Annotated in this window: 112 protein-coding genes and 1 pseudogene (2 of these 113 running past the window's edge); 84 read left to right on the plus strand and 29 right to left on the minus strand. The window is 71.4% G+C overall.

Going from position 1 to position 113,371, the window contains the following annotated elements:
* Positions 1-80: the beginning of a HelD family protein gene (locus BA062_RS29135; RefSeq protein ID WP_110342231.1), read on the minus strand. It extends 2,044 nt beyond the left edge of the window; 80 of the gene's 2,124 nt are visible here — the first part of the coding sequence; the start codon lies at positions 78-80; its stop codon lies off the left edge, out of view.
* A gap of 121 nt (positions 81-201) precedes the next feature.
* Here BA062_RS29135 and rsmD point away from each other — a divergent pair, with 121 nt between their 5' ends.
* The 11 genes from rsmD (at position 202) to BA062_RS29190 (ending at position 7,784) form a co-directional block, all read left to right on the plus strand.
* Positions 202-765, plus strand: coding sequence for a 16S rRNA (guanine(966)-N(2))-methyltransferase RsmD (gene rsmD, locus BA062_RS29140; RefSeq protein WP_110342233.1), 564 nt, complete (start codon positions 202-204; stop codon positions 763-765).
* 28 nt (positions 766-793) lie between these two features.
* Positions 794-1,276 (plus strand): pantetheine-phosphate adenylyltransferase, encoded by a 483-nt coding sequence (gene coaD / locus BA062_RS29145; RefSeq protein WP_110342235.1) that lies wholly within the window; start codon positions 794-796, stop codon positions 1,274-1,276.
* A 49-nt stretch (positions 1,277-1,325) separates the two neighbouring features.
* A complete protein-coding gene (locus BA062_RS29150; protein WP_110342237.1) occupies positions 1,326-1,730 on the plus strand; it encodes a guanyl-specific ribonuclease in 405 nt (134 codons plus the stop codon).
* A gap of 111 nt (positions 1,731-1,841) precedes the next feature.
* The gene (locus tag BA062_RS29155; protein ID WP_110342239.1) at positions 1,842-2,567 is read left to right on the plus strand and encodes a flotillin family protein; all 726 of its coding nucleotides are present in this window, start codon (positions 1,842-1,844) and stop codon (positions 2,565-2,567) included.
* Positions 2,568-2,635: 68 nt separating this feature from the next.
* The gene (locus BA062_RS29160) at positions 2,636-3,238 is read left to right on the plus strand and encodes a YceD family protein (protein WP_110342241.1); all 603 of its coding nucleotides are present in this window, start codon (positions 2,636-2,638) and stop codon (positions 3,236-3,238) included.
* A 78-nt stretch (positions 3,239-3,316) separates the two neighbouring features.
* Positions 3,317-3,499, plus strand: coding sequence for a 50S ribosomal protein L32 (rpmF, locus tag BA062_RS29165; RefSeq protein ID WP_110342243.1), 183 nt, complete (start codon positions 3,317-3,319; stop codon positions 3,497-3,499).
* 11 nt (positions 3,500-3,510) lie between these two features.
* Positions 3,511-4,248, plus strand: a complete 738-nt coding sequence (gene rnc, locus BA062_RS29170; protein WP_110342245.1) for a ribonuclease III — start codon at positions 3,511-3,513, stop codon at positions 4,246-4,248.
* An 86-nt stretch (positions 4,249-4,334) separates the two neighbouring features.
* Entirely contained in the window at positions 4,335-5,201 is an 867-nt protein-coding gene (gene mutM / locus BA062_RS29175) for a bifunctional DNA-formamidopyrimidine glycosylase/DNA-(apurinic or apyrimidinic site) lyase (RefSeq protein ID WP_110342247.1), read from the plus strand.
* An 87-nt stretch (positions 5,202-5,288) separates the two neighbouring features.
* A complete protein-coding gene (locus tag BA062_RS29180) occupies positions 5,289-5,612 on the plus strand; it encodes a PadR family transcriptional regulator (RefSeq protein ID WP_110342249.1) in 324 nt (107 codons plus the stop codon).
* Positions 5,609-6,742, plus strand: a complete 1,134-nt coding sequence (locus tag BA062_RS29185) for an HAAS signaling domain-containing protein (protein ID WP_110342251.1) — start codon at positions 5,609-5,611, stop codon at positions 6,740-6,742. The genes BA062_RS29180 and BA062_RS29185 overlap by 4 nt, the downstream gene beginning before the upstream one ends.
* Before the next feature lie 148 nt (positions 6,743-6,890).
* Positions 6,891-7,784: an alpha/beta fold hydrolase gene (locus BA062_RS29190; protein ID WP_110342639.1), complete on the plus strand. Its 894-nt coding sequence runs from the start codon at positions 6,891-6,893 to the stop codon at positions 7,782-7,784.
* A 133-nt stretch (positions 7,785-7,917) separates the two neighbouring features.
* On the opposite strand, the gene BA062_RS29195 is transcribed toward BA062_RS29190, so the two are convergent.
* Complete coding sequence (locus tag BA062_RS29195; protein WP_110342253.1) at positions 7,918-8,436, minus strand: YflT domain-containing protein; 519 nt, start codon at positions 8,434-8,436, stop codon at positions 7,918-7,920.
* Between the two features lie 103 nt (positions 8,437-8,539).
* Positions 8,540-9,811 (minus strand): ROK family protein, encoded by a 1,272-nt coding sequence (locus tag BA062_RS29200; protein ID WP_110342255.1) that lies wholly within the window; start codon positions 9,809-9,811, stop codon positions 8,540-8,542.
* Positions 9,812-10,225: 414 nt separating this feature from the next.
* Between BA062_RS29200 and kdpF the strand changes: the two genes are divergently transcribed.
* From kdpF to BA062_RS29230, 6 genes are read left to right on the plus strand one after another with little or no spacing between them, the layout of a single operon-like run.
* Positions 10,226-10,327: a K(+)-transporting ATPase subunit F gene (gene kdpF, locus BA062_RS29205; protein ID WP_110342257.1), complete on the plus strand. Its 102-nt coding sequence runs from the start codon at positions 10,226-10,228 to the stop codon at positions 10,325-10,327.
* Positions 10,328-11,992, plus strand: a complete 1,665-nt coding sequence (gene kdpA, locus BA062_RS29210; protein ID WP_110342259.1) for a potassium-transporting ATPase subunit KdpA — start codon at positions 10,328-10,330, stop codon at positions 11,990-11,992.
* Positions 11,989-14,067: a potassium-transporting ATPase subunit KdpB gene (kdpB, locus tag BA062_RS29215; RefSeq protein WP_425452965.1), complete on the plus strand. Its 2,079-nt coding sequence runs from the start codon at positions 11,989-11,991 to the stop codon at positions 14,065-14,067. The genes kdpA and kdpB overlap by 4 nt, the downstream gene beginning before the upstream one ends.
* A gap of 5 nt (positions 14,068-14,072) precedes the next feature.
* Complete coding sequence (locus tag BA062_RS29220; protein ID WP_110342641.1) at positions 14,073-14,684, plus strand: potassium-transporting ATPase subunit C; 612 nt, start codon at positions 14,073-14,075, stop codon at positions 14,682-14,684.
* 2 nt (positions 14,685-14,686) lie between these two features.
* On the plus strand, positions 14,687-17,260 hold the full coding sequence (locus BA062_RS29225; protein ID WP_168214139.1) for a sensor histidine kinase: 2,574 nt from the start codon (positions 14,687-14,689) through the stop codon (positions 17,258-17,260).
* A complete protein-coding gene (locus BA062_RS29230) occupies positions 17,253-17,948 on the plus strand; it encodes a response regulator (RefSeq protein ID WP_110342263.1) in 696 nt (231 codons plus the stop codon). Before BA062_RS29225 ends, BA062_RS29230 begins: the two co-directional genes overlap by 8 nt.
* Before the next feature lie 3 nt (positions 17,949-17,951).
* On the opposite strand, the gene BA062_RS29235 is transcribed toward BA062_RS29230, so the two are convergent.
* Complete coding sequence (locus BA062_RS29235) at positions 17,952-18,581, minus strand: hypothetical protein (RefSeq protein ID WP_110342265.1); 630 nt, start codon at positions 18,579-18,581, stop codon at positions 17,952-17,954.
* Between the two features lie 145 nt (positions 18,582-18,726).
* On the opposite strand from BA062_RS29235, the gene BA062_RS29240 reads away from it, so the two are divergent.
* The 3 genes from BA062_RS29240 (at position 18,727) to BA062_RS29250 (ending at position 23,915) form a co-directional block, all read left to right on the plus strand.
* Positions 18,727-19,014 (plus strand): acylphosphatase, encoded by a 288-nt coding sequence (locus tag BA062_RS29240; protein ID WP_281271668.1) that lies wholly within the window; start codon positions 18,727-18,729, stop codon positions 19,012-19,014.
* Positions 19,015-19,249: 235 nt separating this feature from the next.
* Entirely contained in the window at positions 19,250-22,864 is a 3,615-nt protein-coding gene (smc, locus tag BA062_RS29245; protein WP_110342269.1) for a chromosome segregation protein SMC, read from the plus strand.
* A gap of 277 nt (positions 22,865-23,141) precedes the next feature.
* Positions 23,142-23,915 carry a DUF3239 domain-containing protein gene (locus BA062_RS29250; protein WP_110342271.1) on the plus strand — a complete coding sequence of 258 codons (774 nt, stop codon included), beginning with the start codon at positions 23,142-23,144 and terminating at the stop codon, positions 23,913-23,915.
* A gap of 2 nt (positions 23,916-23,917) precedes the next feature.
* Here the strand turns inward: BA062_RS29250 and BA062_RS29255 are convergent, their stop codons facing one another.
* Genes BA062_RS29255 through BA062_RS29265 form a run of 3 tightly spaced genes read right to left on the minus strand, consistent with a single transcriptional unit; the run spans position 23,918 to position 27,309 of the window.
* The gene (locus BA062_RS29255; protein ID WP_110342273.1) at positions 23,918-24,517 is read right to left on the minus strand and encodes a maleylpyruvate isomerase N-terminal domain-containing protein; all 600 of its coding nucleotides are present in this window, start codon (positions 24,515-24,517) and stop codon (positions 23,918-23,920) included.
* Position 24,518: 1 nt separating this feature from the next.
* Positions 24,519-26,099 (minus strand): sodium:solute symporter, encoded by a 1,581-nt coding sequence (locus BA062_RS29260; protein WP_110342275.1) that lies wholly within the window; start codon positions 26,097-26,099, stop codon positions 24,519-24,521.
* A gap of 10 nt (positions 26,100-26,109) precedes the next feature.
* A complete protein-coding gene (locus tag BA062_RS29265; protein ID WP_110342277.1) occupies positions 26,110-27,309 on the minus strand; it encodes an anhydro-N-acetylmuramic acid kinase in 1,200 nt (399 codons plus the stop codon).
* A 141-nt stretch (positions 27,310-27,450) separates the two neighbouring features.
* On the opposite strand from BA062_RS29265, the gene ftsY reads away from it, so the two are divergent.
* A complete protein-coding gene (ftsY, locus tag BA062_RS29270; RefSeq protein ID WP_110342279.1) occupies positions 27,451-28,833 on the plus strand; it encodes a signal recognition particle-docking protein FtsY in 1,383 nt (460 codons plus the stop codon).
* Positions 28,834-28,896: 63 nt separating this feature from the next.
* On the opposite strand, the gene BA062_RS29275 is transcribed toward ftsY, so the two are convergent.
* A complete protein-coding gene (locus BA062_RS29275; protein WP_110342281.1) occupies positions 28,897-29,670 on the minus strand; it encodes an IclR family transcriptional regulator in 774 nt (257 codons plus the stop codon).
* Positions 29,671-29,768: 98 nt separating this feature from the next.
* On the opposite strand from BA062_RS29275, the gene aceB reads away from it, so the two are divergent.
* Genes aceB through BA062_RS29290 form a run of 3 tightly spaced genes read left to right on the plus strand, consistent with a single transcriptional unit; the run spans position 29,769 to position 33,317 of the window.
* A complete protein-coding gene (gene aceB, locus BA062_RS29280) occupies positions 29,769-31,343 on the plus strand; it encodes a malate synthase A (RefSeq protein WP_110342283.1) in 1,575 nt (524 codons plus the stop codon).
* The gene (locus tag BA062_RS29285; RefSeq protein WP_110342285.1) at positions 31,343-32,548 is read left to right on the plus strand and encodes a DUF6986 family protein; all 1,206 of its coding nucleotides are present in this window, start codon (positions 31,343-31,345) and stop codon (positions 32,546-32,548) included. Before aceB ends, BA062_RS29285 begins: the two co-directional genes overlap by 1 nt.
* 13 nt (positions 32,549-32,561) lie before the next feature.
* Positions 32,562-33,317 (plus strand): LamB/YcsF family protein, encoded by a 756-nt coding sequence (locus BA062_RS29290; protein WP_110342642.1) that lies wholly within the window; start codon positions 32,562-32,564, stop codon positions 33,315-33,317.
* Between the two features lie 103 nt (positions 33,318-33,420).
* Here BA062_RS29290 and BA062_RS29295 read toward each other — a convergent pair whose 3' ends face one another.
* Positions 33,421-34,818, minus strand: a complete 1,398-nt coding sequence (locus tag BA062_RS29295) for a PucR family transcriptional regulator (RefSeq protein ID WP_110342287.1) — start codon at positions 34,816-34,818, stop codon at positions 33,421-33,423.
* 124 nt (positions 34,819-34,942) lie between these two features.
* Here BA062_RS29295 and BA062_RS29300 point away from each other — a divergent pair, with 124 nt between their 5' ends.
* The 5 genes from BA062_RS29300 (at position 34,943) to BA062_RS29320 (ending at position 41,392) form a co-directional block, all read left to right on the plus strand.
* The gene (locus BA062_RS29300) at positions 34,943-35,806 is read left to right on the plus strand and encodes an FAD binding domain-containing protein (RefSeq protein ID WP_110342289.1); all 864 of its coding nucleotides are present in this window, start codon (positions 34,943-34,945) and stop codon (positions 35,804-35,806) included.
* Positions 35,797-36,258: a (2Fe-2S)-binding protein gene (locus BA062_RS29305; RefSeq protein WP_110342291.1), complete on the plus strand. Its 462-nt coding sequence runs from the start codon at positions 35,797-35,799 to the stop codon at positions 36,256-36,258. The genes BA062_RS29300 and BA062_RS29305 overlap by 10 nt, the downstream gene beginning before the upstream one ends.
* Positions 36,255-37,589, plus strand: a complete 1,335-nt coding sequence (locus BA062_RS29310; protein ID WP_110342293.1) for an 8-oxoguanine deaminase — start codon at positions 36,255-36,257, stop codon at positions 37,587-37,589. Before BA062_RS29305 ends, BA062_RS29310 begins: the two co-directional genes overlap by 4 nt.
* Complete coding sequence (gene pucD, locus BA062_RS29315) at positions 37,586-39,877, plus strand: xanthine dehydrogenase subunit D (RefSeq protein ID WP_110342295.1); 2,292 nt, start codon at positions 37,586-37,588, stop codon at positions 39,875-39,877. Before BA062_RS29310 ends, pucD begins: the two co-directional genes overlap by 4 nt.
* Positions 39,878-39,970: 93 nt before the next feature.
* Positions 39,971-41,392 (plus strand): NCS2 family permease, encoded by a 1,422-nt coding sequence (locus BA062_RS29320; RefSeq protein WP_110342297.1) that lies wholly within the window; start codon positions 39,971-39,973, stop codon positions 41,390-41,392.
* 59 nt (positions 41,393-41,451) lie between these two features.
* Here BA062_RS29320 and BA062_RS29325 read toward each other — a convergent pair whose 3' ends face one another.
* Positions 41,452-42,024, minus strand: a complete 573-nt coding sequence (locus BA062_RS29325) for a TetR/AcrR family transcriptional regulator (protein WP_452625342.1) — start codon at positions 42,022-42,024, stop codon at positions 41,452-41,454.
* A gap of 64 nt (positions 42,025-42,088) precedes the next feature.
* Between BA062_RS29325 and BA062_RS29330 the strand changes: the two genes are divergently transcribed.
* The gene (locus BA062_RS29330) at positions 42,089-42,946 is read left to right on the plus strand and encodes an alpha/beta fold hydrolase (RefSeq protein WP_110342643.1); all 858 of its coding nucleotides are present in this window, start codon (positions 42,089-42,091) and stop codon (positions 42,944-42,946) included.
* Here the strand turns inward: BA062_RS29330 and BA062_RS29335 are convergent.
* Genes BA062_RS29335 through BA062_RS39980 form a run of 5 tightly spaced genes read right to left on the minus strand, consistent with a single transcriptional unit; the run spans position 42,927 to position 46,476 of the window.
* Positions 42,927-44,246, minus strand: coding sequence for a nucleobase:cation symporter-2 family protein (locus BA062_RS29335; RefSeq protein ID WP_110342301.1), 1,320 nt, complete (start codon positions 44,244-44,246; stop codon positions 42,927-42,929). The genes BA062_RS29330 and BA062_RS29335 overlap by 20 nt on opposite strands.
* Before the next feature lie 10 nt (positions 44,247-44,256).
* Positions 44,257-45,153, minus strand: a complete 897-nt coding sequence (gene pucL / locus BA062_RS29340; protein WP_110342302.1) for a factor-independent urate hydroxylase — start codon at positions 45,151-45,153, stop codon at positions 44,257-44,259.
* A gap of 5 nt (positions 45,154-45,158) precedes the next feature.
* Positions 45,159-45,482 carry a hydroxyisourate hydrolase gene (uraH, locus tag BA062_RS29345; protein ID WP_110342304.1) on the minus strand — a complete coding sequence of 108 codons (324 nt, stop codon included), beginning with the start codon at positions 45,480-45,482 and terminating at the stop codon, positions 45,159-45,161.
* Positions 45,479-45,952, minus strand: a complete 474-nt coding sequence (uraD, locus tag BA062_RS29350) for a 2-oxo-4-hydroxy-4-carboxy-5-ureidoimidazoline decarboxylase (RefSeq protein WP_110342306.1) — start codon at positions 45,950-45,952, stop codon at positions 45,479-45,481. The genes uraH and uraD overlap by 4 nt, the downstream gene beginning before the upstream one ends.
* Before the next feature lie 53 nt (positions 45,953-46,005).
* Positions 46,006-46,476: a helix-turn-helix domain-containing protein gene (locus tag BA062_RS39980; protein WP_168214125.1), complete on the minus strand. Its 471-nt coding sequence runs from the start codon at positions 46,474-46,476 to the stop codon at positions 46,006-46,008.
* 129 nt (positions 46,477-46,605) lie between these two features.
* On the opposite strand from BA062_RS39980, the gene BA062_RS29365 reads away from it, so the two are divergent.
* From BA062_RS29365 to gcl, 3 genes are all read left to right on the plus strand, one after another.
* Positions 46,606-47,430 carry a hydroxypyruvate isomerase family protein gene (locus BA062_RS29365; RefSeq protein ID WP_110342308.1) on the plus strand — a complete coding sequence of 275 codons (825 nt, stop codon included), beginning with the start codon at positions 46,606-46,608 and terminating at the stop codon, positions 47,428-47,430.
* A complete protein-coding gene (locus BA062_RS29370) occupies positions 47,427-48,302 on the plus strand; it encodes a 2-hydroxy-3-oxopropionate reductase (RefSeq protein ID WP_245960062.1) in 876 nt (291 codons plus the stop codon). The genes BA062_RS29365 and BA062_RS29370 overlap by 4 nt, the downstream gene beginning before the upstream one ends.
* 88 nt (positions 48,303-48,390) lie before the next feature.
* A complete protein-coding gene (gcl, locus tag BA062_RS29375) occupies positions 48,391-50,091 on the plus strand; it encodes a glyoxylate carboligase (protein WP_110342646.1) in 1,701 nt (566 codons plus the stop codon).
* An 82-nt stretch (positions 50,092-50,173) separates the two neighbouring features.
* Here gcl and BA062_RS29380 read toward each other — a convergent pair whose 3' ends face one another.
* Positions 50,174-50,761: a helix-turn-helix domain-containing protein gene (locus BA062_RS29380; protein ID WP_110342310.1), complete on the minus strand. Its 588-nt coding sequence runs from the start codon at positions 50,759-50,761 to the stop codon at positions 50,174-50,176.
* Between the two features lie 79 nt (positions 50,762-50,840).
* Here BA062_RS29380 and allB point away from each other — a divergent pair, with 79 nt between their 5' ends.
* Complete coding sequence (allB, locus tag BA062_RS29385) at positions 50,841-52,169, plus strand: allantoinase AllB (RefSeq protein ID WP_110342312.1); 1,329 nt, start codon at positions 50,841-50,843, stop codon at positions 52,167-52,169.
* The gene (alc, locus tag BA062_RS29390; protein ID WP_110342314.1) at positions 52,166-53,164 is read left to right on the plus strand and encodes an allantoicase; all 999 of its coding nucleotides are present in this window, start codon (positions 52,166-52,168) and stop codon (positions 53,162-53,164) included. Before allB ends, alc begins: the two co-directional genes overlap by 4 nt.
* An 89-nt stretch (positions 53,165-53,253) precedes the next feature.
* On the opposite strand, the gene BA062_RS29395 is transcribed toward alc, so the two are convergent.
* On the minus strand, positions 53,254-53,868 hold the full coding sequence (locus BA062_RS29395) for a (2Fe-2S)-binding protein (RefSeq protein ID WP_110342316.1): 615 nt from the start codon (positions 53,866-53,868) through the stop codon (positions 53,254-53,256).
* Complete coding sequence (locus BA062_RS29400; RefSeq protein ID WP_110342318.1) at positions 53,865-54,719, minus strand: putative RNA methyltransferase; 855 nt, start codon at positions 54,717-54,719, stop codon at positions 53,865-53,867. Before BA062_RS29400 ends, BA062_RS29395 begins: the two co-directional genes overlap by 4 nt.
* 188 nt (positions 54,720-54,907) lie before the next feature.
* Here BA062_RS29400 and BA062_RS29405 point away from each other — a divergent pair, with 188 nt between their 5' ends.
* From BA062_RS29405 to BA062_RS29440, 8 genes are all read left to right on the plus strand, one after another.
* The gene (locus tag BA062_RS29405) at positions 54,908-56,227 is read left to right on the plus strand and encodes an ammonium transporter (RefSeq protein WP_110342319.1); all 1,320 of its coding nucleotides are present in this window, start codon (positions 54,908-54,910) and stop codon (positions 56,225-56,227) included.
* The gene (locus tag BA062_RS29410) at positions 56,224-56,562 is read left to right on the plus strand and encodes a P-II family nitrogen regulator (protein WP_110342320.1); all 339 of its coding nucleotides are present in this window, start codon (positions 56,224-56,226) and stop codon (positions 56,560-56,562) included. The genes BA062_RS29405 and BA062_RS29410 overlap by 4 nt, the downstream gene beginning before the upstream one ends.
* Before the next feature lie 9 nt (positions 56,563-56,571).
* A complete protein-coding gene (locus tag BA062_RS29415; RefSeq protein ID WP_110342321.1) occupies positions 56,572-58,884 on the plus strand; it encodes a [protein-PII] uridylyltransferase in 2,313 nt (770 codons plus the stop codon).
* A gap of 171 nt (positions 58,885-59,055) precedes the next feature.
* Entirely contained in the window at positions 59,056-59,544 is a 489-nt protein-coding gene (locus BA062_RS29420; RefSeq protein WP_110342322.1) for a Ku family protein, read from the plus strand.
* A 247-nt stretch (positions 59,545-59,791) separates the two neighbouring features.
* Positions 59,792-61,330, plus strand: coding sequence for a signal recognition particle protein (gene ffh / locus BA062_RS29425; RefSeq protein WP_110342323.1), 1,539 nt, complete (start codon positions 59,792-59,794; stop codon positions 61,328-61,330).
* Positions 61,331-61,334: 4 nt separating this feature from the next.
* Positions 61,335-62,399: an amidohydrolase family protein gene (locus BA062_RS29430; protein WP_110342324.1), complete on the plus strand. Its 1,065-nt coding sequence runs from the start codon at positions 61,335-61,337 to the stop codon at positions 62,397-62,399.
* Positions 62,400-62,479: 80 nt separating this feature from the next.
* Positions 62,480-63,220: a CPBP family intramembrane glutamic endopeptidase gene (locus BA062_RS29435; protein ID WP_110342325.1), complete on the plus strand. Its 741-nt coding sequence runs from the start codon at positions 62,480-62,482 to the stop codon at positions 63,218-63,220.
* 62 nt (positions 63,221-63,282) lie between these two features.
* Complete coding sequence (locus BA062_RS29440; protein ID WP_391356326.1) at positions 63,283-64,074, plus strand: CPBP family intramembrane glutamic endopeptidase; 792 nt, start codon at positions 63,283-63,285, stop codon at positions 64,072-64,074.
* On the opposite strand, the gene BA062_RS29445 is transcribed toward BA062_RS29440, so the two are convergent.
* The 4 genes from BA062_RS29445 to BA062_RS29460 are packed head-to-tail and all read right to left on the minus strand — an operon-like array spanning position 64,068 to position 67,483.
* On the minus strand, positions 64,068-64,745 hold the full coding sequence (locus tag BA062_RS29445) for a FadR/GntR family transcriptional regulator (RefSeq protein WP_210407031.1): 678 nt from the start codon (positions 64,743-64,745) through the stop codon (positions 64,068-64,070). The two genes, BA062_RS29440 and BA062_RS29445, sit on opposite strands and share 7 nt — an antisense overlap.
* On the minus strand, positions 64,742-65,866 hold the full coding sequence (locus tag BA062_RS29450; protein ID WP_110342328.1) for an L-talarate/galactarate dehydratase: 1,125 nt from the start codon (positions 65,864-65,866) through the stop codon (positions 64,742-64,744). The genes BA062_RS29445 and BA062_RS29450 overlap by 4 nt, the downstream gene beginning before the upstream one ends.
* Positions 65,867-65,906: 40 nt before the next feature.
* Positions 65,907-66,671 carry a sulfite exporter TauE/SafE family protein gene (locus BA062_RS29455; protein ID WP_110342329.1) on the minus strand — a complete coding sequence of 255 codons (765 nt, stop codon included), beginning with the start codon at positions 66,669-66,671 and terminating at the stop codon, positions 65,907-65,909.
* A 2-nt stretch (positions 66,672-66,673) separates the two neighbouring features.
* Positions 66,674-67,483, minus strand: coding sequence for an IclR family transcriptional regulator (locus BA062_RS29460; protein WP_168214126.1), 810 nt, complete (start codon positions 67,481-67,483; stop codon positions 66,674-66,676).
* A gap of 69 nt (positions 67,484-67,552) precedes the next feature.
* Between BA062_RS29460 and BA062_RS29465 the strand changes: the two genes are divergently transcribed.
* The 18 genes from BA062_RS29465 to BA062_RS29550 all read left to right on the plus strand — a co-directional run bounded on the left by BA062_RS29465 (position 67,553) and on the right by BA062_RS29550 (position 83,825).
* Positions 67,553-68,497: a 5-dehydro-4-deoxyglucarate dehydratase gene (locus tag BA062_RS29465; protein WP_245960063.1), complete on the plus strand. Its 945-nt coding sequence runs from the start codon at positions 67,553-67,555 to the stop codon at positions 68,495-68,497.
* A gap of 45 nt (positions 68,498-68,542) precedes the next feature.
* Positions 68,543-69,544 (plus strand): tripartite tricarboxylate transporter substrate binding protein, encoded by a 1,002-nt coding sequence (locus BA062_RS29470; RefSeq protein WP_110342332.1) that lies wholly within the window; start codon positions 68,543-68,545, stop codon positions 69,542-69,544.
* A complete protein-coding gene (locus BA062_RS29475) occupies positions 69,541-70,026 on the plus strand; it encodes a tripartite tricarboxylate transporter TctB family protein (protein ID WP_110342333.1) in 486 nt (161 codons plus the stop codon). Before BA062_RS29470 ends, BA062_RS29475 begins: the two co-directional genes overlap by 4 nt.
* 9 nt (positions 70,027-70,035) lie before the next feature.
* Entirely contained in the window at positions 70,036-71,616 is a 1,581-nt protein-coding gene (locus BA062_RS29480; RefSeq protein WP_110342334.1) for a tripartite tricarboxylate transporter permease, read from the plus strand.
* Positions 71,540-73,060, plus strand: a complete 1,521-nt coding sequence (locus BA062_RS29485) for an aldehyde dehydrogenase (NADP(+)) (protein ID WP_110342335.1) — start codon at positions 71,540-71,542, stop codon at positions 73,058-73,060. The genes BA062_RS29480 and BA062_RS29485 overlap by 77 nt, the downstream gene beginning before the upstream one ends.
* Before the next feature lie 155 nt (positions 73,061-73,215).
* Positions 73,216-73,662 (plus strand): 30S ribosomal protein S16, encoded by a 447-nt coding sequence (gene rpsP, locus BA062_RS29490; RefSeq protein WP_110342336.1) that lies wholly within the window; start codon positions 73,216-73,218, stop codon positions 73,660-73,662.
* Positions 73,659-73,898, plus strand: a complete 240-nt coding sequence (locus BA062_RS29495; protein ID WP_110342337.1) for an RNA-binding protein — start codon at positions 73,659-73,661, stop codon at positions 73,896-73,898. The genes rpsP and BA062_RS29495 overlap by 4 nt, the downstream gene beginning before the upstream one ends.
* Positions 73,899-73,908: 10 nt before the next feature.
* Positions 73,909-74,421 (plus strand): ribosome maturation factor RimM, encoded by a 513-nt coding sequence (rimM, locus tag BA062_RS29500; protein ID WP_110342338.1) that lies wholly within the window; start codon positions 73,909-73,911, stop codon positions 74,419-74,421.
* Positions 74,421-75,170, plus strand: a complete 750-nt coding sequence (gene trmD / locus BA062_RS29505; RefSeq protein ID WP_110342339.1) for a tRNA (guanosine(37)-N1)-methyltransferase TrmD — start codon at positions 74,421-74,423, stop codon at positions 75,168-75,170. Before rimM ends, trmD begins: the two co-directional genes overlap by 1 nt.
* Before the next feature lie 138 nt (positions 75,171-75,308).
* Positions 75,309-75,668: a 50S ribosomal protein L19 gene (gene rplS, locus BA062_RS29510; RefSeq protein ID WP_110342340.1), complete on the plus strand. Its 360-nt coding sequence runs from the start codon at positions 75,309-75,311 to the stop codon at positions 75,666-75,668.
* 42 nt (positions 75,669-75,710) lie between these two features.
* Positions 75,711-76,640: a signal peptidase I gene (gene lepB / locus BA062_RS29515; RefSeq protein ID WP_110342341.1), complete on the plus strand. Its 930-nt coding sequence runs from the start codon at positions 75,711-75,713 to the stop codon at positions 76,638-76,640.
* A 5-nt stretch (positions 76,641-76,645) separates the two neighbouring features.
* Positions 76,646-77,476, plus strand: coding sequence for a ribonuclease HII (locus BA062_RS29520; protein ID WP_391356348.1), 831 nt, complete (start codon positions 76,646-76,648; stop codon positions 77,474-77,476).
* A gap of 69 nt (positions 77,477-77,545) precedes the next feature.
* Positions 77,546-77,869 carry a DUF2469 domain-containing protein gene (locus tag BA062_RS29525; protein WP_110342343.1) on the plus strand — a complete coding sequence of 108 codons (324 nt, stop codon included), beginning with the start codon at positions 77,546-77,548 and terminating at the stop codon, positions 77,867-77,869.
* Between the two features lie 184 nt (positions 77,870-78,053).
* On the plus strand, positions 78,054-78,455 hold the full coding sequence (locus BA062_RS29530; RefSeq protein WP_110342344.1) for a YraN family protein: 402 nt from the start codon (positions 78,054-78,056) through the stop codon (positions 78,453-78,455).
* The gene (locus BA062_RS29535; protein WP_110342345.1) at positions 78,455-79,966 is read left to right on the plus strand and encodes a YifB family Mg chelatase-like AAA ATPase; all 1,512 of its coding nucleotides are present in this window, start codon (positions 78,455-78,457) and stop codon (positions 79,964-79,966) included. The genes BA062_RS29530 and BA062_RS29535 overlap by 1 nt, the downstream gene beginning before the upstream one ends.
* Before the next feature lie 505 nt (positions 79,967-80,471).
* Entirely contained in the window at positions 80,472-81,620 is a 1,149-nt protein-coding gene (gene dprA, locus BA062_RS29540) for a DNA-processing protein DprA (RefSeq protein ID WP_245960065.1), read from the plus strand.
* A gap of 380 nt (positions 81,621-82,000) precedes the next feature.
* Positions 82,001-82,966: a tyrosine recombinase XerC gene (locus BA062_RS29545; RefSeq protein WP_110342647.1), complete on the plus strand. Its 966-nt coding sequence runs from the start codon at positions 82,001-82,003 to the stop codon at positions 82,964-82,966.
* The gene (locus BA062_RS29550) at positions 82,938-83,825 is read left to right on the plus strand and encodes a FliA/WhiG family RNA polymerase sigma factor (RefSeq protein WP_110342347.1); all 888 of its coding nucleotides are present in this window, start codon (positions 82,938-82,940) and stop codon (positions 83,823-83,825) included. Before BA062_RS29545 ends, BA062_RS29550 begins: the two co-directional genes overlap by 29 nt.
* A 13-nt stretch (positions 83,826-83,838) precedes the next feature.
* Here the strand turns inward: BA062_RS29550 and BA062_RS29555 are convergent, their stop codons facing one another.
* Entirely contained in the window at positions 83,839-84,375 is a 537-nt protein-coding gene (locus BA062_RS29555) for a M23 family metallopeptidase (RefSeq protein WP_110342348.1), read from the minus strand.
* Between the two features lie 368 nt (positions 84,376-84,743).
* Here BA062_RS29555 and rpsB point away from each other — a divergent pair, with 368 nt between their 5' ends.
* From rpsB to BA062_RS29580, 5 genes are all read left to right on the plus strand, one after another.
* Positions 84,744-85,562: a 30S ribosomal protein S2 gene (gene rpsB / locus BA062_RS29560; protein WP_110342349.1), complete on the plus strand. Its 819-nt coding sequence runs from the start codon at positions 84,744-84,746 to the stop codon at positions 85,560-85,562.
* A 48-nt stretch (positions 85,563-85,610) separates the two neighbouring features.
* Positions 85,611-86,426, plus strand: coding sequence for a translation elongation factor Ts (tsf, locus tag BA062_RS29565; RefSeq protein ID WP_110342350.1), 816 nt, complete (start codon positions 85,611-85,613; stop codon positions 86,424-86,426).
* A 97-nt stretch (positions 86,427-86,523) separates the two neighbouring features.
* Entirely contained in the window at positions 86,524-87,273 is a 750-nt protein-coding gene (pyrH, locus tag BA062_RS29570; protein ID WP_110342351.1) for a UMP kinase, read from the plus strand.
* 2 nt (positions 87,274-87,275) lie between these two features.
* Positions 87,276-87,833, plus strand: coding sequence for a ribosome recycling factor (gene frr / locus BA062_RS29575; RefSeq protein WP_110342352.1), 558 nt, complete (start codon positions 87,276-87,278; stop codon positions 87,831-87,833).
* Positions 87,833-88,726, plus strand: coding sequence for a phosphatidate cytidylyltransferase (locus tag BA062_RS29580; RefSeq protein WP_110342353.1), 894 nt, complete (start codon positions 87,833-87,835; stop codon positions 88,724-88,726). Before frr ends, BA062_RS29580 begins: the two co-directional genes overlap by 1 nt.
* 21 nt (positions 88,727-88,747) lie before the next feature.
* Here the strand turns inward: BA062_RS29580 and BA062_RS29585 are convergent, their stop codons facing one another.
* Complete coding sequence (locus BA062_RS29585) at positions 88,748-89,593, minus strand: VOC family protein (protein ID WP_110342354.1); 846 nt, start codon at positions 89,591-89,593, stop codon at positions 88,748-88,750.
* An 88-nt stretch (positions 89,594-89,681) separates the two neighbouring features.
* Between BA062_RS29585 and BA062_RS29590 the strand changes: the two genes are divergently transcribed.
* Positions 89,682-90,461 (plus strand): class I SAM-dependent methyltransferase, encoded by a 780-nt coding sequence (locus BA062_RS29590; protein WP_110342355.1) that lies wholly within the window; start codon positions 89,682-89,684, stop codon positions 90,459-90,461.
* On the opposite strand, the gene BA062_RS29595 is transcribed toward BA062_RS29590, so the two are convergent.
* Positions 90,422-91,018, minus strand: a complete 597-nt coding sequence (locus BA062_RS29595) for a PadR family transcriptional regulator (RefSeq protein ID WP_110342356.1) — start codon at positions 91,016-91,018, stop codon at positions 90,422-90,424. The two genes, BA062_RS29590 and BA062_RS29595, sit on opposite strands and share 40 nt — an antisense overlap.
* A 97-nt stretch (positions 91,019-91,115) precedes the next feature.
* Between BA062_RS29595 and rlmN the strand changes: the two genes are divergently transcribed.
* The gene (gene rlmN / locus BA062_RS29600; protein ID WP_110342357.1) at positions 91,116-92,222 is read left to right on the plus strand and encodes a dual-specificity RNA methyltransferase RlmN; all 1,107 of its coding nucleotides are present in this window, start codon (positions 91,116-91,118) and stop codon (positions 92,220-92,222) included.
* Positions 92,223-92,331: 109 nt separating this feature from the next.
* On the opposite strand, the gene BA062_RS29605 is transcribed toward rlmN, so the two are convergent.
* A complete protein-coding gene (locus tag BA062_RS29605) occupies positions 92,332-92,592 on the minus strand; it encodes a DUF2631 domain-containing protein (RefSeq protein WP_110342648.1) in 261 nt (86 codons plus the stop codon).
* 89 nt (positions 92,593-92,681) lie between these two features.
* On the opposite strand from BA062_RS29605, the gene dxr reads away from it, so the two are divergent.
* The 13 genes and pseudogenes from dxr to BA062_RS29665 all read left to right on the plus strand — a co-directional run bounded on the left by dxr (position 92,682) and on the right by BA062_RS29665 (position 106,564).
* Positions 92,682-93,887: a 1-deoxy-D-xylulose-5-phosphate reductoisomerase gene (dxr, locus tag BA062_RS29610; protein ID WP_110342358.1), complete on the plus strand. Its 1,206-nt coding sequence runs from the start codon at positions 92,682-92,684 to the stop codon at positions 93,885-93,887.
* 3 nt (positions 93,888-93,890) lie between these two features.
* Positions 93,891-95,096, plus strand: a complete 1,206-nt coding sequence (locus tag BA062_RS29615) for a M50 family metallopeptidase (protein ID WP_110342359.1) — start codon at positions 93,891-93,893, stop codon at positions 95,094-95,096.
* Positions 95,097-95,250: 154 nt separating this feature from the next.
* Positions 95,251-96,396: a flavodoxin-dependent (E)-4-hydroxy-3-methylbut-2-enyl-diphosphate synthase gene (gene ispG, locus BA062_RS29620; RefSeq protein ID WP_110342360.1), complete on the plus strand. Its 1,146-nt coding sequence runs from the start codon at positions 95,251-95,253 to the stop codon at positions 96,394-96,396.
* Between the two features lie 5 nt (positions 96,397-96,401).
* On the plus strand, positions 96,402-97,445 hold the full coding sequence (locus tag BA062_RS29625) for an LLM class flavin-dependent oxidoreductase (protein WP_110342361.1): 1,044 nt from the start codon (positions 96,402-96,404) through the stop codon (positions 97,443-97,445).
* A 10-nt stretch (positions 97,446-97,455) separates the two neighbouring features.
* Positions 97,456-98,301 carry a helix-turn-helix domain-containing protein gene (locus tag BA062_RS29630; protein ID WP_110342362.1) on the plus strand — a complete coding sequence of 282 codons (846 nt, stop codon included), beginning with the start codon at positions 97,456-97,458 and terminating at the stop codon, positions 98,299-98,301.
* Positions 98,298-98,690 carry a VOC family protein gene (locus BA062_RS29635; protein WP_110342363.1) on the plus strand — a complete coding sequence of 131 codons (393 nt, stop codon included), beginning with the start codon at positions 98,298-98,300 and terminating at the stop codon, positions 98,688-98,690. The genes BA062_RS29630 and BA062_RS29635 overlap by 4 nt, the downstream gene beginning before the upstream one ends.
* Before the next feature lie 67 nt (positions 98,691-98,757).
* Complete coding sequence (locus tag BA062_RS29640; RefSeq protein ID WP_110342364.1) at positions 98,758-99,612, plus strand: GNAT family N-acetyltransferase; 855 nt, start codon at positions 98,758-98,760, stop codon at positions 99,610-99,612.
* A 46-nt stretch (positions 99,613-99,658) separates the two neighbouring features.
* Positions 99,659-101,461, plus strand: a complete 1,803-nt coding sequence (locus BA062_RS29645) for a penicillin-binding transpeptidase domain-containing protein (protein ID WP_110342365.1) — start codon at positions 99,659-99,661, stop codon at positions 101,459-101,461.
* A 69-nt stretch (positions 101,462-101,530) separates the two neighbouring features.
* On the plus strand, positions 101,531-101,704 hold the full coding sequence (locus tag BA062_RS39600) for a type II toxin-antitoxin system VapC family toxin (protein WP_146240102.1): 174 nt from the start codon (positions 101,531-101,533) through the stop codon (positions 101,702-101,704).
* Positions 101,705-101,713: 9 nt separating this feature from the next.
* Complete coding sequence (map, locus tag BA062_RS29650; protein ID WP_110342366.1) at positions 101,714-102,571, plus strand: type I methionyl aminopeptidase; 858 nt, start codon at positions 101,714-101,716, stop codon at positions 102,569-102,571.
* An 87-nt stretch (positions 102,572-102,658) separates the two neighbouring features.
* Complete coding sequence (locus tag BA062_RS29655) at positions 102,659-103,411, plus strand: 3-hydroxybutyrate dehydrogenase (RefSeq protein ID WP_110342367.1); 753 nt, start codon at positions 102,659-102,661, stop codon at positions 103,409-103,411.
* A 41-nt stretch (positions 103,412-103,452) separates the two neighbouring features.
* Positions 103,453-104,769 (plus strand): annotated as a pseudogene (locus BA062_RS29660) (MFS transporter).
* A gap of 4 nt (positions 104,770-104,773) precedes the next feature.
* A complete protein-coding gene (locus BA062_RS29665) occupies positions 104,774-106,564 on the plus strand; it encodes a helix-turn-helix domain-containing protein (protein ID WP_110342368.1) in 1,791 nt (596 codons plus the stop codon).
* Between the two features lie 154 nt (positions 106,565-106,718).
* Here the strand turns inward: BA062_RS29665 and BA062_RS29670 are convergent, their stop codons facing one another.
* On the minus strand, positions 106,719-107,405 hold the full coding sequence (locus BA062_RS29670; RefSeq protein ID WP_110342369.1) for a FadR/GntR family transcriptional regulator: 687 nt from the start codon (positions 107,403-107,405) through the stop codon (positions 106,719-106,721).
* A 50-nt stretch (positions 107,406-107,455) separates the two neighbouring features.
* On the opposite strand from BA062_RS29670, the gene BA062_RS29675 reads away from it, so the two are divergent.
* Complete coding sequence (locus BA062_RS29675) at positions 107,456-108,682, plus strand: CynX/NimT family MFS transporter (protein ID WP_110342370.1); 1,227 nt, start codon at positions 107,456-107,458, stop codon at positions 108,680-108,682.
* Here BA062_RS29675 and BA062_RS29680 read toward each other — a convergent pair.
* The gene (locus BA062_RS29680) at positions 108,679-110,070 is read right to left on the minus strand and encodes a mycothione reductase (protein WP_110342371.1); all 1,392 of its coding nucleotides are present in this window, start codon (positions 110,068-110,070) and stop codon (positions 108,679-108,681) included. The genes BA062_RS29675 and BA062_RS29680 overlap by 4 nt on opposite strands.
* Before the next feature lie 82 nt (positions 110,071-110,152).
* On the opposite strand from BA062_RS29680, the gene BA062_RS29685 reads away from it, so the two are divergent.
* Entirely contained in the window at positions 110,153-111,178 is a 1,026-nt protein-coding gene (locus BA062_RS29685; RefSeq protein WP_110342372.1) for a CobW family GTP-binding protein, read from the plus strand.
* On the opposite strand, the gene BA062_RS29690 is transcribed toward BA062_RS29685, so the two are convergent.
* Positions 111,163-112,659, minus strand: a complete 1,497-nt coding sequence (locus tag BA062_RS29690) for a cobyric acid synthase (protein ID WP_110342373.1) — start codon at positions 112,657-112,659, stop codon at positions 111,163-111,165. The two genes, BA062_RS29685 and BA062_RS29690, sit on opposite strands and share 16 nt — an antisense overlap.
* A gap of 89 nt (positions 112,660-112,748) precedes the next feature.
* Here BA062_RS29690 and BA062_RS29695 point away from each other — a divergent pair, with 89 nt between their 5' ends.
* Positions 112,749-113,371 carry the 5' portion of a S1 family peptidase gene (locus BA062_RS29695; protein ID WP_110342374.1) on the plus strand. Its footprint extends 154 nt past the window's final position, so 623 of the gene's 777 nt are visible here — the first part of the coding sequence; it begins with the start codon at positions 112,749-112,751; its stop codon lies off the right edge, out of view.

Genomic DNA, 113,371 nt, shown 5'->3' on the forward strand with positions numbered 1-113,371 from the left:
TCCGCGAGCCGCGCGTACACCCGGTCCACGTGGGACTGTTCGATGGCGATCTCGGCCCGTCTGACCCGAGGTTCCGACACTCAGCGCTCCTGCAGCAAAATCGCCGGGAAGGGGAAGAACGACAATACGCGTTCCCCGGCGGGCGTTCACCACGTCCCGGCACGAGTCACAGTCGGAAGGACCGGCTGAGAAGATGGCCCTGTGACCAGGATCGTGGCCGGGCGTGCGGGCGGCAGGAAGCTGCGGGTCCCGCCGCGCGGCACGCGCCCGACATCGGAGCGGGTGCGCGAGGCCCTGTTCAACGCGCTCGACGTCGCGGGTGAGCTCGACGGCGCCCGTGTGCTCGACCTCTACGCCGGTTCCGGAGCGCTCGGTCTGGAGGCACTCTCGCGGGGCGCCGAGCAGGTGCTGTTCGTGGAGGCCGACCGGCGTGCCGCCGACGTGCTGCGCGGCAACATCGCCCTGCTCGGTCTCGGCGGTTCCGTGCGGCACGGGAAGGTGGAGACCGTGGTCGCCGAGCCGTGCGCGGAGCCGTTCGACGTCGTGGTGGCCGACCCGCCGTACGACCTCGACGGCGAGCGTCTCGCCTCGGTGCTCGGCGACGTGGTGGCAAGGGGCTGGGTCGCCGGGGGCGGACTGGTGATCGTCGAGCGCGCGTTGCGCGACGGTGAGCCCCGCTGGCCGGAGGGACTGGAGCCGCTGCGCACGAAGCGGTACGGCGACACCGCGCTGTTCTGGGCGGAGTGCGTCACATCTCGCGCGTGAGGCGCCGCCGGTTGGTAGCGTCCGCCCCATGCGGCGAGCGGTATGTCCCGGTTCCTATGACCCAGCGACCAACGGACATCTCGACATCATCGAGAGATCAGCGCAGCTCTTCGACGAGGTCGTCGTGGCCGTGCTGATCAACAAGAAGAAGCAGGGCCTGTTCTCGATCGAGGAACGCCTCGAGATGTTGCGCGAGGCCACCGAGAAACTCCCCAACGTGCGCGTGGACGCGTGGCACGGGCTGCTCGTCGACTACTGCCGCCAGCACGACATCGCGGCGATCGCCAAGGGTCTGCGCTCGGTGAGCGACTTCGACTACGAGCTGCAGATGGCGCAGATGAACCGGGAGCTCTCCGGCGTCGAGACGCTGCTGATGTCCAACAACCCCGCCTTCAGCTTCCTGTCCAGCTCGCTGGTCAAGGAGGTCGCGACGTACGGGGGAGACGTCTCGCAGATGGTGCCCGAGGTCGTGCACGAGCGGCTCCTCGCCAAGCTGCGGGAACGTGAATAGTTCACGGAAAGGGCACCTGTTGATCACGTGATCCGGTTACGGTCCGAAAATGACCAACTACCGATCACGCGTCACCACAGTTCTGCTGGCCCTGATCGTCGCCCTTCTCGGAGGCGCGAGCACGGTCACGGCCCAACCACTGGCCGCCGCACAAGCCGAGTGCGGCGACACCTCCGGATTCGAGCAGGTGCCGCTGGGGGACCTGCCGCCTGAGGCCACCGACACCTACGAGCTGATCGAGGCCGGAGGGCCCTATCCCTATCCGCAGGACGGCACGACCTTCGAGAACCGCGAGGGCCTGCTGCCGGACTGCGAGACCGGCTACTACGCCGAATACACCGTCGAGACCCCCGGCAGTGACGACCGCGGCGCCAGGCGCATCGTCACCGGCGACGGCGGCGAGTACTTCTACACCCCCGACCACTACGAGAGCTTCGTCCTGATCCAGCTCTGATCGCGGAGCGGGCCTTGACACGCCCGCGCACGCATGGTCACGGCAATCTCCCTAGCGACCGGGCAGACTGGAGCCCTGCACACGTGGGGTCGATGGTGCGAGGGAGTTGCCGTGTACCGGGTGTTCGAGGCTCTCGACGAGCTCGTCACGATCGTGGAAGAGGCGCGGGGCGTCCCGATGACCTCCAGCTGCGTGGTCCCGCGCGGTGACGCGCTCGAACTGCTCGACGACATCAGGGACGCCCTGCCGCGCGAGGTCGACGACGCCCAGGACGTGCTCGACAAGCGCGACGAGATCGTCCAGCGCGCCCGCGAGGAGGCCGAGACCGCCGTGCGCACGGCCAACGAGGAGGCCGAGCGCACCGTCTCCGAGGCCACCGCCGAGGCCGAACGGCTCGTCGCCGAGGCCCGCGCGCGGGCCGAGCAGCTGCTCGCCGACGCGCGCGACGAGGCCGACCGCACCGTCGCCGCGGGCCAGGCCGAGTACCGCGACCTCACCGAGCGCTCCCGTGCCGAGTCCGAGCGGATGGTGCAGGCCGGCCGCGACGCCTACGACCGCGCCGTCGAGGAGGGCAGGCACGAGCAGGCCCGGCTCGTCGCGCAGACCGAGGTCGTCCAGGCCGCCCACGGCGAGGCCGCGCGCATCGTGGACGAGGCGCACGCCGAGGCCGACCGGCAGCGGGCCGAGTGCGACGCCTACGTCGACGGCAAGCTCGCCGAGTTCTCCGAGCTGCTGTCCTCGACGCTGCGCACGGTCGACTCCGGCCGCAACCATCTGCGCGGCACCCCGCACCTCGGCGGCGGCCGCGGAGCCGTCTACGACTACCAGGCTCACTAGCGGCGACAGGGCGTACCCTGGACCAGGCGCTCGCCGCGCCGCCCTGTCACTCGACTTCGAAGAATCCGATGCCTGACGAAAGCACCAGCCCCGCGCGCCCCGACGCGCGCAACCCGTGGCTGTTCGACACCCATGAGCTGGGCCGCCGCCCCGGCTCCAGCCGTACGCTGCGGCGCGACGTTCCCGTCGACACGCCGCTCGGCGTGCCCGACGTGATCCTCGTGCCCAAGGGCGCCACGGTCGCGCTCGATCTGCTGCTGGAGTCAGTGGTGGAGGGCGTGCTCGTGACGGGCACGGCGTCGGCCCCGACCACCGGCCAGTGCTCGCGCTGCCTCGACCCGATCGCCGACGAGGTCGAGGTCGACCTCACCGAGCTGTACGCCTACCCGGACTCGACCACCGACGAGACCACCGAGGAGGACGAGGTCAGCCGGGTCGTCGACGACAAGATCGACCTCGAGCCGCTGGTCCGCGACGCGATCGTCCTCGCGCTCCCGCTGGTGCCGTTGTGCAGCGAGGACTGCGCCGGACTGTGCCCCGAATGCGGCGTGAAGTGGGCCGATCTCGAGCCCGGACACGGGCATGAGACGATAGACCCTCGGTGGGCCGCGCTGGTCGAGCGCTTTGGGGACAACCAAGGCGACAACCCGGCGAACGGCTCGGACCGGTAAAGCCCGGCGAGCAGCAGCTCGACCAATTCGGCAAGCACGCTCGCACCCGCGAGCAGACCTTGATGAGGAGAACCAGTCGTGGCCGTCCCGAAGCGGAAGATGTCGCGTTCCAACACCCGCTCGCGCCGTGCCCAGTGGAAGGCCGCGCCGGTTGAGCTGGTGGCCTGCCCCAACCGCGCGTGCAGGCAGCTCAAGCCCCAGCACGTCGCCTGCCCGGCGTGCGGCCAGTACAGCGGTCGTCAGGTCGTCGAGCCCGCCTGAGGCTGTCGGCTATGGGGGGTAAGTCGCCTACCGGCCCGGCAGCGGATCCCACACCACTACTCGAGGCGCTCGGTGTCGAGTTCGACACCGAGCTGCTGACGCTTGCGCTCACCCACCGCTCGTACGCGTACGAGAACGGCGGGCTGCCGCCCAACGAGCGTCTGGAGTTCCTCGGGGATGCGGTGCTGGGCCTGGTGGTGACCGATCATCTGTACCGGCAGCACCCGGAGCTGCCGGAGGGCCAGCTCGCGAAGCTGCGGGCCAGTGTGGTGAACATGCACGCGCTGGCAGGCGTGGCCCGCGGGCTCGGTGAGGGGGGTCTCGGCGCGCACCTGCTGCTCGGCAAGGGTGAGGAGCTGACCGGCGGCCGGGACAAGGCGAGCATTCTCGCCGACGGGCTCGAGGCCGTCATCGGCGCGACCTACCTCGCGCACGGCATCGGCGCGGCGCGAGAGCTGGTGCACCGGCTCTTCGACGACCTGCTCGCCGAGGCGCCGCTGCGCGGTGCCGGACTGGACTGGAAGACCAGCCTCCAGGAGCTGACGGCGTCGGCCGGTCTCGGCGTGCCCGAGTACAAGGTCGAGGACACCGGTCCCGACCATCGCAAGGAGTTCAACGCGACCGTGTTCGTCGGTGGCCGCAATCTCGGCCAGGGCGACGGCACGACCAAGAAGGAAGCCGAGCAGAAGGCCGCCGAGTCCGCCTGGCGCGCGCTCTCCGAGGAGCTCAAGCCCGCCCAGGACGGCTGAGCCGCAGCGTCTCGTCCTGCACCCGACTGCAGTGAAGGTGGCCTTCACTGCATAAGGCTGCTGAGCGACCCGACTAAACTGGCCCGGTGCCAGAGCTTCCCGAGGTGGAGACCGTCCGCGCAGGTCTCGAACGGCACGTCGCGGGGCGGGTCATCGCCTCCGCCGAGGTGCTCCATCCCCGCGCCATCCGCCGTCACGTTCCCGGCGTCGAGGATTTCACCGGCCGCCTGTGCGGCGTCAAGATCGAGGCGGCCCGCCGCCGCGGCAAGTACCTGTGGCTCGATCTCGCCGACGGCGAGGCCATGCTCGCCCACCTGGGCATGAGCGGCCAGTTGCTCGTCCAGCCCGAGGACACTCCAGCCGAGAAGCATCTGCGTGCCCGGTTCCGCTTCGCCGACGGCGGCCCCGAACTGCGGTTCGTCGATCAGCGCACGTTCGGCGGCCTCGCGCTCGCCGAGCTCGTCGAGGTGGACGGCACGGCGGTGCCGAACACCATCGCCCACATCGCCCGCGACCCGATGGACCCGCTCTTCGACGCCGCGCTCGCCGTGCGGCTGCTGCGGGCCAAGCGCACCGAGGTCAAACGGGCGCTGCTCGACCAGACGCTCGTGTCGGGCGTCGGCAACATCTACGCCGACGAGGCCCTGTGGCGCTCCCGGCTGCACTGGGCGCGTCCCACGGAGCGGCTCACCGCGAAGCAGGCGCAGGCCGTGCTCTCCGCGGCCGCCGAGGTGATGGCCGAGGCGCTCGTGGCCGGCGGAACGTCGTTCGACGCGCTCTACGTCAACGTCAACGGCCAGTCCGGCTACTTCGACCGTTCGCTCGACGCCTACGGCAGGGTGGGCGAGCCGTGCCGTCGCTGTGGCACCCCGATCCGGCGCGATCCGTTCATGAACCGCTCGTCGTTCTCGTGCCCGCGCTGCCAGCCGAAACCGAGGACGCGCACGCGCTGATCCACCCGATACGGCCGGATGGCGGGTCGCTGTGCGCACTACTGCGCATTGCGTGGTAGTGTCGCTAGCGCATAACTGGAGGACGCGGTGGAGATCAGCCAACTACTCAAGGGCGTACTCGATCTCGCTGTGCTCGCGGTGCTGAGCGAGGAGGACGGCTACGGCTACGACGTCCTGCGCAGGCTGAGACAGGCGGGCCTCGACGAGGTGGGCGACGCCTCGGTGTACGGCACGCTGCGGCGGCTGTACAAGGCGGGACTGCTCGCCTCGTACGTCGTCGCCAGCGAGGAAGGGCCGCACCGCAAGTACTACAGCGTGAACGAGCAGGGCCGCGCACGCCTCGCCGAGTCGGCGAAGACGTGGCAGACCTTCGCGACCACGATGAACAGCCTGTTGGGAGACGCACGATGAGCACACCGAACCCGCCCGCCGTTCGCGCCTACCTGGCTCGGGTGCGGACGGCACTGGCCGATCTGCCTGCCGCCGAGGTCGACGAGATCGTGGAGGACGTCCGGCCGCATCTGCTGGAGATCGCGGAGGGACTGGGAGACCGGGCCACGATCGAGGCGATGACCGAGCAGCTCGGCTCCCCGGAGAGCTACGCGGCCGAGGTGCGGGCCGCGGGCGACTACCCGCCGCCGCCCGCCGAGGGGACCGAGGGCGCCGAGAAGCCCACGGGGTCGCGCAGGGCGGGCGCCCGGCTGGCGTTGTGGGTGCTGGTGCTGGGCGTCGGCGCGCTCGCGCTCGTGGGCTTCGCGGTCGGCCGCGAATTCGACGCCGAACTGCTCGGCATGCTCGTCCTCATCGTGCCCGCACTGGCCGCGGCCGGCTGGTACGTGTGGTCGCGGGGCACCGGCCCGGTCGCCGAGCTGCCGGAGGTCAGGCGCGTGCGGTCGGGGGCGTCCCGGCGGGCGGGCTCGCTGGCGGTCCACCTGCGGACCATGGCGCCGGCCTGGTGGGTGCTGTGCGCGGTGCTGATGGGCCTTTCGGCGCTGCTGCTGGTGATCAGGAGCAGTACCGCCATCCTCGTGCTGCCGCTGTTCGTCGGCATCGCCGCGCTCGCGCTGTGGGCGGGGCCGAGGTCCCGCACGGACCGCAGGCTCCTGTGGGCGAGCGTGCCGGTGTCCGTGTTCGTGTTCGCCGTGGGGTCGGGGATGGTGGGCTATCTCGCCGACTCGCTGGAGGACTCGACGAGCGAGTCCCCGTACCAGTACACGTCCAACACGGCCTACGACGGCGAGCCCGGGCTGTACTACGGCGACGAGGAACTGGAGAACCTCTACGTCTTCGACGCCGACGGCAAGCCGCTGCGCGACGTCTACCTCTACACCGAGGACGGCCGCCCGCTGACCGTGCCGCGCTACGGGTGTGAGGAGTCGACGCAGTCGAGGATCACGCAGGGCAGGGACAACCGGTTCCCCCGTCCGCACATCGAGCAGGGCGGCTACGACGACGAGGGCAACTACAACGGCTACAACGCCTACCGGCCCTCGTGCACCGAGAGCGACGAGGTCCCGTTCACGGCGGCGATTCCGAAGTAGCAACACCGCGGAAACGCCGTCCGTAACGTGCCCGTGCTGCATTGGGACCGTGCGGACACACGAGGGCAGGACCGGCCTCGCCGGGATCGACGCGGACACGCTGGAGCCGAGGTACCGGGTGCTGCACGGGTACCGCCGCGCTTACCGGATGGCCGGGCGCGGCCCCGCGGTGCTGTTCATCCACGGCATCGGAGACGACTCGGCGACGTGGCTGGAGGTGCTCGCGTCGCTGGCGGGGGAGTTCACCGTGATCGCGCCGGACCTGCTCGGTCACGGTGGTTCGGACAAGCCGAGAGCCGACTACTCGGTGGCCGCCTACGCCTGTGGCATGCGGGACCTGCTGGCGACGCTGGACGTCGAGCGCGTCAGCGTGGTCGGCCACTCGCTCGGCGGTGGCGTGGCGATGCAGTTCGCCTACCAGTTCCCGGAACTGTGCGAGCGGCTCGTGCTCGTCTCCTCCGGCGGGGTCGCCAGGCAGGTGCACCCGCTGCTGCGGCTGGCGGCGGCGCCCGGAGCGGGCGTGGTGATCCCACTCGCGGGGACGGCCCCGGTGCAGGCCGTGCTGCGGGGCGTGCGCGCGCTGGCCGGCGTGACCGGCGGGCTCGGGCTCGGCGACGACCTCGGCTACGTGCTCAGCCGCTACACCAGGCTCACCGAAAGCCCGAACCGGCAGGCGTTCCTGCGGACGTTGCGGTCGGTGGTCGACTGGCGAGGCCAGGTGGTGAACATGCTCGACCGCTGCTACCTCACTGAGGGGATGCCCACGATGCTCGTGTGGGGTGGGCACGACAACGTGGTCCCCACCCCGCACGCGGCGCTGGCGCGGGCGGCGATGCCGGGCAGCAGGCTCGAGGTGTTCCCGGAGGCAGGCCACTTTCCGCATCACACGTCACCGCAGCGGTTTCTGGAGGTGCTGCGGGAGTTCCTCACCGAGACCCCGCCCGCGACACACGACCCGCGCCGCTGGCGGGCCCTGCTGCGCAACGGCCGGGCCCGGGGCCTGACCCCGGACCCGGCCGTGAGCGTTCCCAGCGGCACCTGACCCCGACCGCAGTGAAGGTCACCTTCACTGCGTGGAATCAGCACAGCGGCGCGGAGCGCCTCCGTTTGGGTGGTGGGGGGAGACGGGTGGGCGCAGGCATGGTGGCCTTCACTGCGGTTAGGCGGTCAGGTGGTCACCAGGTGGTCGAGGACATCGCCAGCTTGGCCAGCAGTTCCCGTCCGCTCTCGGCGTTGCGCGGCTGGCAGAGGACGTCGTAGCGGTTGGCCACGAGCTGGCTGTGGGAGACGAAGTCGCGGCGGCCCTTGGTCGCGGCGTACCCCATCGCGGCGAAGGCCAGGCCGAACGCGACACCGGCGACGAGGCCGATCACGATCGGCAGCAGCCCGGCTCCCGGCGTGAACATGCTCAGCAGCAGGCCGACGAACAGGCCGAACCAGGCGCCGGACATCGCGCCGCTGCCGAGCACCTTGCCCCAGGTCAGCCGCGCGGCGACGCGCTCGACGAGCATCGGCTCGACGCCGACGATCGTGACGTCCTGCACGGGGAAGTTCTGGTCGGCGAGGTGGTCGACGGCACGCTGCGCCTCCTCGTACGTGCCGTAGGAGCCGATCGGCCAGCCGGTCGGCAGGGTCGGCAGCTGCGGCGCCCGCTGCGCAGTGCCGAACGCGGGCTGCGAGAACGCTGTGGTCATCGTGTGCTCACCTCGTGGGCGATACCGGCTGTTGTCCTTACACCGGTTCCAACGTCACGACGCTCTCGATCAGTGCCCGCCGCGCAAGATTCACAGGGTGCTCTCAGCCACGTTCACCGGCGATGTGCAGTCCGGGCATCCCGTTCGGTGAGCCGGAGGACAGCCACTGGCCGAAGTAGCGCACGGAGAACAGCTCGTCCAGCACCATGTAGGCGGCGCCGACGAGCCCGCCCTCCTCGCCGAGGCGGGCCCGCTCGATGCGCAGCTCCCGTGTGGACAGTGGCAGGGAACGCCGGTAGATCGTCTCCCTGATCGTGGCGAGGAACAGATCGCCCGCGCCCGCCACCTTGCCGCCGAGCAGGATGATCGAGGGGTTGTAGAAGTTCACCATCGTGGCGAGCATCGCGCCGATGCGCCTGCCCGCCTGCACGAGCAGCTGCACCGCGTGGTGGTCGCCCGCTCTGGCCGCGGCGGTGACGTCCTCACCGGTGACGGTGCCGTGCTCGTCGAGCGCGGCGGCGAGTGCGGCACTGGTGCCGGAACGCGCCAGCGTCTCGCCGTCCCTGGCCAGTGCGGCGCCGCCCGCGAGCGCCTCGAGGCAGCCCGTCTTCCCGCAGCGGCACACCACGGTGCTGTCGTCGGAGACGGCGGCGTGGCCGATGTCGCCCGCGCAGCCCTGCGCGCCCCGGTGCAGGCGCCCGGCGTTGCTGATGCCGGCGCCGATGCCCGTGCCGATCTTGATGTAGAGCAGGTCGCCCGAGGTCGGCAGGCCCGGTGTGCGCAGCTCGCCAAGGCACAGCAGGTTCACCTCGTTGTCCACCCACACCGGCGCGTCGTAGCGCTTGGAGAGGCGGTCGCGAACGGGGTAGTTGTTCCAGCCGGGCATGATCGGCGGCTCCGACGGCCGTGCCGTCGCGAACTCGACGGGACCGGGCAGGCCGAGGCCGACGCCCCACACCTCGCCGGGCTCGACGCCGAGGTCGGCGAGCAGGCCGTCGAGGGTGTCCTCCACCTCGGTGAGCACGGGTTCGGGGCCCTGGGCGATGTCGCAGTCGCGGTGACACATCGTGAGCACGGTGCCCATCAGGTCGGTCACGCCCGCGGTGAAGCTCGTGGCGCCCAGCTCGGCGGTGAGGATGCGCCCGGCGTCGCGGCGGAAGCGCAGCGTTCTCGCCTGTCTGCCGCCGGTGGAGGGGTTGAGGTCGCCCTCCTCGAGCAGTCCGGCGTCGAGCAGCGTCGTGGTGCGCTGCGTGATGGCGGTACGGCCGAGACCGGTGCGCTCGCTCAGCGCCGGTCTGGTGTCCGCCTGGCCGCTCCGGACCAGGTCGAGGAGTCGCGCGTAGCTCTCCAGCAGCTCGGTGCTCGGCTCCTCCACGGGGACCCCCTTATGTGTGGTGCCCCTCATCATATATCGAAAAGTGCAAAACTTCTGTTTGTAACATGCATTAGAGGGAAGATCGAAAGCCTAAGGGTCGTCCGCCAAGGCCACCTTGGTTGCGCTCAACGCAACAAAGGTGGCCTTGGGGGCGGTTGGGTCACGCGAGCAGTGCCGGTGTGGCCGGACTCACCGCCCGTCAAGGCCGCGTCAACAGATCACCTTGCCGCGTCAAGGAGCCGTCAGGCGCGGTCCGGTTCGCGAGGTTCCGATCGCACGCTGATCACCGGACGGGTCCACCCAGAAGGGGTGACCCGCGAGGAGAGGTGCATTCGTGGCCGATTTCCTGTTCGCCCTTCTGCTGATCGGCGGATTCGTCGTCCTCGCGCTCGCCGTACGCGGGCTGGAGAAGCTGTGAGCGCCGCGGGCACGGTCGCCAACGTGGTCGGCGGGCTGCTGGCGCTGGGGCTGATCGGTTACCTGTTCGTCGCACTGATCAGGCCGGAGAAGTTCTAGATGTCCGACTTCTGGGCCGGCCTCGTTCAGGTCGGCATCCTGCTCGCCGCGCTCGCGCTCGTGTACCGGCCGTTCGGCGACTACCTCGCGCGCGTCTACACCAGTGAGCGGCACTGGAGGGCCGAGCGCGCGCTCTACCGGCTGTTCCGCGTGAACCCCGCGTCCGAGCAGCGCTGGAGCACCTACGCGGCGTCGGTGCTCGCGTTCTCGTTCGTCTCGATCGTGGTGCTGTACTTGTTGCAGCGCCTGCAGCCGGTGCTGCCGTGGAACTTCGGCCGCAGCGCCATCGAGCCCGGCATGGCGTTCAACACCGCCATCAGTTTCGTCACCAACACCAACTGGCAGTCCTACTCCGGCGAGGTGGCGATGGGCCACTTCGTGCAGCTGGCCGGGCTGACGGTGCAGAACTTCCTGTCCGCCGCCGTCGGCATGGCCGTCGCCGTGGTGCTGGTCCGCGGGTTCGTGCGGCGCGGTACCGACCGGCTCGGCAACTTCTGGGTCGACCTCACAAGGGGCACCGTCCGCGTGCTGCTGCCGATCTCGGCCGTGGTCGCCGTCGTGCTCGTCGCGTTGGGTGTGGTGCAGAGCCTGCGCTCCGGCGTCACGGTGTCCAACCCGGACGGTTCACGGAGCACGATCGCGCTCGCGCCCGCGGCGAGCCAGGAGGCCATCAAGGAGCTCGGCACCAACGGCGGCGGCATCTTCAACGCCAACTCGGCGCACCCGTTCGAGAACCCGAACTCGTGGACGAACCTGCTGGAGATCTTCCTGCTGCTCGTGATCCCGGTGTCCATGACACGCGCGTTCGGCACGATGGTCACCAACCGGAAGCAAGGTTACACGCTGCTGTCGGTGATGGGCGTGCTGTGGGGCGCCATGCTCGCCGTCGCGTGGTGGGCCGAGACCCATCCGAACGGGCCCGCCGCGCTCCTCGCGGGCGCGAGCATGGAGGGCAAGGAGCAGCGTTTCGGCATCGGACAGTCGGTGCTGTTCGCCACGAGCACCACGGGAACGTCGACGGGCGCCGTGAACTCCATGCACGACAGTTACAGCGGGCTCGGCGGCGGTGTCCCGCTGCTGAACATGCTCCTCGGCGAGGTGACGCCGGGTGGCGTCGGCGCGGGGCTCTACGGGATCCTCGTGCTCGCGATCATCGCGATGTTCCTCGCCGGGCTGATGGTCGGCCGGACCCCGGAGTACCTGGGCAAGAAGCTCGGCCGCCGGGAGGTGACCTGCGCTGCCGTCTCGATGCTGGCCATGCCGACGGTGGTGCTGCTCGGCACCGGCGCGGCTCTGCTGATGCCCGGCGAGCTCGACGCGGCGCTCAACAACACCGGCCCGCACGGCCTGTCCGAGGTGCTCTACGCCTACGCCTCGGCGGGCAACAACAACGGCAGCGCGTTCGCCGGGCTCACGGTCACCAGCGACTGGTTCCAGTCGTCGCTGGGCGTCGCGATGCTGCTCGGCCGGTTCGTTCCCATCATCGCGGTGCTCTGCCTCGCGGGTTCCCTTGCCGCACAACGGAAGGTCCCCGAGACGTCCGGAACCCTGCCCACCACGAGCCCGCTGTTCGGCTCGCTGCTCGCGGGCACCGTCGTCCTCGTGGCCGCACTCACCTTCATCCCGGCGCTCGCGCTCGGACCGATCGCGGAGGCACTCGCATGATCATGACCACCCGGGAACGCCCGGCGCGCGCGGAGACCCACGCCGGGAACGTGGCGCGGGTGAGCGCGGGCGTGTTCAGCCCTCGGCAGCTGCTCAGGTCGCTGCCGGACGCGCTGCGCAAACTCGGCCCCCGCCACCAGCTGCGCAACCCCGTGATGTTCGTGGTGTGGGCCGGATCGGTGCTCGTGACCGTGTTCGCGGTCGCGGAGCCGAGCGTGTTCACGATCCTCATCGCCGCGTGGCTGTGGTTCACCGTCCTGTTCGCCAACCTCGCCGAGGCCGTGGCCGAGGGCAGGGGCAAGGCGCAGGCGGAGTCGTTGCGGCGCACCAAGAAGGAAACCGTCGCCAGGCGCCTGCTCGACGACGGCGGCGAGGAGGAGGTACCCGGTGCACGGCTGCGTGTGGGCGACCGCGTGGTGGTGGAGGCGGGGCAGACGATCCCCGGCGACGGTGACGTGATCGAGGGCATCGCCACCGTGGACGAGTCGGCGATCACCGGCGAGTCCGCACCCGTGGTGCGCGAGTCCGGCGGCGACCGCAGCGCCGTCACCGGCGGCACCACGGTGCTCTCCGACCGCATCGTCGTGCGGATCACCAGCAGGCCGGGGGAGTCCTTCGTGGACCGGATGATCGCGCTCGTCGAGGGCGCGTCCCGGCAGAAGACGCCGAACGAGATCGCGCTGACGATCCTGCTCTCGACGCTCACGATCATCTTCCTGCTCGCCGTGGTCGCGCTCCAGCCGATGGCGGGCTACTCCGGCAGCACGCAGTCGGTGGTGGTGCTGACGGCGCTGCTGGTGTGCCTCATCCCGACCACGATCGGTGCGCTGCTCTCCGCGATCGGCATCGCGGGCATGGACCGGTTGGTGCAGCGCAACGTGCTCGCCACGTCGGGCCGCGCTGTGGAGGCCGCCGGAGACGTGTCGACACTGCTGCTCGACAAGACCGGCACCATCACCTTCGGCAACCGCAGGGCGACCGTACTGATCCCGGCGAGTTCGTCCACACCGGATCGGCTCGCCGAGGCCGCGCGGCTGGCGAGCCTCGCCGACGCCACCCCGGAGGGCCGCAGCATCATCGAGCTGATCGAACGCGACCACCCCGAGCTGACGGGTGAGCAGGGCGGTGAGTTCGTCCCGTTCACCGCGCAGACGCGCATGAGCGGGCTCGACGCCGGCGGCAGGCAGGTCCGTAAGGGCGCCACCGACGCCGTGCGCGCGTGGGTCGCCGGGCACGGCGGGACACTGCCCGAGGAGGTCACCCGTGTGAGCAAGGAGATCGGTGAGCAGGGCGGCACGCCGCTCGTGGTCGCCGAGCTGCGCGGCGGCACACCGGTGGTGCACGGCGTGATCCGGCTGTCCGATGTGGTCAAGCCAGGCATGCGGGAACGCTTCCGGCGCCTGCGCGACATGGGTATCCGCACGGTGATGATCACCGGCGACAACCCGCTGACCGCCAGGGCCATCGCGGCCGACGCCGGTGTCGACGACTACCTCGCCGAGGCCAAGCCCGAGGACAAGCTGGCGCTGATCCGGAAGGAGCAGGAGGGCGGCAGGCTCGTCGCGATGACCGGCGACGGCACCAACGACGCGCCCGCGCTCGCCGCCTCCGACGTCGGCGTCGCCATGAACACGGGCACGTCGGCCGCCAAGGAGGCCGGCAACATGGTCGACCTCGACTCCGACCCCACCAAGCTCATCGAGATCGTCGAGATCGGCAAGCAGCTGCTGATCACCCGTGGCGCGCTGACCACGTTCAGCATCGCCAACGACCTCGCCAAGTACTTCGCGATCCTGCCCGCGATGTTCCTGGCGATCTACCCGCAGCTCGGTGCGCTCAACATCATGCGCCTGGCCACCCCGGAGTCGGCGATCCTCTCCGCGGTGATCTTCAACGCGCTCGTGATCGTGGCGCTGATTCCCTTGGCGCTGCGCGGTGTCCGCTACACCCCGTCGACCGCGTCCGGGCTGCTGCGGCGCAACCTGCTGATCTACGGCCTCGGCGGCATCTGCACGCCGTTCGCCGGGATCTGGCTCATCGACCAGCTCGTCCGTCTCATTCCGGGAATCGGGTGACCCTGATGCTCAAGTCCCTGTTCCACCAGTCCCGCGCGGCGCTGCGGGTGCTGCTGGTCTTCACCGTGCTGCTCGGCGTGGTCTACCCGCTCGGAGTCTGGGCGGTCTCCCGGCTCCCCGGGCTGGAGCACCGGGCCGAGGGCTCGCTCATCGAGCGGAACGGCACGGCGGTGGGCTCGTCGCTGATCGGCATCGACCCGGTCTTCGACGGCCCGCCTACGCGGGACCCGTGGTTCCACACTCGGCCCTCGGCGAGCGCGGAGGGCCCGCTGGACCCCGGTGACCCGTCGGCATCGGGCGGTTCGAACAAGTCCGCGTTCGACGACAGGCAGGTGGAGCTGGTGCGGCAGCGCAGGCAGCTCGTCGCCGAGCGGGAGAACGTCCCGCCGAGCGCCGTGCCCGCCGACGCGGTCACGGCCTCAGCCTCCGGTGTCGACCCCGGCATCAGCGAGGCCTACGCCGAGCTGCAGACCGCCAGGGTGGCCCGCAACACCGGGCTTTCCGGGCAGCGCGTGCGCGATCTCGTCGCCGAGCACACCAGCACGCACGGCATCGGCGTGCCGTCGGTGAACGTGCTTGAACTGAACCTCGCGGTGCGGAGCACACTGGTTCCGTGAGCGTGCAGGAAGGCAGCGGTTCGCCGCGCCGGGGAGAGCTGCGGATCTACCTCGGCGCGGCACCCGGCGTCGGCAAGACCTACGCGATGCTCGGCGAGGCGCACCGCAGGCTCGAACGCGGCACCGACGTCGTGATCGGCTTCGTGGAAACCCACGGCAGAGCCAAAACGGCTCGCCTGCTCGACGGGCTCGAGACGGTGCCGAGGCAGACGTTCGTGCACCGGGGCACGGAGCTGCCGGAGATGGACGTCGACGCGGTGCTCGCGCGCAAGCCCGAGGTCGCCGTGGTGGACGAGCTCGCTCACACCAACGCTCCGGGTGCCCGCAACGAGAAACGCTGGGAGGACGTCGAGGAACTGCTCGCCGCGGGCATCACCGTACTCACCACGGTGAACGTGCAGCACCTGGAGAGCCTGAACGACGTGGTGGAGCGCATCACCGGCGTGCGGCAGCAGGAGACGGTGCCGGACGAGGTGGTGCGTGCCGCCGAGCAGGTGGAGCTCGTGGACATCACGCCGGAGGCGCTGCGCCGCAGGCTCGCCCACGGCAACGTCTACCCGGCCGAGCGGATCGACGCGGCGCTGGGCAACTACTTCCGCGTCGGCAACCTCACGGCGCTGCGGGAGCTGGCGCTGCTGTGGGTGGCCGACCAGGTGGATGTCGCGTTGCAGCGTTACCGCGCCGAGCAGGACATCACCGACACGTGGGAGGCCAGGGAACGCGTGGTCGTCGCCATCACCGGCGGCCCGGAGAGCGAAACCCTGATCCGCAGGGCGCGCCGCATCGCCACGAGGGCGGGCGCCGAGCTGCTCGTGCTGCACGTCCTGCGCGGCGACGGGCTCACCGGGCTCGGCCCGACCGCGGTCGGCCGGTACCGCAAGGTCGCCGACGACGTCGGCGCCACCTTCCACAACGTCGTCGGCGACGACGTGCCGACGGCGCTGCTGGACTTCGCGCGCGGCGTCAACGCCACGCAGCTCGTGCTCGGCACCTCCCGGCGCTCGCGGTTCGCGCGGCTGTTCGACGAGGGCATCGGCGCCACCGTGGTGCAGCGCTCGGGCCCGATCGACGTGCACATGGTCACCCACGACGAGGCGGGCGGGCGGCTGCGTGCCCGCTTCGGGCCCAGCGTGCTCAGCGCGGCGCGGCGGCTCGGCGGCTGGGCGCTCGCGGTACTGCTGCCCGCGCTGGCGACGGGGATCGGCCTGCTGCTGCGGGAGCAGCTGGACTTCTCCACCGACGTGGTGACGTTCTTCCTCGCGATCGTGATCGTGGCACTCGTCGGCGGGCTCGGGCCCGCGCTCGTCGCGGCGTTCCTGTCGGCGGGGCTGCTGAACTTCTTCTTCACCGAGCCCTACTACTCGCTCGGGGTGTCCTCGCCGAGGATCGTCGTCACACTCCTCGTGATGCTCGTGGTGGCCGTGCTCGTGGCGCTCGTCGTCGGCTCGGCGGCGCGGCGGGCGAGCCTCGCCGCGCGCGCCCGCACGGAGGCGTCGCTGCTCGGTTCCTACGCGCGCACGGTGCTCACCAACCCGAAGCCGCTGGAGCGCCTGCTGGAGAAGGTGCGGGAGAACTTCGGCCAGGTGTCGGTGGGGCTCATGGAGAAGCGCGACGGCGTGTGGCGCCGCGTGGCCGAGTCCGGGCCGGAACGCTGCCCCGAGCCGGACAAGGCCGACGTCGACATCCCCGTGACCGCCGACGTGCACCTGACCCTGCGCGGCCGCTCCCTGCCCGCCGCCGACCGGGGCGTGCTGGAGGCCGCCGCCGGTCAGGCGCTGCTCGCGCTGCGCCAGCAGCGGATGGCGGCGGCCGCGGCCGAGGCCGAGCGCAAGGCGCACGCGACGGAGCTGCGCACGGCCCTGCTCTCCGCCGTGGGCCACGACCTGCGCACCCCGCTGACCTCCATCAAGGCGTCCATCGGCAGCCTGCGTGCCCCCGACCTCCAGCTGTCCACTGAGGACACCGCAGAGCTGCTGGAGACCATCGAGGTCTCCGCCGACCGGCTCGCGGGGCTCGTCGACAACCTCCTCGACTCCTCGCGCCTGGCGACCGGAGCGGTGCGCCCGCAGCTGCAGCCGGTCGGCTACGACGAGGTCGTGGCGCTCGCGCTGTCCAACCTGGACGACGCGAAGGCGGTGCGCGTCGACGTGCGCGAAGATCTGCCGTGGGTGCTCGCCGATCCCGGTCTGCTGGAACGCGTGGTGGCCAACGTCGTGGACAACGCGCTGCGGCACGGCGTGGGAGGTGAGCCCGTGGCGGTGCGGGCCAGCGCGCACGCCCAGCACGTCGAGCTGAGGATCGTCGACCACGGGCGTGGCCTGCCGAAGGGCGCGGCGGACTCGGCCTTCGCGCCGTTTCAGCGGTTGTCGAACACAGCCGCGCGGAGCGCGTCCGTGGCGGGTGGCGGTGGGAGACGGGTGGGCGACAGAACCCCCGGGATCGGCCTCGGGCTGTCCGTCGCGAAAGGATTCACCGAGGCGATGGGTGGCACGATCCGTGCCGAGGACACGCCAGGCGGGGGACTCACCGTGGTGGTCTCGCTGCCCGCCTACCGCGGAGTGGAGGAGCATGCCTGACAAGGAGTCGAGCAAGGTGCTGGTCGTCGACGACGACCCGCAGATCGCGCGAGCGCTGCGCATCAACCTCTCGGCACGCGGCTACGAGGTGGTGACCGCCCACGACGGGACGGCCGCGCTCAAGGCCGTCGCCGAGACGCGGCCGGACGTGGTGGTGCTCGACCTCGGCCTGCCCGACCTGGACGGCGTCGAGGTGATCGAGGGCCTGCGCGGCTGGACCCAGGTACCGATCATCGTGCTCTCGGCGAGGGACGACTCGACGGACAAGGTGCAGGCGCTCGACGCCGGTGCCGACGACTACGTGACCAAGCCCTTCGGGATGGACGAGCTGCTCGCGCGGCTGCGGGCGGCGGTGCGCCGCTCGGGCCTGTCGGTGGCCGACGCGGACGCGCAGGTGGAGACCGCGTCGTTCACGATCGACCTCGCGGCGAAGAAGGTGCGGCGCGACGGCGCCGAGGTGCACCTGACCAAGACCGAATGGCGGCTGATGGAGCTGCTGGTGCGCAACCGGGGCCGGCTGGTCACGCAGAAGCAGCTGCTGCACGAGGTGTGGGGGCCGACGTACGACACCGAGTCGCACTACCTGCGCGTCTACGTGGCGCAGCTGCGCCGCAAGCTGGAACCCGAACCCTCCCGGCCCCGGCACCTGCTGACCGAGCCGGGAATGGGCTACCGCTTCGAACCGTGAGGCTCAGGAGCTGGCGGAGCTGCTGCCCGTGCCGGACGTGCTCTCCGGGTCCGAGGGTGACGAATCGTCCGGCGGAGTGGTGGAGTCGGGCGGTGTGGTGCCGGGGTCCGAGGTCGAGGGCGGGGGCGTCGTGGTCGGTGGGGTTGTCGGGTCCGGCGCATCCGTCGTCGGCCGTGTCGTCGGGGGCAGCTCGCTGTCCGAACCGCCCGGCGGCGGGGTGCCCGGCCGGGTGTTGGAGGAGCTGCTCCTGGTCGGGGTGATGACCGTGGTCGTGGTCATCCCGTCGGGGCCGACGCTGACGACCGTGGTCGGGGAGGTGGTCGCGGGCGGGAGCGTGCCCGTCACGGCGACGCCGTCGACCATGATCTGCGTCTGACCGGGGATGGCCTGGCCGGGGACCAGCTCGGGTCCGCCGTTGCCGCCGGAGTTGCCGGTGCTCTGAGAGGCGGTCCGGTCGACGGCGTCCGGGGAGTCGGACGTGCCGCCCATGACCTGCGCGACGGCGCCGAACGCGGTGGCCAGGACGAGGCCGCTGGCCGCGAGCGCGATGTAGCCCGTGCGCTGGAGTTTTCCGGTGGATTCGCGGGGTGGAGCAACCTCGGCGCGAGGCCGTGACCCTGGGGACGGGGTCATGCATGACTCCTTCGGAGTTGCTGATTGTTCGCCCGTTTGGCGGACCCGGCGGGCACAGTACCACCGCTGGGTGATGGGCTGCGAACCACTCTGTGCTAAAGGGCTCACTCACTGCGACGACCGGGTGGTGCGGCACGATGGGGCCGTGGCTGACGAACAGGAGACGGTCCGGCTCACCGCGTGGGTCCACGGAATGGTGCAGGGGGTCGGTTTTCGCTGGTGGACGAGGAGCAGGGCGCTGGAACTGGGGCTCGTCGGCAGCGCGACCAACCTGCGGGACGGCAGGGTGGAGGTCGTCGCGGAAGGCCCCAAGAACAACTGTGAGCGGCTCTTGGCGGCGCTGCGCTCGGACACCTCACCCGGTCGAGTGGATCATGTCGCCGAGCGCTGGTCCGCTCCCCGGGGCGGCCTCCAGGGCTTCGTCGAACGCTGACCCACCACCCCGGGTTCCCAGGTAGGGGAGCAAGGGAGCTTTACTCCCGTAAAACGAGAGCAAAGCTCCCTTGCTCCCCACTGCTGAGGCAGCTGTGACGGATGGGGCTGGTGTGACGCCCTCCGGGAAGGATCACGGGCGCGCCCGGCCCCGCGTCCCACGGCCGCGACGGCGCCTTGGGTAGCATCGGCCGACTGAAGAGGGAGTCCAGCCGGCAGGGGAAGGTCGACAGCGCGTGCACCTGAAAAGCTTGACGCTCAAAGGCTTCAAGTCCTTCGCGTCGGCGACCACTTTGCGCTTCGAGCCCGGCATCACGTGCGTCGTCGGCCCCAACGGCTCCGGCAAGTCCAACGTCCTCGACGCGCTGCGCTGGGTGATGGGCACGCAGGGTGCCAAGGATCTGCGCGGCGGCAAGATGGAGGACGTCATCTTCGCGGGCACGGCGGGCCGCGCCCCGCTCGGCCGCGCCGAGGTGACCCTCACTATCGACAACACCGACGGCGCGCTGCCCATCGAGTACACCGAGGTCTCGATCACCCGGCGCATGTTCCGCGACGGCGCCAGCGAGTACGAGATCAACGGCAAGGGCTGCCGCCTGCTCGACGTGCAGGAGCTGCTCTCCGACTCCGGCATCGGCCGCGAGATGCACGTCATCGTCGGCCAGGGGCAGCTCGCCGAGATCCTCCAGGCCAAGCCCGAGGAGCGGCGCGCGTTCATCGAAGAGGCCGCGGGCGTCCTCAAGCACCGCAAGCGCAAGGAGAAGGCCCTCCGCAAGCTCACCGCGATGCAGGGCAACCTCGACCGGCTCAACGACCTCACCGCCGAGCTGCGCCGCCAGCTCAAACCGCTGGGCAAGCAGGCCGAGATCGCCCGCCGCGCACAGGTGGTCCAGTCCGAGCTGCGCGACGCGCGCCTGCGCCTCCACGCCGACGACCTCGTCACCCAGCGCGCCGACATCGCCAGGGAAGAGGCCGACGAGAACGCCGCCCGCGCCCGCCGCGCCGAGGTCGAGCAGGCGCTCGAGGCCGCAACCACCGAGGAGACCGAGCTGGAGAGCTCGCTCGCCGAGGACGCGCCGCGCCTGGCCGCGGCCCAGGACACCTGGTACAAGCTCTCCGCGCTGGCCGAGCGGCTGCGCGGCACCGTGCGGCTCGCCGTCGAACGCCAGCGGCACCTCTCCGCGGAGGTCGAGACCGGCGGCTCCGGACGCGACCCCGAGGAACTGCTCGCCGAGGCCGAGCGCGCCGCCGAGCGGGAACAGGAGCTGAACGAGGCCGTCGTCGAGGCCAGAGCCATCCTCTCCGACGCCGTGGAGCGCCGCGAGCACCTGGAACGTGCCGTGCAGGCCGCCGAACGCGCCCACATGGCCGCCGTGCGCGCCATCGCCGACCGCCGCGAGGGCATCGCCAAGCTCACCGGCCAGGTCGAGGCACTGCGCAGCAAGAGCGGCGCCACCGCCGAGGAGATCGAGCGCCTCACCACCGGCATCGAGGAGGCCGCCGCCCGCGCCGAGGCCGCCGCCGAGGACCTGGAGCAGGCCCGCGCCGAGGGCGGGGTCGAGGAGTCCGACGACGCCGGGCTCCAGGAACGCCACGACCGCGCCGTCGCCGCCAACGACGCAGCCAAGGCGCGCGTCGAGGAGCTCGTCAAGGCCGAGCGCGCCGCCGAGCGCGACATCGCCTCGGAGAAGGCCAGGGTCGACGCCCTGTCGATGGGCCTCAAGCGCAAGGACGGCGCGGGCGCCCTGCTCGGCGCCACCGACGAGCTGCCCGGCCTGCTCGGTTCCGTCGCCGCGCTGCTCACCGTCGACGCCGGCTACGAGGTCGCGCTGGCCGCGGCGCTCGGCCCCGTCGCCGACGCGGTCGCGGTCGCCGCGGGCGACGACGGGCTGGCCGCGCTGAAGTACCTGAAGGACAACGAGTCCGGGCGTGCGGGACTGCTCCTCGGCGGCGCCCAGGCCACTGTGGACACCACGGGCTGGCCCGCGCTGCCGTCAGGGGCACGCTGGGCGCGCGAGGTCGTCGCCTCGCCTGAGCCGCTGCGGCCCGCCGTCGAGCGCGCGCTGGAGCGCGTCGCCGTCGTCCCCGGCCTGGACGAGGCCCGCGACCTCGTCGCAGCCCACCCCGACGTCACCGCGGTGACCACCGACGGCGACGTCTTCGGCAGCCACTGGGCCGCGGGCGGTTCCGCCCGCGACGAGAGCGTCATCGAGGTGCAGGCCGCCGTCGACGAGGCACAGGACCGGCTCGCCGCAGCGGAAAGGACGTTGCAGCGCACCACCGCCGAGCTCGAAGGCGCCCGCGCCGAGCAGCAGGACCGGCGCGCCGAGGTCGGGCAGGCCAAGGAGGCGCTCAACGAGGCCAAGGTCCGGCGCGCCCGCTCCTCGGAGCGGCTCAGCAGCCTCGAACACGCCGCCCGCTCGGCGTCGTCGGAGGTCGACCGGCTGCGCAACCAGCGCGCCAAGGTGGAGCAGAACCGCGAGGAGGTCCTCGCCAAGCTCAGCGAGTTCGAGGAACGGCTCTCGGCGGTCGCCGACCAGCCCGTCGACGAGGACCCCGACACCACCGAACGCGACGAGGCCGCCGAGTCGCTGTCCGAGGTCCGCCAGGAGGAGGTCGACGCGCGCCTGTCGCTGCGCACCGCCGAGGAGCGGGCGCGGGGCATCGCGGGCAAGGCCGACTCGCTGCGGAGGGCAGCCGAGGCCGAGCGGCAGGCGCGGGAACGCGCCGAGAAGGCGCGCGTCGCGAGGGCCAGGGGCGCCGAGATCGCCGCGGCCGTCGTCAACGGCGGCGAGGTGGCGCTGGAGCGCATCGAGACGTCGTTGCAGCGGGCCGCCGCCGAGCGCGACGCGGCGCAAGCGCAGCGGGAGCAGCGGGAGACCGCGCTCGCGCAGGTTCGCAGCCGGGTCAGGGAGCTGACCGGCGAACTGGAGAAGCTCACCGACGCCGTGCACCGCGACGAGGTGCTGAGGGCCGAGCAGCGGCTGCGGCTCGAACAGCTCGAAACCAAGATCACCGAGGAGTTCGGGATCGGGCTCGACGACCTGATCGCCGAGTACGGCCCGGACGTGCCCGTGCCGCCCGGCGCGGGCGAGCTGGCCGAGTACGAGGCCGCGAAGGAGCAGGGCGAGACGGTGATGGCGCCGCAGCCCATTCCGTACGACCGCGACACGCAGGCCCGGCGGGCCAAGCGCGCCGAGAAGGACCTCGCGCTGCTCGGCAAGGTCAACCCGCTCGCGCTGGAGGAGTTTGCCGCGCTCGAGGAGCGTTACAAGTTCCTCTCCACGCAGCTGGAGGACCTCAAGGCGACCCGCAAGGACCTGCTCACGGTGATCAAGGAGGTGGACGACAAGATCCTCGAGGTCTTCACCTCCGCCTACCACGACGTCGCCCGCGAGTTCGAGACCGTGTTCTCCGTGCTGTTCCCCGGCGGTGACGGCCGCATGGTGCTCACGGAGCCCGACGACATGCTCACCACCGGCGTCGACGTCGAGGCGCGCCCGCCCGGCAAGAAGGTCAAGCGGCTCTCGCTGCTCTCCGGTGGGGAGAAGTCGCTGGTCGCCGTCGCGATGCTCGTGGCGATCTTCCGCGCGCGGCCCTCGCCCTTCTACGTGATGGACGAGGTCGAGGCCGCGCTGGACGACACCAACATGCGGCGCCTCATCGGCCTGCTGGAGCAGCTGCGGGCCAGCTCGCAGCTGATCATCATCACGCACCAGAAGCCGACGATGGAGATCGCCGACGCCCTCTACGGCGTGAGCATGCAGGGCGACGGCATCACCAAGGTCATCTCGCAGCGCATGCGCGCGGAACAGATCGAGCAGGACGAACCGGCGCCGACCCCGGCGTAACCCGCCGCGAGTTGTGCGTTCCCGACCGCGAGTCGTGCGTTCCGGACCGCGAGTCGTGCGCTCCGGACCGCGAGTCGTGCGTTGCAGCTCGCGAGTCGTCCGTTCCCGCGCACGCGCCCCGAACCCACACGCAACACTCACCGTCCGGAACGCAACACTCAGCGTCCTGAGTGCACGACTCGCGGTCCTGAGTGCACGACTCGCGGGCTGGAGCGGGGGACTCGCGAATTTGGGCAAGACAGTGCCTGTGGGCTCGCCGTTCTGCCAAGATGCCCGCATGACTGTGGAGGGCTGGCCCGCCGGCGACCCGCGGCGATACTTCGACGCGCCGATCGATCCCGTTCACCTGCGGGACAGCAGTCCCAACATCTACCGGCGAGCCCTCTGGATCGCGATCGGAGTCGTGGTGGGCGGCGGGCTCGTCGCGCTCGGAGTGTGGGCGGCGGTCGACGGCCGCTGGTGGTCGATCGTCCTCGGCGTGCTGGCCGCGCTGGTGGGCGTCGGCCTCCTGGTCCGCGGCGCCACCACCAGCAGCGCGGGCAAGCCCTACCGCGGCGGCCAGCTCGCACCCGGCCTCGTCGTCGAACAGGCCGACGCGACGGTGCAGGTCCTGGTGCTCGGCGACACCTCCCGCGACCCGGCCGCCTCGCCCGCGTTCGCCTACCGCCTGGTCACGTTCCTCGCCCGCGAGGGCACCACGTTCGTACCCGGCCAGTGGCTGCCCTGCGTCCTCCACGGCTACGCGGCGCCGCCGTGGAGCGGTCGCTGGTGGAGCTTCGACGCCTCCCCGGTGGCGTGGGCGACCGGCGACGCCGAGGTGCTCGACCGCGCCGGCCGCGTGATCCCGCAGGCCGAGTGGGACCAATTGCTCGCGGGCGTCGACAAGGTGGCCCACCTGCGCCGCAAGTGGAACCGCCTCGAGCGCATCGCCTACGAGCAGGTGCACGAGTCCCTGCGCAGGCCGCCGACGCGGCTCGGCGTGCCCGTCGAGTGGCAGGCCGACGGCAGGGCCCGCTTCGTCGGCTCCGTCGCCACCGGGCTCCCCGTCTGAAGCTAGACCGGCGAGCTACCGTCCCATTCGGACAGCGGCGCACAGTGCCATGTCCACTTCACGAGCCTCGGGTGATCGGGCAGCTCGGTCCTGCCGTTGGCCCACAGCAGCGTCCGCCACGGGTCCTCGCCCGAGTGCGCCCACGGGAAGAGCCGCCGCAGCGTCTCCTCGGCCAGCTCGCGCGCGGGCGTGAACGGCGCCCCGATGGCCCTGGCGACGTCGGCGGTGTGCACCAGCAGCTCGTCGCACGCCATCGCCGCGAAGCCGGAGTCGTCGGCGACGCCCCTCGGATGCCAGCCGCGCGCCTCCGGCCCGCCCTGCGTGAGCACCGCCGCGAGCAGCGACACTCCCGCCGACACCGATCGCACCAGCTGCGCGGTGGGCACGGCGGCCGACCGCACCGTGATCTCCGTCGTGGGCAGTTCGACCGCCCCTGCCGCGAAGTCGTGGGCATACCAGAACAGCGTGTTCGCCAGGTGCGCCACCACCTCGGCGCTGTTCCACGTCATGTCCGGCGCGCACGTCGTCCAGTCCGTGTCGGCGTGCGCGAGCAGGAAACCCGTGCAGTCCTCGCCGGTGCGGCGCAACGTGCTGACGTCCATGTCAGGCAGCCTCCTGTGCCCGCTCCGGCGGTGCCGAGGACTCCGCCGCCCGTGGGTCCGGCGTGGAGTGCCGCAGCGACAACAGCCCGCCGACGACCAACGTGATCAGCACGCCCAGCAAGGTGTACCACGGGAACGCGAGCGCCACGGTGGTGTCGGTCGCCTTCGAGAAGTCGATCCCCACCAGTGAGCCGGTGGCCTTGTCGAACTTGACGCCGAGGATCACGAACGCCATCACCACGACCGTGGCCACGAACGCGATGATCGCGTCGACCTGCCGCGCCTTCTTGACGATCAGCCCGAGCAGGAACGCGCCGAGCAGCGCGCCGTAGGTGTAGCCCGTGATGGAAAGTCCCTGCACGACGATCGGGTCGCTGCTGGTGGCGAACGAGGCGAAGAACCCCGCGAACACGATCAGCAGACCAGCCCAGATCACCGTCCACAGTCGACCCTGGCGGAGCCGGTCCCGCGCGGACAGCTCGCGGCCGATGATGCGTTCGTAGACGTCGGTGACGGTGGACGACGCGAGCGCCCCGAGCGACGAGCTGAGCGCCGCGGCCAGGATGCCCGCGATGACGAACCCGGAGAACCCGCTGGGCAGCTCGTTGACGATGTAGTTGGCGAACAGCTCGTCGTTGTTGTTCAGTCCGAGTTCCTCGACGGGGTCGGCGCCGCGGTAGAACGCCCACAGCAGCACGCCGATGAACAGGAACAGCGCGAACTGCAGGAACACGACGACACCGCTGGCGATGATCGCCTTCTGGCTGGCGCGCAGGTCGTTGGTCGCCTGCAGGCGCTGCACGATCAGCTGGTCGGAGCCGTGCGAGGCCATCGACAGCACGGCGCCGCCGACCACCGCGGCTACGACCGCGTACTGCCCGGTGAGCGGGTTGGCGCTGAAGTCGAGTAGCTGGAACTTGCCCGCGTCGACGGCGCCGCCGAACCAGCCGTCGGGCAGGCTGCCCGACAGCGCCCAGATGACGACGACGGCGCCGAGGACGTACCAGAGCATCTGGATCGCGTCGACCCACACGACCGCGCGGACGCCACCGAAGAAGCTGTAGAGCACCATCGCGAGCCCGAGCACCGCGACGATCGTCCAGTAGCCGACGTCGACGCCGTACGCGGCGAGCACGACCTTGACCGGGATCGCGGTGGCGAACAGCCGCAGCCCGTCGGCGAGCAGGCGGGTCAGCAGGAACGTCACCGACGCGGTGCCCTGAAGCCCGCCGCCGAAGCGTTTGCCGAGGAAGGCGTATGCGGTGACCAGGTTGCCCGCGACGTAGCGGGGGAGCAGCACGAACGCCACCACCACGCGTCCGCAGATGTAGCCGATCGCCAGCGACAGGTACGTCATCCCGCCGGCCTCGGGCGTCGCGAGGTAGGCGACGGTCGGCACCGAGAGCACCGTCAGCGTGGACGTTTCTGCCGAGACCACCGAAAGGCACGCGACCCACCACGAGATCCGGCCCTCGCCGACGAAGTAGTCGTTGCCCGACTTCTGCCTGCCGCCGATGAGGATGCCCAGCAGCGGCATTCCGACGAGGAAGATCGCGATGATCACGAGGTCCAGTGCCCGCATCTGAAATCTCCTACCGTGTCTCGGCGGTCTTCGCTACCCGCAATCGGCTGGGCACCGTTCGTAACGGCGGCGGGAGTTCGAGCGGACCGGAACCGGGGGTGATACTGCCGAGCAGCCGTGGTCCGCGCGCGCCGGTCGCGCTCGGCACGTTCGCCGGGACGCCGTGCCAGGTGAGCCAGCCGAGGAGCGCGCTGAGGTACGCCTCCTTGGCGTCCGAGGGCAGCCCGAGCTCGTCGCTGGGCACGACCGTAAGCCTCGTGGCGAGCGCGCGCAGCAGGACAGGGTTGCGGATTCCGCCGCCCGAGGCGACGACGGTGCGCACGCCGTGGCGCTCGCACTCGCACGCGATGGTGGCGGCGGTCAGCTCGGTGAGCGTCGCCAGCAGGTCCTCGCCGGTGACGGCGGGCAGACCCGCGACGGTCTCGCGCAGGTAGCCGGCGTTGAAATGCTCCTTGCCGGTCGACTTCGGCGGCTCGGCCGCGTAGTACGGGTCGGCGAGCAGGCGGTCCAGGAGGTCGGTGCGGACGTTGCCGCGCGCGGCGAGTGCTCCGTCGGTGTCGCTGTGCCGCTCGCCGCCGGTGAGCTCGCCGACGGCGGCGTCGAGCAGCGCGTTGCCGGGGCCGGTGTCGTAGGCGAGGACGTCGCCGCCGGGGTGCACGACGGTGAGGTTGGCGATGCCGCCGATGTTGAGCGCGGCGGCGGGCGCTCCGTCACTGTTCTCACCGCCCATGTCCTCGGGGAGGCCGCGCAGCCACAGCGCATCGAGGATGCCCGCGAGGGGCGCGCCATGTCCGCCCGCCGCGACGTCGCGGACCCGGAGGTCGGCGATCACCGGAAGACCCGTGCGTTCCGCGATCCAGGCCGGCTGTCCGAGCTGCAGGGTGCCGAGGGCGTGGCCGTTCTCGACCCAGTGGAAGACGGTCTGGCCGAGCGAGGCGATGAGGTCGGCGGGGCCGAAGCGGTCGAGCGCCGTGTGCGCCGCCTCGGCGAACGCCTGCCCGACGTGGGTGTCGAGCCTGGTCAGCTGCTCGGCGGTGCACGCGCCCGGAGGCAGCGCGGCGAGCAGCCCGTCCCGCAGCGCGGCGGGGTAGGGGAGTTCAAGCGCCCCGAGCGGCGTCAGCACCAGCCCGGTCCCGTCGGCACGCAGGTCGGCGATCGCCACGTCGATACCGTCGATCGACGTGCCGGAGATGAGCCCTACGACGCGCATTGGAGTGGTCTAGTCCACGGTGGGATGACGGCGCAAGCCTTTCGGTGAAATCTTGGCCGAAAATATGTTGCTCGCGTGAAGATCCAACGGTTCCTTCAGGGGTGGCCGGCTCGCCCGGTCGGCGGATGCGAGGATGACAGAGTGTCGAGCACCACCTTGATCTGGATCATCGTCGTCGCGGCCGTCGTGCTTCTGGTCGCGCTCGTCGCCGGGCTCACGATCGCGCGCAACAAGCGCAGGATCAGCCTGACCGAGGAGCGCGAGGAAACGCCCAAGGGCGGCCGCTACCAGGCCGGGGGCGGTATCGCGCTGGCCCCCGGCGGTACCGAGGCTCCCGCGCACCCCGTCGAGGAGCGCACCGAGACCGACGGTGAGCCCGGGGTCGGCGACGACGCCGCGGTCCCGAGGGACGCGCCGCGACGGGGCATCGTGGACGTCGGCCTTCCCGACGAGCGGGCCACCACCGCGCCCGCTGGGGAGGCTCCCGCCGCCGAGGCGCCCGCGCCCGAGGCGCCACCCGCCGTGCCGGAGCCCGCTCCCGCGCCGGAACCGGAGCGTGCGCCCGAGCCGGAGCCCGAGCGCGAGGAGGTGCCCCCGGCCGCGGGCCGTATCGAGCGGCTGCGCGGACGACTGTCGAAGTCCCGCTCCGCGCTCGGCCAGGGCCTGCTCGGGCTGCTCGGTGCGGGCGACCTCGACGAGGACTCCTGGCAGGACGTCGAGGACACCCTGCTGGTCGCCGACCTCGGCGCGGCGACGACCACGGAGATCGTCGAGCGGCTGCGCGCGGAGCTGTCCACGCGCGGCGTCCGCACGGCCGACGAGGCGAGGGCCCTGCTGCGTGAGGTGCTCACCGAGGCGCTGCGGCCGGACGCCGACCGCGCGGTGCGCGCACTGCCGCACACCGTCGACGGCACCAAGCAGCCCGCGGTCGTGCTGGTGACCGGCGTGAACGGAACCGGCAAGACCACCACCACCGGCAAGCTCGCGCGGGTGCTCGTCGCGCAGGGCAGGCAGGTGCTGCTGGGTGCGGCCGACACGTTCCGCGCGGCGGCGGCCGACCAGCTGCAGACGTGGTCCGAGCGCGTCGGTGCCGAGGTCGTTCGCGGCAAGGAGGGTGCCGACCCGGCGTCGGTCGCGTTCGACGCGGTCAAGCGCGGCATCGACGCCGGCGTGGACGCGGTGCTGGTGGACACCGCGGGCAGGCTGCACACCAAGACCGGCCTGATGGACGAGCTGGGCAAGGTCAAGCGCGTGGTCGAAAAGCAGGCCAAGGTCGACGAGGTGCTGCTGGTCCTCGACGCGACGACGGGCCAGAACGGGCTCGCGCAGGCGCGCGTGTTCTCCGAGGTCGTGGACGTGACGGGCATCGTGCTGACGAAGCTCGACGGCACGGCCCGCGGCGGCATCGTGTTCCAGGTGCAGCGGGAGCTGGGCGTCCCGGTGAAGCTCGTCGGCCTCGGCGAGGGCCCCGACGACCTGGCCCCGTTCGAACCGGACGCCTTCGTCGACGCCCTCCTGAGCTGAGTCACCTGCCCCCAAGGCCACCTTTGTTGCGCTCAACGCACCGAAGGTGGCCTTGGGGGCTTTTCAGGCGCTGAGGTCGCGGGTCGACAGCTGTTCCGACAGTGCCGCCGCGATGCGCTGCACCACCGGGGCGATGCGGGTGACCGCCTCCTTCGTCAGCCTGCCCTCCGGGCCCGACACCGACACCGCCGCGGGTGTCGGCGCGCCCGCCACCGGCACCGCCAGGCAGCGCACCCCCAGCTCCTGTTCGCTCTCGTCGAGCGCGTAGCCCTGCTTCGCGATCTTGGCCAGGTGCCGGAGGAACTTCTCCACGTCGGTGTGGGTGTGCTCGGTGTAGGACGGCATGCCCGTGCGCGCGAGCAGCGCCCGTACCTCGTCGGGCGGCAGCTCCGCGAGGATCGCCTTGCCCACACCCGTGCCGTGTGGCAGGAGCCTGCGGCCCACCTCGGTGAACATCCGCATCGAGTGCTTCGACGGCACCTGGGAGACGTAGACCACCTCGTCGCGCTCCAGCACCGCGAGGTTCGCCGTCTCGCCGACCTCGTCCACCAGCTCCGCGAGCAGTGGGCGCGCCCACGTGCCGAACTGCAGGCTCGCGTTCTCGCCGAGCCGGATCAGCCGCGCGCCGAGCGCGTAGCGGCGGTTGGTGTTCTGGCGGACGTAGCCCAGCGCGACGAGCGTGCGGATGAGCCGGTGGATCGTGGGCATCGGCAGCCCCGACGACGTCGCCAGCTCCGAAAGGCTCGCCTCACCTCCGGCGTCCGCCAGCCGTTCGAGCAGCTCGAACGCGCGCTGCAGCGACTGCACCCCGCCGTTACCTGACCTCTCGGGGGCCACACCGTCTCCTCTCGCGTTGAGCTTCCGCAATGTAGAAACTATAGTCCGAGATGTAAAACAAGATGATCGTTATTTTGACCAGACTCTGAGGTGTTCGCATGTCTGATGTTCGTGTGCTCGGCGACGCCGTCGAGCGCGGCGACGAGGTGCTGACCGAGGAAGCCCTGCAGTTCCTCGGCGGTCTCCACGACGCCTTCGCGACGACGCGGGACAAGCTTCTCGAGGCTCGCACGCACCGCCGCGAGGAGGCCAAGCGCACCGGAAAGCTGGACTTCCTTCCGGAGACGAAGGAGGTTCGCGAGTCGGAGTGGCGGGTCGCCGAGGCGCCGCCCGCGCTGCGTGACCGCCGGGTCGAGATCACCGGCCCCACCGACCGCAAGATGACGATCAACGCGCTGAACTCCGGCGCGAAGGTGTGGCTCGCCGACTTCGAGGACGCCAACACCCCGCACTGGGCCAACGTCGTCTCCGGCCACGTGAACCTGTCCGACGCCATCAGGGGCACGATCGAGCTCGACTCGAACGGCAAGCACTACCAGCTGCGTGACGACATCGAGCACGCCACGATCGTGGTCCGCCCGCGCGGCTGGCACCTCGACGAGCGCAACATCGAGATCAACGGCCGCGCGGCCGTCGGCGCGCTCGTGGACTTCGGCCTCTACTTCTTCCACAACGCGAAGGAGCTGCTCAACCGGGGCCGGGGCCCGTACTTCTACCTGCCGAAGATGGAGAGCCACCTCGAGGCCCGCCTGTGGAACGACGTGTTCACCCACGCCGAGAAGACGCTGGGCATCGAGCACGGCACCATCCGCGCCACCGTGCTGATCGAGACGATCCCCGCCGCGTTCGAGATGGAGGAGATCCTCTACGAGCTGCGCGAGCACGCCTCGGGCCTCAACGCGGGCCGCTGGGACTACCTCTTCAGCATCATCAAGTACTTCCGCGACGCGGGCGAGAAGTTCGTGCTGCCCGACCGCAACAGCGTCACGATGACCGCGCCGTTCATGCGGGCCTACACCGAGCTGCTCGTGCGCACGTGCCACAAGCGCGGCGCGTTCGCGATCGGCGGCATGGCCGCGTTCATCCCGAGCAAGGACCCCGAGGTCAACGAGAAGGCCATGGCGAAGGTCCACGACGACAAAGCGCGCGAGGCCGGTGACGGCTTCGACGGCTCGTGGGTGGCCCACCCCGGCATGGTCGAGCTCTGCAAGGAGGAGTTCGACAAGGTCCTCGGTGACAAGCCCAATCAGCTCGACCGCCTGCGCGAGGACGTCTCCGTGACCGCGGACCAGCTGCTCGACATCGCGGCCACCGAGGGCGCGGCGACAATGGGCGGCCTGCGGGGAGCGGTGGACGTCGGCGTGCGCTACATCGCCTCGTGGCTGTCGGGCAACGGCGCCGCGGCGATCCACAACCTCATGGAGGACGCCGCGACCGCGGAGATCTCGCGTTCGCAGGTGTGGCAGTGGGTCCGCAACGGCGTCACGCTCGACTCCGGCGAGACCGTCACCGAGGAGCTGGTGCGCTCGGTGCTGGCCGACGTGCGCGGCGAGCTGGAGGGCGTGGTCGACGCCGACACGCTCGCCCAGGCGGTGGAGCTGTTCGAGGAGGTCGCGCTCGCCGAGCAGTTCGCCGACTTCCTGACCCTGCCCGCCTACGAGCGGATCAAGTAATGGCCGCCGGCCGGCTCCCCGGGGAGGTCTACGAGCGCATCGACGCGCGCCTCGCCGAGGCAGACGCGCGCGTCGCCGCCGACTACCCCGGCGAGCCGGCCGGGCGGCAACCCGTGCACACGGTCTACGTGCCCGCGAACGCCTACCACGCGGGGCTTTCCGCCGAGTGGGGCGAGCGGGCGCTGGCGGTGCTCGCCGAGCACGGGGTCACGCTCGGCGGCTCCGCCGACGTGCTCGAACGGGTACGGGAGAAGCTGCGCGCGCAGCCGATCGAGGATCTGCGCGTGGACTTCGAGGACGGTTACGGCAACCCCGGCGACGACGCCGAGGACGCCGAGGCCGTGCGGGTGGCGCGCGAGCTGAAGGCCGACTCGCCGCCGCCGTTCGTCGGCATCCGGTTCAAAAGCTTCGAGGCGCCGACGCGCAGGCGGGCCATCCGCACGCTGGACCTCTTCCTCGGGGAGCTGGGTGAGCCGCCGCCGGGGTTCGTGCTGACGCTGCCGAAGGTGACCGCCGTCGAGCAGGTCGAGGCGTGCGCGGAGGTGCTCGGCGAGCTGGAGAAGGTGCACGGGCTCGCCGCGGGCTCGCTGCGGTTCGAGGTGCAGATCGAGACGGCGCAGTCGGTGCTCGGTGGAGACGGGACGGTCGCACTCCCGCGCATCGTGCGTGCCGCGGGCGGCCGGTGCAGCGGCCTGCACTTCGGCACCTACGACTACAGCGCGGGCCTGGGCATCAGCGGTGCCTACCAGAGCATGGACCACCCGGCCGCCGACTTCGCCAAGGAGCTGATGCAGGTCGCCGCCGCCGGTACGGGCGTGCGGCTCTCCGACGGCTCCACCAACCGCCTGCCGGTCGGCGACGCCGAGGCCGTGCACGGAGCGTGGGCCGAGCACCTTCGGCTCGTGCGGCGGTCGCTGGAGCGCGGCTTCTACCAGGGCTGGGACCTGCATCCGCATCAGCTGCCGAGCCGGTTCGCCGCGACGTACGCGTTCTTCCGCGAGACCCTGCCGTCCGCGGCGGCGCGCGTGCGGGACTACGTGCGCAAGACCGAGGGCGCGGTGCTCGACGAACCCGCCACCGCGCAGGCGCTCGCCGCCTACCTCGTGCGGGGACTCGACTGCGGGGCCGTCACGCAGGACGAGGTGACCGAGCTGACGACGCTGGACCGGGCCGCGCTCGACCGGCTGGTGAGGCGCCTACCCTGACGGCGTGACCGACATGGTGATCGACCTCAACAGCGACCTGGGCGAGGGCTTCGGCGCCTGGCCCCTCACCGACGACGAGGCCCTGCTCGACATCGTGACGAGCGCGAACGTGGCGTGTGGTTTCCACGCGGGGGACCCGTCCGTGCTGCGCAAGGTGACCGAACTGGCGGCCGAGCGCGGTGTGGTGATCGGGGCGCAGGTCGGTTACCGGGACCTCGCCGGGTTCGGGCGGCGGTTCATCGACATGGACCCGCACGAGCTGGTCAACGACGTCCTCTACCAGATCGGCGCGCTGGAGGGCTTCGCGAAGATCGCGGGCACGCGGGTGCGCTACGTCAAGCCGCACGGCGCGCTGTACAACGCCGTGGTGCACCACACCGAGCAGGCGGCGGCCGTCGTCGACGCGGTCAAGCGGTACGACCCGGGCCTGCCGATCCTCGGCCTGCCCGGCTCCGAGCTGTTGCGCCAGGCCGAGGCCGAGGGGCTGACCGCCGTGGAGGAGGCGTTCGCCGACCGCGCCTACACGCCGGAGGGCAGGCTCGTCTCGCGTCGCCTGCCCGGTGCCGTGGTGCACGAGCCCGGCGAGGTGGTGCGGCGCAGCGTGCGGATGGCCACCGACGGCACGGTCACCGCCACCGACGGCAGCTCCGTGGCCGCGCGGCCGCGTTCCCTGTGCGTGCACGGTGACACGGCGGGTGCGGTGGAGATCGCCCGCAAGGTCCGCCAGGGTCTCCTCGATGCCGGTATCGAGGTGCGCTCCTTCGCCTAGCTGGGCGCGGCCAACCGCAGTGAAGGCCACCTTCACTGCGTTGAACGCAGTGAAGGTGGCCTTCACTGCGGACGGGGTGGACCGGGGGTGGACGGGGCGCGGGTCAGTTGTCCACCGACAGGGCCAGGTAGACGTCCACCTGGGTGCGGAAGTCGGTGAGGTCGGCGCCGAGGAGCTCGCCCGCGCGGGCGAGCCGGTAGCGCAGGGTGTTGACGTGGACGTGCAGGGCCTTCGCCGTCCTGGCCGGCGAGCCCGAGCACTCCAGGTACACGCGCACGGTGCGCAGCAGTTCGGGATGTCCGGCCAGGGAACCGAGCGTGCGCTCGCGCAGGGCGCGGCGCAGCTCGTCGGGCGCGCCCGCGAGCAGCAGCCGGTGCACGCCGATCTCCTCGCCCGACACCACGGCCACGCGCTCGGCCCGCCGCGCCGCCGCGCCGAGCGCGTGCCGTGCCTCCTCGCTCGCCCCGCGCAGCCCCGGCATCGGGGCCGGACCGCCGATGCCGATGAGGACGCGGCCGCCGCCGAGCCGCTCCAGTGCCCGCGTCGCCGCGGCGGGCCAGTCGGACGGCCGGCCGTCGTCGGCGGGCACGAGCGCCACCGCCCCGCCCGCGTCGGCGAGCTCGCCGACGAACACCGGGCCGGGGTGCTCGGCCAGCAGCTCGCCGAGGATGTCGCCCGCGCCGGGTGCGTGCGCGAGCAGCACGCGCAGCGGGAGGTCGGCGGGCAGCCCGGTCGCGGCGAACGCCGTGGCCAGCTCGGCGGCGCTGCCCGCAGGGTCGGCCAGCAGCGCGAGCAGCGGCGCGGCCACGCCCATCCGGACCCGGCGTACCTCCTCCTCCCGCGCCCTGGCGAGCCCGACGAGGCTCGCCAGCTCCTCGGCGACCTCCGTGGGGCCCGGACCCAGCTCGGCGCCCACCACGAGCGACCACGGCACGGCGCTGCGCCCGCCCACCGGCAGTACCGTGCGCTCGCGCGGAGCGCCGGGTGCGCTCCCGGCGACGACCCGCCCCGTCGCCGAGCACACCCAGCAGTCGGCGCCCAGCTCGGTCGCGGCGTGGGTGAGCAGCGTGGGCAGCGACGCGTCCTCGGCGGCGGCCGACAGCAACCGTTTGCGCGCACCACCCGACTCGGCGGCGAGCGCCAGCACCACACGCTCGGTGACGACGGCGAACGACAGGTCCGCGGGCACTTCCAGCAGGGGCATCCGGTGCCGCTCGCACGCGGCCACCAGCTCGTCGGGGATGCCGCCGGTGTCGGCGCCCGACGCCGCCAGAGCGGCGCACCGGGCGTGCGCGAGCGCGGCCACGAACGGCTCCGCGTCACCCGGCTCCCGCCACCAGAGCAGCCCGCTCAACACGAGCTCGCCCTCCGAGAGGTAGCGGCTCGGATCAGGCAGCTCGGTGCCGTAGATGCGGGTGACCTCGCGATCGAGCAGGTCGCCGCCCGCCCGCAGCCGCATCCGCAGCTCGGGTATCTCCAGCAGAGTTCGCACCAGCGTCATCAGGTTTGTAGGAAAGCACGAAATCGCCGTGCTGCGCTGCCCCTTCTTTCATGCTCCCGGGCCGTTGCCGCCACCGGCACGCGGGCGGTGTACTGGGTCACACCCCGATTTCCTGGAGCGTCTCGTGGACTTCCTCCGACCGACCACCCTCGACGAGGCCCTCGCCATCAAGGCGCAGCGGCCGGACGCGGTGCCGATCGCGGGCGGCACCGACGTCATGGTCGAGCTGAACTTCGACCACCGGCGCCCCGAGGCGTTGCTGGACCTGACCCGCATCGGTGAACTCGCCGAGTGGTCCACATTGGATGGGACGGTGACCCTCGGCGCCGGCGTGCCCTACACGCGGGTGATCGACGAGCTCGGCGACGCGCTGCCGGGGCTCGCGATGGCGGCGCGCACGGTCGGCTCGCCGCAGATCCGCAACCGAGGCACCGTCGGCGGCAACCTGGGCGCCGCGTCACCGGCAGGCGACACCCATCCCGTGCTGCTCGCCACCGGCGCGAGGGTGGAGGTCGCCTCCGTGCGCGGGCGGCGGTTCATCGCGGCCGAGGACTTCTACACCGGAGTGAAGCGCAACGCGCTGGAGCCGGACGAGCTGATCACGGCCGTGCGCCTGCCCGTGGCCACGGGCGGGGAGCAGTTCGCCAAGATCGGCACCCGCAACGCGATGGTGATCGCCGTGTGCTCGTTCGCGATCGTGCTGCGCGAGGGCCACGTCGGCGCCGCGATCGGCTCGGCGGCACCCACCCCGCGGCGGGTCGGCGAGGCCGAGCGGTTCCTGCTCGGCGAGCTGCCGTGGGACGCTCCCGCGCCGCTGGCCGACTCGCTCAAACGCCGCTTCGGCGAACTGGTGGCGAGCGCGGCGACCCCGATCGACGACGTGCGCGGCAGCGCCGCCTACCGCACACACGCCCTGTCCGTCCTCGCCCGCAGGACGCTGACGTGGGCCTGGGACGGCTACCGAGGGAGTGTCCGGGAATGCGCCTGAACGTGACGGTCAACGGAGAGCGGCGGCAGGCCGACGACGTGTGGGAGGGCGAGAGCCTGCTCTACGTCCTGCGCGAGCGCCTGGGGCTGCCCGGCTCCAAGAACGCCTGCGAGCAAGGCGAGTGCGGCTCGTGCACGGTGTACCTCGACGACGTGCCCGTGTGCTCGTGTCTCGTCGCGGCCGGGCAGGCCGAGGGCCGCGAGGTGCGCACCGTCGAGGGCCTCGCCGACGGTGACGCGCTCGATCCGGTGCAACAGTCCTTCGTGGACGCCGGTGCCGTGCAGTGCGGCTTCTGCACGCCGGGCCTCGTCGTCGCGGCGCACGACCTGCTGAACCGCGTGCCCGATCCGAGCGACGAGGAGATCCGCGAGGCACTGGCCGGAAACCTCTGCCGCTGCACGGGGTACGAGAAGATCCTCGACGCGGTACGCCTGGCGGCTGATGCCCGATGATCGTCATCGACAACGCCGCGATCGCGACGGTCGACGCGGAGGGCACCGAGTACCGCAGCGGGCACGTGGTCGTGGACGGCGAGCGCATCGTGGCCGTGGGCGAGGGGCCCGCACCCGACACGGAGGGGCGCAGGATCGACGGCAGCGGCTGTCTCGTAACGCCCGGCCTCGTCAACACCCACCACCACCTCTACCAGTGGGCCACGCGCGGGCTCGCCGCCGACTCGACGCTGTTCGAATGGCTGGTGGAGCTGTACCCGGTGTGGGGCGGGCTCGACGCCGAGATCACGCACGCGGCCGCCTCGGCCGGCCTCGCGCGGCTCGCGCTCACCGGCTGCACGACCGTGGCCGACCACCACTACGTGTTCCCCCGCGAGGGCGGCGACCAGCTGGAGGCGCTCGTCTCCGCCGTCACCCGGATCGGCGTGCGCGGGCACCTCGTGCGTGGCTCGATGGACCGGGGCGAGTCCGACGGCGGGCTGCCGCCCGACCACCTCGTCGAGGACATCGAGTCGGCCCTGCGCGGCACCGAGCATGCGATCGACACCTACCACGACCGCTCGCCGAACGCGCGGATCCGCATCGCGGCGGGGCCGTGCTCGCCGTTCACGGTCACCGAGCGGCTGATGAAGGAGGCCGCGGAACTGGCGCGGCGCAAGGGCGTCCGGCTGCACACCCACCTTGCGGAGACCCTCGACGAGGAGCGGCAGTGCCTCGCCGAGGTGGGCTGCACGCCTGCCGAGTACGCCGACTCGCTCGGCTGGCTCGGCGACGACGTGTGGCTCGCCCACACCGTGCACCTCGCGCCTGGCGCGATCCGCAGGCTCGGCGAGACCGGCACCGGCTCGGCGCACTGCCCGACGTCCAACGGCAGGCTCGGCACCGGCATCGCGCCCGCGCGCGAGTTGCTCGACGCCGGAGCGCCCGTCGGCCTCGGCGTCGACGGCGCCGCGTCCAACGAGTCCGGTGGCCTCGGCGAGGAACTGCACCAGGCGCTGCTGCAGGCCCGCCAGCGCGGCGGACCACAGGCCCTGACCGTCCGGCAGGCGCTGTGGATGGGCACGATGGGCGGCGCGCGCTGCCTCGGCAGGCAGGACGAGCTGGGTTCCCTGGAGCCCGGCAAGCTCGCCGACCTCGCCGTGTGGCGGCTCGACGGCCTGCGCTACGCCGGGATCACCGACCCCGTGGCCGCGCTCGTGCTCGGCGCCGTGCCGGACATCGAACTGCTGCTGGTGGGCGGCGAGACCGTCGTCGAGCGCGGCGAGTTGCGCACCGCCGACGAGTCCGCGATCGCCACCGAACTGCGTACCGCGAGCGGGAGGCTGCGATGACCATCTCCACCGAGACCACGAGCGTCACCGAGGCGCAGGGCATCGGCGCGAGCCCCGTGCGCCCCGACGGCACGATGAAGGTGCGCGGCGAGTTCGCCTACTCCTCCGACCTGTGGCACGAGGACATGCTGTGGGGCGCGACCCTGCGCAGCCCGCACCCGTACGCGCGGATCACCGGCGTCGACATCGCCGCCGCGCTCGCGGTGCCCGGCGTGTACGCGGTGCTGACCCACGCGGACGTGCCCGGCGTGAACCGCTACGGCCTCGAACACCCCGACCAGCCCGTGCTCGCCGAGGACGTCGTGCGCTACCGGGGCGAGCCGATCGCGCTCGTCGCCGCCGACCACCCGGAGACCGCGCGCCGCGCGCTGGAACGCATCGAGGTCGGCTACGAGGTGCTCGAACCGGTCACCGACTCCGAGGCCGCCGTCGCGGGGGAGGGACCCGCGCTGCACCCCGGTGGCAACGTCGTGCGGCACGTGCCGATCCGGCGTGGCGAACAGGACGTGACCGCCGACGTGGTGGTCACCGGCACCTACGAGGTCGGCATGCAGGACCAGGCGTTCCTCGGCCCTGAGTCGGGGCTCGCCGTGCCCGCCGAGGACGGCGGCGTCGACCTCTACGTCGCGACGCAGTGGCTGCACGTCGACCAGCAGCAGATCGTCGCCGCGCTGGGCCTGCCGCCGGAGCAGGTGCGGCTGACGCTCGCCGGGGTGGGCGGCGCGTTCGGCGGCAGGGAGGACCTGTCGATGCAGGTGCACGCGTCGTTGCTGGCGCTGCACACCGGCAAGCCCGTGAAGATGGTGTACAACCGCGAGGAGTCCTTCTACGGCCACGTGCACCGGCACCCGGCGCGGATGTACTACGAGCACGGCGCCGACCGTGACGGCCGGCTGGTGTACGTGAAGGCGAGGATCTACCTCGACGGCGGCGCGTACGCCTCCTCCACCTCGGCCGTGGTGGGCAACGCCGCGACGCTCGGGGTCGGGCCCTACGACGTGCCGAACGTGACCGTCGACTGCTGGGGCACCTACAGCAACAACCCGCCGTGCGGCGCGATGCGCGGCTTCGGCGCCGTGCAGGCGGCTTTCGGCTACGAGTCGCAGATGGACAGACTCGCCGAGGCGTGCGGCCTCGACCCGGTGGAGGTGCGGCTGCGCAACGCGATGAGCGAGGGCACCGTGATGCCCACCGGCCAGGTGGTCGACTCGGCCGCTCCCGTGGAGGAACTGCTGACCCGGCTGCGTTCGATGCCGCTGCCAGAGGACCGCTCCGGGGAGCTCGACCTGCGGCGCCTGCCCGGCGGGGTCTCCAACACCACCCACGGCGAGGGCGTCGTGCGCGGCGTCGGCTACGCGGTCGGCATCAAGAACATCTGCTTCTCCGAGGGCTTCGACGACTACTCGACGGCGCGGGTCCGGCTGGAGGCCGTCGGCGGCGAGCCCGCGGCGACCGTGCAGACGGCGGCGTGCGAGGTCGGCCAGGGGCTCGTGACGATCCTGCAGCAGATCATCCGCACCGAGCTCGGTGTGGAGCAGGTGACGATCCTGCCGATGGACACCTCGATCGGCAGCGCCGGCTCGTCGTCGGCGTCGCGGCAGACCTACATGACCGGGGGTGCGGTGCGGGCGGCGGCGCTGAAGGTTCGCGCCGCGCTCGTGGCGCACGCCGCCCGCACACTCGGGCACGAGCAGGCCGAGCTGAGCGTCGCGGGCGGCAAGGTGGTCTCCCGCCACGACGGCGTCCTCGCCGACCTCGTGGACGTGCTCGACGGTGAGGCGTTCGACGAGACCGTGGAGTGGCGGCACCGGCCCACCGAGGCGCTCGATCCCGAGACCGGGCAGGGCAACGCGCACGTGCAGTACGGGTTCGCCGCCCACCGGGCCGCGGTGGACGTCGACACCGAGCTGGGCCTGGTGAAGGTGGTCGCGCTCGACTGCGTGCAGGACGTCGGCAAGGCCCTCAACCCGCAGGCGGTGCTCGGCCAGATCCAGGGCGGCTCCGCGCAGGGGCTCGGGCTCGCGGTGATGGAGGAGATCCAGACTGACGGCGGCGTCATCCGCAACCCGTCGTTCACCGACTACCTCATCCCGACGGTGCTGGACATGCCGCCGATGCGGATCGAGGTGCTGGAGCTGGCCGATCCACACGCCCCCTACGGCCTGCGAGGAGTCGGGGAACCCCCGACGATCTCGTCCACGCCCGCCATCGTGGCCGCCATCCGCGCCGCGACGGGCCTCGCGCTCGACCGGGTTCCGGTGCGCCCGGAACACCTCACCGGCACCTGAGTTCCCCTCCGTGCCCCGCGGGTGCCCTCACCGGGCACTCGCGGCGGTGCCGCGCGCCCTCGAACACGTACCCACGACGTAGTGGAGTCCGTCATGACGCAGCTGCGCACTGAACGTCCTCACGGCAAACCGGAACCGCGTCTCGACCGGTTCTTCCGCATCTCCCAGCGGGGCAGCACGATCGGCCGCGAGGTGCGCGGCGGCATCACGACGTTCGTCGCGATGTGCTACATCGTGCTGCTCAACCCGCTCATCCTCGGCGCCTCCGCCGACATCACCGGCGCGCGGCTCAGCACCGAGGAGGTCACCACGGCCACGGCGCTCGCCGCCGGGGTGACGACCGTCCTCATGGGACTGGTCGGCAACGCGCCGCTCGCGCTCGCGGCGGGACTCGGCGTTAACGGCATCGTGGCTTTCCAGCTGGCCCCGGAGATGACGTGGGCGCAGGCGTTCGGGCTCGTGGTGGTGGAGGGGTTCTGCATCGTCCTGCTGGCCGTCTCCGGCGTGCGGGAACGAATCATCAACGCGATCCCGGCCGCGCTCAAGACCGCCATCACCGTGGGCATCGGCCTCTACATCGCGCTGGTGGGCCTGGTGAGCGCGGGGTTCGTCACGAGGACTCCGGACGCCGCGAACTCCACCGTTCCGGTGCGCATGGGCACCGACGGGCACCTCGCCGGATGGCCCGTGGTGATCTTCTGCGTCGGGCTGCTGCTGATGATCGTGCTCGTGAGCAGGGCGGTACCGGGCGCGGTGCTGCTGAGCATCCTCACCGCGACGGTGTTGGCGATCGTGGTCAACAGCGTGTTCGACGTCGAGGGCTGGGGGCTCGTGGAGCCCACGGTGCCCGAGCACGTCGTCGCCAGCCCGGATTTCGGCCTGCTCGGGCGGATCGACCTCTTCGGCGGCTTCGCCTCGGCGGGCGTGGTGACGGCGAGCGTGTTCCTGTTCACCCTCGTGCTGTCCGGGTTCTTCGACGCGATGGGCACGATCACGGGGGTGTCGCAGGAGGCCGGGCTGGTGCGCGACGGCAAGGTCGAGGGAATGGGCCGCATCCTCGTCGCCGACGGCATCGGCGCGGTGGCGGGCGGGCTCACGGGCTCGTCGCCGAACACGGTGTTCCTCGAATCGGCGGCCGGGGTGGGCGAGGGTGCCCGCACGGGGCTGGCGAGTGTGGTCACGGGTGGGTTGTTCACGGCGACGCTGTTCCTCACGCCGCTGGCGGCGGTGGTGCCCGCGCAGGCGGCGGCGCCGGCGCTGGTGGTGATCGGCGGGATGATGATGAGCCAGTGCCGCCGGATCCCGTGGCAGGACACGGATGTGGTGATCCCGGTGTTCCTGATCGCGGCGCTCATCCCGTTCACGTACTCGATCACGAACGGCATCGGCGCCGGCCTGCTCGCCTACGTGGTGATCAAGCTGGGGCGCGGCAAGGCGCGTGAGGTCGGCTGGCTGGTCGGCACCCTGGCAGCCGTGTTCCTCGCCTATTTCGCCGTGGGCGCCCTCGTCGGCTGACCTGCCCCCAAGGCCACCTTTGTTGCGTTCAACGCAACAAAGGTGGCCTTGGGGGACGGTCAAGAGGGCTGCAGCTCGCGGGCGAGGGTGGCCACCGTGGTGCCCGCGACCCTGAGGGGTTCGGTGTCGCGAAGGGCTCGGCTCAGCACGAAGGCGCCCTCCAGGCTGGTCACCGCGGCGATGGTGAGGCGGCGTGCGTCCTCGGTGGACAGTCCGAACCGCTCGAACGTCTCCGTGCCCTTGTCGATCCACGCGGTGAAGACGTCGGCGGTGGCCTTGCGCAGGGTCTCGTTGGTGCTCGCCACCTCCAGCGCGACCGTGGCGATCGGGCAGGCGTCGGCGTAGCCGGTCTCGACGAGCGTCTCGGCCGCCGCCGCGAACGCCGCCTCGACGCCGCTGACCGGGTCCGGCGCGGGGGCGATGAAGATGTCGAACAGCTGCCCGTAGAGCAGCCCCGACTCGCGGATCACCTCGTCGCCGAGCTGCTCCTTGCCGCCGGGAAAGAAGTGGTACAGCGAGCCGAACGGCGCCTGCGCCTCGGCGACGATCTGCTTGAGCCCGGTGCCGGTGTAGCCGTTGCGCCGGAACAGCTCGGCGCTCGCCCGCATGATGCGTTCCCTCGTACTCGCCACGCGCTCGATCCTAGGCTACTCTCCCAGTAGAGCGATCTATCAAATCGCGGCGGGGGTGGCGACGATGCCCGAGGTGGAACTGTCGGCAGGTCCGATCGAGTACACCGACACCGGCGGCGACGGGCCGGTGCTCGTGTTCCTGCACGGCGTCACGATCGACTCCACGGTGTGGCGCACGGTGGTCGCCGAGCTCGGCGAGCACTATCGCTGCGTGCTGCCGACCTGGCCGCTCGGCAGCCACCGCAAGCCGATGCGGCCCGACGCCGACCTGAGCCTGCGCGGGCTGGGGCTCCTGGTAGGGGAGTTCCTCGAGCGGCTGGACCTGCACGACGTCACGCTCGTGCTCAACGACTGGGGCGGCGGGCAGCTCCTGCTCACCGAGGGCCGCACCGAGCGCCTCGCCCGCGTGGTGCTCACCGCGTGCGAGGCGTTCGACAACTACCCGCCGGGCCTGCCCGGCCGGTTGCTCACGCTCACCACGAAGGTGCCGGGCGGGCTCAAGGTCCTGCTCTCGCTGCTGCGGTTCCGGTTCTTCCAGCGCGCGCCGGGCGCGTGGGGCTGGATGTCGAAACGGCCCGTACCGGCCGAGGTGATGCACCGCTGGTTCGAGCCGGCGAGGACCCGGCCGGAGATTCGCCGCGACCTCGCCCGCTACGGCGCGTCGCTGCCGCCGAAGCGCACCCTGCTCGACTGGGCCGCGCGCATGCGCTCGTTCACCGGGCCCGTGCTGGTGGTGTGGGCGACCGAGGACAAGCTCATGCCGCGCGAGCACGGCCGCCGGCTCGCGGAGCTGTTCCCCGACGGCAGGCTCGTGGAGGTCGAGGACAGCTACACGCTGATCCCCGAGGACCAGCCCGGGCTGCTCGCCGACACGATCCGGAAGTTCATCGTGGACACTCCCGTCACGCGGGCTCGCGACTGAGTTCCCGGGAGGGCGTGCGTTTCACGCGGTCGCCGAACACGAGGTTCAGCACCACCGCGGCGATGCAGCCCGCGCTGATGCCCGAGTCGAGCACCGTGCGCAACGCCGAGGGGAAGTGGTCGTAGAACTCCGGCGCCGCGATGGGGATCAGGCCGATGCCGAGCGAGGCGGCGACGATCGTGATGTTGGCGGCCCGTTCGAACGACGCCTTCGCGAGCGTGCGCACCCCGGCCACCGCGACGCTGCCGAAGAGCACCAGCCCGGCGCCGCCGAGCACGGGTTGTGGCACGAGCGCGATGATCCCGCCCGTCACCGGGAACATGCCGAGCAACACCAGGATCGCGCCGCTGGCCGCCACCACGTAGCGGCTCACCATCCGCGTCAGTGCCACGAGCCCCACGTTCTGCGCGAACGCGGTGCACGCGAAACCGCCGAACACGGTGGCGAGCGCGGTGGCGAAGCCGTCGGCCCGCAGGCCGTCCGCCAGCGTCCGCTCGCTCGTCGGCCGCTCGACGATCTCGCCGAGCGCGAGCATGTCCGCGGTGCTCTCGGCCATCACCACGAGCATCACGATCGCCATCGAGATGATCGCCGCCGCCTCGAAGTGCGGCGTGCCGAAGTGGAACGGCGTCGCGATGCCGAACGCGGGCGACTCCGTCAATGTCGACGTGTCGACCTCGCCGAGCGGCCACGCGACCAACGTGCCCACCACCAGGCCCAGCAGCAACGCGATCCGGCTCCAGAAACCGGAGAGGAACCGGTTGAACGCGAGCACCGCGACGAGGGTGACCCCCGCCAGCAACAGGCCGGTGCCGTTCGCGGAGGGCTTCTGGTTCGCGATCCAGCCGACCGCCACCGGCAGCAGCGAGACGCCGATGAGCGTGATGACGGTTCCGGTCACCAGCGGCGGGAAGAACCGCGTGAGCCGGGAGAAGAACGGCGCGGCGAGCACCACGAGCAGCCCGCCCACGAGCGTCGCGCCGTAGACGACGCCGAGCGCGTCGCCCGACCCGTGCTGCTCCACGATCGCGAGCACCGGAGCCACGGTCGCGAACGTGACGCCGTTGACGAGCGGCAGCCGGGCCCCGAAACGCCACACGCCGAGCGTCTGCAACAGCGTCGCGAGCCCCGCGGTGAACAGGCTCGCGCTGATCAGGAGACTGAGCTGGCCCGGCGAGAGACCCACCGCCGCACCGATGATGAGTGGGGGAGCAACCACGCCGGCGTACATGGCGGCGACGTGCTGCAGGCCACCCGCGAGCAGCTGCGGCAAGGGCGGTTTCCGGTCGACAGGGTGCATCGGAGTCTCCCTAGAAGGCGGGCAGCGTGTACCAGGCGAGCTCGGCGTCCTTCGGGTCCTCGTCGTCGCGCAGCACGGTGCCCTCGATGAGCCCGTACGGCCGGTCGGCGGCGTAGAAGACCTCGTTGTCGTTGGTGAGCCCGAACGGGCTCAGGTCCACCAGGAAGTGATGCTTGTTCGGCAGGGACAGGCGGACCTCGGCGACCTCGTCCCGCTCCTCGAGCACGGCCTCGCCCATCGCGTACAGGGTCTGCTGCAGCGACAGGCTGTGCTTGGTCGCGAACGTCTCCAGCAGGATGCGGCGGATCTCGGTGAACGACCCGCTCCAGTCGAGGTCCGTCGAGCGGTAGCGCCAGCGCGCGGTGACGGCGGTCGCCAGGATCCGGTCGTCGGTCTCGGCCAGCGTCGTGTACCTGTCGCGCGGGAACCCGTGGAACTCCGAGCCGGTGGACTTGAGCACCACGAGGTCCGTCAGCCCGGACACCACCCATGCCCGGTCGTCCTGGATCGTCACCGCGGTGGTGCGCTGCTCGCCGCCCGCCCGCGAGAACGCGTGGTCGTGCGGCGTTCCTCCGACGTCGATGCGGTCCCAGCCGTGCTCGGAGATCAGCACCCGCGCGCCGGTGATCTGCTCGAAGGAGCCGACGAAGTGCCTGCCCAGCCGCAGCGCGAAGTCCTCGATCTCGCCGACGCGCTTCTCCTTGGCGAAGGCGTAGACGGTGTTCTTCTGCGTGTCAGTGGCGACCACGTCGGTGTTGTCGCCGGTGAGGTGGGTGCGCTCGAGCCTGCCGCGCAGCGACGTCGACACGGTGAGGTCCCTGAGGTGACGCACCGGGCCTTCGCGCTCGACGGTGACGAGCCGGACCTCTGCCTTGCCGTACTGGTTGGGGCCCAGTGTGATGGCCACGCGGATCAGCTCCCTCGGTAGGTGGAGTAGGCGAACGGGCTGAGCAGGACGGGTACGTGGTGGTGCGCGTGCGGGTCGGTGATGCGGAAACACACGGTGATCTCGGGGAAGAACGCCTCCGGGCCCAGGTAGTCCGCGGTGTCGAAGACGAGCCGGTAGACGCCCTCGGGCAACGTCTCCGGGCCGAGCTCGCGCACGCGGCCGTCGTCGTCGGTGCGATCCTGCGCGAGCGTGGTCCACTCGCCGTCGAGCGCTTCCAGCCGCACCGGAATCCCGGCCGCGGGCCGTCCCCTGGCATTGTCGAGGACGTGTGTGGTCACGAGGCTCATTCGGCCACCGCCTTCTCCAGTCGTAACCGGGCGATCTTGACCAGTTCCTCACCCGCGATCGACAGTTCGGTTTCCGGGTCGTTGCCGAGACGTTTCCGCAGAATCTCCAGCAGTTCCTCGCCGCTGCGGCCGCTCGCGCACACCAGGTACACGTGGCCGAAGCGGTCCTCGTACTCCGCGTTGGCCGCGCGGAACCGGCGCGCCGCCTCGTCGTCCACACCGGACTGCTCGGCACGGGAGGCGCCGCCCGCCGGTTTCTCGCCGATGCGCGGATGTTCCGCCATCGCGGCGTGGATCTCCTCGGGGCGCAGCACCAGGTCCGCGGCCGCGAGCAGCGCGGCCCGGTCGCGGTAAGGGCGCCCCGCGAGTACCTGCTCCACCCACCTCGGCACGGCCAGGCAACCGGTCAGGAGTGGACGGAGCCGTTCGGGATCGGCGGAGTTGAACTCGGTCAGCCGGAGTTCGCTCATCTCGCAGAAGCTAAGGCGACAGGGAGCCGCGCGTCAACAATTTGTTGAAATGATCAGGGTTCGCGGTTCAGATAGTTGTAGACCGTGAACCGGGTGACGCCGAGCGTTTCCGCCACCGCGGCCACCGATTTCCTGAGCTGGAACGCGCCCCGCTCCTCGAGCAGCCGCACCGCGCGCTGCTTGCCGGGCCGGTCGAGCTCCCGCAGCGGGGAGCCGAGTTCGGCCTCCACCTCCCGCACCATCCGGTCGAGCACGCTGCCCGGTTCGGCCGGTGCCGCGTCGTTGTCGCCGGGACGCTGAATGCGCAACGTCAGGCGTGTGGCGCCGCCGTCGAGCGCGGCTCGCACGATCGCGGGCAGCGCGTCGAGCAGCGCGTCGGCGTCGCCTCGCGCCGACGTGCCGAGCGGACCGAAGTCGGTGCTCAGGCCCGCGTGCCCGGCGGCCCGCATGGCCTCGACGGCGTGCGCCGGTGGCTCGCCCTCGCCACGGAACGGCTCACTCGTGAACTCGGCTTCCAGTTCCACGTCTGCAACGTATCTCCCGTCCGGACCGTTGACGAGGCCAGGATCACATCGCTACTGTCGTAGTACGAAATCTTACTTCCACAATACGAAAAACTAGCGTAAACGGGCAAAGCCAGAAAGCGTGGTCCCATGTCCGAACGAACCGGCGCACGGCACGACCTGCGCTACGACATCAACCTGTCCATGCTCTTCACCGAGCTGCCGCTGCTGCGACGGCCCGCCGCCGCGCGCGCCGCGGGGTTCACCGCCATCGAGTTCTGGTGGCCGTTCACCGTCGCGGTGCCGGCCGACGCCGAGGTCGACGCGTTCGTGACCGCGGTGAACGACGCCGGGGTGCAGCTCGTCGGGCTGAACTTCTTCGCGGGCGACATGCCCGCCGGCGACCGGGGGCTGGTGTCCTGGGTGGGCAGGGAGTCCGAGTTCCGCGACAGCGCCGACGTGGCGCTGGGCATCGCCGAACGGCTCGGCTGCCGCACCTTCAACGCCCTGTACGGCAACCGGCTCGACGGCGTCGAGCCCGCCGAACAGGACGAGCTAGCCCTGTCCACACTGGACCACCTGGCCACCGCGGCGGCGGGCCAGGACGCCCAGGTGGTGCTGGAGCCGCTCTCCGGCGCGCCGCGCTACCCGCTGCTCACGGCGGCCGACGCGCTCGCGGTGATCGACAAGGTCGGCAGGCCCAACGTCACGCTGCTCGCCGACTTCTACCACCTCGCCGTCAACGGCGACGACGTCGCGGCCGTGATCGCCGAGCACACCGCGCGCATCGGGCACGTGCAGATCGCCGACGCACCCGGCCGTGGCGAGCCCGGCAGCGGAGAACTGGACCTCGACGGGCACCTCGCCGCCGTCGAGGCCGCCGGGTACACCGGCTGGGTGGGTATCGAGTACAAGCCGACCAGCGACAGCGAGGCGTCACTCGCCTGGCTGCCGCGCGAGAGGAGGGCCGCGTGAGGATCGCGTTCATCGGCCTCGGCATCATGGGCATGCCGATGGCGAAGCACCTGGTGGCCGCGGGCCACACCGTCAGCGGCTACAACCGCAGCCGGGCCAAGGTGGACGAGTTCGCCGCCGAGGGCGGCACCGCCGCGGCCTCCGTCGCCGAGGCCGTCACGGGTGCCGAGGTCGTGGTCACCATGCTGCCCAACCATCCCGAGGTGGAGGGGGTCGTGCTCGGCCAGGGCGGCGTGCTGGAGTCGGCCGAGCCGGGCGCACTGCTCATCGACATGAGCACCATCCGGCCGGAGACCTCCATCGCCATCGCCGAGGCCGCCGGGGAGAAGGGCATCCGCGTGCTCGACGCGCCCGTCTCCGGTGGTGAGGCCGGGGCCAAGCAGGCCGCGCTGTCGATCATGGTCGGTGGCGAGGAGGCCGACTTCACCGCGGCGAGGCCGGTCTTCGAGGCACTGGGCAAGACGATCGTGCACGTCGGCCCCCACGGAGCGGGCCAGGTGGTGAAGGCCGCCAACCAGCTCGTCGTCGGCGGCATCTACGGGCTCGTCAGCGAGGCCATCGTGCTCATGGAGGCCTCCGGCGTCGACGCCAAGACCGGCCTCGACGTGCTCGCGGGCGGGCTGGCCGCCAACCGCATCCTCGACCTCAAGCGCGAGTCGATGGTGGCGCGGCAGTTCCAGCCGGGCTTCCGCATCGACCTGCACCACAAGGACATGGGCATCGCCACCGACGCCGCCAGGCAGGCCGACGTGTCGCTGCCCATGACGGGGCTCGTCGCCCAGCTGCTCGCCGCCGCGCGGGCGATGGGTCACGGCTCGCTCGACCACTCCGCCCTGCTCAAGGTGGTCGAGCAGCTGTCCGGCCGCGCCTGACGCGGTCCTCTTCTCACAGGTCACGGGCGGCCGTACCACGCCGGCAAGCACAGGGACGGCCGCCCGCTCCCCGAAAGGTGTGTACATCATGCCGAAGGTTCCTGTCATGCAGGCCGTCGTCGACGTGCTGATCTCCGAGGGCGTCGACACCGCGTTCGGCTGCCCCGGCGCCGCGATCCTCCCGCTGTACCAGGCGATGCAGGGCAGCGGCATCGAGCACCTCGTGGTCCGCCACGAGGAGGGCGCCACTCACATGGCCGACGGCTGGGCGCGCACCACCGGCAACGTCGGCGTCGCGATCGGCACGTCCGGGCCCGCGGGCACCAACATGATCACAGGCCTCTACACCGCGCAGGCCGACTCGATCCCGATCCTGTGCATCACCGGGCAGGCGGTGTCGACGAAGCTGCACCAGGAGGCGTTCCAGGCGGTCGACATCGTGGAGATCGCCAAGCCCGTGACGAAATGGGCGGTGCAGGTCAAGGAGGCCGCGCAGGCGCCGTGGATCTTCCGTGAGGCGTTCCGGATCGCGCGCTCGGGGCGGCCAGGTCCCGTGCTGATCGACCTGCCGCTCGACGTGCAGAAGCAGGAGATCGAATGGGACGCCTCGATCGACGCGCCGTTCCCCGTGGTGAGCCCCGCGCCCTCCCCAGTGCGCGTCGAGCGGGCACTGGACCTGCTGCTCGCCGCCGAGCGGCCGCTCATTCTCGCCGGCGGCGGGGTGCTGCTGGGCGAGGCGAGCGAGCAGCTGCGCGCGGTCGCCGAGCGGCTCGGCGTGCCCGTCGGCGTGACGCTCATGGGCAAGGGCAGCTTCCCCGAGGACCACCCGCTGTTCGCCGGGATGGCGGGGATCCAGACGTCCCAGCGGTGGGCCAACGCGGCCTTCCTGGAGTCGGACCTGGTGCTGGCGCTCGGCGCGCGCTTCGGTGACCGGCACACGGGCGCGCTCGACGTCTACCGGGGCGACCGGAAGTTCATCCACGTCGACATCGAGCCGACGCAGCTCGGCAAGGTGTTCGGCCCCGACCTGGGAGTGGTGTCCGACAGCAGGGCGTTCCTGGAGGCGCTGCTCGCGGCTGCCGACGACCGGGGCGCCCCGATCGACCCGCGCGTGCCCGTGTGGGTCAACCGGATCGCGGAGCTGAAGCGGGAGCTGCCGAGGCGCGAGGACTTCGACACGGTGCCGATCAAGGCGCCCAGGGTGTTCAAGGAGATCAACGAGTTCTACGGCGAGGACACCTACTTCGTCACCGCGATCGGGCTCTACCAGATCTGGTCGGGCCAGTTCCAGCGCGCGCACAAGCCGAGGCACTACCAGGTGTGCGGGCAGGCGGGCCCGCTCGGCTGGGAGATCCCGGCGGCGATCGGGGTCAAGAAGGCGCGCCCCGACGCCGAGGTGGTGGGCGTGGTCGGCGACTACTCGTTCCAGTTCCTGGTGGAGGAGCTGGCCGTGGCCGCCCAGTACGACGTGCCGTTCGTGCTGATCATGCTCAACAACGAGTACCTGGGGCTCATCCGGCAGGCCGAGCAGGGCTACGACATGAACTTCCAGGTGGACCTGCACTACGACGAGTACGGCACGGACAACGTGAAGATCATGGAGGCCTACGGCTGCTCGGGCACGCGCGTGGTGGAGCCCTCGGAGATCCGCGGCTCGCTGGAATGGGCGCGCAAGGAGGCGGACCGTACGGGCCGCCCGGTGCTCGTGGAGATCATGATCGAGCGCGAGGCCAACGCCGCGATGGGCACCGCTCTCGACAACGTCAAGGAGTTCGAACCCACGCCTTGACCGGAGCCCTAACCGCGGTTCCAACTTCCCCCAAGGCCACCTTTGTTGCGTTGAACGCAACAAAGGTGGCCTTGGGGGACAATCACGGCAGGTTGACCCAGACCGCCACCGCGGGGACGTCGCCGGTGTTGCGGACGCGGTGCGGGGTCGTGGAGGGGAACCGGATCGAGTCGCCTGGGCCCAGTTCGTAGCGCTCGAAGCCGAGGTCGAGGGTCAGCGTGCCGGAGAGCACGCTCCCCAGCTCGTGCCCGTTGTGCCGGAGGTACTCGCCGTCCTGGCTGGAGCTCGACCCCGGCGGATACGTCGACTCGTAGATCTCCACGCCCGGGATCGGCACCGCGGTGAGCCTGCGGTACTCCACGCCGTGGCCGAGCGAGATCGCGGGCACCTCACCCGCCCTCGTCACCACCACCTCGCCGGGTGCGACCTGCTCCTCCGGCTCGGGTGCGTCCTCCCCGAACGCCGCCGCCAGCGGCACCTCCAGGATCGACACGATCTGGAACAGCCGCGTCACCGACGGCCGCATCTTGCCGCGTTCCATCTGCGACAGTGCGCTCGGGCTGATGCCGAGCTCCCCCGCGAGCGCGCGCAGCGACATCCCGCGTTCGGTGCGGAGGGCCCTGATGCGGGCCCCGAGTTCCTCGTCGTCGGGCGGCGCGCCGGGGAGCATGCGCGGCAGTCTACGCCGGATGAAGGAACTTCTTCACGAGTGTTCAGTTATGGCTTCACACTCGCTACGCTCATGAGTCATGGACCTGGTGCTGCGAGCGCGAAGGGCGATCACCGCCGACGGCGAAACCGCCTGCACCGTAGGCGTCACCGACGGCCGGATCGCCGCGGTCGAGCCCTACGACTCCGCGCTCGTCGGCGAGCGAGTGGTGGAGCTGGGCGCCGACGAGGTGCTCCTGCCCGGCCTCGTCGACAGCCACGTGCACGTCAACGACCCCGGCCGCAGCGAGTGGGAGGGCTTCGAGTCGGCCACGCGCGCGGCGGCCGCGGGCGGCGTCACCACGATCGTCGACATGCCGCTCAACAGCCTGCCGCCCACGGTCGACGTCGCCGCGCTTGAGGTCAAGCGCAAGACCGCGCTCGGCCGCGTGCACGTCGACGTCGGCTTCTGGGGCGGCGCGATCCCCGGCAACGCCGCCGAGCTGCGCCCGCTGCACGACGCGGGTGTGTTCGGCTTCAAGAGCTTCCTGCTGCACTCCGGCGTCGACGAGTTCCCGCCGCTCGACGCCGAGGGGCTGGAGGAGGCGATGCGGATCCTGCGCGAGTTCGACGGGCTGCTGATCGTGCACGCCGAGGACGCCGACACGATCGACCGCGCGCCGCATCCGCACGGCCCGCGCTACAGCGGCTTCCTCGCCTCGCGTCCGCCCGAGGCCGAGCACGCCGCGATCGCCAGGGTCATCGAGCTGGCCAGGCGCACCGGGGCCAGTGCGCACATCCTGCACCTGGCGTCGGCGTCGGCCCTGCCGCTGATCGCCGAGGCCAAGCGCGACGGCGTGGCCGTCACCGCCGAGACGTGCCCGCACTACCTGAGCTTCACGGCCGAGGAGATCGGCGACGGCGCCACGCAGTTCAAGTGCTGCCCGCCGATTCGTGAGGCCGCCAACCGCGAGCTGCTGTGGCAGGGACTCGCGGACGGTGTGCTCGATTGCGTCGTCAGCGACCACTCGCCGTGCACGCCCGAGCTGAAACGCTTCGACAGCGGCGACTTCGGCGAGGCGTGGGGCGGGATCGCGGGCCTGCAGGTGGGGCTGCCCGCGGTGTGGACGGGGGCGCGGCAGCGCGGCTTCGCCCTCGCCGACGTGGTGCGCTGGATGGCGCACGGACCCGCCGCGCAGGCGGGGCTGCCGCACAAGGGGCACCTGGCGCCCGGCTACGACGCCGACTTCTGCGTGTTCGCCCCCGACGAGGCGTTCGTCGTGGACGCCGCGAAGCTGCGGCACCGCAACGCCGTGAGCGCCTACCACGACCGGCCGCTGGCCGGGGTGGTGCGGAGCACGTGGCTGCGCGGGATCCAGGTGACCGGGCAGTCGCCGCACGGGCGGCTGCTGACGAGGGGAGAGCGGTGAACGACCGTCCGGAGTGGACTCAGCTGACCGACCTGGCCTCCCGCCGTTTCGGGGGCACCGTGATGTGGGCGAGCGACGAGCTGTTCGCCGAAAAGGAGAACCTCGTCAACCCGTGGCGGCCCCGGCACCAGCCGGAGACCTTCGGTCCGAAAGGCCAGGTCTACGACGGCTGGGAGACCCGCAGGCACCGCGAACCCGGCGACGACCAGGCGATCCTGCGGCTCGGGCTGCCCGGCACGGTGACGGGCGTGGTGGTGGACACCGCCTTCTTCAAGGGCAACTACCCGCCCTTCGTCACGGTCGAGGCGCTCGCCGCGGAGGGCTACCCGAGCGCGGCCGAGCTGTCCGGAATGGACTGGGACGTGCTCGTCGACCACGAGCCGGTGGCGGGCGACTCCGAGAACTTCTTCACCGTCGGCTCGCGCAAGCGCTACACCCACGCCCGGCTCACCATGCATCCCGACGGCGGGGTCGCGCGGCTGCGCGTGCACGGCGACGTGATCCCGGACCCGCGCCTGCTCGACCCCGGCGCGCTCGATCTCGCCGCGCTGGAGAACGGCGCGGTGTGCACCGGGTGCAGCGACATGTTCTACTCCTCGCCCGCGAACATGCTGGCGCCAGGGCTCGCCGCCAACCAGGCCGAGGGCTGGGAGACCGCCCGCAGGCGCGACGGCGGCAACGACTGGGCGGTGATCCGCCTCGCGGGGGCCGGCACGGTGCGCTTCGCCGAGTTCGACACCAGCAACCTGCGCGGTAACGCGCCGGGCTGGGTGACGCTGAGCGGCTCGGCGGACGGGCACACGTGGTTCGAGTTGCTGCCGAGGACCCGCCTGCAGCCCGACACCCGGCACCGCTTCGCGGTCCCGGAACCGAGGGAGGCCGCCCACGTCCGGCTCGACATCCATCCCGACGGCGGGATGGCGCGCCTTCGGCTCTTCGGCAGACTGACCGAGCAGGGCCTCGCCGCCCTGGTGAAACGCTTCGAGGAGAGCTGACCCCTTCCTGCCCAGTCGACTGCAGTGAAGGCCACCATGCCTGCGTTGAACGCAGTGAAGGTGGCCTTCACTGCGGCCGCGGTACCGCCTCAGCCGAGGAGGGCCCGGATGCGTTGTTCTCGGTCGGCAGGCGTCTGGCGGGGGCAGCTCGCGCACTTCTCGCCGCCCGTCGCCTCGTAGATGAGGCAGCACGACGAGCGGCGGACCACCTCGTGTGGTCCGATGTGGACATAGCGGGGCCGCGGCATCCGGCGGCCGACCGCGGCCGCGAGCGGGGCCGCGAGGTCGGTCCGTCCCGCCCACAGCAGGCGGGTGCCGATCGAGTCGGCGGCGATCGCCCACAGCGAGCGAGTCGTCGCCCCGGACACGTGTGCGATTGCCTCCACGATCCGGTCGAGGGCGTCGCCGAGGGCGGTCCCGAACGCGGTGAGGTCGCCGTGGAGCACGCGGTCCGCGCGCGCGTCGAGATACCGGCCGTCGGGATGCATCGTGAACGTGACGGCCTCCAGCGCGGGATCCAGCGCCATGCCCGTGCGGGCGAACGACTCCAGCGAGGGGCCGACGAGCACCGACGACGCCGAGTACCACCGGATCGTGCCCAGCACCCGGTCGCTCGCCCTGCCGTAGAGGCGGGCGGCGCCCTTCAGGTCCTCGCGCAGCCACGCGGGGTCGGCGAGCACCGTCGCCGGGACCTCTACGCTCATGGCAGCCTGCGGTAGGTCGACACGGAGAACGCCGTGGTGACGCCCACGGTCTCGGTCAGCGCGGCGAGCCGGTCGCCGAGCCCGCCGCGATGCAGGTGGTGAGCGTTCGGACCCATCAGCACCACCCTCCGCACGTCGTCGGGACCGAGCCTGACCGTACCCCCGCACTGCCGTCTGCGGGTGAGCTCGAAGCCGTCCGCGAGCGCCGCGTCGAGGCGCTGCTCCTTGTCCTCGCCGATGTCGAGCAGGTCCAGTTTCCGCGCCAGCTCACCCAGATGGCCGCTGCCGGGGGAGGCGACCACCACCGTGCCGCCCGGCCGCAGCACCCGGTGGAACTCCGCGGCGTTGCGTGGCGCGAACACGTTGAGCACCGTGTCGGCGACGCCGGAGCCCACCGGCCACGGCTCCCAGAGGTTCCACACGGCCGCCCCGATCCTCGGGTGCGCCTTCGCCGCGCGCCGCAGGGCGGGCGCCGAAACGTCGAGCGCGAGCCCCTCCGCTCCGGGCAGCGCGTCGAGTACTTTCGCCAGGTAGTAGCCGGTGCCGGCGCCCGCGTCGACCACGAGGTCACCCGTTGCCTCCTCGGCCAGGACCTCCGCCAGCGGCGCGTAGAAACCCGCGGCGAGGAACTCGGCCCGCGCGGCCACCATCTCGCCCGTGTCGGCGGTGCCCGCGGCCACCTTCGCGTGCAGCAGGTTCACGTAGCCCTGCCTGGCGAGGTCGAACGCATGGCGCCGCTCGCATCGCAGCGCGTGACCGGTCAGGTCGACGCCGCCGCCACAGACGGAGCAGCGCAGCGCCGCCAGCACAGCGGACGGTAGCGGTTTCGCAGCCGTTTCACGCGAGGTCACGCACGCTATTCGACCACGACGTTTCGCAGCCGGACGAATCGGCACAGGTCACGGGAAACCCACCCGTAACATGGCGGCCCGTTTGGTTCACGACGTCGAAACCTGAGAATCCACTCCGCGCAACACGCCTTCCCGATGCTGTGCCGCAATTGCGAGTTCTGCGATCCGGCTCTCGAAGGAGGAGAAGCGTGGAAGGGAATACGGCCTGGTTGCTCACCAGCGCCGCTCTGGTGCTGCTGATGACACCGGGATTGGCGTTCTTCTACGGCGGCATGGTGCGCTCCAAGAGCGTGCTCAACATGCTGATGATGTGCTTCGGGGCCATGGGGCTCATCGGTGTGCTGTGGGTGATCTACGGCTACTCGACGGCCTTCGGCAACGACGTCGGCGCCGGCCTTCTCGGGAACCCGTTCGAAGCGCTCGGCCTCTCCGGTCTCATGGGCGGTGACGCGCTGAGCACCACCGGCTTCGTGGCGTTCCAGGGCATGTTCGCGATCATCACGGTCGCCCTCATCGCCGGTGCCGTCGCCGACCGCATGCGGTTCGGCGCGTGGCTGCTGTTCGCGGGCCTGTGGGCCACGGTCGTGTACTTCCCCGTGGCGCACTGGGTCTTCGCGTTCGACAACGAGGACTCGGGCGTGGTCGGCGGCTGGATCGCCAACGACCTCGGCGCGCTGGACTTCGCCGGTGGTACCGCGGTGCACATCAACGCCGGTGCCGCCGCGCTGGCCCTCGTGCTGGTGCTCGGCAAGCGCCGCGGCTGGCCCAGGGAGCCGATGAAGCCGCACAACCTGCCGTACGTGATGCTCGGCGCCGGCCTGCTGTGGTTCGGCTGGTTCGGGTTCAACGCGGGTTCGGCGCTGGCCGCCAACGAGATCGCCGGTGTCGCGTTCGTCAACACCCTCACCGCGACCTGCGCCGCGATGCTCGGCTGGCTGCTCACCGAGCGCCTTCGTGACGGCAAGGCGACGAGCCTCGGTGCCGCGTCCGGCGTCGTGGCCGGCCTGGTGGCCATCACCCCGGCGTGTGCGTTCGTCGACACCTGGGGCGCGCTGTCCATCGGCGCGATCGCGGGCATCCTCTGCGCGCTGGCGGTGGGCCTCAAGTACCGCTTCGGCTACGACGACTCGCTCGACGTCGTCGGCGTCCACCTCGTCGGTGGCCTCGTCGGCACGCTGCTGATCGGTTTCTTCGGCACCACCAACGTCAACGAGGGCAGCGTCGACGGCCTGTTCTACGGCGGCGGCGCGAGCCAGCTCGGCATCCAGGCGGTCGGCGCGGTCGCCGTGCTGGTGTACTCCTTCGTCGTGGCAGCCATCCTGGCGCTCATCATCAAGTACACGATGGGCCTGCGGGTCACCGCCGAGGACGAGACCACCGGCATCGACGAGGCGGAGCACGCCGAGTCGGCGTACGACTTCGCCGGTGGCCGTGGCGGCCGTCCCGCCTCGGTGGACACCGGGGCCCCGAGCGGTAACACGAAGAAGCTCGAGGAGAGCAAGTCATGAAACTGATCACGGCGATCGTCAAGCCGTTCACGCTCGACGACATCAGGTCCGCCCTCGAGCAGCTCGGGGTGCTCGGCATGACCGTCAGCGAGGTGCAGGGCTACGGCAGGCAGAAGGGCCACACCGAGGTCTACCGCGGCGCCGAGTACGCCGTCGACTTCGTGGCCAAGCTGAAGATCGAGGTGGTGACCGACGACGCCAACGTCGAGAAGGTCATCGACGCGGTCGTCAGCTCCGCGCACACCGGCAAGATCGGCGACGGGAAGGTGTGGGTGACCCCGGTCGACACCGTCATCCGCGTCCGTACCGGCGAACGCGGCGCCGATGCGCTCTAAGAGACTGCCGTGGTCGTAGGGGGACTTGTCGAGGCGGCCAACCGGCTGCTGGAGGGTCGCCACGGACGGCTCGGAGCGACCGCGCTGCGGGCCGCCCTGGTCGACCTGTACGAGTTCTGGCTGAGCAAGGCCGCCGCGGCGGCCGGTGTCGACACCGCTGAACCCGGTGTCGCGCTGGTCGCCGTCGGCGGCCTCGGCCGTCGGGAGCTCGTGCCCTTCTCCGACCTCGACCTGGTGCTGGTGCACAACGGAAATCCGGACATCGGGGAGATCGCGGACGCGCTCTGGTACCCGCTGTGGGACGCCAGAGTCGGCCTCGATCACTCGGTACGCACACCGGGGGAGGCGCTCAAGGTCGCCTCCGAGGATCTGCGGACGGCGATGGGTCTGCTCGACGCCCGGCACCTCGCCGGTGACGAGGAGCTGACCCAGCGCCTGGCTTCGGCGGCGCGCGACCACTGGCGGCGCACGGCCCGCAAACGGTTGCCCGAGCTGGCCGAGGCCACGCGCACGCGCTGGCGGCGCAGCGGGGAGATCGCGCAGTCGGCCGAACCCGATCTGAAGTACGGCCGCGGTGGCCTGCGGGACCTGGGGTTGCTGGAGGCGTTCGCCGTGGCCCAGCTCACCGACCGCCCGAACGAGGAGCTGCGCGCGGCCCGTGAGCTGCTGCTCGACGTCCGCACCGAGCTGCGCAGGGAGCTGCGCCGCGATCGCGACGTGCTGGGCGCGGGCGACGCCGAGCTGGTGGCCGGTGCCCTGGAGCTGGGCGACCGCTTCTCACTGGCCCGTAAGCTCTCCGGCGCGGGCAGGGCCGTCGGCTACGCCGTGGACGTCGCCCTGCGGGCCGCGATCGAGCCGCCGAAGACGCGGTTCGGCAGGCGGCCGAGCCGCACCCCGCTCGACGACGGCGTGGTCCTGCACGGCAACGAGGTCGCGCTCGCCCGCGACGCGGTGCCCGCCCGCGATCCCGGGCTGCTGCTGCGGGTCGCCGCGGCGTCGGCCCGCACCGGCAAGCCCATCGCGCACGGCACACTGCGGACGCTCGCCGACTCCGCGCCCGAGCTGCGTGCCCCGTGGCCGGAACCCGCGCGGCAGGCGCTGACGGAGCTGCTCGGCGCGGGCGAGGGGCTCGTCGACGCCGTCGAGGCGCTCGACCGGACGGGCCTGTGGGCGCGCCTGTTCCCGGAATGGGGCGCGGTGCGCGACCTCCCGCCGCGCGAGCCGGTGCACGCGTGGACGGTCGACCGGCACCTGGTGCAGGCGTGCGTCGAGGCGGCGCGGCTCACCACCACCGTGTCGCGGCCCGACCTGCTGCTGCTCGGTGCGCTCCTGCACGACATCGGCAAGGGGCGGGACACGGACCACTCCGAGCTGGGGGCCAAGATCGCCGCGCAGGTGGCCGTCCGCATCGGACTGTCCGATGCGGACGTCGCCATCGTCGCCGGCATGGTGCGGCACCACCTGCTCCTGCCGGACACGGCCACGCGCCGCGACATCAGCGAGCTGGAGACCGTCGAGCGGGTCGTCAAGACCGTCGATGGCCATCCGCTGCTGCTCGACCTCCTGCGGGCGCTCGCGCAGGCCGACTCGCTCGCGACGGGCCCCGGCGTGTGGACGGAGTGGAAGGCGGGGCTGATCTCCGAGCTGGTCAGCCGCTGCCGGCAGCTGTTGCACGGCAACGGTTTCCCGGCGCCCGAGCCGATCGACGACACCCAGCGCGAGCTGGTGGCCGAGGCGGTGCGGACCACGCGTGGCGAGGTGCGCGTGACCGCGGCGGGCAAGCTCGCCACCGTGGTGCTCGCCGTGCCGGCCAACGCCGAGCTGCTCACGCCCGCCGCCGGTGTGCTCGCGCTCAACTCGCTCGAGGTGCACACGGCGATGCTGCACAGTCACGGCGGGGGCCGGGTCGGCGTCTTCACGGCGTCGCCGAGGTTCGGCACGCTGCCCGACGCGGGACTGCTGCGCGAGCAGTTCGCCAGGGCCGTCGCCGGTGGCCTTCCGCTGAGCCAGAAGCTCGCCGAGAAGGAGAAGGCATACGACACGCCGCTGCCGGTCCCGGCGTCGCCGAAGGTGCTGTGGTTCGACGACGAGACGGCGGCCCCCGGCTCCGTGGTGCTCGAACTGCGCGCGGTGGACCGGATCGGGCTGCTGTACCGGGTCGCCGGTGCGCTGCGCCGGTGTGACGCCGAGGTGCGCTGGGCGAAGGTTTCCACGCTGGGGGCCAGGGTGGTCGACTCGTTCGCCGTGTCGCCGAGGCAGGGCACGCTCGATCAGGCGTGGCGGCAGCGCGTCGAGCAGGCGGTGCTCGCCGCGGCCACCTGAGGCGGCTTCCGCGTGTCGGCGACGCCGGCCGCGGGGGCCGGTGGCACCATAGCCCGCTTGACGGAGCTGGAGCCCTCGGTTCTCCCGATGACGACCTGGCCTCATTTCCGTTGCCGACGGCGCATTCCATCCAGATCTACGGATTCGTGCGAGACGCTCGGCGCGCTCAGCGTGCGCGGCCAGGTGATCATGCTCGACACCATGCACTGGCCCGGCGAGGTCCGTACGCCCGGCTTTCCCTTTCTGCGCGAGGACGTCGACCTGCGGCTCGCCGAGGTACGCGCCGCGGCCAACATGATCGAGAACCTCCGCGGCGACTGCGAGCCACACCGCTACACCGACGACCACGCCGCCGCGCTCAACGCGCTGATCGAGGCCAGGATCGAGGGCCGGGATGTGGTCCAGCCCACGGCGGCCGTCCAGGACGAGGGTGTGGCCGAGCTGCTCCGGGCGCTGGGGGCGAGCACTCGGGAGCGCGCCGACGACGACCGGGAACGGAAGTCCGTGCGCAGGGCGAGGGCGGCGGCAGGCAAAGCCGGCACCGCGAAGAAGCGCGCGAAGCGGGCATCCGGCAGGGCGCGCTCGGCGCCCAGGTCCGATCACCGAGCACCGCTGGGTAGTTCTACGCAGAACGGATGCGGTGTCTTCACGCTGCCGTGACCACCGCGTGTCCGGGCAGGCTGAGACCTGCCCGGGTGAGGTGCCGGGGTCGGCGCGGATCGCCTGGTACTGGGGGTCTGGCGAACACGCCGGCCGCAAGGGGCACCCGCTTGGGCAGCCCGCCGCCCGGCCGGACCAGGGGAGGTGACCGGCCGGGCGGTCCCTCGGGATGACCCGGCCAGTACCCTGGGATGTTGTCGGCCCGTGAGCCGGCTGAGTATCCACGACCTGCTGGAGCGTGCACCCCGTGTTCGACACACTCTCCGATCGGCTCACGTCGGTCCTGCAGAACCTCCGAGGCAAGGGCAAGCTCTCCGATGCCGACATCGACGCCACCGCGCGCGAGATCCGCATCGCGCTGCTGGAGGCCGACGTCGCGCTGCCCGTGGTCAGGGAGTTCATCGGCCACGTCAAGGAGCGCGCCAAGGGCGCCGAGGTGTCCGAGGCCCTCAACCCCGCGCAGCAGGTCATCAAGATCGTCAACGAGGAGCTCATCGGCATCCTCGGCGGCGAGACCCGGCGGATCAACCTCGCCAAGAACCCGCCGACGGTGATCATGCTCGCCGGTCTGCAGGGTTCCGGTAAGACCACGCTGGCCGGCAAGCTCGCGCTCTGGCTGAAGAAGCAGGGCCACGCGCCGCTGCTCGTGGCGTGTGACCTTCAGCGCCCCAACGCGGTCACGCAGCTGCAGGTCGTCGGCGAGCGCGCCGGGGTCGCGACGTTCGCCCCCGAACCGGGCAACGGCGTCGGCGACCCGGTGGACGTCGCGCGGCGCAGCATCGAGGAGGCCAGGCACGCGCAGCACGACGTGGTCGTGGTCGACACCGCGGGCCGCCTCGGTGTCGACGAGGAGCTGATGAAGCAGGCCGCGGACATCCGCGACGCCGTGTCGCCCGACGAGACCCTGTTCGTGGTCGACGCCATGATCGGTCAGGACGCCGTGACCACGGCCGAGGCGTTCCGCGACGGCGTCGGCTTCTCCGGCGTGGTGCTCACCAAGCTCGACGGTGACGCCCGTGGTGGTGCGGCGCTGTCGGTGCGCCAGGTCACCGGCCAGCCTATCCTCTTCGCGTCCAACGGCGAGAAGCTCGAGGACTTCGACGTCTTCCACCCGGACCGGATGGCGAGCCGGATCCTCGGCATGGGCGACATGCTCACCCTGATCGAGCAGGCCGAGCAGGCGTTCGACCAGGAGAAGGCCGAGAAGGCGGCGGCCAAGCTGGGCAGTGGTGAGCTGACCCTGGAGGACTTCCTCGAGCAGATGCTCGCCGTGCGCAAGATGGGTCCCATCGGCAACCTGCTGGGCATGCTGCCCGGCGCGGGCCAGATGAAGGACCAGCTCGCCAACGTCGACGACAAGCACCTCGACCGGCTCCAGGCGATCATCCGCGGCATGACCCCCGCCGAGCGGGCCAACCCGAAGATGATCAACGCCTCCCGCAGGCAGCGCATCGCGCGCGGTTCCGGTGTCGCCGTGCGCGACGTCAACGACCTGGTCAACCGGTTCTTCGAGGCCCGCAAGATGATGCAGCAGATGGCGGGCCGGTTCGGTTTCGGCGGTGGCGGCAGCGCCACCAAGAAGCAGCACGTGCGCAAGGGGAAGAAGGGCAAGAAGGGCAAGAAGGTCCAGCAGAAGGCGCGCGGCGGCTTCCCCGGCGGCATGCCCGGCGGGTTCCCGGCCGCCGGGGGCGGCGGGATGCCCGACCTGTCGCAGCTCGGCGGCGGCCTCAACGACCTGCCCCCCGGCTTCGACCCTTCGAAGCTGAACTTCCCGAAGAACAAGTAGGCCCATGTACCACCTGCGTGGGGTCGTGCTGCCCGACGGCGGCGAGCGCGATGTCTGGATCGGTGACGGCCGGATCTCGTTCGAGCCGGTGGACGGCGCCCGTTCGCTCGACGGCGCGTTCCTCGTGCCGGGTCTCGTGGACGCGCACTGCCATCCCGGCATCGGGGTGCACGGCCCGACGACGATCGAGGAGGCGACCGAGCAGGCGCTGACCGACCGCGACGCGGGCACCCTGCTCATCCGCGACTGCGGGGTGCCGATCGACATCCGGCCGCTGCAGGAGCGTGCGGACATGCCGAGGATCGTGCGTGGCGGGCAGCATCTCGCGCTGCCGAAGCGGTACGTGCCGAAGCTCGGCATCGACCTCGACCACCCGGACCAGTTGCCGGAGGCCGTCGCCGAGCAGGCCAGGGCGGCGGACGGCTGGGTGAAGATCGTCGGTGACTGGATCGACCGCGCGGTCGGCGACCTCGCTCCGCTCTGGCCGGACGACGTCCTGGCCGAGGCGATCAAGGCAGCCCACGAGGAGGGCGCGCGGGTCACCGCACACGTGTTCGGCGAGGCCGCGATGCCCGGGCTGATCAACGCGGGCATCGACTGCCTCGAACACGGCACCGGGCTCTCGGCCGACCTGCTCGCCGAGATGGCGCGACGGGGCACCGCACTCGTGCCCACGCTGATCAACATCGAGAACTTCCCCGGCATCGCCGACCAGGCGGCCAAGTACCCGGTCTACGCCGCGCACATGCGGGCGCTGCACGCCGGGGTCACCGACATGGTCGGCGCGGCGCTGGACGCCGGCGTCGCCGTGTACGCGGGCACCGACGCGGGCGGCATGGTGGAGCACGGCAGGCTGCCCGACGAGGTCGAGGCGCTGCACCGGGCGGGCATGTCCGCGGAGCAGGCGCTCGCGGCGGCGTCGTGGGCAGCCCGCGAGTGGCTGGGCTTCGAGTGCATCGCCGACGGCGCGCCCGCCGATCTGGTGGTGTTCGACGCCGACCCCCGCGAGGACCTCTCCGTCCTGCGCCGGCCCCGGCACATCATCCTGCGCGGCACCCTGATCAGGTGAGGCCCTTCTGCGCATCGCTGCGCTGCGCCCACGCAACTAAAGTGCCCTTGGGTGCAGGTCATCGGTGACGGGGAGGTGCGGTGGATCGCAGCCGGGAGGATCCTCTGCCGATCCGCGCCGGGCTGGTCCTCGGCGCGCACTGGGGCTTCCTCGCGTTCTTCGCGGGACTCGGGGCGTACTACCTGCTCTCGCTGCTGCTGACCGCGTTCGCGATCGGCGGCGACGGCGAGGTCGGCTCGCTGCGGCTGCCCGAGCTGGGCCCGCTGGTGCTGCTCGCCTTCGTGCCCAACCTCCTGCTCGGCCTCGCACCCGTGCTCGCCGCCCGCCGCTGGGGGCGGGGCGTGCTCGCGGAGTTCCGCCTGCTGCCCAACGCCAGGGACGTCAAGGTGGGCCTCGCGTGCGGCGGCTTCGCGTTGCTCACCGGCTACCTGCTCAACGTGGTGCTGCTGGAGGTCTACGGCACCGACCGGCTCACCGACCCGCTCACCGAGGTGTTCGGCGGCATCGCCTCCGATGCCGGCTGGCTCATCGTCGCCGCGCTCATCGTGGTGGTGGCCGCGCCGCTCACCGAGGAGCTGTTCGTCCGCGGCGCGCTGTGGAATGGCCTCGTCCACCATCGGGTACCACCGTGGGTGGTCCTGGTGCTGACGGCGCTCGTGTTCGCACAGCTGCACGGCGAGCCGACGCGCACGATCGCGCTGCTCGGCCAGGGGATCGCGATCGGTGCAGCCCGGTTGATCACCGACCGCGTGGGTGCGAGCCTCGTGGCGCACGCGACGAACAACCTGCCGCCCGCGCTGCTGCTGTTCGGCGGCTCGTAATCGGGCGTGTGCGCACAGTAGGCTCACCGGGTCGAAGGCGGCGGGGTTGATGGAGGATGGGCGTGACGTCACCGAACGCGGGAGATCCGGTGCCCGGCGTCGAGCAGTCCACCTCCGGCACACAGACGGTCACCGCGCAGCCCGCGCACCGCTGGGGCTTCGGTGCGTTCCTGTTCGTCGAGGCCGTGCTGCTGGCCTCGGCCGCGCTGGTCGGTGCGCTGCTGGTCAGGGGCGGTAACGCCGAGTCGCTGCCGGTGCGCGACGTGCTGATCGGCACGATGACGCCCACCGTGATCGCCGCGCTGACGGCGCTGGCGATCACCAAGCTCCGGGGCAACGGACCGCTGGCCGACCTGCGGCTGTCGTGGCGCTGGGACGACGTGAAGCTCGGGCTCAAGTTCGGCGTACTCGGCCTGGTGTGCACCAGCGTCGGCGTGTTCGTCTGGACGAAGGTGGTCGGCGAGGAGAACTCGAACTCCGCGATCAGCGCGCTCGTGGAGGACAAGCCGATGTCCGTCTCAGCCGCCGTCGTGATGTTCCTGTACCTGTGGCTGCTTGGGCCGATCTGCGAGGAGATCATCTACCGCGGGCTGCTGTGGGGCGCGACGGAACGGCTGGAGTGGAACAAGGAGAAGTGGGGCCGCTTCGCCGCGTTCCTGCTCTCCACGGCGGTGTTCGCGATGAGCCACCTCGAACCGCTGCGGACCACACTGCTGCTGGTGATCGCGGTGCCGATCGGGCTGGCGCGCCTGGTGACCGGGCGGCTGCTCGGCAGCATCGTGGCCCACCAGATGAACAACTTCCTGCCCGCGCTGGCGATCCTGCTCACCGCGCTCGGCGTGGTCAGCTACTGAGCTTGTTGCGCCTGGAGTAGCCGCACCCTGCTGTTGGCCAGATGCACGCGCGCCGCGGCGCGGGCGGCCTCGGCGTCCTGCCGCTCGATCGCCGCGTAGACGTTCTCGTGCTCGCCCGCCGTCCGTGCGAACCGTTCCGGGTTCGCCGGCAGCCGCTCCCGGTGCATGATGATCATGCCGGGCCCGAACGACCGGAGCAGGTCGGCGAAGTAGCGGTTGCCCGCGGCGAGCGCGATCCGCAGGTGAAACGTGAAGTCGGCGCGCACCGCGGCGCTCGGGTTGCCCGCGCTCGCGGCGAACTCGTCGAGCGACTCCCGCAGGTCGGCCAGCTGGGCGCCGGTGCGCCTGCGGGCCGCGAGTGCGGCGGCCTCGACCTCCAGCGCCGTCCGGAACTCGATGAGCTCCAGCGCGCCCTCGATCGTCAGCTCACCGGCCTCGCCCACCTCGAACGGCGTGGTGCTCGGCTGGGCCAGCACGAAGCTGCCGCGCCCGTGCCGTGTCTCGACCAGCCCGGCGGCCTGCAGCCGCGAGATCGCCTCGCGTACCACCGTGCGGCTCACGCCGTAGGTCTGCACGAGGCTGCCCTCGGTCGGCAGCCGCTCGCCGGGCTGGATGACGCCTTCCTTGATGCGCGCCGTCAGCCGCGCGACCAGCTCCTGGGTTCTGCTCAAGCGGTCACCGTAACGCTGTCGACCGTCCACGCCCTCGCCTGGTCGCTCACGGTCAGGCCGAGGCCGGGGCGGTCGGGCACGAGCATGCGGCCGTCCTTGATCTCCATCCGCTCGTTGAAGAGCGGTTCGAGCCACTCGAAGTGCTCGACCCACGGTTCCTGCGGGTAGGTCGCGGCGAGGTGCAGGTGGATCTCCATCGCGTAGTGCGGGGCGAGCTGGAGCCTGTGGTGCTCGGCCAGCGCGGCGAGCTTGAGGAACTGCGTGATGCCGCCGATGCGCGGCGCGTCGGGCTGGATGATGTCGGCGCCGCCCGCCCTGATCAGCTCGGCGTGCTCGGCGACGCTCGTGAGCATCTCGCCGGTGGCGATCGAGGTGTCGAAGGTGCGGGCGAGCGCGGCGTGGCCCTCGTGGTCGTAGGCGTCGAGCGGCTCCTCGATCCACACCAGGTCCAGCGGATCGAGCCTGCGGCACATGCGCTGCGCGGCCGGGCGGTCCCACTGCTGGTTGGCGTCGACCATCAGCGGCACGTCGTCACCGAGGTGCTCACGGACCTTGGTCACGCGCTCCAGGTCGACGCGCCAGTCGGGGTGGCCCACCTTGAGCTTCACGCCGCCGATGCCGCGTTCGCGGGAGGCGGTGGTGTTGTCGAGAACCTCCTCGATGGGAATGTGCAGGAAGCCCCCGGAGGTGTTGTAGCAGCGCACGGAGTCGCGGTGGGCGCCGATGAGCTTGGCCAGCGGTAGCCCGGCCCGCTTCGCCTTGAGGTCCCACAGCGCCACGTCGATGGCCGCGATCGCCTGCGTCGAGAGCCCGCTGCGGCCCACCGACGCGCCTGCCCACACGAGCTTGGTCCACAGGCGGTCGATGTCGCTGGGGTCCTCGCCGATCAGCTCGGGTGCGATCTCGCGGGCGTGTGCGTACTGGCCGGGGCCGCCCGCGCGCTTCGAGTAGCCGAAGCCGAAGCCCTCGTGGCCGGACTCGGTGCCGATCTCGGCGAAGAGCAGGGCGACCTCGGTCATCGGCTTCTGCCGTCCGGTGAGCACCTTCGCGTCGCTGATCGGGGTGTGCAGCGGCAGGGTGACGGACGAGATCCGGACGGAGGTGATGCGATCGGAGGTCATGGCGAGAGATCGTACAATCCGCTAAGAGGTCATACAACGGTTAGATCGCGGAGAACCACAGGTGCGCGGCGAGCCCGAACCCGGCCAGCGCGATCACGATCCGCAGCGGGCGCTCGGGCAGCCGCCGGACGATCGAAGGGCCGATCCAGCTGCCGACCAGTGCCCCCGCGCCGAGGGCCGCCGCGGCGAGCCAGTCGACGGGGGCGAGGAACGCGAACGCCACCGCGGCCGTCACGTTGGCCGCGCCCGTCGCGACGTTCTTGACCGCGTTGGTGATCGGCAGCGGCTCGGTGACCGACACCGAGAGCACGGCGAGCATCAGCACCCCCGCGCCCGCGCCGAAGTAGCCGCCGTAGACCCCGACGAGCAGCACCGCAAGCGCGACGGGGAGTGCCGAGCGCGGGCCGCGGCGGGTGCGGGACCTGCCGTCGGCGGCCTCCCGCAGCCGGTCGCGGAACAGCAGCAGCGCCGAGCCGAGCGCGATGAGCCACGGCACGATCAGCTCGAACGTCGACGCGGGCGTGGTCAGCAGCAGCACGGCGCCGAGCGAGCCGCCGAGCACCGCCATGAGGCCGAGCCGGAGCAGGCGCGCCCGCTGCCCGCGCAGCTCCCTGCGCGAGCCGCCCGCGGCGCCCACCGTGGTGGAGAACATGGCCACGGTGTTGGTGACGTTGGCCGCGATCGGCGGCAGGCCAGCGGCGAGCAGGGCGGGGTAGCTGAACAGCGAGGCGAGGCCCGCCATCGAGCCCACGAGGCCCGCGGCGACCCCCGCCAGCGCCAGCAGCGCGGCGGAGTCGAGTCCCAAACTCAGTGCCCCGCGGTGAGGTCCGCCGTCGCGGCGAGGTCGACCGGAGCCATGCGCTCGATCGCGAGCCGCGTGCGCTGCATCGCGTCGATGATCTCCGCACGGCGCGCCTCGGTGAGGCCCGAGATCGGCACCGAGCAGCTGATCGCGTCGGTCGGCGGCGTGCTGTAGCGCAGCGCGAACCCGAAACAGGTCACGCCCGCGTAGTTCTCCTCGTTGTCGATCGCGTACCCGCGCTCGCGCGTGAGCTCGAGGTCGGCGATCAGGTCGGCGCGCTCCACCAGCGTGTTGGGCGTGAGCGGCGTGACCTCCTCGGGCACGTGCTCGTCGATGCCGGTCTCGAGGCGCTCGCAGAGCAGCGACTTGCCCATCGACGTGCTGAACGCGGGCAGCCTGCGCCCGACCCTGCTGAACGGGCGGATGTACTTGCTCGACTCCTTGGTGGCGAGGTAGACGATGTCGCCCCGGTCGAGCCTGCCGTAGTGAATGGTCTCGTCCAGCTCAGCGGAGAGGTCCGTGATCAGCGGCTGGACGATGCGCAGGTACGGGTCGGTGTCCAGGTAGGTCGTGCCGGCGAGGAGCGCGCGGATGCCGATGCTGTACTGGGTGCCGCTGGCGTCGGCCCGGACCCAGCCGTGCTCGACGAGCGTGCGGATCAGGGCGTAGACGCTGCTCCGTGGTGCGCCGAGCGCGTCGCTCAGCTCGCGCAGGCGGGCGGGCCGGTTCTGTCGCGACGCCAGCAGTTCCAGCAGTTCCACGGTCCTGGCGGCGGACTTCACTCCTCGCACACCGGTCTCTCGCTCAGCTTCCACGGTTGACAGCCTACCAAGCCTCAGGTAACACTGCTCCGCACATGACAGACGTCTACATATGGAGACACCTTGACTGCCACGTATACAACGGAGGCCGTTGACCGGCTTCGGCGCGGGATGGACACGGCAGTGCTGTCGTTCCCGCTGACGCCGTTCGACGCCGAAGGTGCCGTCGACGTGGACGCCTTCCGTGCGCACGTGCGCGGACAGCTCGCCGCGCGGCCGGGTGCGGTGTTCCCCTGCTGCGGCACCGGCGAGTTCTTCTCCCTCGCGGAGGACGAGTACGAGACCCTCATCCGCGTCGCGGCCGAGGAGTCGGCGGGCGAGATCCCGGTCGTCGCCGGGGCGGGCTACGGCTGGGCGCAGGCGTCGCGCTTCGTCGCGGCAGCGCAGCGAGCGGGCGCCGACGCGGTGCTGCTCATGCCGCCGTACCTCGTGGAGACGTCGCAGGCCGGGCTCGTCGACCACGTGCGCAAGGTCGCCGAGGGCACCGAGCTGCCGCTGATCGTCTACCAGCGCGCCCAGGTCAAGATCGCGCTCTCGACCGTGGCCGAGCTGGCGACCATCCCGAACGTCATCGGGATCAAGGACGGGCACTGCGACCTCGACCAGCTGCAGCGGCTCAAGCTCGCCGCGCCGCCGGAGTGGCTCTTCTTCAACGGGGCCGCGACGGCCGAGATGCAGGCCCGCGCCTACCGCGCCATCGGCGTGCCCGCCTACTCCTCGGCCGTGCACGCGTTCGCGCCCGAGATCTCCCAGGCGTTCTTCCGCGCCTTTCACTCCGACGACAACACCACCGTCGAACGGTTGCTCAGCGAGTTCTACGTCCCGCTCGTCGAACTGCGCGACCGGGGCACCGGCTACGCCGTGGCGCTCGTCAAGGCAGCCGCCCGGCTGCGGGGGGCCGACGTCGGCCCGGTGCGCGCGCCGTTGAAGGATCTGCCCGCCGACCACCTCGAGGAACTCGACGCACTCCTGACCAAGGGTCTCGCCCTCGTGGGCGCCGGCCGTTGACCGCACTCCCAACCCCCACCCGGTAGCACTCCATCAGGAGGATCAATGAGGATTCTGTCCAGCCGCAGCACGCGGGGCGCGGCCCTGCTCGCCGCCGCGGCACTCGTCCTGTCGGCCTGCTCGGTGCAGGGAGGCTCCGGCGGCGAGGGCGGTGGTGACTACCCCACCCGCGCCGTCGAGTTCACGGTGCCCACCGAGCCCGGCGGCAGCACCGACCTGATCACCAGGGCGCTCACCAAGAGCCTGGAGGAGCCCCTCGGCCAGTCGACCGTCGTCGTCAACAAGCCCGGCGCCAACGGCAAGATCGCCGGCAAGGACGTCTTCAGCAGCAACCCGGACGGCTACCGCCTCGCCGTGATGCCGCAGTCGCTGTTCGCCGTCGGCCCGCTCGTGCTCGACGACCCCGACGCGATCCAGCTCGAGGACATGACCTTCATCAAGGGCCTCGCCGTCGAGGACTACGTGATGGTGGTGCCCGCCGACTCGCCCATCAAGTCGGTCGAGGACCTCAAGAAGGCCGGCAGCGTCAAGTACGGCACCACCGGCGCGGGCACGGGCAGCCAGCTCGCCCAGGCCCTGCTGCTCGGCCTGCAGAAGGTGCGGGGCACCGCGGTGCCGTTCGACGGCGGCGGCCCGACGCTCACCGCCGTGCTGGGCGGCAAGGTCGACGCGGCCGGTCTCCAGATCGCCGAGGCCTACGAGCAGATCAGGGCCGGTGAGCTCCGCGCGCTCGCCGTGTTCTCCGAGAAGCGGCTCGAGGCCCTTCCCGACGTGCCCACCGCCACGGAGCTCGGCTACGACGTGGTCGTCGACCAGCGCCGCTTCGTCGCCGCGCCCGCGGGCCTTCCGGACGACGTGCGCGACAAGCTCGCCTCGGCCATCGACGAGGCGACGCGGTCGGCCGAGTACACGAAGGTCCTGGAAGACAGCTACATCGGCAGGTGGGACGCCGACGGCCAGGCGGTCGGCGAGCAGCTGCGCAAGGCCCGCGACCAGTTCAAGACCATGACCACCGAGCTCGGCGTCAACCTCAAGGGCCAGTCATGACAACTGCCGATCAGGAACAGGAGACGCGGCCCAGCGCGGCCTACGCGCGCAGGCAGAACGTCATCGCCGCGGCCGTCCTGTGCGCGCTCGGCGTCGGCGCCGCGATCCTGTCCTGGCAGCTCGGGATCGGCGACCTCGCCGATCCCGGGCCGGGGCTGTGGCCGCTGGTCGTCAGCGTGGCGATGGCGGTGATCGCCGCGGTGCTCGTGGTGCGCTCGGCGCCCACCGGCGAGGAGGAGCGGTTCGGCCGCGAGTCGCTCATCGTCGTGATCGGCGTCGTCTCCCTGCTCGGCTACGTGCTGCTGTTCGAACAGGTCGGGTTCGAGATCCCGACCGTCGCGCTGCTGGTGCTGTGGCTCAAGCTGCTCGGCCGCGAGTCGTGGCGCATGACCGTCATCGTCTCGGTCGTGGCCACCGCGGCGATCTACCTGCTGTTCATCACCGGGCTCGAGGTGTCGCTGCCCCACATCGTGCACTTCTGAGGACTACTCATGGATTTCCTGTCTCCGGTGCTCGACGGTTTCGGGGTCGTCTTCCAGCCGGACAACCTGCTCTACTGTCTGCTCGGCGTCACGCTCGGCATGCTCGTCGGCGTCCTGCCGGGCCTCGGCCCGGCCGCGACGATCGCGATCCTGCTGCCGATCACCTACAACATCGAGCCCACCTCGGCGATCATCATGCTCGCCGGCATCTTCTACGGCGCGCAGTACGGCGGCACGATCACGTCGGTGCTGCTGCGCCTGCCCGGCGAGGCGTCCAGCGTCGTCACCGCCATCGACGGTCACGAGCTGGCGAGACAGGGGCGCGCGGGCGCCGCACTCGGCATCGCGGCGATCGGCTCCTTCATCGGCGGCACGATCTCGATCGTCGCGCTGACCTTCGTCGCGCCGCTCGTCTCGGGCTTCGCGATCGACTTCGGGCCCGCCGAGTACACGATGCTCGCGCTGCTCGGCATCCTGCTCGTCACCACGCTGGGCACCGGCTCGATCCTCAAGAGCCTCGTGATGGCCACGCTCGGCCTGCTGCTCGCCACGATCGGCCAGGACCCGCTGCTCGGCACCGCCCGCCTGACCTTCGGCAGCGACCAGCTGCTCGACGGCATCGACTTCGTGATCGTCGCGATGGGCCTGTTCGGCGTCGGCGAGATCCTCTACAACCTGGAGTCGCTGCGGAAGAAGACGCCGCCCGCGGCCAAGGTCGGCTCCGTCTACCCGACGCGCAAGGACCTGTCGGAGTCCAAAGGCGCCATCGCGCGCGGCTCGTTCAGCGGCTTCCTGCTCGGCATCCTGCCCGGCGGCGGGGCGACGATGTCATCGATGGTCGCCTACGCCGTGGAGAAGAAGGCCACCAAGCGCCCGGAGCGCTTCGGCAAGGGCGCCATCCAGGGCGTCGCGGGCCCGGAGAGCGCGAACAACGCGGCCGCGACGTCGTCGTTCATCCCGCTGCTGTCGCTCGGTATCCCCGCCAACGCGACGATGGCGATCATGTTCGGCGCGCTGATGCTGCAGGGCATCACGCCGGGCCCGCTCCTCGTCGACGAGGAGCCCCAGCTGTTCTGGGGCGTCGTCAACTCGATGTACGTCGGCAACCTGTTGCTGCTCGCCATGAGCCTGCCGCTGATCGGGATCTTCGTGCGCATCCTCAAGGTGCGGGCGGCGATCCTGGCCCCGCTGACGATCCTGATCACGATGATCGGCGTCTACACGGTGCGTAACAACGTGTTCGACATGTTCCTCGTGCTCGCGCTCGGCGTGCTCGGGTACCTGATGAAGAAGGTCGGATTCGAGCCGGGTCCGCTCGTGTTGGCCTTCGTGCTCGGGGGAATCCTCGAGTCGGCGTTCCGGCGTTCGATGCGGACGTTCGACGGCGAGCTGACGGGCTTCCTCGGCGAGCCGATCGCCGCGACGCTGTTCGGCGCCATCGTGCTCCTCGTCGTGCTCTCGGCGGTGCGAGCCCTCCGGACCAGGAAAAAGGCCAAGAACAACAAGGAGAACGATGTCCCACCTGCAGAGCGTCGACCCGAGGACAGGGACGAGCAGCGAGACCGGGATCCCGCCGAGCACGTCCGATGAGGTGGACGCCGCCGCGCGGCTGGCGAGGGCGGCGTTCGCGGAACTGACCAGGCGTGACCGCTCGTGGCGGGCGGAGCTGCTGCGGGCGATGGCCGGCGAGCTGGAGTCGCGGCGCGAGGAGATCGTCTCGACCGCCGACGGGGAGACCGGTCTCGGCGAGACCCGGCTGAACGGTGAGCTGACCCGCACGTGCTTCCAGCTGCGGCTCTTCGCCGACGTGGTCACCGAGGGCGGCTACCTCGAGGCGGTCGTCGACCACGCGGGCGACACCGCGATGGGCCCACGGCCCGACCTGCGCCGGATGTTGCTGCCGCTCGGCCCCGTCGCCGTGTTCGGCGCGAGCAACTTCCCGCTGGCGTTCTCGGTGCCGGGCGGTGACACCGCGTCGGCGCTCGCGGCGGGCTGCCCGGTGGTCGTGAAGGCACACGAGTCGCACCTGCTCACGTCGCGGTTGTGCGGCGAGGCGCTCGCGGCCGCCGCGGCGAGCCACGGCGCGCCGGAGGGCACGATCGCGGTCGTCTACGGGCGCGAGGCCGGCGCGCGGCTCGTGCAGCACCCCGACATCAGGGCCGTGGGCTTCACCGGCTCGCTCGGCGGCGGCAAGGCGCTGCTGGAGCTCATCAACTCCCGGCCGGACCCGATCCCGTTCTACGGCGAGCTGTCCGGCATCAACCCGCTCGTGGTCACCCCTGCGGCCGCTCAGGAGCGCGCCGACGAGATCGGCGCGGGCCTCGCGGGCTCGTTCACACTCGGCTCCGGCCAGTTCTGCACCAAGCCGGGGCTGGCGTTCGTGCCGAGGACCGACGGGGGAGAGGCCCTGCTCGGCGCGCTGGGCAAGGCGGTCGAGGGCACCGGCGCGCAGGTGCTGCTCAACGAGGGCATCCGCGACTCGTTCACGGCGGGCTCGGCCCGGCTCGCGGACCTGCCCGGCGTGTCCACACTCGCGGCCGGCGGGGAGGTCGAGGGTGCCGGGTTCACCGCGCAGCCGCGCGTGCTGACCATCGACGCGGCCGACCTCGACGACAGCGTCGTCCGCGAGTGCTTCGGCCCGCTCGTGGTCGTGGTGCGCTACTCCGAGGACAAGGAACTGCTCGACGCGCTGGCGCGGCTGGAACCCTCGCTGACGGCGACCGTGCACCTCGGCAGCGACGAGGCCGCGGACCGCACCGCCCTGCTCGACGGCCTGCGCGAGGTCGCGGGCAGGCTCGTCTTCGACGGCTACCCGACCGGCGTCGCGGTGTCGTGGGCCCAGCACCACGGCGGGCCGTGGCCGTCCACCAACACCATCCACACCTCGGTGGGCACCACGTCGATCCGCCGGTTCCTGCGGCCGTTCGCCTGGCAGGGCGCCCCGCGGGCCGTGCTGCCCGCCGAGCTGCGAGACGGCCCGGTGGACATCCCCCGGAGGGTGAACGGCGTGCTCACGCTCCCCGGGAACGGGTGAGCCGGGACCGTCTGGCAAAATAGTTGCTTGCCCGCTCCGGATCGGACCCTCTCACCGGCCGGGGCGACCACACATACCTGCGGGCACTCGGATCCGGCTCCCCACTCGGATCGTGTCCCGACCCGAGTAGCGAAACGACAGGAGTACCCACACCCGTGGCCGTCAAGATCAAGCTGCAGCGCCTGGGCAAGATCCGTGCGCCGTACTACCGCATCATCGTCGCGGACGCGCGCACCCGCCGGGATGGCAAGGCCATCGAGACGATCGGCAAGTACCACCCCAAGGAGGAGCCGAGCTTCATCGAGGTCGACTCCGACCGCGCTCAGCACTGGCTGAAGGTCGGCGCGCAGCCCACCGAGCCGGTCCAGCGCATCCTCGAGATCACCGGTGACTGGCAGAAGTTCAAGGGCCTGCCCGGCGCCGAGGGCACGCTGAAGCAGCGCGAGGCCAAGCCGTCGAAGCAGGACCTGTTCAACGCCGCGCTCGCGGCGGCGGGCGAGGAGCCCACCGGCGAGGCCACCACGCCCAAGAAGAAGAGCGGCGGCAAGAAGGCCGACGCCGCCGCCGAGGGCGAGACCGAGAAGAAGGCCGACGAGGCGTGAGCTTCCTGGCCGACTCGCTCGAGCACCTGGTGCGTGGCATCGTCGACAACCCGGACGACGTCCGGGTCGAGCTGATCACGACGCGCCGGGGACGCACCCTCGAGGTGCACGTCCACCCGGACGATCTCGGCAAGGTGATCGGCCGGGGTGGCCGCACGGCCACCGCCCTGCGCACCGTGATGGGAGCCATCGGCGGCAGGGGCGTACGCGTCGACGTCATCGACACCGACCGCTGAGAAACGCACCGTGCAGGTCGTGGTCGGCCGGGTCGCCAAGGCGCACGGCATTCGTGGCGAACTCGCCGTGGACGTGCGCACCGACTCGCCCGAGGAGCGTTTCGCCGAGGGAGCGGTGCTGACCGGTCAGGCTCGTGACGGCAGCACCACACGGCTCACCGTGGCAGCCGCCCGCTGGCACAGCGGGCGGCTGCTCATGCGTTTCGCCGAGGTTCCCGATCGCACCGTCGCGGAGGAGCTGCGCGGCGTCCTGCTGCTCGGCGACACCGACGACCTGCCTCCCATCGAGGACCCGGACGAGTTCTACGACCACGAGCTGGAGGGCCTGCGCGCGGAGCTGATCGACGGGACCGTCGTCGGCACCGTGCGCGAGGTCGTCCACTCGCCCGGCGGCGAGCTGCTCTCCCTCGACCGCGAAGGCCGCGAGGTGCTCGTGCCCTTCGTGCGGGCGATCGTCCCGCAGGTCGACGTCGCGGGCGGGCGCGTCGTGCTCGACCCGCCCGAGGGGTTGCTGGACGTCTGATGAAGATCGACGTCGTCACCATCTTTCCCGAGTACCTGCAGCCGCTGCGGGCGGCGCTGCTCGGCCGCGCCATCGAGCGCGGACTCATCGAAGTCGGCGTCCACGACCTGCGCGACTGGACCCACGACGTGCACCGTGCCGTCGACGACTCGCCGTACGGCGGCGGCCCCGGCATGGTCATGAAGCCCCAGGTCTGGGGTGACGCGCTCGACACCGTGTGCGGCGAGCGCACCCGGCTGATCGTCCCGACGCCCGCGGGCAGGCCGTTCACGCAGGAGCTCGCCCACGCCTACGCCGCCGAGGAGCACCTGGTGTTCGCATGCGGCCGCTACGAGGGCATCGACCAGCGCGTGATCGACGACGCCGCGCGCCGCATGCCGGTCGACGAGGTCTCCATCGGCGACTACGTGCTGGTCGGCGGCGAAGCAGCCGTGCTCGTGATCGTCGAGGCCGTCGTGCGCCTGCTGCCGGGCGTGCTCGGCAATCCGGTGTCGGCCGAGCAGGACTCCTTCTCCGACGGGCTGCTGGAGGGGCCGAGCTTCACCCGCCCGGAGGTCTGGCGGGAGCTGGCGGTGCCCGAGGTGCTGCGCTCCGGCAACCACGCGCTCATCGACCGCTGGCGCCGCGACCAGGCACTCGAGCGGACCTACCGGCGGCGTCCCGACCTGCTGGAACGGCTCCCCGAGGGTAGTCTCGACAAGCACGATCGGGCGTTGCTCGACCGGCTCCGCCAGGAGCCCGGTGACTAGCCCCGCCGGGCTGTCTGCAATACTTGACCGGTTGGCGCGACGTGATCACGCGCCGCCAAGCTCCTGGGCCACCCGCTGTCAGGCAGGCGTGCGCCCGGATGTACGCCGAAGCCACACCAAGACGAGGACGGACCACCGATGAACACCCTGGACGCGTTGGACGCTCAGTCGCTGCGTTCTGACATTCCGCACTTCCGCCCGGGCGACACGCTGAAGGTTCACGTCCGCGTTATCGAAGGCAACCGCGAGCGCAACCAGGTCTTCCAGGGCGTCGTCATCCGCCGTCAGGGCGGTGGCATCCGCGAGACCTTCACCGTGCGCAAGGTGTCGTTCGGCGTCGGTGTCGAGCGGACCTTCCCGGTGCACTCGCCCAACATCGCCAAGATCGAGGTCGAGAAGCGCGGTGACGTCCGCAGGGCGAAGCTGTACTACCTGCGCGAGCTGCGGGGCAAGGCCGCCAAGATCAAGGAGCGGCGCGAAGCCCCCTCTGCCTCCTGAGTAGTCAAGCGGTTACCGTAGCCTGGCGACGTGGTCGAGCCTGTGCCTTCAAACGCCGCGGAAGACGAGCCGGAGCGCTCGGAGGACGAGACCCCGAAAGGGAACCAAGCCGAGTCCTCCGAGCAGGGGCCTGACGCCTCGGCCGGCCCGAGACGCAAGCAGAAGAAGCAGCGCTCGTTCTGGAAAGAGCTGCCCATCCTCATCGTGGTGGCGCTCGTTCTGGCGTTCCTGATCCAGCAGTTCCTCGCGCGGGTCTACATGATCCCGTCGGGGTCGATGGAACAGACGCTCCACGGCTGTGCGGGCTGCACCCCGGACCGGATCCTGGTCGACAAGATCACCTACGACTTCAGTGATCCGGAGCCGGGCGACGTGGTCGTGTTCCGGGGTCCGCCCGCGTGGACCGAGGGCGACCCGCCGCCCGAGGAGTCGGACAACGCGGTCGCCAACTTCTTCCAGAGCATCGGTTCGGTGTTCGGTCTCGCGCCGCCGGACGAGCGCGACTTCGTGAAGCGGATCATCGCCACCGGTGGCCAGACCGTCGAATGCTGCGACGACCAGAACCGCGTCGTTGTGGACGGCAAGCCGCTCGACGAGCCCTACATCTACTGGCAGGGCGCCCACGAGCAGGCCGACTTCGGCCCTGTGACGGTGCCGGAGGGCACTGTCTGGGTGATGGGCGACAACCGCAACAACTCCGCCGACTCCCGCTACCAGGGTCACGGCGGGGTGCGGGGCGCCGTCCCGGTCGACAACATCATCGGCAAGGCGCGGTTCATCGTGCTGCCGCCCTCCCGCTGGGGCACGGTGAGTGATCACAATCCGCAGGCCGCCAACGTCAACGCCATGAGCGCGCCCGCGTGGCAGCAGGGCGTACCGTTGGGTATCGGTGTGCTGGCCGCATGGCCGACCTTGCTGGTGGGCCGCCGCCTCGGCGCCGCGGTCCGTGGGACGGTCAGACGAGGACGGTAACGGGCGTGAGCGCTGGACCCGTTGGTGTACCGCGCCCTCCGCGAGCCGTGATTCGCGGTGAGACGTCGTGGGCGCTGCAGACCGCGCTGGACCGGCGCGGTCTCGGTCCGGTCGCCGGTGTCGACGAGGCGGGCCGGGGCGCGTGTGCAGGCCCGCTCGTGGTGGCCGCCTGCATTCTCAAGCCCGGTGACGGTGCCCGGCTCACCGAGCTCACCGACTCGAAGCTGCTCACACCGCTCGCGCGTGAGCGCGTGTACGAGCGGGTGATCCGCCGCGCTCTCGACTACTCGATCGTGGTGATCTCACCCGCCGAGGTCGACGCGCTCGGCATTCACGTCACCAACATCGAGGGCATGCGGCGTGCGATCGCGGGACTGAACACCGCGCCCGGCTACGTGCTCATCGACGGTTTCCGCGTGCCGGGACTGCCCGCGCCGAGCGTGCCGGTGATCAAGGGTGACCGCGCGGTCGCGTGTGTCGCCGCGGCGTCCGTCCTCGCCAAGGTCACGCGCGACCGGATCATGGCGGGTCTCCACGAGGAGCACCCGGTGTACGGCTTCGACGTGCACAAGGGCTACACGACGGCCGAGCACGGCGAGGCGCTCACCGCGCACGGCCCGAGCGTGGTGCACCGCTGGTCCTACACCAACGTCGCCGTGGCGGGCAGGGCGCACGGCCGGCGCCCTCCGCACAAGGTCATGCTCACGGCGGCGGCGTTGCAGGCGGGCGCCAGGCGGCGCGCGGCCGCGGACGAGGAGCTGAACCAGTACCTGTTCGACCTGCCGGGCACCGAGGAGGCCGCCGAGTTCGCCGAGGTGTCCGGGGTCGAGGTCTGAGGTGCTCATGCACAATGGTTGTTCCGCCGGCAACGGCTTGCGAGGCTTGCGAGGAGGGGCGCGGACTAGATGAGCGCAGAGGATCTCGAGAAGTACGAGACCGAGATGGAGCTGTCGCTGTACCGCGAGTACCGCGACATCGTCGCGCAGTTCTCGTACGTCGTGGAGACCGAGCGGCGGTTCTACCTGGCCAACGCGGTGGACGTCCAGGTCCGCGACAGCGGCGGCGAGGTGTATTTCGAGGTGCGGATGTCGGACGCGTGGGTCTGGGACATGTACCGGCCCGCCCGGTTCGTGAAGAACGTCCGGGTCATCACGTTCAAGGACGTCAACGTCGAGGAGCTCGACAAGCCCGAGCTGCGGCTGCCCGAGGACGGTCCGTTCGGCGGCTGAGCACGGGCGTCGCCCGTAGCAGCATTCTCTGACGGTTTTCGCGGGCGCTGTCGCGCGCGGTGAAAACTGTCCACATCACCCTGTCTGTCCACAGGTCCGGGAATCGGCTCTGGGCACCTGCCCTGGCGCGGTGGAAGCGTCGTGGGAGGGAGCCGGGAGGTCCGGCTCGCGGATCGAGGGGGTGATGTTGTCCGTGAGCATCGCGGTGCGTGCGGGGCGCACGAGAAAGCGAAGATCCCAGCTCACGCTGGGCCGCCGGGGCGAGGAGCTGGCCGCCGAGTACCTGCGCGGGCTGGGGCTGGTCGTGCTCAGCCGCAACTGGCGCTGCCGGGAAGGCGAGCTGGACGTCGTCGCCACCGACCGCACGACACTCATCGTCTGCGAGGTGAAGACCAGGGCCGGGAACGGTTTCGGTGAGCCCGAGGAGGCGGTCACCGAGGACAAACGGGCCCGCATCCGTCGCATCACCGGCCGGTGGCTCGCCGCGTTCCGGGTCGCCTGGTGCCCCGTTCGGTTCGACGTCATCGCGATCTGTTTCCCGCCTGCCGGGCCGCCGACGTTGCGGCACTTCGTGGGGGCGTTCTGATGCCGCTCGCACGTGCGTGGTCGGTCGCGCTGATCGGCATCGAGGGCAGGCTGGTCGAGATCGAGGCCGACATCGGTGCCGGCATGCCGGGCACCAAACTCGTCGGGCTGCCCGACGCGGGCGTGCGCGAGGCCAAGGATCGCGTGAGGGCGGCGGTGCGCAACAGCGGCGAGAAGTGGCCCGACACCCACGTGACACTGGGGCTGTCCCCGGCCAACCTCCCCAAGGTCGGCTCGGGCTACGACCTGAGCATCGCGGCGGCGGTCCTCGCCGCGTCCGGCTCCGTCCCGGCCGCCAAGCTGCTGGGCACGGTCCTGCTCGGCGAGCTGGCTCTGGACGGGCGGGTCCGGCCCGTGCGCGGAGTGCTGCCCGCGCTGCTGGCGGCCCGCCGGGGCGGTTACCGGCGGGCGGTCGTGCCCGTCGAGTCGCTGTTCGAGGGCGCGCTCGTCGACGGGATCGAGGTGGCCGGTGCGGAGCGGCTGACGGAGGTCGTCGCGTGGCTGCGAGGCGACCGCGCGCTGACGGCGCCCGGTCCGGTCGTGGAGGAGGCCGCGCCCGAGGTCCCCGATCTCGCCGACGTCATCGGTCAGCCGGAGGCCCGCTGGGCGCTGGAGGTCGCGGCGGCGGGCGGGCACCACCTGCTGATGACCGGCCCGCCGGGCGTCGGCAAGACCATGCTCGCCAAGCGGCTGCCGGGGCTGCTGCCGCCGCTGTCCGACGAGGAGGCCCTGCAGGTCAGTGCCGTGCACTCGGTCGACGGTTCGCTGGAGCCGTCGACGCCGCTGCGCCGCGTGCCGCCGTTCGTCGCGCCGCACCACTCGATCTCGGTGGCGGCGCTCGTCGGCGGCGGTGCCGGGCTCGCGTTGCCGGGTGCGATCAGCAAGGCCCACCGCGGTGTGCTGTTCCTTGACGAGGCCGCCGAGTTCGGCGGCGAGCGTCTCGAGTCGTTGCGCACCGTGCTGGAGGAGGGCGAGGTCCGGATCGCCAGGGCCCGCGGGGTGGTGAGCTACCCGGCGAGGTTTCAGTTCGTGCTCGCGACCAACCCGTGCCCGTGTGCCCCGCCGCGCGAGGTCGACTGCTGCTGCACGCCGAACGCCCGGCGCCGGTACCTCAGCCGGCTGTCCGGGCCGCTGCTCGACCGCGTGGACCTACGGGTCCGGATGCGCCCGATGACGGCGATGAGCGTCCACGAGGGCGGGGTGCCCGAGCCGACGTCGACCGTCCGCGAGCGGGTGCTCCTGGCGAGGGAGCGGGCCGCCAAGCGCTGGGCCGGCCGAGGCTGGCAGACCAACGCGGAGGTGCCCGGCCCCGCGCTGCGCCGCGACTACGCGCTTCCGGCCGAGGTGACGAGGCTGCTCGATCGCGGCCTCGACAGGGGTGCCATCACCGCCAGGGGCGCCGACCGCTGCCTGCGTATCGCGTGGACCCTGGCCGATCTGGCCGAGGCCGACCGCCCGGACGCCGACCACGTCGCGGCGGCCCTGGAGTTCCGTGATCGGAGGGCGGCATGACGGCGACAGCGACGACACCCTGCCTCGGTCGCCGCCCTCGGGTTCGCCGCGACCCGGATCCAGCCGGGGGCGGCGAACCGGCAACGGCGAACCCCCCACGCCGGTCGGGCACCGCGCCGTGTTCGCCCTGCCTCCCGAGGAACCGGCCGCCCGTTTCGCCGTCCCACGCGTGCCCGTCAGCGATCTCGATCCTGCGGTGGCCGGCCATGACGGTCCGCTCCGCACTGGTCCGCCAGAGCGGATGGACCTTGGCGCCGCTCACGACGGCTTCGGGGCCGTCCCCGGTCAACCCCCGTCCGCGAACGAAGCGTTGCGCGAACCGGGTGGATGGTCGCCGAACGGGATGGGAGCGTCCTTCGGGACACCGCGATCCGCGTTCGGCCGGCGACCGCACGGAGGGCCGTTCCGCTCGCCGAGGTGCCGCGAGGCCGAGGCCACTCCCGATGAGCGTGGGGTTGTCACGCAGGGGCCCCGGTCCGGGGCAGGCACACGTCGGAGGTGCGGTGTGAGCGCGGAGCGGCTCGCGAGGGCGTACCTGCTGCGCGTGGCCGAACCTCCGGCTCCGGCGCTGGTCGCCTTCGTCGCCGAGCACGGGCCCGTGGAGGCGGCGACGCTCGTCCGTCTCGGGCACGCGCCGGACGCGGTGATCCAGGAGACGAGCGCGCGCCGGGAACTCGACCTCGCGCAACGGGATCTCGACGAGGCCGCTCGCAATGGCGCCCGGTTGGTGACTCCGGAGGACGACGAGTGGCCCGCCTGGCCCCTGCTCTCGCTCGACGTGGCGACCGGCAGGGGCGCACAGGGGGTCGCGGCGCCGCTCGCGTTGTGGGTCCGGGGCCGCGGCAGGCTGGACGAGGCCGCCCAGGACGCCGTCGCGATCGTCGGCGCACGCGCGGCGACCGACTACGGTGAGCACACCGCCGCCGACCTCGGCTACGCGCTGGCCGAACAGGGCGTGCCCGTCTTCTCGGGAGCGGCATACGGCATCGACGGCGCGGCACATCGCGGGGCGCTCACCGGTCACGGCGTCACGGTGGCCGTTCTCGGCTGCGCGCTCGACGCCGGCTATCCCGCGGGCCATGTGGGCCTGCTCAACCGGATCGCCGAGCGTGGCGCGGTCGTCAGCGAGTACCCGCCGGGCACCCCGCCCGCCCGGCACCGCTTCCTGGTCCGCAACCGGCTGATCGCCGCGCTCACGGCGGGCACGGTCGTCGTCGAGGCCGGCCGTCGCAGCGGCGCGCGCAACACCGCGAGTACCGCGGGTGTGCTGGGCAAGGTCGTGATGGCGGTGCCGGGACCCGTGGGTTCGGCGATGTCGGCAGGTTGCCACGAGCTGATCCGCGACGCCCACGCGACCCTGGTCGCCTCGGTGTCCGACGTGCTCGACACGGTCGGCCGGCTGGGGGCCGACCGCCCGGACGGAACCGCTCGACCGCGCCGCCGCACCGATGGGCTCGGCCCGCAGGCGATCCGCGTGCACGAGGCGCTCGGCGAGCGCAGGGGAAAGTCACCGGAAGGCATCGCGACCGAGTCCGGCGTACCCCTCGCGCGGGTGAGGGCACTGCTGCCGGCTCTCGAGCTCGACGGGCTCAGCGAGCGGTGCGAGACCGGCTGGCGGCGGGCCGGCGATGGACGAAAGGCGGCGCGCCCGTGAACCCCGGCAGTGGGCGTTCGCCCCGTCCACACTCCTCGCGGACCCGTGGCGCGCCATCGTCCCCGTTGTTCACCGCGCCGCGAATCGGCTGGTGGCAGGCAAGGCGGGAACGCGGCGCCGTCGGGCAGCCGGGCAGGGCGCGTTCGCCCCGCCGTCAGCCCCTGCGGGCCCGCCGGACGCGGCGCCGGGTCGACGCCCACCTGCCGCGGCGGACGTGGCCCTGACTGAACCGCGGTGAACACCACGATTGCGGGTTGATCATGCGGGCGTGGCGATGCTTGACCATCGGGCGCGCTTGCCGCAGCGTCGGTGACATGGCGTCATCAGCTGTTCGCGGTACGGGAGCCCGCGCCGCGCGGCCCGGTCCGGGGCGTGCCGAGCTGCTGCGTGTCCGCGCTGCGTTGCCGCCGGGCGCGGCCGCCCTCGTGGACGACTACGAGCGCCATCTGCGGTCCGAAAGAGGCCTCTCGGATCACACGATCAGGGCGTATGTGGGTGACGTGGTGTCGTTGCTGGGGTTCCTGCACGGCGTCGGCAGCGAGGGCGCCGACGCCGAGCCCCCCGCGACGGACGGCCTCGACGGGCTGGACGTCGGCGTACTGCGGGCCTGGCTTGCGGGGCAGCGGTCCGCGGGGCGGAGCCGGACCACGCTCGCCAGGCGTGCGGCGGCGGCCAGGGTCTTCAGCGCGTGGGCGCACCGGCGGGGGAAGCTGGCGTCCGATCCGGGCTCGCGGCTCGTCGCGCCAAGGGCCCACCGCAAGCTGCCGAGCGTCCTGCGGCCAGAGCAGGCCGGCGAGCTGATGCGGGCCGGTGGCAGCGGCGCCGCGGAGGGGGAGCCCGTCGCGTTGCGGGACCACGCGCTGCTCGAAATGCTGTACGCGACGGGAATCCGCGTGTCCGAGCTGTGCGGCCTCGACCTGGACGACACCGATTTCGAGCGCCGGGTCGTCCGGGTGCTCGGGAAGGGCAACAAGGAAAGGATGGTCCCGTTCGGGCAACCCGCGGAGCGGGCGCTGCGTGCCTGGATCGAGGGGGGCCGCCCGGGGCTGGCGACGGAGTCGTCGGGCGCGGCCTTGTTCCTCGGCGTCAGAGGAGGGCGAGTTGACCCGAGGACGGTGCGACGAGTCGTGCACGAGGCCGTAGAGTCGGTGCCGGGGGCCGCGGACATGGGCCCGCACGGCCTGCGTCATTCGGCGGCGACACACCTGCTGGAGGGTGGGGCGGATCTTCGCAGCGTTCAGGAACTGCTCGGTCACGCTACGCTAGCTACGACGCAGCTCTACACCCACGTGACCGTCGAGCGGCTGAAGGCGATTCATGACCGAACCCACCCCCGTGCCCAATGACACCGGTGGAGCTTCGGCTGATGAGCAGGCCCGCCACCGGGCTCACCCTGCCGGGAACGGTGGCCCCGTGACCACACAGGAGCTCGACGCCGGCACCACCGCCGAGACGGCCATCCAGGCACTCTGGCGGGAGTTCGCCGGTTCTCCGAGCCAGCGCGTCCGCGACCGGCTCGTCCTGCACTACGCGCCGTTGGTCAAGTACGTCGCCGGCCGGGTGGGCACCGGCCTGCCGACCCACGTCGACGTCGCCGACCTCATCCAGTCCGGCATCTTCGGCCTCGTGGACGCGATCGAGAAGTTCGACCCCGAGCGCGGCCTGCGGTTCGAGACCTACGCCATGCAGCGCATCAGGGGCGCCATCCTCGACGACCTCCGGTCGCAGGACTGGGTGCCCCGCGTGATCCGGAGCAGGGCCCGCGAGGTCGAGCGCGCGCTCGACCGGCTCGGAGCGCGCCTGCGCCGCACTCCGACCGACGCCGAGCTCGCCGCCGAGCTGGGCATCACCCTCGAGGAACTGCGCGACCTCTACGGGCAGCTGCGACTCACCAGCGTCGTCGCCCTCGAGGACCTGGTCGCCGCGGGCCGCGACAGCGGCTCCCTGGTCGACTCACTGCCGGACGAGGACGCCGTCGACCCCGCCGCCGTGCTCGTCGACCGGGACAACCGCCGTCAGCTGGCCGAGGCGATCGCCCAGCTCACCGAGCGCGACCGGATCGTGGTCAGCCTCTACTACTTCGAGAGTCTGACCCTCGCCGAGATCGGCAAGGTCCTCGGCGTCACCGAGTCGAGGGTGAGCCAGCTGCACACCCGCGCCGTGCTGCGGCTGCGCGCCAAGCTCGTCGAGCAGGCAGGCGTCTGAGCGGGCGCATCCGTCAGGCGACCACCCCCTCCCACGGCTTCAGGCGGAGCACGGTGTCCGGCACCACGAGACGCAGCGGGTTCAGGTACTCCTCGCCGCGCCGGACACCCCAGTGCAGACACGCCGCGGCAGGGCAGCCGGCGTGCCCTGCCGCGACGGTGCCGATGACCTGTCCCTGCGACACCTGGTCGCCCGACGAGACCCGCGGCTCGACCGGCTCGTAGGTGGTGCGCAGCCCGCCGTCGTGCTCGACCGACACCACCCCGCGTCCGGCGAGGCGTCCCGCGAAGACGACGTACCCGGGACCGGCCGCGAGCACGTCCTGCCCGGGACTCGCGACCAGGTCGACCCCACGGTGGCCGGGACCGTAGGCGTGCTCGGGTGCGTCGAACGGCCTGGCCACTGACGGCGCCGGGGACAGTGGCCAGGCGAATCGCGGCTCGACGACGGACTGCGCCCTCGCCGCGGGCGCGGGCACGACGGCGAGGAGCAGGGTCAGCACGGCGAGCACGAGGTACCTGGCTCGCCGTGCCGGATGGAATGCGGTCATGTGCCCAGAGTGAGGGGCGGGGGAGGGCTGTGGAGGGGTGTGGCGAAATCTGTGGATAACCGAGGGCGATGTGGACAACTCAGCTTGACGGGTGCCGCCGGTTCGAGCCGGTGCCGGGGTCGGCGTACACTATTGGGCGCGGTCTGTGTGCGCACAGGCTGACTTCGCGTGCACGTGCGCGCTCCATTCCCGACACGTCGTGAACGGAGCGGACGGCGCCCGGCGGTCTCCGCGGTCAGAACGTCGCCAACGAGTCCGGACGCCGGCACTGCACCAGGGCGGCTGATCACCCGGTCAGCCGCGACAACCGGTCCGCGTGCCGAGCATCTGCCCGGCGCGCACAACACAGAAGAGGTGCGAATCCGGCCATGGCCGTCGTCACCATGAAGCAGCTGCTCGATTCCGGTGTGCACTTCGGGCACCAGACCCGGCGCTGGAACCCGAAGATGAAGCGCTACATCCTCACCGAGCGCAACGGCATCTACATCATCGACCTGCAGCAGACGCTGTCGTACATCGACCGCGCCTTCGAGTTCGTCAAGGAGACGGTCGCCCACGGCGGCACGATCCTCTTCGTCGGCACGAAGAAGCAGGCGCAGGAGGCCATCGCCAACGAGGCGCTGCGCGTGGGCATGCCCTACGTCAACCAGCGCTGGCTCGGCGGGATGCTGACCAACTTCCAGACGGTGCACAAGCGCCTCCAGCGGCTCAAGGAGCTCGAGGCGCAGGAGCAGACCGGTGGGTTCCAGGGCCTGACCAAGCGCGAGATCCTCACGCTCACCCGCGAGAAGGACAAGCTGGAGAAGACCCTCGGCGGTATCCGCGACATGTCCAAGGTGCCCAGCGCCGTGTGGATCGTGGACACCAAGAAGGAGCACATCGCCGTCGGCGAGGCCCGCAAGCTCAACATCCCGGTCGTCGCGATCCTGGACACCAACTGCGACCCCGACGAGGTCGACTACCCGATCCCGGGCAACGACGACGCGATCCGCTCCGCCGCGCTGCTGACCAAGGTCGTCGCCGAGGCCGCCGCCGCGGGCCTGATGGCGCGTTCCGGCCGCAACGGCGCCGCCCCCGAGGGCGAGGACAAGCCCGTCGCGTCGGGTGAGCCGCTGGCCGAGTGGGAGCAGGAGCTGCTCGCGGGCTCCGAGTCCGCCGAGCAGGCCGAGCAGACCACCGCTTCCTGAACCACTGACCACCCTGCGCATACCGCGACAGAGAACGGATAACGCACGATGGCGAACTACACCGCGGCAGACGTGAAGCGCCTCCGCGAGCTCACCGGCGCCGGCATGATGAACTGCAAGAAGGCGCTGGAGGAGAGCGACGGCGACTTCGACAAGGCCGTCGAGTACCTGCGCATCAAGGGCGCGAAGGACGTCGGCAAGCGTGCCGAGCGCGCCACCGCCGAGGGCCTCGTCGCCGGTGACGGCGGCGTCCTGGTCGAGCTGAACTCCGAGACCGACTTCGTCGCCAAGAACGAGGAGTTCCAGCAGCTGGCGGACAAGGTCGTCGAGGCGGCCAAGCAGCTGCGCACGAGCGACGTCGAGAAGCTCAAGGCGGCCGAGGTCGACGGCAAGACCGTCAACGACCTCCTCCAGGAGCTCTCGGCCAAGATCGGCGAGAAGCTCGAGATCCGCAGGGTCGTCGCCTTCGACGGCCAGGTGACCACATACCTGCACCGTCGTGGTGCGGGTCTGCCCCCGGCCGTCGGCGTGCTCATCGAGTACACCGGTGACGACGCCGAGGCCGCGCGCGGCGCCGCCCTGCAGGTCGCGGCCCTCAAGCCGAAGTACCTGACCCGTGACGAGGTCCCGGCCGACCTGGTGGAGAACGAGCGCCGGATCGCCGAGCAGACCGCTCGCGAGGAGGGCAAGCCGGAGCAGGCGATCTCCAAGATCACCGAGGGCAAGGTCAACGCGTTCTTCAAGGACGTCGTGCTGCTGGAGCAGCCGTCGGTCACCGACAACAAGAAGACCGTCAAGGCCCTGCTCGACGCGGCAGGCGTGACCGTCACCCGGTTCGCTCGCTTCGAGGTCGGCCAGCAGTAGTCCCGGCCGGCACTTGTGCCCCGTCTCCCGCCAGACCTGGAGGCGGGGCACAGTTGTGAGACAACGGTAGAGCAGCACCTGAACGGGCGGAGGCGACATGAACGAGGACGACACCGACAGGGCCACCGACGGTTACCGGCGGGTGCTGCTCAAACTGGGTGGTGAGATGTTCGGCGGCGGGTCCGTCGGCGTCGATCCCGACGTCGTGCACTCCGTCGCCGTGCAGATCGCCGACGTCGTGCGTGCCGGAGTGCAGATGGCCGTCGTCATCGGCGGCGGCAACTACTTCCGCGGGGCCGAGCTGTCCCAGCGCGGCATGGACCGCGACCGAGCCGACTACATGGCGATGCTGGGCACCGTCATGAACTCACTGGCTCTGCAGGACTTCCTGGAGAAGGAAGGCGTGCCGACCCGCGTGCAGACCGCGATCACGATGGGCCAGGTCGCCGAGCCGTACATCCCGCGCCGCGCGGAGCGCCACCTGGAGAAGGGGCGGGTGGTCATCTTCGGCGCGGGCACCGGTATGCCGTACTTCTCGACCGACACCGCCGCCGCCCAGCGTGCGCTGGAGATCGGCTGCGACGTCGTCCTCATGGCGAAGGCCGTCGACGGGGTCTACACCGCCGACCCGAAGATCGATGCCAGCGCGAAGCTGTTCGACGAGATCAGCCACCGCGAGGTACTCGAACGGGGGCTCAAGGTCGCGGACGCCACCGCCTTCAGCCTGTGCATGGACAACAACATGCCGATCATCGTCTTCAACCTCCTCACCGAGGGGAACATCGCTCGCGCGGTGAGTGGTGAGAGGATCGGCACACTGGTCAGTACACCCACACACCTGGAGTAGCCGTGATCGACGAGACCCTCTTCGATGCCGAGGAGAAGATGGAAAAGGCGGTGTCCGTCGCCAAGGAGGACCTGTCGTCGGTACGGACCGGTAGGGCCAACCCGTCGATGTTCTCCCGGATCGTGGTGGAGTACTACGGTGCTCCCACCCCGCTGAACCAGCTGGCCAGCGTGAACATCCCGGAAGCGCGTATGGCCATCGTGAAGCCCTATGACAACTCGCAGCTCGGCGCGATCGAGAAGGCGATCCGGGAGTCCGACCTGGGCGTGAACCCGAGCAACGACGGTTCGATCATCCGCATCGTCATTCCTCAGCTGACCGAGGAGCGGCGCAAGGAGATGGTCAAGGTCGCCAAGGGCAAGGGCGAGGACGCCCGGATCTCGATCCGCAGCGTGCGCCGCAAGGCCAAGGAGGAGCTCGACCGCATCGCCAAGGACGGCGAGGCGGGCGAGGACGAGGTCGCCAGGGCGGAGAAGGAGCTTCAGCACCTCACCGACAAGTACGTCCACCAGGTCGACGAGCTCGTCAAGCACAAGGAAGCCGAGCTGCTCGAGGTCTGATGACGAAGGTGAGCGAACACCAGGAGGAACGCGAGGACGCGGCCGACCCTGGGCGACCACCCGAGCCGGCGAAGAAACCCTCGCGGGCCGGTCGTGACCTGCGCGCGGCGATCGCCGTGGGCGTGGCACTGGGGGCGGCGATCCTGGTGTCGCTGTTCACCGTCCGGTACCTGTTCATCGGCGTGATCGCGGCGGCGATCGCGGTCGGCACGGTCGAGCTGGCCACCGCGTTCCGCAAGGCCGCGAACATCAAGGTCGCCCTCGTTCCGGTGCTGGTCGGTGGCCAGGCGATGATCTGGCTGGCGTGGCCCTTCGGCCGCGAGGGCGCCGTGACCGCGTTCGTGCTGACGGTGCTGGTGTGCCTGCTCTGGCGGCTGCCGGGCGGCGCCGACGGTTACCTGCGTGACGTCGGTGCGTCGGTCTTCGCAGCCGCCTACCTTCCGCTGTTCGCGGCTTTCGCCGCCATGCTGGTGCCGCCCGAGGACGGCGTCGGCCGCGTGCTGTCGTTCATGATCGTCGTGGTCGCGTCCGACACCGGTGGTTACGTCGCCGGGGTGCTGCGCGGCAAGCACCCGATGGCGCCGACGATCAGCCCGAAGAAGACCTGGGAGGGCTTCGCGGGCTCGTTGACGGCCGGGATCGTGGCCGGTGCGTTGTGCCTGCAGTTCCTGCTCGACGGCATGGCCTGGCAGGGGGTGCTCTTCGGTGCCGCCATCGTGCTCACGGCGACGCTCGGCGACCTGATGGAGTCGCTGATCAAGCGGGATCTCGGCATCAAGGACATGGGCAACACTCTGCCGGGGCACGGCGGGCTGATGGACCGGCTCGACTCGCTGCTGCCGTCGGCGGTCGTGTCCTGGCTGCTGCTGAGCGCGTTCGTGGCGACGGGCTGAGCGGCTCTCCGCCGAACGACGTCAGTCGTCGTAGGGGTCGTCCACCTCGGCCCTGCCGACCCCGGTGTCGACGGGCCGCGAGTGGTCGACGATCGAGAACACCGCGCCCGCGGGGTCGGCGAGCACCGCCGTCCTGCCGAACGGGGTGTCGAACGGAGCCGTGACCACGCTGCCGCCGAGCATGAGCGCCTGCCCCGCGATGGCGTCGGTGCCGCGTGCCGGGTCGGCCTCGAAGTAGATCATCCAATGTGGTGGGACGGTCGCCTGGTACGACGGGTCCATCGCGTACCGGTAGAGCACCGGCTCATGATCGAGCCGCCATTCCACGTAGTCGATGCCGCCCTGGCCGATCTGCTGGCTGGTGAACTCGAAAAGCCTGCAGTAGAACTGATCCGCGCTGTGCCCGTCGTGCGTGTTGAGGTCCGCGCCGGTGAACGAACCGGGCATCGAGGTCGCGAACGACCAGTCGCCGGGCGGCTGCCAGAACACCACCGGCGCCCCGCTCGGGTCGACCGCGTGCAGGATGCTGCCTCGGTCGGGGATGTCGACCGGCCCCAGCGTGACCGTGCCGCCGAGGTGCTGCACCCACTCCGCCGTGTTCACGGTGTTGCCGACCGCGAGATGCACCATCCAGCCGGTCGGCTGGTCGCTCGCCGCCTGGTACAGGCCACCGGCCTGCAGGTCGTGCAGCAGCGCGATGGTGTAGCGCCGGTTGACGGTCGCGGGATCGCGTTTGATGAAGAACTCCCAGCCGAAGAGCTCGCCGTAGAAGTCTCTCGCCGCCTGCTCGTTCGCGGACGCCAGCTCGATCCAGCATGGAACCCCGGCCGGTAGCAGCGATGGGGGAATGGGCATACCGACGGACATACGCAGAACTCTCCCTGGCGATGGGCCCCCCGGCACATACCGCGCCGATGATGTTACGGGGTTTCCTCCCGGGGATACGCTGGCTGTCGTGAAAAGGTTCGTGCGCAAGGTGGAAGTCATCCCCAGCCCCAACATCTGGTACCACGCCGACGCGTACGAACTGGAGAACCACGCGCAGGACGTGGACGGGGAGATCTGGCGAGCTCTCGCGGAAGCGGTGTCGTGGCAGGGCCGCAGCGTGCTCGACATCGGGTGTGGTGACGGCTTCCACCTCGCCAGGTTCGCGGAGACCGCGGCGTCGGTCGTCGGCGTCGAGCCGCATCCGCCGCTCGTGCGCCGCGCCGAGCGCAGGGTCGCCGGGCGCGACAACGTCGTGGTGCGAAGGGGAACCGCACAACGGATGCCGTTGCGAGACGCGTCGGTGGACGTGGTGCACGCGCGGACGGCGTACTTCTTCGGACCCGGTTGCGAGCCCGGTTTGTCCGAAGCTGACCGAGTGCTGAAACCGGGCGGAACGCTCGTGATCGTCGATCTCGACGCCCGGCATTCGCCGTACGGCGACTGGATGCTGGCGGATCTGCCGCACTACGATCCGGACAAAGTGGACGAATACTTCGCCGCGGCGGGATTCTCCTGCCGTCGCGTCGAGACGCGCTGGCGATTTCCCGACCGTGCCGCCATGGAAGCGGTGTTGCGGATCGAGTTCAGTCCCAGGGTCGCCGAGCGGGCCGTCGAGGAGACGGCCCGCCGCAACACGGGCGTCGTGGGACCGCTGGAGCTTCCGGTGGGCTACCGCCTTCTGGTCCGCGGCAAGCCCACCGGGCTCGTTCACGCATCGTCGGCAGGGATTTCGCCGAGGATGCCGTAGAGGGCGCGCCGCGACTCGTTGATCACCTCGACCGCCCTGGCCTTCTGCTCGCTCGAGGCGACCAGTGAAACCTGGTGCATGGCACCCATCAGCGCGCCGGATGCCTCGCGCAACTTGACCTCGTTCGGATCCGCGCCCTCCGCGAAGTGTTCCCACGGCGGGGTGTCCAGCTTCTCCGCGGCCGCGCGGCCCTCGTCGGTGAGTTCGAAGAGGCGCTTGCCGCCGTCCTCGCTGCTGCGCACGAGACCCTCGTCGGCGAGCAGCTGCAACGTGGGGTAGACGGACCCGGGGCTCGGGCGCCAGAACCCGCCGCTGCGTTCGCCGATCTCGCCGATGATCTCGTAGCCGTGGCGAGGCTGCTCGGCCAGCAGGGCGAGGATCGCCGAACGGACGTCGCCGCGCCGTCCTCGCCTGCCGGGGCCTCCCGGCCTCGGGTGCGGGCGACCGCGCCTGCCAGGGCCGAAGCCGGGAGGGAAGTCGCCGAACGGGCCGCGGCCGCGGGGGCCGAAGGCGGGCCTGCCGTGTTCGTGGGCGAAGTGGTGCCTTTCGTGTCTCATGATGCCGATCCTTTCTTCCGAGCTATCTCGACACGTTCACGATATATCGGAAACAGTCGGACGGCAAGGATCGGGTTCATGGGACAATAGGGGCCCTATGACTGCCCTCCCCCTTGTTTTCGACGCGCCTCGCCGTGGCCTGCCCCAGCAGCACCTCGCCGACCTGACCGTCGCCGAGCGTGCCGAGGCCGTCGCCGCGCTCGGCGAGAAGCCCTTTCGCGCCAAGCAGCTGTCGAACCACTACTTCTCCCGGCTGACCGTCGACCCGGAGACGATGACAGACATCCCGGCGGCCTCGCGGCAGCGGCTGGTCGACGAGCTGATGCCGTCGCTGCTCACGGAGGTCCGCGCCCTGGGCTGCGACGACGGGACGACGCGCAAGACACTGTGGCGCGCGCACGACGGCACGCTGCTCGAGAGCGTGCTGATGCGCTACCCGGACCGGGCCACGCTGTGCATCTCCAGCCAGGCGGGGTGCGGGATGGCGTGTCCGTTCTGCGCGACCGGCCAGGGCGGGCTCGACCGCAACCTCTCGACGGCCGAGATCGTCGACCAGGTGCGCGCGGCGGCGGCGGTGATGCGGGACGGGCTGATGCCCGGCGGGCCCGGTCGGCTGTCGAACATCGTGTTCATGGGCATGGGGGAGCCGCTCGCGAACTACAACCGGGTGCTGGCGGCCGTGCGCAGGATCACGGACCCGGCTCCGGCGGGACTGGGCATCTCGCAGCGTTCGGTGACGGTGTCCACGGTGGGGCTCGCGCCGGCGATCAGGAAACTCGCGGACGAGAAGCTGCAGGTGCGGCTGGCCGTGTCGTTGCACACGCCGGACGACGAACTGCGCGACACGCTGGTGCCGGTGAACAACCGGTGGCCGGTGTCGGAGGTGCTGGAGGCGGCGCGGTACTACGCGGACTCGACGGGGCGGCGGGTGTCGATCGAGTACGCGCTGATCCGGGACGTCAACGACCAGCCGTGGCGGGCCGACCTGCTGGCGTCGCGGCTGAGGGAGCACCTCGGCCAGCTCGTACACGTCAACGTGATCCCGCTGAACCCGACGCCGGGCAGCAAGTGGGACGCCTCGCCGAAGCCGGTGGAGCGCGAGTTCGTGCGCCGGGTCAACGCCGGGGGAGTGGCGTGCACGGTGCGGGACACCCGTGGACAGGAAATCGCCGCCGCGTGCGGACAGCTCGCGGCGGAAGGCTGACCTCCACCTCGCCCGGCGCCCTCGGTTCCGGAGCGGGAAGACCTGCGCCAGGCCCGGCAGCGGGTCCGTCAGGAAGAGGTGCGCCGAGCAGGGCCCGGCGCACCGTGAGTCAGCGGCGCCAGGCGGCGCGGCGGCGGCGCATGTCCAGCACCAGCCCGAACGCGACCGCGATGGCCAGGCCGACCAGCCACACGTTCTCGGTGTTGTTCTCGTGGTTGCCGATCAGCATGATCAGCAGCGCGAACACGGTGAACCAGCCCGCGAACCGCGTGGCCTTCGGGAAGCCGCCGTGCCAGCCCCACTCCGCCGACGGCTCGTCGCGGGGGTCGACCTCGGTTCCGCTGCGCTTCTCGATCGCCTTGCCTGCCACGATCACTCCTCACCTGCCATCACATGCGCTCCGATGATCCCACATGCCTGCCGTCCGGCCGCGAGGGCCGTCCGCGAGAATGGTCACCGATGAACGATCCACGCAGCGTGCTCGTCCTCGGCTCGACGGGTTCGATCGGCACCCAGGCGCTCGACGTCGCCGCGCGCAACCCCGGCCTCTTCCGTGTCGCCGGGCTCGCGGCGGGCGGCTCCGATCCGGGGGCGCTGGCCGCGCAGGTGATCGCCCACCAGGCCGAGGCGGTGGCCGTGACCAGGCCGACCGCGATGGAGGACCTGCAGCTCGCGCTGTACGCGGAGGCCCAGCGGCGCGGCTACGCGCGGGGCGAGTTCCGGCTGCCGAGGATCTTCGCCGGGGCCGACGCGGTGCTCGAGCTGATCGCCGCCGTGCCCGTCGACGTCGTGCTCAACGGCATGCCAGGCTCGCAGGGGCTCGCGCCGACACTGAAGGCGCTCGAGACCGGCGCGTCGCTCGCGCTCGCCAACAAGGAGTCGCTCATCGCGGGCGGGCCGCTGGTGCTGCGGGCCGCGAAACCCGGGCAGATCGTGCCCGTCGACTCCGAGCACTCCGCGCTCGCGCAGGCACTGCGCGGCGGCGGCGCCGACGAGGTCGAACGGCTCGTGCTCACCGCGTCAGGGGGGCCGTTCCGGGGCAGGACCCGGGAACAGCTCGAAGGCGTCACGGTCGAGGACGCACTCAAGCACCCCACGTGGGCGATGGGCCCGCTCGTGACGATCAACTCGGCGACGCTGGTCAACAAGGGGCTCGAGCTGATCGAGGCCCACCTGCTGTTCGACATCCCCTGTGACCGGATCGACGTCGCCGTGCACCCGCAGTCGGTCGTGCACTCGATGGTCACGTTCGTGGACGGCTCCACGCTGGCGCAGGCCAGCCCTCCCGACATGCGGCTGCCCATCGCGCTGGCGCTGAACTGGCCCCGCCGCGTGCCCGGCGCCGCCGCCGCGTGCCGCTGGGACACGGCGACGGCGTGGACGTTCGAGCCGCTCGACGACGAGGCGTTCCCCGCCGTCGAGCTGGCCAGGCACGTCGGCACGGAGGGCGGCTGCCTGCCCGCGGTGTTCAACGCCGCGAACGAGCAGCTCGTCGAGGGATTCCTGGCGGGGAACACCAGCTTCACGTCCATCGTGGACACTGTCAGCATGGTGGTCGAGGCGGCCGGCGAGTGGGGTCGCGAACCCCGCGATGCCGAGGACGTCTTCGCCGCGGAACGGTGGGCGCGCGAACGCGCTCGGGCAATCAGCACTGGAGGGAAGTAGCGCGTGCTCGTCTACATCCTGGGAGTCGCGCTCTTCGCGCTCGGCATCTGCGTGTCGGTCGCCCTGCACGAGGCGGGGCACATGCTCACCGCGAAGGCCTTCGGCATGAAGGTCAGGCGGTACTTCGTGGGCTTCGGGCCCACGATCTTCTCGTTCCGCAGGGGCGAGACGGAGTACGGCCTCAAGGCCATCCCGCTCGGCGGCTTCTGCGACATCGCGGGCATGACCGCGCTCGACGAGGTCACACCCGACGAGGCGCCGCGCGCGATGTACCGCTTCAAGACCTGGAAGCGCACCGTGGTGCTGGCCGCGGGTTCGTTCACGCACTTCGTGCTGGGCTTCATCGTGCTGTACCTGATGGCGATCACGATGGGCCTGCCGAACCTCACCAACAAGCCGGTGGTCGACGAGGTCTCCCAGTGTGTGCGGGGCGGCACCACCGCGGAGGAGATCAACAACCCGGTGTGCCAGCCGGGCGACCCGGCCCCCGCGCTGGCGGCGGGCGTGCAGGCCGGCGACGAGATCGTGTCGGTCGGTGGCACGCCGACCCCGGAGTGGAGCGACCTGCTCGTCGCCGTGCAGGGTGCCTCGGGCCCCACCGAGGTCCAGGTGCTGCGCGACGGCGAGACCAGGACGCTGACCGTCGACGTCCCGAGGGTCACCAGGCCCGCCGACAACGGCGGCACCGAGCAGGTCGGGGCCATCGGCGTCGCGCCGGCGAGCCTGCTGCCGTACGGGCCGGTCGCCGCGCTCGGCGGTTCGCTGAGCTTCACCGGCGACATGCTGGTGGAGACCTGGAACCGGCTGCTGGAGTTCCCCGAGCGCATCCCCGCCGTGGTCGAGGCGATCTTCGGCGGCGAGCGCGACCCGAACACCCCGGTCAGCGTGGTGGGCGCGAGCCGCATCGGCGGCGAGGCCGTGGAGCAGGGCCTGTGGGAGGTCTTCCTGTTCCTGCTCGCGAGCCTCAACTTCTTCGTCGGCATCTTCAACCTGCTGCCGCTGCTGCCGCTCGACGGCGGGCACATCGCGGTCACCTGGTACGAGCGCGTGCGTGACTGGTTGCGCAAGCTGCGCGGCAAGGTGCCGGGTGGTCCGGTCGACTACACCAAGCTCAATGCCGTGACGGCGGTCATCGTCGTCATCGGAGGTGCTGTCGTGTTGCTCACGGTGACCGCCGACATCGTCAATCCGATCCGGCTCTCACCGTGACGGGGCAGGGGTTCGCCCGCCGGTGAACCCCTGCTGTGACCGTCCCCGCGTTCTCCGTGCTCACCGTCACGGTGGACGCTGTTCACCCCATCCCGGAGACACGCTGACGTATCGTTGATGCCGACGCGTTCGTAGACCGTTTGCAGAGGATTCGATGACCGTCGATCTGGGCCTGCCGGCCACCCCGCCCCCCGTGCTCTCCGAACGCCGCAAGACCCGCCAGCTCCAGGTAGGCACCGTCGGCGTCGGCAGCGAGCACCCCATCTCCGTGCAGTCGATGACCACCACCGTCACCGCCGACGTCAACGCGACCCTCCAGCAGATCGCCGAGCTGACCGCCGCGGGCTGCGACATCGTGCGCGTGGCCTGCCCGAGCGCCGACGACGCCGAGGCGTTGCCCGCGATCGCGCAGAAGTCGAAGATCCCCGTGATCGCCGACATCCACTTCCAGCCCAAGTACGTGTTCGCCGCGATCGAGGCCGGCTGCGCGGCGGTGCGCGTGAACCCCGGCAACATCAAGAAGTTCGACGACAAGGTCGCCGAGATCGCTCGCGCGGCGAAGGACCACGGCACCCCGATCCGTATCGGCGTCAACGCCGGTTCGCTCGACAAGCGGCTGATGGAGAAGTACGGCAAGGCCACGCCGGAGGCGCTCGCGGAGTCGGCGCTGTGGGAGGCGTCGCTGTTCGCCGAGCACGACTTCCACGACCTGAAGATCTCGGTCAAGCACAACGACCCCGTGGTCATGGTGCGGGCCTACGAGATCCTCGCCGAGCAGTGCGACTACCCGCTGCACCTCGGTGTCACCGAGGCCGGTCCCGCCTTCCAGGGCACCATCAAGTCGGCCGTCGCGTTCGGCGCGCTGCTGCGCCAGGGCATCGGCGACACCATCCGCGTGTCGCTGTCCGCGCCGCCGGTGGAGGAGGTCAAGGTCGGCACGCAGATCCTGCAGTCGCTGAACCTCCGGCCGCGCAAGCTGGAGATCGTCTCGTGCCCCTCGTGCGGGCGCGCGCAGGTGGACGTCTACAAGCTCGCCGACGAGGTCACCGCGGGCCTCGAGGGCATGGAGGTGCCGCTGCGCGTGGCCGTCATGGGCTGCGTCGTGAACGGCCCCGGCGAGGCACGCGAGGCCGACCTCGGCGTGGCGTCCGGCAACGGCAAGGGTCAGATCTTCGTCAAGGGCGAGGTGATCAAGACGGTGCCCGAGCACCAGATCGTCGAGACCCTCATCGAGGAGGCCATGCGCATCGCCGAGGAGTCGGGCGAGACCGGCGGCGAGCCGGTCGTCACGGTGAGCTGAGGCCCGTGGCCTTCGAGCTGGGGGTCTACTCCTTCGGGGAGATCACCCCGGACCCGGTGACGGGCGCCGTGCCGACGGCGCGGCAGCGCCTGCGCGACTACCTGGAGCAGGCGGCCGTCGCCGACCAGGCGGGCCTGGACGTCTTCGCGATCGGAGAGCACCACCGCGGCGACTTCGCCGTCTCCGCGACGTCCGTGGTGCTCGCGGCGATGGCCGAGCGCACGGAACGGATCCGGCTCTCCAGCGCGGTCACCGTGCTCAGCTCGGAGGACCCGGTTCGGGTGTTCCAGCAGTACGCGACGCTGGACCTGCTCTCCGGCGGACGCGCGGAGATCATCGCGGGCAGAGGCTCGTACATCGAGTCGTTCCCGCTCTTCGGCTACGACCTCGCCGACTACGACGCCCTGTTCGCCGAGAAGCTCGACCTGCTGCTGGCCCTGCGGGACCGGAACCCGGTGACGTGGTCGGGCCGGTTCCGCCCGGCGCTGCACGACGCCGATGTCGCACCTCGCCCGCTGCAGGAGAAGCTGCCCATCTGGGTCGCGGTCGGCGGCACGCCCGCGTCCGTGGTGCGCGCGGGCAGGCTCGGGCTGCCGCTAGCGCTGGCGATCATCGGCGGCCCGCTGGCCAGGTTCACGCCGTTCGCACAGCTGTACCGGCAGGCGGCGGAGGAGGCCGGGCACGACCCGGCGACGCTGCCGCTCGGCATCAACTCGCCCGGCTTCGTCGCGCCGACGAGCCAGTCCGCGCGGGACCTGTCGTACCCGTACTTCGACCGCGGCATGCTGGAGAACTTCCACGAGCGCGGGCACGGCTTCCACACCCCGCGCGACGCCTACGACGCCCAGTCGTCGCGGGCGGGCGCTCTGGTGGTGGGCAGCCCGCAGGAGATCATCGACAAGATCATGTACCAGCATGAGCTGTTCGGGCACCAGCGGCTGCTGATCCAGCTGGCCTTCGGTGGCGTGCCGCAGAAGGACACGCTGCGCGCCATCGAGCTGCTCGGCACCGAGGTCGCGCCCGTGGTCCGCCGCGAGCTCGGCGGCTAGGGTCGAAGGCATGGGCCGCGACGACTTCGCCGTCCGGGCGCCTCATCCGGCGCTGCGGCCCCTCGTCACGCGCTACATCGGCTACTCCCAGCGGCAGAACACGCTGACCGTCCACCGTGGACTGCCCAGCAGGCACGTGACGTTGATCATCAGCCTCGCCGAGCCGGTCCGCGTCGCCGGGATGCCGAGGCCCGACCAGGCCCCCGGCTCGTTCGCGGGACTCGTCGGCGGCATGCACACCGCACCCGCGCTGATCGAGCAGGACACCGTGCAGGCCGGGATACACCTGGAGCTCAACCCGCTCGGCACCGACGCCCTGCTCGGCGTGCGGGCCGGGGATCTCTCCGGCTACGTCGTCGACCTGGCCGACCTCGGCTCGCCCGCGCTCGCGGCGCTGCCAGGGCGGCTCGCGTCCGAGCCCGGGTGGGAGAGCCGCTTCGACGTGCTCGACGAGGTGTTGCTCGGCAGGCTCGGCGACGTGTCCGAACCCGCACCGGAGATCAGCTGGGCGTGGCGCCGGATGATCGGAGCCGGGGGCACGCTGCGGGTCGACGCGCTGGCGCGCGAGGTCGGCTGGAGCAGGCGGCACTTCGGCGAGCGGTTCTCCCGCGAGCTGGGCCTTTCGCCGAAACAAGCGGGGCGAGTGCTGCGGTTCGAGCGCGCGGGCAGGCTGCTGAGGACGGGCCATCGCGGAGGGCTCGCCGAGCTGGCCGTGCGCTGCGGCTACCACGACCAGGCCCACCTGACCAACGAATGGCGGGCCCTCGCGGGCTGCCCGCCGGGCGCGTGGATCGCCGAGGAGCTCCCATTTCTGCAATACGAGCCGGGGGAGCCCGGCGCAGACTCGGGGGCATGAACAACCCAGGAGTCTGGCCGGCATTGCTGTACGACGACGCCGAAGCGGCCCGGCGTTTTCTCGTCGAGGTGTTCGGGTTCACCGAGGCCCTCGTGGTCCGCGGCGACGACGGCGCGACGATCGTCCACGCCGAGCTGCGGTGGCCCGAGGGCGGCGGCGTGATGCTCGGCACCCGCGGCCACGGGCACAAGGGTGTCGAGGAGCCGACCGCGCGGACCCAGTGGCTCTACGTGGTGACCGCCGACCCCGACGCCGTGTACCGGCGGGCGCTCGACGCGGGCGCGACGATCACCGAGAAGCCCTACGACACGGACTACGGCTCGCACAACGTCGGCATCGCCGACCCCGAGGGCAACGGGTGGACCTTCGGGACATATCGGGGCGCGTGATCGTCTTTCCGGAGCCGTCCGGGGGTTCTTTTTTCCGTTCGGGCGCGGCATCTGGCAGGCTGAAGGCGTGTTGCGGCTTGCAGGTGCGCGGCTGCTCGATGACAAGGACTACCCGGCGGTCCGGGCCGCGCTCGCCGCGGACCCCGTGGGTAGCTGCATGGTCTCCGCGCGCGTCGAGGTGGCCGGGCTGGATCCTTGGCGGCTCGGTGGTGAGCTCTGGGGAGCGGACGGCCGGGCCGGCCGCTCCGGTGCGTTGCACGGTCTGTGCTTCTCCGGGCCGAACATGATCCCGCTGCGGGGCAACGCCGCGGCACTGCGGTCGTTCGCCGACCGGGCGCTGCGCAGGCAGCGCACGTGCTCCTCGCTCGTCGGCCCCTCCGAGCAGGTGCTGGGGCTGTGGGACGAACTGGCGGCCGAATGGGGTCCCGCACGTGAGATCCGGCAGGACCAGCCGCTGATGGCGCTCGACCGGCTCCCGACGGCGCCCGTCGACCGTGAGGTGCGGCCTGTGCGGCCCGATGAGCTCGACCGGTACCTGCCCGCGGCGATCGCGATGTTCATCGAGGAGGTCGGCGTCGACCCGCGCGCGGGCGACGGCGGCGCGAGCTACCGGGCGAGGGTCGCCGAACTGATCGCGGGGGGTCGCGCGTTCGCCCGGTTCGAGAACGGCGAGGTCGTGTTCAAGGCCGAGATCGGCGCGCTGTCGGAGACGGTGGGCCAGATCCAGGGCGTGTGGGTGCACCCCGACCGGCGCGGCCACGGCCTCGGCTCCGCCGGCACCGCCGCGGTCTCCGCACGGCTCGTCCGTGGCATGGGCCGGGTGGCGAGCCTGTACGTCAACTCGTTCAACTCGCCCGCGCTCGCCGCCTACCGCAAGATCGGGTTCCGGCAGGTCGGCCGGTACGCCACGGTGCTGTTCTGAGTGTCGCGGGCGGACCCCGCCCGTTCGGTCTGCATACTGATCAGTCGTGCGAGCAGGACGTCACCGGATCGGCGCGGCGCTGGCGTGCGCCGCGCTCGTGGTCAGCGGTTGCAGTGTGTTCGGCGGGCCCGACCCCGGGGACACGGTCGGCGAGTTCCTCGAGGCGTTCGCGGGCGGGGACACCGCCGCGGCCGCAGGGCTGACCGACTCGCCCGAGGTCGCCAAGGCCGTGCTCGACCAGGCGCGCGGGGCGCTGGAACCCACATCGATCGGCACGTCCGTCGGCGAGGTCGCCGAGGAGGGCGAGGCCGGAGCGACCGTGGGCTACCGCCTCGACTGGAAGCTCGCCGGGAAGCGGCGGTGGGCCTACGAGGCGCGGGCGCGGCTGCACCAGGTCGACGGCGAGTGGAGGCTGCGCTGGGAGCCTGCGCTGGTGCACCCGGAGCTGGGCGTGCAGCAGGGCCTCGCGCTGCGGACCGAGACCCCGCCGCCGGCGCCCGTGCTCGACCGCGACGGCGCGCCGCTGCTGCAGGCCGACACCGTGATCGGCGTGGTCGTGGACGGCAAGGCGGCGGGGGGTCGGCTCGACGCGGTGGCCGGCACGCTCGCGGACCAGCTGGGCAGGCTGGAGCCGAGCATCACCAGGCAGTCGATCCTCGACGGGGTCAGGGGCACCGAGCAGGGCAAGGGCTACCTCGTGGCGAGCCTGCGCTCGGCCGACTACCAGTCGGTGAAGCCGGCCATCTACGAACTGCCCGGCGTGCGGTTCACGAGCGAGGAGCGGCTGCTGAGCGCCGAGCGCGGGCTGGGCAGCCAGGTGCTGCCCGCGATCCGCGGCGAGGTCGCCGACCGCGTCGCGGGCCGCGAGGGCTGGCGCGTGGTGACCACCGACCCGACGGGTGCGGAGATCGCCGAGCTGCACGCCGAGCAGGCGCGCCCTGCCGACGCCGTGTCGGCCACGCTCAGCCGCGGCGCACAGCAGGCCGCCGAGGACGCGCTGCGGGACGTCGCCAAGCCCGCGGCCATCGTGGCGTTGCAGGCGTCGACCGGTGAGCTGCTCGCGGTCGCGCAGAACGAGACCGCCGACGAGCAGGGCGCGATCGCGCTGACCGGCCGTTACCCGCCCGGCTCGACGTTCAAGATCGCCACCGCGGCGGCGGCCCTGTCCGAGGGCAAGGCCGGGCCGGGCACGCTGGTGGACTGCCCGCCGACCACGACCATCGAGGGCAGGCGCATCCCCAACGACGACGAGTTCGGCCTCGGCAGGGTGCCCCTGCACACGGCGTTCGCGCGCTCGTGCAACACGACGTTCGCGCGCCTGGCCGTGGACCTGCCCGCGGACGCGCTCACCAAGGCGGCACGCGACCTGGGCATCGGCGCCGACTTCGTGATCCCCGGCATCACCACGATCACCGGTTCGGTGCCGCCCGCCGAGGAGACCGTGCAGCGCGCGGAGAACGGCTTCGGGCAGGGCAAGACGCTCGCGAGCCCGTTCGGGCTGGCGGTGGCCGCGGGCACGGTCGCGGCGGGCAAGACGCCGGTGCCGAGCCTGCTGAAGGGCGAGGAGACCAAGGCGACCCATCTCGGCGAACCGATCGGCGAGGACGTGCTGTCGGCGCTGCGGACGATGATGCGCGAGGTGGTGACCGACGGCACGGCGACCGTGCTCGCGGGACTGCCCGGCGTGCATGGCAAGACGGGAACGGCGCAGTTCGGCGACGGCACCCGCTCGCACGGCTGGTTCGCCGGGTACCAGGGCGACGTCGCGTTCTCGGTGCTGATGGTCGACGGAGGCAGCTCGGCGCCCGCCGTCGAGGCCGCGCAGCGGTTCCTCGGCGCACTGAGCTAGAAGTGCTGCCAGGTAGCAGATGGAGACGATCGGGGTACGCGAGCTGCGGCAGAGCGCGAGCGTGTACAGGTGCTGGACGCCGCGGGTTCCCTGCCGGGGCCGCTGCGCTCACCGGACGCCATCCATCTCGCGTCGGCGATGCGGGTCCGCGCCGAGCTCGAGTACCTGGTCGCCTACGACCAGCGGCTGCTGGAGACCGCGCGACTCGCCGGTCTCCCGATCGCGTCTCCGGGGGCGTCGTAGGCTGGGGACATGCCCGTTCGTGCCCCGCTCCAGCCTGGCGTGCAGACGCCGCTTCGCCCCGTTCCCTCCTCCATCGCGCGCCCCGAGTACGTTGGCAAGCCGGCTCCGCAGCGTGACTCCGGCAACGGCGTACGGACGCCCGAGGTCATCGAGGCCATGCGGGTGGCGAGCAGGATCGCCGCGCAGGCCCTGGAAGAGGGCGGCAAGGCCGTCAAGCCCGGCAACACCACCGACGACATCGACAAGGTCGTGCACGAGTTCCTGCTCGACCACGGCGCCTATCCGTCGACGCTGGGCTACCGCAACTTCCCCAAGTCGTGCTGCACCTCGCTCAACGAGGTCATCTGCCACGGCATCCCCGACTCGACCGTGATCGAGGACGGCGACATCTGCAACATCGACGTCACCGCCTACATCGGCGGTGTGCACGGCGACACCAACGCGACGTTCCTCGCCGGGGACGTCTCCGAGGAGGTGCGGCTGCTCGTCGAGCGCACCCGCGAGGCGACCATGCGCGCGATCAAGGCCGTGCGCCCTGGCAGGCAGCTCAACGTCATCGGCCGGGTCATCGAGTCCTACGCCAAGCGGTTCGGCTACGGCGTGGTCCGCGACTTCACCGGCCACGGCGTCGGGCCCTCCTTCCACACCGCGCCGACGGTGCTGCACTACGAGGAGCCGTCGGTCACCACGGTGATCGAGCAGAACATGACCTTCACGATCGAGCCGATGATCACGCTCGGCACCATCGACTACGACGTCTGGGACGACGACTGGACGGTCACCACCAAGGACAAGAAGTGGACCGCCCAGTTCGAGCACACGATCGTCGTCACCGAGAGCGGTGCGGAGATCCTCACCCTGCCGTGAGGTAGCTCCATCCCACACAACTCGGCACCGGGTTGTGGCTCGCGCACACATGGTTGACGGGGCGCTCTGCTCGTACCGTCAGCTGCCATGACCAGCACCGCCCTGCACGGCAGGACCGCACTCGTCACCGGCGGCGCGAGCGGCATCGGCCGCGCCTGCGTGCACGCGCTGAGCGAGGCCGGGGCGAAGGTGCACCTCGTCGACGCCGACGCGGACGGAGCCTCGGCGACGGCCGAGGAGACCGGCGCCGTGGCGCACGTCGCCGACCTCACCGACCCCGCCGCCGTGGCCGGGCTGCCCGCCGAGGTCGACGTGCTCGTCAACAACGCCGGCTTCCAGCACATCGCCGCCATCCCGGACTTCCCGTCCGAGACGTTCACCGCGATGCAGCAGCTGATGGTCACCACGCCGTTCCTGCTCATGCGGCACTGCCTGCCCGCGATGTACGAGCGAGGCTGGGGCAGGCTGATCAACATCTCCAGCGTGCACGGCGTGCGCGCGAGCCCGAACAAGGCCGCCTACGTCGCCGCCAAACACGGCCTCGAAGGGCTCAGCAAGGTCGCCGCGCTCGAGGGCGCCGCACACGGAGTGACCAGCAACTGCGTCGATCCCGGCTACGTGCGCACCGCGCTCGTCGAGGGGCAGGTCGCCGACCAGGCCCGCTCGCGCGGCATCCCCGAACGCGCCGTGGTGGACGAGGTCTTCCTCGGCCGCACGGCCCTCAAGCGCCTCATCGAGCCCGCCGAGGTCGCCGCCGTGGTGCTCTGGCTCTGCGGCGAGCAGGCCGGCTACCTCACCGGCGCGTCCATCCCGCTCGACGGCGGCTGGACCGCCAGCTAGCTCTCCCGTTTCCCGTTCGCACAACGAAGTGGTGATGCCCCATGCCCGAGGCCAGGCCCATCAAACGCATCGTCGGCGCCAGCATGATCGGCACGACGATCGAGTGATACGACTTCTTCCTGTTCGGCTCCGCCGCCGCGCTCGTGTTCAACACGCTGTTCTTCCCCGACGCCGACCCGCTCACGGGCACCCTGCTGGCGTTCGGCACCTACGCGATCGGGTTCATCGCCAGGCCGCTCGGCGGGCTCGTCTTCGGGCACTACGGCGACAAGCTCGGCCGCAAGAAGCTCCTCGTGCTGAGCCTGCTCATGATGGGCGGAGCGACCTTCGCGATGGGCCTGGTGCCCACCTACGCGAGCATCGGCATCGCCGCGCCGCTGCTGCTGATCCTGCTGCGCCTGGTGCAGGGGTTCGCGCTCGGCGGTGAGTGGGGCGGCGCGGTGCTCATCGTGTCCGAGCACGGCGACGCCAGGCGGCGCGGCTTCTGGGCGTCGTGGCCGCAGGCCGGAGCCCCCGGCGGCAACCTGCTCGCCACGGCCGTGCTGGCGATCCTCGCCGCCGTGCAGAGCGACGCGGCGTTCGAGTCGTGGGGCTGGCGTATCCCGTTCCTGCTCTCCGGGCTGCTCGTGGTGATCGGGCTGTGGATCCGGCTGTCGGTGTCGGAGTCGCCGGTGTTCCTGGAGGCCGTCAAGCAGGCCGAGGAACAGCCCGCGCCGGAGAAGGCCCCGATCGTCACCGTCGTGCGGCACAGCTGGCGGCAGGTGCTGATCGCGATGGGCGCCCGCTTCGGCGAGAACGTCTCCTACTACGTGCTCACGGCGTTCGTGCTCGTGTACCTCACCAACCAGCTCGACCTGCCGAAGTCGACAGGCCTGAACGCGGTGCTGATCGGCTCGGCCATCCACTTCGTCACGATCCCGCTGTGGGGACTGCTGTCCGACCTCGTCGGGCGCAGGGCGGTGTACGCCTTCGGCGCCGTCGGCATGGGGGTGTGGGCGTTCGTGTTCTTCGCGATGCTCGACACCCGATCCACGTTCGGGATCATCGCCGCGGTCACCATCGGGCTCGTGCTGCACGGCGCGATGTACGGCCCGCAGGCGGCGTTCTTCTCGGAGCTCTTCGGCACCAAGGTGCGCTACTCGGGTGCCTCGATCGGCTACCAGCTCGCGTCGATCGTCGCGGGCGGCCTCGCCCCGCTCATCGCCACAGCCCTGCTGGACAGCGCCGGCGCGAGCCTGCTGATCTCGTGCTACCTCGCCGCCACGTGCGTGCTCACGCTCGTCGCCGTGTACCTCGCGAAGGAAACGCGCGGCACCTCGCTTCGGGACGCCGAGCAGCCGTCCTCGGTGACAGCATGAGGACGTGACCGACAGCGAACACCGCCTGCTGGAACTGCTGGCCGCGGGCGCGAGCAGTGACGAGCTGGCTCGCGTCCCCGCGGACGGCGCGGCGGTGCGCCTCGCGATGGACATCCGCCGCACGCTGGATGCCCGCAGCCGCAGGGAGGCCGAGCTCGCCGCGCTGTTCGACACGGCGAGCGACCTCGCGCGGCTGCGGGACCTCGACGCCGTGCTGCGCTCGATCGTGCACAGGGCGCGGATGCTGCTGCGCGTGGACGTCTCGTACCTGAGTCTCAACGACGAGGCCGAGGGCGGCACGTACATGCGGGTGACCGACGGTTCCGCGTCGGCGTTGTTCCAGCAGCTGCGGCTGGGCATGGGAGAGGGACTCGGCGGGCTCGTCGCGCAGACCGCCCGCCCGTACGCGACCGCGAACTACCCCGCCGACGACCGGTTCGAGCACACCGGGCCCATCGACCGCGCGGTGGGCGACGAGGGGCTCGTGGCGATCCTTGGCGTCCCGCTCTCGCTCGGCGAGCAGGTGATCGGCGTGCTGTACGCCTCGGACCGGCGCACGCGGGAGTTCTCGCCGGACGAGGTGGCGTTGCTGTCGTCGTTCGCCGACCACGCGGCGATCGCCATCGACAACGCGCGGGCCCTGGCGGAGCTGGCCAGCGCGAACGCGACGATCAGGGCCCACCACGAGTCACTGGCCAGGGCTCAGGAGGCGCACGACCGGCTCACGGAACTCGTGCTCGGCGGCGCCGACGTGCGGCAGGTCGCCGAGGCCGTGGCCGCGGTGCTCGGCGGCGGGATCGTCGTGCACGACGCCGACGGCGCCGAACTGGGCCGCTCAGGCGGCGGTCCGGCTACTCGCTCGCCGGAGGCCATCGCAGCCTCGCGTACGGCGGGCAGGGCGGTGCCCGACGGCGACGTGTGGGTGTGCGCCGTGCTGGCGGGGCCCGAGCTGCTGGGCAGCATCACGCTGAGCGGCAGGCCCGCGCTGTCCGACGCCGACCGGCGCCTGTTCGAACGCGCGAGCGTGGTGACGGCGCTGCTGTTGCTGCTGCGCCGTTCCGCCGCGGAGGCCGAGGACAGGGTGCGCGGCGAGCTGGTGGCCGACCTGCTGACGACGCCGGGGCGCGATCCGGCGGCCCTGCTGGACCGGGGACGCAGGCTCGGCGTGGACCTCGCCGCTCCGCACGTGGTGCTCGCGCTGCACGCCGGGGACGTTTCGCGGGCCCGGCTCGCCTCGGCCGCCGCCCGGCGCGGCGTACTCGCCGGGGTGCACGCGGAGCAGGTGGTGCTGCTCGCGGTGAGCGAGTCGCCGGGTGCCTTCTCGCGCACGCTCGCGACCGATCTGACCGCCGTGCTGGGCTCGCCGGTCACCGTGGGCGCCGCCGGGCCCGCGAGCGGGCCCGCCGAGCTCGCCGCCGCGCACGCCGAGGCGGCCCGCTGCCTGCGCGCGCTGCTCGTGCTCGGCAGGCAGGGGCACGGTGCGGCACCGGCCGAGCTGGGCTTCGTGGGACTCGTGCTGGGCGATCGGGCGGACGTGCCCGAGTTCGTGCGGGCGACGCTCGGCCCCGTGCTCGACTACGACGAGGCCAAGGGCACGGAGCTGCTGCGCACGCTGCGGGCCTACTTCGGGTGCGGCGGCAACCTCTCGCGGGCCAAGGACGAGCTGCACGTCCACGTCAACACGGTGGCGCAGCGCCTGGAACGGATCTCGTCGCTGCTCGGCCCCGGCTGGCAGGACCCGGACCGTGCACTGGAGCTCCAGCTGGCCCTCCGCCTGCGGGAACTCGCTAGCTGAGCCCAACCGCAGTGAAGGCCACCATGCCTGCGCCCACCCGTCTCCCGCCACCACCCAAACGGAGGCGCTCCGCGCCGCTGTGTTCGATCAACGCAGTGAAGGTGGCCTTCACTGCATCGGCCACCACCCGCACGGGTCACCACTGCCTGTGGCGTTACTGCTCCAGGTCCTCGTCGCTGCGGGCGAGCAGCTCGGTGAGGAAGCCGCTGGCCTCGGCGACGGCGCGGTCCGGGTCCCGCGCGGCGATGGCCTCCAGCAGACCGTGGTGGCCGATGGGCTCGGCGTTGGACAGGGTGGTCTGCGAGGTCGCGGCGACGCTCGCCGTCACCACCTCCGTGAGGCCCCGGTACAGCTCGATGAGCAGCCTGTTGTGGCTCGCCTGCACGGTGAGCAGGTGAAACTCGGCGTCCGCGCGGACGAACTCCTCGAAGTGCTGCGCCTGCCACGCCGCGTCGCGCCGGCTGAGCGCGTCGGCGAGCTGCCGCAACTCCTCCTCGGTGCGTTCGGTGGCGGCCAGCCGCGCGCCCTCGACCTCCAGCGGCCTGCGGACCTGCAGCACCTCGCGCAGCTCCGATCCGGCCAGCCTGCGGATGGCGCCGGAGACCTCGCTGGTGGCCCTGACGTAGGTGCCCGCGCCCTGACGCACCTCCAGCAGCCCGCTGTGGGCGAGCGCGCGGACCGCCTCGCGCACCGTGTTGCGTCCCACACCGAGGCTCGCGACGAGCTCGGACTCGGTCGGAATGCGCTCGCCGAGCGGCCATTCGCCCTGGCGGATCGCCTCGCGGAGCTGGTGGATCACCTGGTCGACGAGTCCGGAACGTTGCGTGGCCGCGAGAGGCACCCGATCATCCCTTCAGCCGATCATCCTACCTTTGAGCTAGGGTAGCGGACATGGCAAGCGACGGCGGGATGTCCGTGCACGACGACACGCGTGCCGAGCAGCGGCCGGGCGTCCCTGCGCTTGCCGGTGGCGCGCTGCTGATGGTCGCCGTGGTGCTCGCGGCGTTGAACCTGCGGCCGTCGGTCACCTCCGCGGGCGCCGTGCTCGACGAGATGCGCGAGACGCTCGGGGCGTCCGCCACCTGGGCCGGCGCGCTCACCACCATGCCGGGACTGTGCTTCGCGCTCGCCGGGCTCGCGGCCCCCTACCTCGCGCGCCGCATCGGGCTCAACACGGCCGTCGCCGTCGCGCTCGGCGTGCTGTCGGTTGGCCTCGTGCTGCGCGTGCTCAACGGGCCGTGGGTCGTGCTCGGCGGCACGCTCGTCGCCAGCGCGGGCATCGCGCTCGCCAACGTGCTCATCCCGGTGGTGGTGAAGTCGTCGTTCGCCGCGCGCATCGGCCTGATGACGGGTATCTACACCGCCGCGCTGCAGGCGGGCGGCGCGCTCGGCTCCGCGGTGACCCCGCCGCTCGGCGACGCCTTCGGTGGCTGGCGGGCCGGGCTCGGCAGCTGGGCGGTGCTGGCGGCACTCGCGCTGGTGCTGTGGTTCGTGGCCACGCGCGGCAGGCCGGACGGCGTCGCGAACGCCCCGGAGACGGCGGGCCGCGGACGCTCGCTGCTGCGCAACCCGCTCGCGTGGACGGTCACGCTCTTCTTCGGCAGCCAGGCGTGCTTCGCCTACATCATGATGGGCTGGCTGCCGCAGGTGCTGCTCGACGCGGGCGTGAGCCGTACCGCCGCCGGGCTGATGGTGGGCCTGGTGTCGCTGCTCGGCCTGCCCACGAGCCTGCTCGTGGCCCCGCTCGCGACGCGCCGGGGCGGGCAGAGCTGGTGGGTCGTCGGCCTCGGCGTGTTCGGCATCGCGGGCGTCTCCGGGCTGATGCTGGCGCCCTCGGCGGCGCCGCTGCTGTGGTCCATCCTGATCGGCATCGGGATGAGCGTCTTCACCCTCGCCATCGCGACGATCGCCCTGCGGGCACGCACGAGCGCCGACACGGCGAAGCTGTCGGGCATGGCGCAGGGCCTTGGCTACCTGCTCGCCGCGCTGGGACCGTTCCTGTTCGGTCTGCTGCGCGACGTCACCGGCGGCTGGACGGTGCCGTGCGCGATGCTCCTGTGCGTGCTCGTCGGCCAGCTCGTCTTCGGCTTCCTCGCCGGACGGCCGCGGTACGTCTAGTCGCCGAGCGGCAGGTTCAGCAGCGCGTTCTCGATCAGCTCCGGCATCGCCGGGTGGATCCAGTACTGCCCCCGCGCCATCGAGCGCGCGTCGAGCCCGAAGCTCATCGCCTGGACGATCGGCTGGATCAGCGTGGAGGCCTGCGGGCCGATGATGTGCGCGCCGATGAGCTGCCCGGTCTCCGGATCGGCGAGCAGCTTCGCGAAGCTCGTCGTGTCCTCCATCGCCCAGCCGTAGGCGATACCGGCGTAGTCCTGGGTCGCCGTCACGTACGGCACGCCCCGCGCCGCCGCGTCCTGCTCGGTGAGCCCCACCGACGCGATCTGCGGCGAGGTGAACACCGCGTGCGGCACGAACCGGTGGTCGGCCGCGATCGGCTCGTCCGGGTGCAGCAGGTTGTGCTGCACGACGCGGGCTTCGTGGTTGGCGACGTGCTTGAGCTCGTACCAGGACGAGATGTCACCGAGCGCGTAGATGCCGTCGACCTTCGTGCGCTGGTACTCGTCCACCTCGACGTGCCCGGACGGCAGCGTGGTGACCCCGGTCTTGGCCACGTCGAGCACGTCGGAGTTCGGGTGCCGCCCGGTGGCCACCAGCAGCAGGTCGGCCTCGACGGTCTCGGCGCCGCCGGGTCCCTCCAGGTCGAGTGCTACGCCCGTCGCGGTCCGGCGCACCCGCGTGGTCCTGCGGTTCAGCCGCACGTCGTAGCGCTGCGCGGCCAGCTCGGTGAAGCGCCTGCTGACGTCGTCGTCCTCCACCCGCAGCAGGGCCCCCGAGCGCGCCACGATCGTCACCTCGACGCCGAACGAGCCGAAGACGTGCGCGAACTCCGCGCCGATGAACCCGCTGCCCAGGATCACGATGCGCGAGGGCAGCTCGTCGATCCGCATGATCGTGTCCGAGGTGTGGTAGCCGGTCTCCGCGAGCCCGGGAATGTCGGGCGCGACGGCGCGGCCGCCCGCGGCCAGCACGAACGCGTCGGCGGTGAGGGTCTCCGGTCCGCCCGGCAGCGCGACCGTCAGCTCCTTGTACCCGGTGAAGCGGGCCTCGCCCTCGTAGACGGTGACGTTGGCGTTGTCGTCGTGCTCGATCCGGTACTCCCGGCCACCCGCGGCGATGGGGTCGATGCGGCCGAAGATGCGGTCGCGGATCTCCGGCCAGCGCACGCGCTCGAGCCGTGCGTCGACGCCGAGGCGGGCGCCAGCGGCCGGGGTCGCGGCGACGTCAGCCGCGTGCACGAACATCTTGGTCGGGATGCAGCCCACGTTCAGGCACGTGCCCCCGAAGACACCCTTCTCGACGATGGCGACCTTCTTGTCGGCGAAGCGCTGGTCGAGGATCGAGTTCCCCGACCCGGTCCCGATGATCACCAGGTCGTAGTGCGGCACGGCGTTACCCTTCAGACGGTGGTGGGCCTGCGTTGAGCCCAACCCGATCAATACTGGAGTTGTTCCCCCGGAAGGTGTGTCCTTGGCCAAGCGTCGCGTCCCGGTCGTCATCGTCGCCGGGTTCCTCGGCTCCGGAAAGACCACCCTGCTCAACCACCTTCTCAGCAACACGCGCGGTGTGCGGATCGGGGTGGTCGTCAACGACTTCGGCAGCGTCAACGTCGACGCCCTGAGCGTGGCCGGGCAGGTCGACTCGATGCTCTCGCTGGACAACGGATGCCTGTGCTGCGCGGTCGACACCGCGGGCATGGACGCCATGCTCACGAAGCTGACCTCGGCCGACCTGGACCTCGTGGTGATCGAGGCCAGCGGGCTCGCCGAGCCGCGCTCGCTCGTGCGGCTCGTCCTCGCCAGCACCGACCCCCTCGTCGAGTACGGCGGGCTCATCGAGCTGGTCGACGCCGCCGAGTTCGAGACCACCCGCGCCCGGCACCCCGAGCTCGACGAACATGTGCGGCTGGCCGACCTCGTAGTGCTGAACAAACTCGACCGGGTCGGCGGTGCCGACGCCGCCGAGCGGGTCACCGCGCTCGTGCGCGAGCTGGCCGGCCCGACACCAGTGCTGCCCACCGAGCACGGCCGGATCGACCCCGAGCTGCTGTTCGACCCCGTGCGCGGTTCGGAGCCCGTGGCGCGGCAGCTGTCCTTCGACGACCTGCGTGAGGACTGTGACACCCACGACAACTGTCACGAGCACGCCCACGCCGCCTACGACACCCTGACCGTCACGGCGGGCGCGCTGCACCCGCGCCGGTTCGCCGCGTTCCTCGAAGGGCGACCGGGCGGGCTCTACCGCATGAAGGGCACCGTCTACTTCGGAGTGCCGGGGCACCGGCAGCGGTTCACGCTGCACACCGTGGGCGCCTACACCCGCCTGGTGCGGGGCGCCTGGGGTGCGGGCGACGAGCGGCGCACCGAGCTCGTGCTCATCGGCTCCGGCATTGACCCGCACGCGTTGCGCGCGCAGCTGAGGGCGTGCGAGGAACCCGAACCGGACGCGGTGGACGAGCAGAGCATGCTGCCGGTACTGCGTTACGTCGAGTCCTGACCCAGCCGGAGCCGGGGGAGGTTCCCGGGTACCCCGCCGGTGATGAGAGCACGCAGGGCTTCGGTGTCCACAGTGGTCTCGATGGCGTCGGCGATCCCGTCGAGCATGGCCTCCCTGCGGGCCGCGAAACCCGGCGCCTCGGCGGGCTCCCACGCCACGCCGGCCTGTGCGGCGGCCTCGGCGAGCCAGGCGCGGCGGAAGGCGTCGTTCTCGAACACGCCGTGCCACATCGTCGCCCACACCGCCCCGGAACGCAGGCCGTCGAGAAACGGCTCGGCCGCACCGGGCTCGTGCTTCGCGACGCCGTGGTGGATCTCGTAGCCGGTGACGTCGTGCCCACGCCACCGCCCGGAGGGGCGGGCGAGGCTCTTGTCCTCGCTGAAGCGGACCGTGAACGGCAGCAGGCCGAGCCCGTCGACCGTGCCCGCACCGGACTCGACGTCGTCGTGGATGGTCCCGGCCATCATCTGGTACCCGCCGCAGATGCCCAGCACCGGCCTGCCCGCCGCCGCGCGCGCCAGCACCGCGTCGGCGATCCCGCGCCGCCGCAGCCAGTTCAGGTCCTCCACAGTGGACCTGGTGCCGGGGAGCACGGCGAGGTCGGCGGCGGCGATCACGTCGGGATCGGCCGTGACGGTCACCGCCACGCCCGGTTCGGCCGCGAGCGGGTCGAGATCGGTGGCGTTGGAGATCCTCGGGAACCGCACGGCGGCGACCCGCAGCGTGGTGCCCGCGCCGCGCCGGTGCCCGTCCCAGCGGGCGATCGCCAGTGCGTCCTCGGAGTCGAGCCACACGTCGGACAGCCACGGCAGCACACCCAGCACGGGGCGTCCGGTCAGCTCGCTCAGCGTGACGAGGCCCGGCTCCAGCAGTGCGGCGTCGCCGCGGAACTTGTTGACCAGGAACGCGGCGAGGTGCGCCTGGTCGCCCTCGTCGAGCAGCGCGACCGTGCCCGCCATCGCGGCCAGCATGCCGCCCCTGTCGATGTCACCGACCAGCAGCACGGGCAGCCCTGCCTCGCGCGCGAGGCCCATGTTGACGTAGTCGCCCTCGCGCAGGTTGATCTCGGCGGGGCTGCCCGCGCCCTCACAGACCACGACGTCGTAGCGTTCGCGCAGCTCGGCGAGCGCGGCGTAGGCGGCCTCGGCCAGCGCGCGGCGGCCCTGAGCCCAGCCACCCGCCACGAGGTCGCCCCACGGCTTGCCGCGCAGCACGACGTGACTGCGCCGGTCGCTGCCGGGCTTGAGCAGCACCGGGTTCATCGCCGACTCGGGTTCCGCTCCGGCCGCGACGGCCTGCAGCCACTGCGCCCTGCCGATCTCCGAGCCGTCGGCGCAGACCATCGAGTTGTTCGACATGTTCTGCGCCTTGAACGGCGCCACGCGCACGCCCTGCCGGGCCAGCCAACGGCACACGCCCGCGGCGACCGTCGACTTGCCTGCGTCGGACGTCGTCCCCGCGATGAGCAGCCCACCTCGCACGCCGAAGACCGTAGTCCACCCGATCCGGTGACCCTGTGCCCGGCCGCTTCACGCCTAGGGTGGACGGGAGTTTTCGAAGGGGGAATCGCATGTCCAGGACTTTGCGCCGGGTGCTCGTCGCGGCCGCGGCCCTGCTGGCGGGCGCGGTGTTCGTCCCCGCGGCGGGGGCGCAGCAGACCAGCGGCGCCCAACCGTACATCGTCGGCGGCACGAACGCGTCGGTCGCCGACCACCCGTACGCCGTTTACCTGGTCGACGAGCGCGAGAACCAGTTCTGCGGCGGCACGCTCGTGGCGGCCGACACGGTGGTCACGGCGGCGCACTGCGCGGTCGCGGTGCACAGCTCGGAGCTGGGCGTGGTCGCGGGTCGGCAGGACAAACGCGGAACCGACGGCATGCGGCTCGGCGTCCGGCGCGTGTGGGTCGCTCCCGACTACGAGGACCCGACCACGGGCAACGACATCGCGGTGCTGACGCTCGCGGGCAGCGCGCCCTACCGCACCGCGCGGGTGGCCGGACCACAGGACGAGGCGCTGTACGCCCCGGGCACGATGGCGACCGTGCTCGGCTGGGGGAGGCTCTCCGAGGGCGGCGAGAAGTCCGACACGCTGCGCAGCGCGCAGGTGCCGGTGGTGGACGACCTGTCGTGCGGGCAGTCCTACGACACCTACGATCCGCAGACGATGCTGTGCGCCGGCTACCCGGAGGGTGG

Origin of the sequence: Prauserella flavalba (assembly GCF_003202235.1) — a bacterium.
In the GTDB taxonomy this organism is placed as follows: domain Bacteria; phylum Actinomycetota; class Actinomycetes; order Mycobacteriales; family Pseudonocardiaceae; genus Prauserella_A; species Prauserella_A flavalba.

Bases quoted from the DNA above. Each gene is read 5' to 3' on its own strand.
- coaD (WP_110342235.1), top strand. From the start codon at position 794: ATGCGGCGAGCGGTATGTCCCGGTTCCTATGACCCAGCGACCAACGGA.
- BA062_RS29150 (WP_110342237.1), top strand. From the start codon at position 1,326: ATGACCAACTACCGATCACGCGTCACCACAGTTCTGCTGGCCCTGATC.
- BA062_RS29160 (WP_110342241.1), top strand. From the start codon at position 2,636: ATGCCTGACGAAAGCACCAGCCCCGCGCGCCCCGACGCGCGCAACCCG.
- rnc (WP_110342245.1), top strand. From the start codon at position 3,511: ATGGGGGGTAAGTCGCCTACCGGCCCGGCAGCGGATCCCACACCACTA.
- BA062_RS29185 (WP_110342251.1), top strand. From the start codon at position 5,609: ATGAGCACACCGAACCCGCCCGCCGTTCGCGCCTACCTGGCTCGGGTG.
- BA062_RS29190 (WP_110342639.1), top strand. From the start codon at position 6,891: ATGGCCGGGCGCGGCCCCGCGGTGCTGTTCATCCACGGCATCGGAGAC.
- BA062_RS29195 (WP_110342253.1), bottom strand. From the start codon at position 8,436: ATGACCACAGCGTTCTCGCAGCCCGCGTTCGGCACTGCGCAGCGGGCG.
- kdpA (WP_110342259.1), top strand. From the start codon at position 10,328: ATGTCCGACTTCTGGGCCGGCCTCGTTCAGGTCGGCATCCTGCTCGCC.
- kdpB (WP_425452965.1), top strand. From the start codon at position 11,989: ATGATCATGACCACCCGGGAACGCCCGGCGCGCGCGGAGACCCACGCC.
- BA062_RS29220 (WP_110342641.1), top strand. From the start codon at position 14,073: ATGCTCAAGTCCCTGTTCCACCAGTCCCGCGCGGCGCTGCGGGTGCTG.
- BA062_RS29230 (WP_110342263.1), top strand. From the start codon at position 17,253: ATGCCTGACAAGGAGTCGAGCAAGGTGCTGGTCGTCGACGACGACCCG.
- BA062_RS29235 (WP_110342265.1), bottom strand. From the start codon at position 18,581: ATGACCCCGTCCCCAGGGTCACGGCCTCGCGCCGAGGTTGCTCCACCC.
- BA062_RS29250 (WP_110342271.1), top strand. From the start codon at position 23,142: ATGACTGTGGAGGGCTGGCCCGCCGGCGACCCGCGGCGATACTTCGAC.
- BA062_RS29255 (WP_110342273.1), bottom strand. From the start codon at position 24,517: ATGGACGTCAGCACGTTGCGCCGCACCGGCGAGGACTGCACGGGTTTC.
- BA062_RS29260 (WP_110342275.1), bottom strand. From the start codon at position 26,099: ATGCGGGCACTGGACCTCGTGATCATCGCGATCTTCCTCGTCGGAATG.
- BA062_RS29265 (WP_110342277.1), bottom strand. From the start codon at position 27,309: ATGCGCGTCGTAGGGCTCATCTCCGGCACGTCGATCGACGGTATCGAC.
- aceB (WP_110342283.1), top strand. From the start codon at position 29,769: ATGTCTGATGTTCGTGTGCTCGGCGACGCCGTCGAGCGCGGCGACGAG.
- BA062_RS29285 (WP_110342285.1), top strand. From the start codon at position 31,343: ATGGCCGCCGGCCGGCTCCCCGGGGAGGTCTACGAGCGCATCGACGCG.
- BA062_RS29290 (WP_110342642.1), top strand. From the start codon at position 32,562: ATGGTGATCGACCTCAACAGCGACCTGGGCGAGGGCTTCGGCGCCTGG.
- BA062_RS29295 (WP_110342287.1), bottom strand. From the start codon at position 34,818: ATGACGCTGGTGCGAACTCTGCTGGAGATACCCGAGCTGCGGATGCGG.
- BA062_RS29305 (WP_110342291.1), top strand. From the start codon at position 35,797: ATGCGCCTGAACGTGACGGTCAACGGAGAGCGGCGGCAGGCCGACGAC.
- BA062_RS29310 (WP_110342293.1), top strand. From the start codon at position 36,255: ATGATCGTCATCGACAACGCCGCGATCGCGACGGTCGACGCGGAGGGC.
- pucD (WP_110342295.1), top strand. From the start codon at position 37,586: ATGACCATCTCCACCGAGACCACGAGCGTCACCGAGGCGCAGGGCATC.
- BA062_RS29320 (WP_110342297.1), top strand. From the start codon at position 39,971: ATGACGCAGCTGCGCACTGAACGTCCTCACGGCAAACCGGAACCGCGT.
- BA062_RS29330 (WP_110342643.1), top strand. From the start codon at position 42,089: ATGCCCGAGGTGGAACTGTCGGCAGGTCCGATCGAGTACACCGACACC.
- BA062_RS29335 (WP_110342301.1), bottom strand. From the start codon at position 44,246: ATGCACCCTGTCGACCGGAAACCGCCCTTGCCGCAGCTGCTCGCGGGT.
- uraH (WP_110342304.1), bottom strand. From the start codon at position 45,482: ATGAGCCTCGTGACCACACACGTCCTCGACAATGCCAGGGGACGGCCC.
- uraD (WP_110342306.1), bottom strand. From the start codon at position 45,952: ATGAGCGAACTCCGGCTGACCGAGTTCAACTCCGCCGATCCCGAACGG.
- BA062_RS29365 (WP_110342308.1), top strand. From the start codon at position 46,606: ATGTCCGAACGAACCGGCGCACGGCACGACCTGCGCTACGACATCAAC.
- gcl (WP_110342646.1), top strand. From the start codon at position 48,391: ATGCCGAAGGTTCCTGTCATGCAGGCCGTCGTCGACGTGCTGATCTCC.
- BA062_RS29380 (WP_110342310.1), bottom strand. From the start codon at position 50,761: ATGCTCCCCGGCGCGCCGCCCGACGACGAGGAACTCGGGGCCCGCATC.
- allB (WP_110342312.1), top strand. From the start codon at position 50,841: ATGGACCTGGTGCTGCGAGCGCGAAGGGCGATCACCGCCGACGGCGAA.
- BA062_RS29395 (WP_110342316.1), bottom strand. From the start codon at position 53,868: ATGAGCGTAGAGGTCCCGGCGACGGTGCTCGCCGACCCCGCGTGGCTG.
- BA062_RS29410 (WP_110342320.1), top strand. From the start codon at position 56,224: ATGAAACTGATCACGGCGATCGTCAAGCCGTTCACGCTCGACGACATC.
- BA062_RS29430 (WP_110342324.1), top strand. From the start codon at position 61,335: ATGTACCACCTGCGTGGGGTCGTGCTGCCCGACGGCGGCGAGCGCGAT.
- BA062_RS29450 (WP_110342328.1), bottom strand. From the start codon at position 65,866: ATGACCTCCGATCGCATCACCTCCGTCCGGATCTCGTCCGTCACCCTG.
- BA062_RS29470 (WP_110342332.1), top strand. From the start codon at position 68,543: ATGAGGATTCTGTCCAGCCGCAGCACGCGGGGCGCGGCCCTGCTCGCC.
- BA062_RS29475 (WP_110342333.1), top strand. From the start codon at position 69,541: ATGACAACTGCCGATCAGGAACAGGAGACGCGGCCCAGCGCGGCCTAC.
- BA062_RS29480 (WP_110342334.1), top strand. From the start codon at position 70,036: ATGGATTTCCTGTCTCCGGTGCTCGACGGTTTCGGGGTCGTCTTCCAG.
- BA062_RS29485 (WP_110342335.1), top strand. From the start codon at position 71,540: ATGTCCCACCTGCAGAGCGTCGACCCGAGGACAGGGACGAGCAGCGAG.
- trmD (WP_110342339.1), top strand. From the start codon at position 74,421: ATGAAGATCGACGTCGTCACCATCTTTCCCGAGTACCTGCAGCCGCTG.
- rplS (WP_110342340.1), top strand. From the start codon at position 75,309: ATGAACACCCTGGACGCGTTGGACGCTCAGTCGCTGCGTTCTGACATT.
- BA062_RS29525 (WP_110342343.1), top strand. From the start codon at position 77,546: ATGAGCGCAGAGGATCTCGAGAAGTACGAGACCGAGATGGAGCTGTCG.
- BA062_RS29530 (WP_110342344.1), top strand. From the start codon at position 78,054: ATGTTGTCCGTGAGCATCGCGGTGCGTGCGGGGCGCACGAGAAAGCGA.
- BA062_RS29535 (WP_110342345.1), top strand. From the start codon at position 78,455: ATGCCGCTCGCACGTGCGTGGTCGGTCGCGCTGATCGGCATCGAGGGC.
- BA062_RS29550 (WP_110342347.1), top strand. From the start codon at position 82,938: ATGACCGAACCCACCCCCGTGCCCAATGACACCGGTGGAGCTTCGGCT.
- BA062_RS29555 (WP_110342348.1), bottom strand. From the start codon at position 84,375: ATGACCGCATTCCATCCGGCACGGCGAGCCAGGTACCTCGTGCTCGCC.
- rpsB (WP_110342349.1), top strand. From the start codon at position 84,744: ATGGCCGTCGTCACCATGAAGCAGCTGCTCGATTCCGGTGTGCACTTC.
- tsf (WP_110342350.1), top strand. From the start codon at position 85,611: ATGGCGAACTACACCGCGGCAGACGTGAAGCGCCTCCGCGAGCTCACC.
- pyrH (WP_110342351.1), top strand. From the start codon at position 86,524: ATGAACGAGGACGACACCGACAGGGCCACCGACGGTTACCGGCGGGTG.
- BA062_RS29580 (WP_110342353.1), top strand. From the start codon at position 87,833: ATGACGAAGGTGAGCGAACACCAGGAGGAACGCGAGGACGCGGCCGAC.
- BA062_RS29585 (WP_110342354.1), bottom strand. From the start codon at position 89,593: ATGTCCGTCGGTATGCCCATTCCCCCATCGCTGCTACCGGCCGGGGTT.
- BA062_RS29595 (WP_110342356.1), bottom strand. From the start codon at position 91,018: ATGAGACACGAAAGGCACCACTTCGCCCACGAACACGGCAGGCCCGCC.
- rlmN (WP_110342357.1), top strand. From the start codon at position 91,116: ATGACTGCCCTCCCCCTTGTTTTCGACGCGCCTCGCCGTGGCCTGCCC.
- dxr (WP_110342358.1), top strand. From the start codon at position 92,682: ATGAACGATCCACGCAGCGTGCTCGTCCTCGGCTCGACGGGTTCGATC.
- ispG (WP_110342360.1), top strand. From the start codon at position 95,251: ATGACCGTCGATCTGGGCCTGCCGGCCACCCCGCCCCCCGTGCTCTCC.
- BA062_RS29630 (WP_110342362.1), top strand. From the start codon at position 97,456: ATGGGCCGCGACGACTTCGCCGTCCGGGCGCCTCATCCGGCGCTGCGG.
- BA062_RS29635 (WP_110342363.1), top strand. From the start codon at position 98,298: ATGAACAACCCAGGAGTCTGGCCGGCATTGCTGTACGACGACGCCGAA.
- map (WP_110342366.1), top strand. From the start codon at position 101,714: ATGCCCGTTCGTGCCCCGCTCCAGCCTGGCGTGCAGACGCCGCTTCGC.
- BA062_RS29655 (WP_110342367.1), top strand. From the start codon at position 102,659: ATGACCAGCACCGCCCTGCACGGCAGGACCGCACTCGTCACCGGCGGC.
- BA062_RS29675 (WP_110342370.1), top strand. From the start codon at position 107,456: ATGGCAAGCGACGGCGGGATGTCCGTGCACGACGACACGCGTGCCGAG.